The organism is Luteolibacter sp. SL250, assembly GCF_026625605.1.
Lineage (GTDB): Bacteria > Verrucomicrobiota > Verrucomicrobiia > Verrucomicrobiales > Akkermansiaceae > Luteolibacter.
In genome coordinates this window covers 2,862,680-2,978,022 of the sequence record NZ_CP113054.1, presented here as the reverse complement: position 1 = coordinate 2,978,022, position 115,343 = coordinate 2,862,680, and the positions used below count along the sequence as shown (strand labels likewise).

At 61.5% G+C, this 115,343-nt stretch carries 99 protein-coding genes and 3 tRNA genes (2 of these 102 running past the window's edge); 31 read left to right on the top strand and 71 right to left on the bottom strand.

What is annotated here, in order from left to right; translation table 11 throughout:
• From smc to OVA24_RS13145, 3 genes are all read right to left on the bottom strand, one after another.
• Positions 1-1,395, bottom strand: partial view of a chromosome segregation protein SMC gene (gene smc / locus OVA24_RS13155; protein ID WP_267670298.1) — the 5' end (the start) only. Its footprint begins 2,388 nt before the window's first position; only the first 1,395 of its 3,783 coding nucleotides appear in the window; the start codon lies at positions 1,393-1,395; its stop codon lies off the left edge, out of view.
• 249 nt (positions 1,396-1,644) lie between these two features.
• Positions 1,645-2,343 carry a GDSL-type esterase/lipase family protein gene (locus OVA24_RS13150; RefSeq protein WP_267670297.1) on the bottom strand — a complete coding sequence of 233 codons (699 nt, stop codon included), beginning with the start codon at positions 2,341-2,343 and terminating at the stop codon, positions 1,645-1,647.
• Between the two features lie 11 nt (positions 2,344-2,354).
• On the bottom strand, positions 2,355-3,374 hold the full coding sequence (locus OVA24_RS13145; protein WP_267670295.1) for an ROK family protein: 1,020 nt from the start codon (positions 3,372-3,374) through the stop codon (positions 2,355-2,357).
• A 355-nt stretch (positions 3,375-3,729) separates the two neighbouring features.
• Here OVA24_RS13145 and OVA24_RS13140 point away from each other — a divergent pair, with 355 nt between their 5' ends.
• The 3 genes from OVA24_RS13140 to dinB are packed head-to-tail and all read left to right on the top strand — an operon-like array spanning position 3,730 to position 5,721.
• A complete protein-coding gene (locus OVA24_RS13140; protein ID WP_267670294.1) occupies positions 3,730-4,269 on the top strand; it encodes a peptidoglycan recognition protein family protein in 540 nt (179 codons plus the stop codon).
• A 2-nt stretch (positions 4,270-4,271) separates the two neighbouring features.
• The gene (locus tag OVA24_RS13135) at positions 4,272-4,658 is read left to right on the top strand and encodes a YkgJ family cysteine cluster protein (protein ID WP_267670293.1); all 387 of its coding nucleotides are present in this window, start codon (positions 4,272-4,274) and stop codon (positions 4,656-4,658) included.
• Between the two features lie 16 nt (positions 4,659-4,674).
• A complete protein-coding gene (gene dinB, locus OVA24_RS13130; protein WP_267670292.1) occupies positions 4,675-5,721 on the top strand; it encodes a DNA polymerase IV in 1,047 nt (348 codons plus the stop codon).
• A 41-nt stretch (positions 5,722-5,762) separates the two neighbouring features.
• Here the strand turns inward: dinB and OVA24_RS13125 are convergent, their stop codons facing one another.
• The 10 genes from OVA24_RS13125 to OVA24_RS13080 form a co-directional block, all read right to left on the bottom strand.
• On the bottom strand, positions 5,763-8,219 hold the full coding sequence (locus OVA24_RS13125) for a tetratricopeptide repeat protein (RefSeq protein WP_267670291.1): 2,457 nt from the start codon (positions 8,217-8,219) through the stop codon (positions 5,763-5,765).
• Position 8,220: 1 nt separating this feature from the next.
• Complete coding sequence (locus OVA24_RS13120) at positions 8,221-10,152, bottom strand: vWA domain-containing protein (RefSeq protein ID WP_267670289.1); 1,932 nt, start codon at positions 10,150-10,152, stop codon at positions 8,221-8,223.
• A 1-nt stretch (position 10,153) separates the two neighbouring features.
• The gene (locus OVA24_RS13115; protein WP_267670288.1) at positions 10,154-11,170 is read right to left on the bottom strand and encodes a VWA domain-containing protein; all 1,017 of its coding nucleotides are present in this window, start codon (positions 11,168-11,170) and stop codon (positions 10,154-10,156) included.
• Positions 11,167-11,676, bottom strand: a complete 510-nt coding sequence (locus OVA24_RS13110; protein WP_267670287.1) for a hypothetical protein — start codon at positions 11,674-11,676, stop codon at positions 11,167-11,169. Before OVA24_RS13110 ends, OVA24_RS13115 begins: the two co-directional genes overlap by 4 nt.
• Before the next feature lie 6 nt (positions 11,677-11,682).
• Positions 11,683-12,576 (bottom strand): DUF58 domain-containing protein, encoded by an 894-nt coding sequence (locus tag OVA24_RS13105; RefSeq protein ID WP_267670286.1) that lies wholly within the window; start codon positions 12,574-12,576, stop codon positions 11,683-11,685.
• A 100-nt stretch (positions 12,577-12,676) separates the two neighbouring features.
• Entirely contained in the window at positions 12,677-13,660 is a 984-nt protein-coding gene (locus tag OVA24_RS13100; protein WP_267670285.1) for an AAA family ATPase, read from the bottom strand.
• 137 nt (positions 13,661-13,797) lie between these two features.
• Positions 13,798-14,172 (bottom strand): hypothetical protein, encoded by a 375-nt coding sequence (locus OVA24_RS13095; protein ID WP_267670284.1) that lies wholly within the window; start codon positions 14,170-14,172, stop codon positions 13,798-13,800.
• A gap of 450 nt (positions 14,173-14,622) precedes the next feature.
• Entirely contained in the window at positions 14,623-15,042 is a 420-nt protein-coding gene (locus OVA24_RS13090) for a hypothetical protein (RefSeq protein ID WP_267670283.1), read from the bottom strand.
• A gap of 95 nt (positions 15,043-15,137) precedes the next feature.
• On the bottom strand, positions 15,138-15,617 hold the full coding sequence (locus OVA24_RS13085; RefSeq protein ID WP_267670282.1) for a hypothetical protein: 480 nt from the start codon (positions 15,615-15,617) through the stop codon (positions 15,138-15,140).
• 149 nt (positions 15,618-15,766) lie between these two features.
• Complete coding sequence (locus tag OVA24_RS13080) at positions 15,767-16,636, bottom strand: helix-turn-helix transcriptional regulator (protein WP_267670280.1); 870 nt, start codon at positions 16,634-16,636, stop codon at positions 15,767-15,769.
• Positions 16,637-16,747: 111 nt separating this feature from the next.
• Between OVA24_RS13080 and OVA24_RS13075 the strand changes: the two genes are divergently transcribed.
• The 5 genes from OVA24_RS13075 to OVA24_RS13055 are packed head-to-tail and all read left to right on the top strand — an operon-like array spanning position 16,748 to position 25,317.
• On the top strand, positions 16,748-17,617 hold the full coding sequence (locus OVA24_RS13075) for a phosphoenolpyruvate hydrolase family protein (RefSeq protein WP_267670278.1): 870 nt from the start codon (positions 16,748-16,750) through the stop codon (positions 17,615-17,617).
• A gap of 12 nt (positions 17,618-17,629) precedes the next feature.
• Positions 17,630-18,859 (top strand): Tm-1-like ATP-binding domain-containing protein, encoded by a 1,230-nt coding sequence (locus OVA24_RS13070; RefSeq protein WP_267670277.1) that lies wholly within the window; start codon positions 17,630-17,632, stop codon positions 18,857-18,859.
• A gap of 54 nt (positions 18,860-18,913) precedes the next feature.
• Positions 18,914-23,776, top strand: coding sequence for a PVC-type heme-binding CxxCH protein (locus tag OVA24_RS13065; protein WP_267670276.1), 4,863 nt, complete (start codon positions 18,914-18,916; stop codon positions 23,774-23,776).
• A gap of 14 nt (positions 23,777-23,790) precedes the next feature.
• Positions 23,791-24,174, top strand: coding sequence for a cupin domain-containing protein (locus OVA24_RS13060; protein ID WP_267670274.1), 384 nt, complete (start codon positions 23,791-23,793; stop codon positions 24,172-24,174).
• 21 nt (positions 24,175-24,195) lie between these two features.
• Positions 24,196-25,317 (top strand): right-handed parallel beta-helix repeat-containing protein, encoded by a 1,122-nt coding sequence (locus OVA24_RS13055; protein ID WP_267670272.1) that lies wholly within the window; start codon positions 24,196-24,198, stop codon positions 25,315-25,317.
• Positions 25,318-25,351: 34 nt separating this feature from the next.
• On the opposite strand, the gene OVA24_RS13050 is transcribed toward OVA24_RS13055, so the two are convergent.
• Positions 25,352-25,427, bottom strand: a tRNA-Ala gene (locus OVA24_RS13050).
• Positions 25,428-25,571: 144 nt separating this feature from the next.
• Here OVA24_RS13050 and OVA24_RS13045 point away from each other — a divergent pair.
• Entirely contained in the window at positions 25,572-26,816 is a 1,245-nt protein-coding gene (locus OVA24_RS13045; protein WP_267670271.1) for a C39 family peptidase, read from the top strand.
• Here OVA24_RS13045 and OVA24_RS13040 read toward each other — a convergent pair.
• The gene (locus OVA24_RS13040; RefSeq protein WP_267670270.1) at positions 26,813-28,342 is read right to left on the bottom strand and encodes an aldehyde dehydrogenase (NADP(+)); all 1,530 of its coding nucleotides are present in this window, start codon (positions 28,340-28,342) and stop codon (positions 26,813-26,815) included. The two genes, OVA24_RS13045 and OVA24_RS13040, sit on opposite strands and share 4 nt — an antisense overlap.
• Before the next feature lie 61 nt (positions 28,343-28,403).
• Positions 28,404-29,207, bottom strand: coding sequence for a choice-of-anchor K domain-containing protein (locus tag OVA24_RS13035; RefSeq protein ID WP_267670269.1), 804 nt, complete (start codon positions 29,205-29,207; stop codon positions 28,404-28,406).
• Between the two features lie 135 nt (positions 29,208-29,342).
• Between OVA24_RS13035 and OVA24_RS13030 the strand changes: the two genes are divergently transcribed.
• Both OVA24_RS13030 and OVA24_RS13025 read left to right on the top strand, forming a co-directional pair.
• A complete protein-coding gene (locus tag OVA24_RS13030) occupies positions 29,343-30,005 on the top strand; it encodes a hypothetical protein (protein WP_267670268.1) in 663 nt (220 codons plus the stop codon).
• A gap of 108 nt (positions 30,006-30,113) precedes the next feature.
• Positions 30,114-31,691: a glycogen synthase gene (locus OVA24_RS13025; RefSeq protein ID WP_267670267.1), complete on the top strand. Its 1,578-nt coding sequence runs from the start codon at positions 30,114-30,116 to the stop codon at positions 31,689-31,691.
• Between the two features lie 274 nt (positions 31,692-31,965).
• Here OVA24_RS13025 and OVA24_RS13020 read toward each other — a convergent pair whose 3' ends face one another.
• From OVA24_RS13020 to OVA24_RS13010, 3 genes are read right to left on the bottom strand one after another with little or no spacing between them, the layout of a single operon-like run.
• Positions 31,966-32,916 carry an N-acetylmuramoyl-L-alanine amidase-like domain-containing protein gene (locus OVA24_RS13020; protein WP_267670266.1) on the bottom strand — a complete coding sequence of 317 codons (951 nt, stop codon included), beginning with the start codon at positions 32,914-32,916 and terminating at the stop codon, positions 31,966-31,968.
• Between the two features lie 44 nt (positions 32,917-32,960).
• On the bottom strand, positions 32,961-33,311 hold the full coding sequence (locus OVA24_RS13015; RefSeq protein ID WP_267670264.1) for a DUF488 domain-containing protein: 351 nt from the start codon (positions 33,309-33,311) through the stop codon (positions 32,961-32,963).
• A 13-nt stretch (positions 33,312-33,324) separates the two neighbouring features.
• Positions 33,325-34,548 carry a hypothetical protein gene (locus OVA24_RS13010; protein ID WP_267670263.1) on the bottom strand — a complete coding sequence of 408 codons (1,224 nt, stop codon included), beginning with the start codon at positions 34,546-34,548 and terminating at the stop codon, positions 33,325-33,327.
• Between the two features lie 128 nt (positions 34,549-34,676).
• Between OVA24_RS13010 and OVA24_RS13005 the strand changes: the two genes are divergently transcribed.
• Entirely contained in the window at positions 34,677-35,099 is a 423-nt protein-coding gene (locus tag OVA24_RS13005) for a group III truncated hemoglobin (RefSeq protein ID WP_267670262.1), read from the top strand.
• On the opposite strand, the gene OVA24_RS13000 is transcribed toward OVA24_RS13005, so the two are convergent.
• Positions 35,087-36,031: an LpxL/LpxP family acyltransferase gene (locus OVA24_RS13000; protein ID WP_267670261.1), complete on the bottom strand. Its 945-nt coding sequence runs from the start codon at positions 36,029-36,031 to the stop codon at positions 35,087-35,089. The two genes, OVA24_RS13005 and OVA24_RS13000, sit on opposite strands and share 13 nt — an antisense overlap.
• Positions 36,032-36,096: 65 nt before the next feature.
• The gene (gene rnhA / locus OVA24_RS12995) at positions 36,097-36,591 is read right to left on the bottom strand and encodes a ribonuclease HI (protein WP_267670260.1); all 495 of its coding nucleotides are present in this window, start codon (positions 36,589-36,591) and stop codon (positions 36,097-36,099) included.
• Between the two features lie 73 nt (positions 36,592-36,664).
• Between rnhA and OVA24_RS12990 the strand changes: the two genes are divergently transcribed.
• Positions 36,665-37,123 (top strand): tetratricopeptide repeat protein, encoded by a 459-nt coding sequence (locus OVA24_RS12990; protein ID WP_267670259.1) that lies wholly within the window; start codon positions 36,665-36,667, stop codon positions 37,121-37,123.
• A 43-nt stretch (positions 37,124-37,166) separates the two neighbouring features.
• Here OVA24_RS12990 and OVA24_RS12985 read toward each other — a convergent pair whose 3' ends face one another.
• From OVA24_RS12985 to OVA24_RS12935, 11 genes are all read right to left on the bottom strand, one after another.
• Entirely contained in the window at positions 37,167-40,175 is a 3,009-nt protein-coding gene (locus OVA24_RS12985; protein ID WP_267670258.1) for a PVC-type heme-binding CxxCH protein, read from the bottom strand.
• A gap of 72 nt (positions 40,176-40,247) precedes the next feature.
• The gene (locus OVA24_RS12980; protein WP_267670257.1) at positions 40,248-41,720 is read right to left on the bottom strand and encodes a sulfatase family protein; all 1,473 of its coding nucleotides are present in this window, start codon (positions 41,718-41,720) and stop codon (positions 40,248-40,250) included.
• A complete protein-coding gene (locus OVA24_RS12975) occupies positions 41,717-42,595 on the bottom strand; it encodes an alpha/beta hydrolase (protein WP_267670256.1) in 879 nt (292 codons plus the stop codon). The genes OVA24_RS12980 and OVA24_RS12975 overlap by 4 nt, the downstream gene beginning before the upstream one ends.
• A 41-nt stretch (positions 42,596-42,636) precedes the next feature.
• On the bottom strand, positions 42,637-44,025 hold the full coding sequence (locus tag OVA24_RS12970) for a VWA domain-containing protein (RefSeq protein ID WP_267670255.1): 1,389 nt from the start codon (positions 44,023-44,025) through the stop codon (positions 42,637-42,639).
• A 14-nt stretch (positions 44,026-44,039) separates the two neighbouring features.
• Complete coding sequence (locus OVA24_RS12965) at positions 44,040-44,552, bottom strand: RNA polymerase sigma factor (RefSeq protein WP_267670254.1); 513 nt, start codon at positions 44,550-44,552, stop codon at positions 44,040-44,042.
• 94 nt (positions 44,553-44,646) lie between these two features.
• Positions 44,647-45,285: a redox-sensing transcriptional repressor Rex gene (locus OVA24_RS12960; RefSeq protein WP_267670253.1), complete on the bottom strand. Its 639-nt coding sequence runs from the start codon at positions 45,283-45,285 to the stop codon at positions 44,647-44,649.
• A gap of 13 nt (positions 45,286-45,298) precedes the next feature.
• Positions 45,299-46,528 (bottom strand): dihydrolipoamide acetyltransferase family protein, encoded by a 1,230-nt coding sequence (locus OVA24_RS12955; RefSeq protein WP_267670252.1) that lies wholly within the window; start codon positions 46,526-46,528, stop codon positions 45,299-45,301.
• A gap of 52 nt (positions 46,529-46,580) precedes the next feature.
• Positions 46,581-47,546, bottom strand: a complete 966-nt coding sequence (locus OVA24_RS12950) for an alpha-ketoacid dehydrogenase subunit beta (RefSeq protein WP_267670251.1) — start codon at positions 47,544-47,546, stop codon at positions 46,581-46,583.
• The gene (locus OVA24_RS12945; protein WP_267670250.1) at positions 47,543-48,571 is read right to left on the bottom strand and encodes a thiamine pyrophosphate-dependent dehydrogenase E1 component subunit alpha; all 1,029 of its coding nucleotides are present in this window, start codon (positions 48,569-48,571) and stop codon (positions 47,543-47,545) included. Before OVA24_RS12945 ends, OVA24_RS12950 begins: the two co-directional genes overlap by 4 nt.
• A 47-nt stretch (positions 48,572-48,618) precedes the next feature.
• Positions 48,619-49,389: a phosphoribosylformimino-5-aminoimidazole carboxamide ribotide isomerase gene (gene hisA / locus OVA24_RS12940; RefSeq protein ID WP_267670249.1), complete on the bottom strand. Its 771-nt coding sequence runs from the start codon at positions 49,387-49,389 to the stop codon at positions 48,619-48,621.
• A 4-nt stretch (positions 49,390-49,393) separates the two neighbouring features.
• A complete protein-coding gene (locus tag OVA24_RS12935) occupies positions 49,394-50,260 on the bottom strand; it encodes a helix-turn-helix transcriptional regulator (protein ID WP_267670247.1) in 867 nt (288 codons plus the stop codon).
• A gap of 186 nt (positions 50,261-50,446) precedes the next feature.
• Between OVA24_RS12935 and OVA24_RS12930 the strand changes: the two genes are divergently transcribed.
• The 4 genes from OVA24_RS12930 to OVA24_RS12915 all read left to right on the top strand — a co-directional run bounded on the left by OVA24_RS12930 (position 50,447) and on the right by OVA24_RS12915 (position 57,927).
• Positions 50,447-51,211, top strand: coding sequence for a PEP-CTERM sorting domain-containing protein (locus tag OVA24_RS12930; protein ID WP_267670246.1), 765 nt, complete (start codon positions 50,447-50,449; stop codon positions 51,209-51,211).
• A 34-nt stretch (positions 51,212-51,245) separates the two neighbouring features.
• Positions 51,246-53,498 carry a TonB-dependent hemoglobin/transferrin/lactoferrin family receptor gene (locus tag OVA24_RS12925; RefSeq protein ID WP_267670245.1) on the top strand — a complete coding sequence of 751 codons (2,253 nt, stop codon included), beginning with the start codon at positions 51,246-51,248 and terminating at the stop codon, positions 53,496-53,498.
• Between the two features lie 2 nt (positions 53,499-53,500).
• The gene (locus OVA24_RS12920; RefSeq protein ID WP_267670244.1) at positions 53,501-54,313 is read left to right on the top strand and encodes a DNRLRE domain-containing protein; all 813 of its coding nucleotides are present in this window, start codon (positions 53,501-53,503) and stop codon (positions 54,311-54,313) included.
• A gap of 125 nt (positions 54,314-54,438) precedes the next feature.
• Positions 54,439-57,927 carry a choice-of-anchor Q domain-containing protein gene (locus OVA24_RS12915; protein WP_267670243.1) on the top strand — a complete coding sequence of 1,163 codons (3,489 nt, stop codon included), beginning with the start codon at positions 54,439-54,441 and terminating at the stop codon, positions 57,925-57,927.
• Positions 57,928-57,942: 15 nt separating this feature from the next.
• Here OVA24_RS12915 and OVA24_RS12910 read toward each other — a convergent pair whose 3' ends face one another.
• The 8 genes from OVA24_RS12910 to OVA24_RS12875 all read right to left on the bottom strand — a co-directional run bounded on the left by OVA24_RS12910 (position 57,943) and on the right by OVA24_RS12875 (position 63,119).
• Entirely contained in the window at positions 57,943-58,584 is a 642-nt protein-coding gene (locus OVA24_RS12910; protein WP_267670242.1) for an RNA polymerase sigma factor, read from the bottom strand.
• Positions 58,585-58,701: 117 nt separating this feature from the next.
• A complete protein-coding gene (gene tal, locus OVA24_RS12905) occupies positions 58,702-59,661 on the bottom strand; it encodes a transaldolase (RefSeq protein WP_267670241.1) in 960 nt (319 codons plus the stop codon).
• A gap of 100 nt (positions 59,662-59,761) precedes the next feature.
• Entirely contained in the window at positions 59,762-60,151 is a 390-nt protein-coding gene (locus OVA24_RS12900) for a VanZ family protein (RefSeq protein ID WP_267670240.1), read from the bottom strand.
• A 78-nt stretch (positions 60,152-60,229) separates the two neighbouring features.
• Positions 60,230-60,502 carry a CopG family antitoxin gene (locus OVA24_RS12895; RefSeq protein ID WP_267670238.1) on the bottom strand — a complete coding sequence of 91 codons (273 nt, stop codon included), beginning with the start codon at positions 60,500-60,502 and terminating at the stop codon, positions 60,230-60,232.
• A gap of 14 nt (positions 60,503-60,516) precedes the next feature.
• Positions 60,517-60,795, bottom strand: coding sequence for a BrnT family toxin (locus tag OVA24_RS12890; RefSeq protein WP_267670237.1), 279 nt, complete (start codon positions 60,793-60,795; stop codon positions 60,517-60,519).
• 59 nt (positions 60,796-60,854) lie between these two features.
• Positions 60,855-61,505 (bottom strand): class I SAM-dependent methyltransferase, encoded by a 651-nt coding sequence (locus tag OVA24_RS12885; RefSeq protein ID WP_267670236.1) that lies wholly within the window; start codon positions 61,503-61,505, stop codon positions 60,855-60,857.
• Positions 61,502-62,284 carry a glycosyltransferase family 2 protein gene (locus OVA24_RS12880; protein ID WP_267670235.1) on the bottom strand — a complete coding sequence of 261 codons (783 nt, stop codon included), beginning with the start codon at positions 62,282-62,284 and terminating at the stop codon, positions 61,502-61,504. The genes OVA24_RS12885 and OVA24_RS12880 overlap by 4 nt, the downstream gene beginning before the upstream one ends.
• A 64-nt stretch (positions 62,285-62,348) precedes the next feature.
• A complete protein-coding gene (locus OVA24_RS12875; protein WP_267670234.1) occupies positions 62,349-63,119 on the bottom strand; it encodes a lysophospholipid acyltransferase family protein in 771 nt (256 codons plus the stop codon).
• A 183-nt stretch (positions 63,120-63,302) separates the two neighbouring features.
• Between OVA24_RS12875 and OVA24_RS12870 the strand changes: the two genes are divergently transcribed.
• Positions 63,303-63,746 (top strand): 3-hydroxyacyl-ACP dehydratase FabZ family protein, encoded by a 444-nt coding sequence (locus tag OVA24_RS12870; protein WP_267670233.1) that lies wholly within the window; start codon positions 63,303-63,305, stop codon positions 63,744-63,746.
• Positions 63,747-63,762: 16 nt separating this feature from the next.
• On the opposite strand, the gene OVA24_RS12865 is transcribed toward OVA24_RS12870, so the two are convergent.
• The 12 genes from OVA24_RS12865 to OVA24_RS12810 all read right to left on the bottom strand — a co-directional run bounded on the left by OVA24_RS12865 (position 63,763) and on the right by OVA24_RS12810 (position 77,793).
• On the bottom strand, positions 63,763-64,899 hold the full coding sequence (locus OVA24_RS12865) for a MalY/PatB family protein (protein WP_267670232.1): 1,137 nt from the start codon (positions 64,897-64,899) through the stop codon (positions 63,763-63,765).
• A 70-nt stretch (positions 64,900-64,969) separates the two neighbouring features.
• A complete protein-coding gene (locus OVA24_RS12860; RefSeq protein WP_267670231.1) occupies positions 64,970-65,341 on the bottom strand; it encodes a VOC family protein in 372 nt (123 codons plus the stop codon).
• Between the two features lie 46 nt (positions 65,342-65,387).
• Positions 65,388-66,167 carry a transporter substrate-binding domain-containing protein gene (locus OVA24_RS12855; RefSeq protein ID WP_267670229.1) on the bottom strand — a complete coding sequence of 260 codons (780 nt, stop codon included), beginning with the start codon at positions 66,165-66,167 and terminating at the stop codon, positions 65,388-65,390.
• A gap of 138 nt (positions 66,168-66,305) precedes the next feature.
• Positions 66,306-66,638 (bottom strand): hypothetical protein, encoded by a 333-nt coding sequence (locus tag OVA24_RS12850; RefSeq protein WP_267670228.1) that lies wholly within the window; start codon positions 66,636-66,638, stop codon positions 66,306-66,308.
• 22 nt (positions 66,639-66,660) lie between these two features.
• Positions 66,661-69,351, bottom strand: coding sequence for a vWA domain-containing protein (locus tag OVA24_RS12845; protein ID WP_267670227.1), 2,691 nt, complete (start codon positions 69,349-69,351; stop codon positions 66,661-66,663).
• Positions 69,352-69,401: 50 nt separating this feature from the next.
• Positions 69,402-69,836 carry a hypothetical protein gene (locus OVA24_RS12840; protein WP_267670225.1) on the bottom strand — a complete coding sequence of 145 codons (435 nt, stop codon included), beginning with the start codon at positions 69,834-69,836 and terminating at the stop codon, positions 69,402-69,404.
• Positions 69,833-71,641 carry a vWA domain-containing protein gene (locus tag OVA24_RS12835; RefSeq protein WP_267670224.1) on the bottom strand — a complete coding sequence of 603 codons (1,809 nt, stop codon included), beginning with the start codon at positions 71,639-71,641 and terminating at the stop codon, positions 69,833-69,835. The genes OVA24_RS12840 and OVA24_RS12835 overlap by 4 nt, the downstream gene beginning before the upstream one ends.
• A 25-nt stretch (positions 71,642-71,666) precedes the next feature.
• Positions 71,667-72,539 (bottom strand): DUF58 domain-containing protein, encoded by an 873-nt coding sequence (locus OVA24_RS12830; RefSeq protein ID WP_267670223.1) that lies wholly within the window; start codon positions 72,537-72,539, stop codon positions 71,667-71,669.
• Positions 72,536-73,966: a hypothetical protein gene (locus tag OVA24_RS12825; RefSeq protein WP_267670222.1), complete on the bottom strand. Its 1,431-nt coding sequence runs from the start codon at positions 73,964-73,966 to the stop codon at positions 72,536-72,538. Before OVA24_RS12825 ends, OVA24_RS12830 begins: the two co-directional genes overlap by 4 nt.
• A gap of 9 nt (positions 73,967-73,975) precedes the next feature.
• The gene (locus OVA24_RS12820) at positions 73,976-74,980 is read right to left on the bottom strand and encodes an ABC transporter ATP-binding protein (RefSeq protein ID WP_267670221.1); all 1,005 of its coding nucleotides are present in this window, start codon (positions 74,978-74,980) and stop codon (positions 73,976-73,978) included.
• Positions 74,981-75,003: 23 nt separating this feature from the next.
• The gene (locus OVA24_RS12815) at positions 75,004-76,725 is read right to left on the bottom strand and encodes a hypothetical protein (protein WP_267670220.1); all 1,722 of its coding nucleotides are present in this window, start codon (positions 76,723-76,725) and stop codon (positions 75,004-75,006) included.
• Positions 76,726-76,785: 60 nt separating this feature from the next.
• Positions 76,786-77,793, bottom strand: a complete 1,008-nt coding sequence (locus tag OVA24_RS12810; RefSeq protein WP_267670219.1) for an AAA family ATPase — start codon at positions 77,791-77,793, stop codon at positions 76,786-76,788.
• 218 nt (positions 77,794-78,011) lie between these two features.
• On the opposite strand from OVA24_RS12810, the gene OVA24_RS12805 reads away from it, so the two are divergent.
• Both OVA24_RS12805 and OVA24_RS12800 read left to right on the top strand, forming a co-directional pair.
• Positions 78,012-80,450, top strand: coding sequence for a helicase HerA domain-containing protein (locus tag OVA24_RS12805; RefSeq protein ID WP_267670218.1), 2,439 nt, complete (start codon positions 78,012-78,014; stop codon positions 80,448-80,450).
• 230 nt (positions 80,451-80,680) lie between these two features.
• On the top strand, positions 80,681-83,527 hold the full coding sequence (locus OVA24_RS12800; protein ID WP_267670217.1) for a metallophosphoesterase family protein: 2,847 nt from the start codon (positions 80,681-80,683) through the stop codon (positions 83,525-83,527).
• 91 nt (positions 83,528-83,618) lie between these two features.
• Here the strand turns inward: OVA24_RS12800 and ggt are convergent, their stop codons facing one another.
• On the bottom strand, positions 83,619-85,289 hold the full coding sequence (ggt, locus tag OVA24_RS12795) for a gamma-glutamyltransferase (RefSeq protein ID WP_267670216.1): 1,671 nt from the start codon (positions 85,287-85,289) through the stop codon (positions 83,619-83,621).
• 331 nt (positions 85,290-85,620) lie between these two features.
• On the opposite strand from ggt, the gene OVA24_RS12790 reads away from it, so the two are divergent.
• Positions 85,621-85,697 (top strand) — tRNA-Asp (locus OVA24_RS12790).
• A 117-nt stretch (positions 85,698-85,814) separates the two neighbouring features.
• Here OVA24_RS12790 and bamE read toward each other — a convergent pair.
• The 4 genes from bamE to OVA24_RS12770 all read right to left on the bottom strand — a co-directional run bounded on the left by bamE (position 85,815) and on the right by OVA24_RS12770 (position 87,916).
• A complete protein-coding gene (gene bamE / locus OVA24_RS12785) occupies positions 85,815-86,177 on the bottom strand; it encodes an outer membrane protein assembly factor BamE domain-containing protein (RefSeq protein WP_267670215.1) in 363 nt (120 codons plus the stop codon).
• Between the two features lie 187 nt (positions 86,178-86,364).
• Positions 86,365-86,454 (bottom strand) — tRNA-Ser (locus OVA24_RS12780).
• A gap of 59 nt (positions 86,455-86,513) precedes the next feature.
• Complete coding sequence (gene purU / locus OVA24_RS12775; protein ID WP_267670213.1) at positions 86,514-87,374, bottom strand: formyltetrahydrofolate deformylase; 861 nt, start codon at positions 87,372-87,374, stop codon at positions 86,514-86,516.
• A 50-nt stretch (positions 87,375-87,424) separates the two neighbouring features.
• Positions 87,425-87,916, bottom strand: a complete 492-nt coding sequence (locus tag OVA24_RS12770; protein WP_267670212.1) for a hypothetical protein — start codon at positions 87,914-87,916, stop codon at positions 87,425-87,427.
• Positions 87,917-88,097: 181 nt separating this feature from the next.
• Between OVA24_RS12770 and OVA24_RS12765 the strand changes: the two genes are divergently transcribed.
• Positions 88,098-89,663, top strand: a complete 1,566-nt coding sequence (locus tag OVA24_RS12765; RefSeq protein WP_267670210.1) for a hypothetical protein — start codon at positions 88,098-88,100, stop codon at positions 89,661-89,663.
• Positions 89,664-89,677: 14 nt separating this feature from the next.
• Here OVA24_RS12765 and OVA24_RS12760 read toward each other — a convergent pair whose 3' ends face one another.
• The 3 genes from OVA24_RS12760 to ribH form a co-directional block, all read right to left on the bottom strand.
• The gene (locus OVA24_RS12760; RefSeq protein ID WP_267670209.1) at positions 89,678-90,994 is read right to left on the bottom strand and encodes an AI-2E family transporter; all 1,317 of its coding nucleotides are present in this window, start codon (positions 90,992-90,994) and stop codon (positions 89,678-89,680) included.
• A 71-nt stretch (positions 90,995-91,065) separates the two neighbouring features.
• On the bottom strand, positions 91,066-91,959 hold the full coding sequence (gene nusB / locus OVA24_RS12755; protein WP_267670208.1) for a transcription antitermination factor NusB: 894 nt from the start codon (positions 91,957-91,959) through the stop codon (positions 91,066-91,068).
• On the bottom strand, positions 91,952-92,443 hold the full coding sequence (gene ribH / locus OVA24_RS12750) for a 6,7-dimethyl-8-ribityllumazine synthase (RefSeq protein WP_267670207.1): 492 nt from the start codon (positions 92,441-92,443) through the stop codon (positions 91,952-91,954). The genes nusB and ribH overlap by 8 nt, the downstream gene beginning before the upstream one ends.
• A 144-nt stretch (positions 92,444-92,587) precedes the next feature.
• Between ribH and aat the strand changes: the two genes are divergently transcribed.
• Positions 92,588-93,157 carry a leucyl/phenylalanyl-tRNA--protein transferase gene (aat, locus tag OVA24_RS12745; protein WP_267670206.1) on the top strand — a complete coding sequence of 190 codons (570 nt, stop codon included), beginning with the start codon at positions 92,588-92,590 and terminating at the stop codon, positions 93,155-93,157.
• 39 nt (positions 93,158-93,196) lie between these two features.
• On the opposite strand, the gene OVA24_RS12740 is transcribed toward aat, so the two are convergent.
• The 9 genes from OVA24_RS12740 to OVA24_RS12700 all read right to left on the bottom strand — a co-directional run bounded on the left by OVA24_RS12740 (position 93,197) and on the right by OVA24_RS12700 (position 102,416).
• Positions 93,197-94,132, bottom strand: a complete 936-nt coding sequence (locus OVA24_RS12740; protein ID WP_267670205.1) for a peptidylprolyl isomerase — start codon at positions 94,130-94,132, stop codon at positions 93,197-93,199.
• 169 nt (positions 94,133-94,301) lie between these two features.
• A complete protein-coding gene (gene mfd, locus OVA24_RS12735; protein ID WP_267670204.1) occupies positions 94,302-97,478 on the bottom strand; it encodes a transcription-repair coupling factor in 3,177 nt (1,058 codons plus the stop codon).
• Positions 97,479-97,561: 83 nt separating this feature from the next.
• Positions 97,562-98,440 carry a hypothetical protein gene (locus OVA24_RS12730; protein ID WP_267670203.1) on the bottom strand — a complete coding sequence of 293 codons (879 nt, stop codon included), beginning with the start codon at positions 98,438-98,440 and terminating at the stop codon, positions 97,562-97,564.
• A 60-nt stretch (positions 98,441-98,500) separates the two neighbouring features.
• Positions 98,501-98,815 (bottom strand): hypothetical protein, encoded by a 315-nt coding sequence (locus tag OVA24_RS12725; protein WP_267670202.1) that lies wholly within the window; start codon positions 98,813-98,815, stop codon positions 98,501-98,503.
• Positions 98,812-100,038 carry a SorA family sulfite dehydrogenase catalytic subunit gene (locus OVA24_RS12720; RefSeq protein WP_267670201.1) on the bottom strand — a complete coding sequence of 409 codons (1,227 nt, stop codon included), beginning with the start codon at positions 100,036-100,038 and terminating at the stop codon, positions 98,812-98,814. The genes OVA24_RS12725 and OVA24_RS12720 overlap by 4 nt, the downstream gene beginning before the upstream one ends.
• 115 nt (positions 100,039-100,153) lie before the next feature.
• A complete protein-coding gene (locus OVA24_RS12715; RefSeq protein WP_267670200.1) occupies positions 100,154-100,492 on the bottom strand; it encodes a hypothetical protein in 339 nt (112 codons plus the stop codon).
• Positions 100,493-100,497: 5 nt separating this feature from the next.
• Positions 100,498-101,157: a hypothetical protein gene (locus OVA24_RS12710; protein WP_267670199.1), complete on the bottom strand. Its 660-nt coding sequence runs from the start codon at positions 101,155-101,157 to the stop codon at positions 100,498-100,500.
• A 63-nt stretch (positions 101,158-101,220) separates the two neighbouring features.
• The gene (locus OVA24_RS12705; protein ID WP_267670198.1) at positions 101,221-101,499 is read right to left on the bottom strand and encodes a DUF1841 family protein; all 279 of its coding nucleotides are present in this window, start codon (positions 101,497-101,499) and stop codon (positions 101,221-101,223) included.
• Entirely contained in the window at positions 101,496-102,416 is a 921-nt protein-coding gene (locus OVA24_RS12700) for an RluA family pseudouridine synthase (RefSeq protein ID WP_267670197.1), read from the bottom strand. The genes OVA24_RS12705 and OVA24_RS12700 overlap by 4 nt, the downstream gene beginning before the upstream one ends.
• Positions 102,417-102,493: 77 nt before the next feature.
• Here OVA24_RS12700 and OVA24_RS12695 point away from each other — a divergent pair, with 77 nt between their 5' ends.
• From OVA24_RS12695 to OVA24_RS12660, 8 genes are all read left to right on the top strand, one after another.
• On the top strand, positions 102,494-104,863 hold the full coding sequence (locus tag OVA24_RS12695) for a serine/threonine-protein kinase (RefSeq protein WP_267670196.1): 2,370 nt from the start codon (positions 102,494-102,496) through the stop codon (positions 104,861-104,863).
• A gap of 18 nt (positions 104,864-104,881) precedes the next feature.
• On the top strand, positions 104,882-105,481 hold the full coding sequence (locus OVA24_RS12690) for a GNAT family N-acetyltransferase (protein ID WP_267670195.1): 600 nt from the start codon (positions 104,882-104,884) through the stop codon (positions 105,479-105,481).
• A gap of 200 nt (positions 105,482-105,681) precedes the next feature.
• Positions 105,682-107,094 carry an RNA-binding domain-containing protein gene (locus tag OVA24_RS12685; RefSeq protein ID WP_267670194.1) on the top strand — a complete coding sequence of 471 codons (1,413 nt, stop codon included), beginning with the start codon at positions 105,682-105,684 and terminating at the stop codon, positions 107,092-107,094.
• Positions 107,095-107,237: 143 nt separating this feature from the next.
• Positions 107,238-109,112, top strand: coding sequence for a site-specific DNA-methyltransferase (locus tag OVA24_RS12680; RefSeq protein ID WP_267670193.1), 1,875 nt, complete (start codon positions 107,238-107,240; stop codon positions 109,110-109,112).
• Between the two features lie 193 nt (positions 109,113-109,305).
• A complete protein-coding gene (locus OVA24_RS12675; protein ID WP_267670192.1) occupies positions 109,306-109,719 on the top strand; it encodes a hypothetical protein in 414 nt (137 codons plus the stop codon).
• A gap of 79 nt (positions 109,720-109,798) precedes the next feature.
• A complete protein-coding gene (locus OVA24_RS12670) occupies positions 109,799-111,853 on the top strand; it encodes a TonB-dependent receptor (RefSeq protein WP_267670191.1) in 2,055 nt (684 codons plus the stop codon).
• Positions 111,854-111,922: 69 nt separating this feature from the next.
• A complete protein-coding gene (locus OVA24_RS12665) occupies positions 111,923-112,522 on the top strand; it encodes a HupE/UreJ family protein (protein WP_267670190.1) in 600 nt (199 codons plus the stop codon).
• 219 nt (positions 112,523-112,741) lie between these two features.
• A complete protein-coding gene (locus OVA24_RS12660) occupies positions 112,742-114,130 on the top strand; it encodes a PLP-dependent transferase (RefSeq protein ID WP_267670189.1) in 1,389 nt (462 codons plus the stop codon).
• Between the two features lie 5 nt (positions 114,131-114,135).
• Here the strand turns inward: OVA24_RS12660 and OVA24_RS12655 are convergent, their stop codons facing one another.
• Positions 114,136-114,672 carry a hypothetical protein gene (locus tag OVA24_RS12655; RefSeq protein ID WP_267670188.1) on the bottom strand — a complete coding sequence of 179 codons (537 nt, stop codon included), beginning with the start codon at positions 114,670-114,672 and terminating at the stop codon, positions 114,136-114,138.
• A 15-nt stretch (positions 114,673-114,687) separates the two neighbouring features.
• Positions 114,688-115,343 carry the 3' portion of a class I adenylate-forming enzyme family protein gene (locus OVA24_RS12650; protein ID WP_267670187.1) on the bottom strand. It continues 592 nt past the right edge of the window, so only the last 656 of its 1,248 coding nucleotides appear in the window; the start codon falls outside the window, past its right edge; the stop codon is at positions 114,688-114,690.

Sequence of the window (115,343 nt, the reverse complement as noted above, 5' to 3'; positions counted from 1 at the left end):
GTAGCCGCGCTCGGCGGCCTGGAAGGTTTCCTCCAGTTCCGCGAGCATGGAGCCGGTCTGCTGGACCTCATCCGCGATGCGGGTCTGCTCGCTGCGGGATTCCTCGATCGCGATGTTCTGACGCTGCTCCTCATCCGCGAGCTGGCGGGCTCGTTCCCGCGTCCCTTCGAGCTGGGCGAGCGCGCTCTCGATCTTCGCCTGCATGGAGGCGATGATCGTCTGGGTGCGGTTCGCTTCGCCGCGGGTTTCGCGGAGGGTCGCCTCAATGCGGTTGCGCTCGTCGCGCGTGCCCTGCGTGCGCTGCTCCTGTTCGGAAAGCTGGATCTCCTGCTCCGCGATGCGGCGGCTCAGTTGGTCGAGTGCCTCATTGGCGGCGATGACATCGAACTCCTGCTGAGCGAGCTTTTCGCGGGTGGCGGCGATGTCCTCGTGGTTCTGGCGGATCCGGGATTCAAGCTCGGCTTTCCTTTCTTCGTTGAACGCCATCCGGCCGGAAGCGGACGTCAGCGCGTTGCGGTGCTCGTTGAGGCGTTGGCGGAGTTCCGCAAGTTCGCCCTCGAAGGTGCGGGCCTCGGAGCGGGCTTCGGAAACGGCCTGCTCCTTTGCCGGAAGCTGCATCTGCAGTTCCGTGTCGCGGACCTCCAGTCCGTGGATCGACGTTTCCAGTTCGGCACGCTCCGCGGAAAGTTCCACGAACTTCCGGTGACCCAGATGGGTGTCCAGCACGCGGGTGTCCGCGGCGAGCGCCTGGTAGCGGCGGGCCTTCGCCACCTGGCGGCGGAGGGAGTTCATCCGGCGCTCCTGCTCCGCCAGCACGTCGGAGACACGCAGCAGGTTGGCTTCGGTGTATTCCAGCTTCCGCAGCGCTTCCTTTTTCTCGCGCTTGAACTTGGTGATGCCGGCGGCTTCCTCGAAGACCGCGCGGCGTTCCTCCGGCTTGGAGGAAAGGATCTGGTCGATCTGGCCCTGAGCCATGATCGAGTAGGCGGTGCGGCCGATGCCGGTGTCCATGAGCATGTCATGGATGTCCTTCAGGCGGCAGAGCGTGTTGTTGATCCGGTATTCGGAGCGGCCATCCCGGAACACCCGGCGGGTGATGGACACCTCGTTGAAGTCCACCTTCAGCGATTCCTCGCAATCCGCCATGGTGAGGGTGACTTCCGCCATACCCAACGGCTTCCGCTTTTCGGTGCCGTTGAAGATGACGTCGGCCATCTCACCGCCGCGCAGGGCTTTGGCGGACGTTTCGCCGAGCACCCAGCGGATGGCATCGACGACGTTGGATTTACCGCATCCGTTCGGACCGACAATGCCGGTCACGCCTTGGGCGAATTCGAACACGGTCTTGTCCGCGAACGACTTGAAGCCGTGGATCTCCAGTGTTTTTAAATACATTCCGACAGGAAAGGTTAGAGGTTGCGCCCGAGAGGGAAGTGGGCAACGGGGAGCTTACCTGCGGATCCGATGACGGCAATCAGGGAGGAGGATTTGCGCTATATGTGGTGTCTATTTCTGGATTAGAATACTACATATTGTGCTTTGCGATATTTAAGCATAATTTAGTATTCCGCACCCGCACACGGGAAACCACTGGAACAGAGCACGATCAGGCTGTGCGTTTCCGCACCGGGGGCAGCACTGGCGTCACTTCACTCCCGCAGCGGTCATCGCGGAGAACCACTTGGCTGCCATCTTTTCCTGGCCCTGTGGGTTCGGATGCGCCCAGTCAAAAGTATCCGTGCCCGGGAGGGCGGGATTCTCGATCCAACCCTTGAAATGATCGATGGCCACGACCGGGGAATCCGCCGTGGACAGACGCTCCGCCATGCCGGTGAAGAGGGGGCGGAATTTCACTGATGTCCCACCATTGAAAGCGAGCTGGCCGATGAACACCTTCACCTTCGGATTCGCCGCCCGCAGCACCCGTATCAGATCCTCAAGTGGCGCGATGATCTCCGCCGCGGCATCGGTCGTCTTTTGGTCGTTCGTTCCAAGGTGGATCAGCACGACATCCGGTGCGCCGATCTTTGGCAGCACGGCCTTCACCTTCGTCACCACGAAGGCGGTCTTCGCGCCATAGTAGCCCTCATGGTCCGCATCGAATGGACGGCCCGCCGCCGTGTCCGGCCATGTCGATGCTGCATTCAGACCCTTGGTGCGCGATCCGATGAAATCGTAGGAGATGCCCGCTTCGGCCAGCTTCCGCTGCAGAGGCAGCCGGTAGGTGTATTCCTCCGGTTTGTTGCCTCCCTGGGTGATGGAGTCGCCGATGCAGAGCACCTTCAGCGGCTCCGCGGAGAGCATTCCAGTGGCGAGGAAGCCGAGGGCAAATGCCAGTTTCAAGGAAGAGAGGATCACTGGAAGAGTTCGCGGGCGGTGTAGGCCATGCCGATGGCGGCGGCACCATCGCCACCGATGGCCCACTCGAAGCGGGTCGTTTCCTTCTCCGGATCCAGCGGGCTGTGGCAATAGACCGGCCAGGCGCGGTCCTTGAAACCTTCCTTGATCCAGCCCATGTAGTCGTCGCGGAAAGAGGACTCCGCCAGACCACCACCGATCACAACGAGGCCGGGGTCGAAGGTCCGGACCAGATCCGCGATGGCATAGCCGAGGATGAAGCCCTGTTGCTTGAAAATGGAAATGGCGAGTGCGTCTCCCTGGGCGGCGAAGTCACGCAGACGGAACGCTTTCTCCTCGATCGGCGGATTGCCCTCGTTCAGCGGGTGGCCGGCGTTCTCCGGTTTCGCGAGTTCAATGCCGACACGGCGGCGCAGCGCAACGAGCGAGACCCATGCCTCCGCGCAGCCCTTCAGTCCGCAGGAACATTTTGGCAGTTCGCCGTCATCCTCGCGGAAGGGAACGCTGATGTGGCCGACCTCCAGTGCGAGGCCGTTCATCCCTTCGAAACCGCGTCCGCCCGGAAGGACGAAACCACCACCCAAGCCGGTGCCGGGTGCCACCAGCAGCAAACTGCCGAGGTGTTTGTTGCGCAGGGCATATTCGCCCAGCGCGGCGGCGTTGCCGTCGTTGGTCATGAAAACGGGGATACCCGTGCGCTCGGAGAGCTTGCCCCGGATGTCCGTGCCGACCCAGTCCTCACCGAGGTTCGCGCGGCCCCAGATCACGCCGTCGCTGCTCGGGGCGGGGACGTCCAAGCCGATGCCGCGGATCTTGTCGCGGGAGATGCCGGCATTCGCCGCCAGTTCGTCGAGGGCTTTGTCCAGTTGGCCGAAGGTGGATTCGTAGCCTTCTTTCACCAGACTGCGCACCTCCACGTAGGGTCCGACCTGCTCCCCTTGGGAATCGACGATGACGGATTTCACGGTGGTGCCGCCGATATCGAGGCCGACAAAGTGGGAGGTGGGATCGGACATAAAGGATGATGGAAATTAAGCGCTGCCAGCATGTTTCGAACGCCTGTGGGTGTCAAGATCCGGACCGCCGGGAGAATGGTGTGGAGAACGGCCGGAACCCTCACAGGCAGTTAACTTCATCCCTTTTTACATTCCCATTTCCATGATTATGTGATACCTCTTCCGGGTGCGACGGTTGAAATGGTTTCTGCCTTTGGGTGCCCTCTTGTTTTTCTGTTTCCAGTGCCGGCAAATCGGTCCTCCTTCCGGTGGCCGGGACTCATGGAGCAGTCCTCGTCCGGTCTCGACCTCGACATCTTCCTCGGGATCGTCGGCGGCCGTGTCCGGAAACACTTCGATTTTCGGGATGATGCGGATGGCGAATGTCCGCCAGGACATGGTCCGGAAAGGAAGCTATGGCCGCCGCATCACGGTGCCGATGAGCGCCCGCTACATCACCATCCACAGCACCCAGAACTTCACGGCGGACGCGGAACGCCACTCGGTGGCGTTGAAGCGGGGTGCGCTGCGGACGAACCAGCGCCCCGGCTACCTGATCTGGCACTACACCGTGGATGACCGGGTTGCGATCCAGCACATGCCCACCAGCGAGCAGGGCGTCCACGCGGATTTCGCCGGACCGGGGAACAAATACTCCATCGGTATCGAGATGTGCGAACACCGCGGCTGCAGCCGCTCCGCCACCATCGAGCGGACGGCGAAACTCACCGCCGCCTTGATGAAGCAAAAAGGCATTCCCCTGAAAAATGTGGTACCCCACTACCACTGGCCTCGGAAGGGCAAGAACCCGCCGAACAAGAACTGCCCCCACTTCCTCCTGGATAATGGCAGGCCGGGCGCGAAGTGGCGCGCTTTCCTCGGGCGGGTGAACTACTACTACCAGCAGCTCCAGTGAACATGCGCGAATCGTACGGCAGCCCCGGCAACAGGGACGTGGTGCTGGATCCGGATGTCACGTATGTCTGCCAGCGCTGCACCGCGTGCTGCAAGTGGCCGGGGGATGTGAGGCTGGAGGATGACGAGATCGGGCCCATCGCCGTGCATCTGGGGCTTTCTGAGAATGAATTCATCGACCGCTACACCCGGTTGCGGACCAACCGCCAGGGCCTCTCCCTGATTGAAAAGGAGAACCATGAGTGCATCATGCTGGAGGACAACCGTTGCGTGATCCATGAGGTGAAGCCAGAGCAATGCCGGGGGTTCCCGAACAAGTGGAACTTCCCCGGGTGGCAGCAGGTCTGTGAGGCGAAAGCGGTGCCGAGGAAGTTGACCTCGGACGATTGAGCGGCGAAAGACGGGCATGAGCCGCGACCGGAAGATCATCCATATTGACATGGATTGCTTCTATGCCGCCATCGAGGAGCGGGAGAATCCTTCGTTGAAAGGCAAGCCCCTTGCCGTCGGCGGCAGCATCCGCAGGGGAGTTCTCACCACCGCGAACTATGAGGCACGGAAGTATGGCTGCCGCTCCGCGATGCCGGTGTTCAAGGCGCTGGAGCTGTGCCCTCACCTGACGCTGGTGCCCGTCCGGTTCGATTTCTACCGGGCGGAGAGCAGCCGCATCCGCGCGATCTTCGGGAGATTCACCGACGTGATCGAACCGCTGTCCCTGGATGAAGCCTACCTGGATGTATCACATCTGGAGACGAAGGGTGCGGCCATCGCCCGGGAGATCCGTGCCCAGATCCGGGAGGAAAGGGGACTCACCGCCTCCGCTGGCATCGCCCGAAACAAGCTGGTCGCAAAGATCGCGTCGGAATGGAACAAGCCCGATGGCCAGCATGAAGTCACTCCGGAGGAGTTCGACGCGTTCATCGCCGCCCTTCCGGTGGGGAAGCTGTGGGGCGTGGGGAAGAAGATGGCCGGAAAGCTGGCATCGCTGGGTGTGGCAACCTGCGCGGATCTCCAGAAGATCGACAAGATCGAGCTGGCGAAGCGATTCGGAAAATGGGGGCTTGAACTGTGGGATCTGGCCCGTGGGATCGATGACCGTCCGGTGGAGACGGAGCGGATCCGCAAGTCCGTCAGCAGTGAGAACACCTTTTCCGAGAACATCGAGACGCTGCCTGCGCTCATCCCCCATCTCCGTGGATTGGTGGAAGGACTTGCCGAGGAATTGGCGGAAAGGTACCCGGATCGGACGATCCGTTCGTTGGTGGTGAAACTGAAGTTCGCCGATTTCGAGCAAACCACCGCCGAGCGGGCGTGGCACGTGCTGGAGCCTGCCATTTACGAGGAGCTTGCCGCGGAGGCCTGGCGGCGGGGCAACAACCGCCCGGTCAGACTGCTGGGGGCGGGTGTCCGGTTCGAGGATCCGAAGGATCAGGAGCAGATGGAACTGCTTTGACCGTATCCCGTGTCACGGCGAATACACGCCCAGACGTTTCATCACGCGTTGCTGTCGTCGGAACCACCACGGTTGATTTTCGGCACACCCGGAGCCTTATCCGGGATGATCTTCTCGATGGAGGAGACCGGCACCCATCCGCGGGTCTTCGTCGCGAAGGAAACGTAGGCCCATTTTCCTGAGATGCGGATGACCTCGCAGAGCGAGCCTTCCGGTGCATCGATGATCTCCGGTGCGGTGCGTGCGGCATCCGCGTAGAGCACCGCCTTCGGCACGACGAACACGGCCTGGCGCTCCACCGGCGCGAAGATGGAATCATTCGGATAGTAGCGCCAACCCAGCGCGCCAACCGATGCGACGAGCGGACCGATCACCAGGAAAATCGCGGCGGCCACCCGCATCCGGGCATCCGGGCGGGTCGCGGGAAAGACCAGAAAGGAGATGATCGTCAACCAGGCACCACCCCACAGGATGTTCTTCCAGCCGTTGATGGGGAGTTTCGCCAGTGCATACTGGTAGTTCGAGTACTGCACGGAGATGGAGCCATGCTTCCTCTCAATGAAACGGAGGTTCTGGCGGGCCTCCGCATGGGAGGGATCCTTCACAAGCGCACGGCGGTAGTAGAGCGCGGCGTGACCCGGGGAACCCATGCGGTAGCTGGCATTCCCGATGTTGTAGAGGGTGTCCGGGGAAAGCTGCCGGTGGTCCCCGGCACTCTGCCACAGCTTGATGGCGTCCTCATACTTCGATTCTTCGAAGGCCTTGGCCGCATCCGCGGCGATGTCCGCGGCCCGGATCTGGCCGGTGAAGCAGACCGCCATCAGAACGACGGCGAGGGCTGTGGATGCCTTGCGCAGCGTCCGCAGGATTTCATCCCGGCGTCCCTTGCGGGTGACATCACCCGCCGGTTTGTCCGCACGGAAGCAAACACGGTCGCGTTCCGCCAGGATCTCCAGCAGCGCCGGATCCGTGTCCTTGCCGTGCCAATGCTCGATGTAGGCACCGGCAGCCTTCAGCAGCGCGATGTCATCTTTCGCGGGGATCTTCGAGAGGTCCGAAAGTTCCCGGTTCCGGCGCTCCTGGACAGGGTTCTTGTGGAGCTTCGGTGCGATTCTCATCCACGCCGCTTTAAGAATGAGCAGCAGCGCTGCCAGTCCGCCGATGGCATGCGCGGTCCAGGATGGCAGGGCAGGGGTTGCGGGGATGGTGAGCTGTCCGGGTGTCACAAGGGCGAGGATGTCGTTCATCCGCTCGATGGGCATCGCCAACGCGGGAGGCGGACCAGCGGCGGCACCCGGGGCCTTGGTGGATGGCAGCATGATGATGGGGATCGGTTCGGTGGAAGTCGTCTTATAGACGGCATCCTCCGGATCGAAATAGACGAGCTGGAACGGAGGGATCATCGACTTCATCTCCATTGGCAGCAGACCCTGGTGGAAGGTGGCGACACCGGAGATCATGCGGCGTTCATCCCCGCGGGGGATGGAGATCGGTTCATAGATCTTCCACCCGTTGGTGTCCGTCAGCTTCGGTGCCTTGAGCGCGTCGAGGTTCCCCCGTCCGCGGACCTGCAGGTTGATGGCGAGGGATTCCCCTTCGGTCAGTTCGGTCTTCGCTGTGCCGGATTCAATGGTGAACTGGCCGATGGCATTCTCGAATCCCGCCGGGGCGCCGGGAGGCAGGGGAATGGAGTCGAACTCGAGTTTGGGGATCTGGAGGAAAGTCTCCTGCTGGCCCTGCCGGAGAAAGCCTTCGTTGATGATGACCCTGGAGGTAAGGCGCAGCGTGGCGGGCCCGATCCCAACCTTGCCCGATCGGGATGGGGCGAGATTGCTGGGGTAGGCGAGCGCGGCGTAAGGCTGGCCTCCGATGTAAGCCTGCAGGATGTCACGGCGGTCGTTCGGCTCGAAACGCCAGGACGTCACCCCGTCCCGCTCGAACTCCGGTACTCCCCAGTCCAGCACCTCACGTGCGAACATCACCGGAACGTAGATCTTGATTTCCGCCGGCATGGTTTCCCCTTCGTAGGCGGAGGGCTTCGCCGTATGGAAGCCCGCGTAGTAACGGATCATCCGGCCCTCGCCGGCATCCACTTCGGAAAGTTGCAGCTTGTCCGGATCGAACACCCAGAACTCCACCGGTGGGGACTGCACCCGGTTGCCGGCGACGACCAGGGTCACCGGCGGGATCACATGGCGTCCGACGACGTCACTGGATACCACGAACTCGTAGGAAAACTCGAGGTCCTGGTTGTTGGAGGTGCGGCTCACCATGCCCATGCGTCCGCTCTCGACCCTCACGTTCGGGGCGGCGGGAGGGGTGGGGGAAAAGTCGGGCTCACGGCCGACGGAGGTGATCTCCAGCCGGGCATACTCCCCGCGTGCCAGGAAGCGGCTCGAAAGGTTGGCGGACGTCTGCGCGGAGGCCACGGACGCGCAGAGCAGTCCGAACCATGCCAGCATCCGGAGCAGTCCGGAAAATTGTAGTGTCTTTCTCATATCACCAATCCTTCTTCGGCGGACGCTGGTCAACGCGCCCTTGCGACAACGGGCCTTTCTCGAGATCCGAGTTTTCAGAGAGCAGGCGGCGGGCTTTCTCTTCCGCGGACTCGTTCGGATCTCCGGCCCCCTTGCTCTTGGATTCTTCCTTCTCCTTGTCACCACCATCGCCATTGCGGTCCTCCTTTTCATCCCCCTCGCCGCCGGGTTGATCCTGTTCACCCTTTCCGCCCTGGCCTTCCTGGCCCTCGCCGCCTTCCCCTTGGCCGGGCTGCTGCTGCCCCTGGCCCTGTCCTTGCTGGGGCATGGACTGGTCGGCATCCTTCTTCCCTTCATCGAGCAGTTCCTTCAGCTTGCGCAGATAGATCATGGTGGTGTCACGGTTCTGCACCGCACCCTTGTTCGTCGCATCCAGCCTGGAGGCGGAGTCATAGTGCCTCACCGCGTCCGCCCAGTTCATCATCAGGGAATCCATCCGGATGAAATCCTCGGAGCGTCCCGCGCTCTCCTCGTCGGAATCCTTCATCTGCGCCAGACGTTCCTTGACCAGCGTTTCAAAGCGATCGAGATCCGGGACATCCTCCGGTTCCGCCGGGTAGGATTCATCCGCCAGACCTTGCCAGCCGAGCTGGAAAAGCGTGTTGCCCATCCCAAAGTGGGCGCTGGACGCCACCTTGGGATCATCCGTCATCATCGCGCCGCTGAAGGCGCTGCGGGCTTCCCGGTAGTCGCCGTTGCGGTAGGCGGCCACGCCTTCACCGATCCGGTAGCGTGCCTTCGTCTCCTCCAGCTTCGAGTCGTCCGCCAGACGGTGGTAGCCGTCCTTCGCCTTCTGGTATTTCCGGTCCTCAAGCGCCTTCTTCGCTTCCGTCGCATCATTCGCCCTGGCTTCCGGCTGGATGATGAAAAACGCACCCATCAGCAGCAGGGCCATCCGCAGCCCACGCCAGCGTGTGCCGGAGATGATGGAGATCATCAGGAACAGGATGGCGGGCAGGAGCAGCCATTGGAAAAACTCCACCACGATCCTGCGCTCCCGGCCTTTCATCTCAAAGGAGTCCAGATCCCGGGTGGCGGCTTCCACCATGGCGGGGATGTTCGTCCCGCCATTGGCGACCACGAATTTTCCGCCGGTCTCCTCCGCCAGCTTCCTCATCACATCCGGTTGGAGCTTGCTGACCACCGGGCGGCCGTTTTCCTCCACCTGCCCCATCCGCGAATCCGGGTTCGGCACATAGCCGCCCTGCGGCGTTCCCACGCCGATGGTGTGGATATAGACTCCTGAGCTTTCCGCCTCCTGGATCATGGCATTGAGTTGGGCCTCATTCTCATTCTCCTCGCCATCACTCAGAATCACCAGCGCGTTGTTCTTCTGGCCGGTTTTTTTGAGAATCTGGATGGAAAGCTTGAGGGCGGCGGTCAGGTCGGACCCGCCGACGGGCGCCCAAGTTTCGTCGATCTGGCCGACGGTTTCCGCGACCGCCTTGTGATCGACGGTGAGCGGTGCATATTCATGGGCCGTTCCGGCGAATCCGATGAGACCGATCCGGTCGTTCGGCAGCTTCTCCAGCAGCTCGTAGATGACGATCTTCGCCTGTCCCAGCCGGTCCGGGCTCACGTCATCCACCCGCATGCTACGGGAAAGGTCGAGCGCGATGAGGATGTTGCGGCCTTTCGTTTTCTCGACCTTTGTCCCGACATCCCCCTGGGGCCGGGCGAGTGTGGCGATCAAAGCGGCGCAACCCGCCAGCAGGAAGAACAGTGACAGCCAGCGGGGCAGCATGCCACTCCTGCGGATGAGCGCCCCGCGCAGCCTGGGCGCGGCGAACCGATCCCAGCGGCCTCTGCCGCGGAGCGCGATGATCACCGCCACCACCGCCATCAGCGGGAGCAACAGCAGCAGGAAGAACCAACCTGGATGGGCGAGCGTCATGTCAGGATGTCGGTGAGGGGTTCAGCACCGCCACTCCGGCGGCGGCCAGCGCGGCCAGCAGTGATAGGCCGGCGAACCAGGCGAAAAGCTCCTCGTCCTCGATCACAGTGACCGTCTTGGTTTCGGTTTTCTCGAGGCTGTCGATGGTCTGGAAGGTATTGCGGAGGGCGGCGGTGTTTTCAGCCCAGTAGTGCTCGCCACCCGTCAGGTCCGCGATCCTCTTGAGGGTGGGGAGGTCGAACTCCTGGCGCGGGAACCGCTGGATGTTGCCGGAGACCCGGCCTTCCTTCGTGCCGATGGCAACGGTATAAATTTTGATGCCCAGGGTTTTCGAATGCTCCGCCGCCTCGATGGGGGAGATCTTCCCGGAGTTGCTCGCGCCGTCCGTGATGAGGACGATGATCTTGCTCTTGGCTTCCCGGTTGTCCAGACGGGTGGCGGAGGCGGCGAGCGCGGAGCCGATGGCGGTGCCCTGGTCCTTCACCGTCCCGTTGACCCGGTCGGTGTTCAGTTCCAGCCGGTTCAGTCCCTGCCGCAGCCACTGGTGGTCGAGGGTGATGGGACTCACCGAAACCGGCCGTCCGGCGAAGGCGACCAGGCCCACCCGGTCATCCGTCCGGCGGCTGATGAAGTTGTCCACCACCTCTTTCGCCACATCGATCCGCTTCACCCGGCTGCCGCGGTCCACGAAGTCGTCGATGTCCATCGAGAGGGACACGTCGAAGGCGATCATGATGTCGATGCCGCTGGCGGTCCGGTTCTGGTACTCGTTCCGCCAAACCGGGCGGGCCATGGCGAAGATGGCCAGGAAAAGCGACACCAGCGCGAGCGGGAAGCCGACGTTCCATGCCAGGTGGCGGGTCTGCCTTCCCAGGCTGACCAGCACTCCCAGGTTCGGGAAGGTCACCACCGCTTCCGCACCGCGGCCACGACGCAGGATGATGAGCAGCACCGCAGGTATGAGCAGGAGGAGCCATCCCGGCTGGGCGAAACGGAAATGGGTGAGGAATGAACTCATGGCAGGAACCCTCCGTTGAGGGTGTCGAGAAGCAGACGTCCTTCCGCGAGGATCACGGCGGGATCATCGGAAGGAATCTCGGGCGCGTATTTGACCCGCGCAAGTTTGGCGAAGGCACCGGTGGCGGCCTCCCGGGCGGGCGGCGTGAGTTTCTCGAGCGAATCCCGCCGGGTGATGAATTCCTCGTGAGTCTCGAAAAGCGCGGGATCACCGACCGCATCGGACAGGAACCGCCGGAGGATCAGGGAGGACTTCACCGCCGCGTCACGGGCGTCGTCCGCGGTAGTGCTTTCGAACGATTTAACCGCCGTCCGGTAGGCTGCACGGCGCAGGGCGAGGGGATCGATCCGGTTTTTCTTCTTCCGCTTGCCGATGAGGATGATGACCGCTGTCAGCACGACGAAAGCGGCGATGGTGATCCAAACCCAGGTGAGATCCATCGCTGGGACGAGCGACTCGGGCAACACCGGTTCCTGGAGCTGGAGGTTGGGAGCTTTCTCTTCCATCTGGCGTCAGCGGGCGCGCTTGCGGCTCCGGCGTTTGAAAAGTTGGTGGAGGGTCTTCAGGGCATCCTGGTCGGTGCCGAGTTCCGCAGAGTCGATGCCGTGTTTCTTCAACACGGAGGACACCCCCTCATGCTGGCGGAGCATCAGCCTCTCGTAGCTCTTGCGGAGGTTCGGATTGGACGTGTTGACCAGCGTCTCAAAGCCCGTTTCCGGATCCCTCATGATAACCTTGCCCACCTTCGGCAGCTTTGCCTCCAGAGGGTCGGAAAGGCGCAGCGCGATGGCTTCATGCTTGTGGGCCAGCTTGCCCAGCGGCTTGTCGAGCGGGTCCGAGTAGAAGTCGGAGATCATGAACACCACCGAGCGTCGGCGCAGGGTGCGGACGAGGAAGTCACAGGCGGCGGAGATGGACGTTCCCTGCACGGGCGGCTTCATCGTGAGGATCTCCCGGATCATGCGCAGCAGGTGGCGGGAACCCTTGGCCGGCGGGATGAATAGCAGCGGCTCACCGGCGAAGACCAGCAGTCCCACCTTGTCGCCGTTGCCCAACGCGCTGAACCCCAGCACGGCTGCGGCCTCCGCAGCCACCTCGCGCTTGCTCAGGTTCTGGCTGCCGTAGTCAGACGAGCCGGAGACATCCACCGCGATGACCACGGAAAGCTCCCGCTCCTCCCGGAACTTCCGGACGAACGGCTGGTTCATCCGCGCTGTCACGTTCCAGTCGATGAAACGCACCTCATCGCCATGCTGGTATTCCCGGAAATCGTCGAAATCCAGGCCTTGGCCCTTGAAGGAGGACAGATACTCGCCGGAAAACGACTCGCGCACCAGACGCCGGGCCTTCAGCTCCAGCTTGCGCACGCGCGCCATCATTTCCTCGATCTGTTCGTCGGTCAGCATGGGGTGAAAATTCTAAATCCTGAGCACCAAATTCAAAACCAAGATTGGTGTGGTGAAGGTCTGCCGATTCGGATTTCGTGCTTGGGATTTCGTGCTTTCCTCAAGGCACCGCCACCTTCGCCAGCAGGCGGTTGATGATGGTGTCCGTGGTCATTTCCTCGGCCTCCGCCTCATAGGTGAGGAGGATCCGGTGGCGGAGGACGTCCAGTGCCATGTCCTTCACGTCCTGCGGGGTGACGAACGCACGGCCCTGCATGAACGCGCGGGCGCGGGCGGTCAGCGCCAGGTTGATGGTTCCCCGCGGGGAGGCACCGGCGCGGATGAGGTTCTTCAAAGGAGCATCCACCGTGGCCGGGAAGCGGGTCGCGTGGATGATTTCCACGATGTAAGTCTGGACCGCCGGGTCGATGTAGATCTCGTTCACCAGTGCGCGGGAGGCGGCGACCTGCTCCGGGGTGGCGACGGTCTGGGTCTTGTAGGACGGCGCGGAAGTTGCCATCCGGTTGAGGATCGTCAGCTCCTCGTCCTTGGTCGGGTAGCCGACGGTCACCTTCAGCAGGAAACGGTCAAGCTGCGCCTCAGGAAGCTGGTAGGTGCCCTCCTGGTCGATGGGGTTCTGGGTGGCCAGCACCAGGAACGGCTCCGGCAGCAGGTAGGAACGTTCCCCCAGGGTCACCTGCCGCTCCTGCATGGCTTCCAGCAGGGCGGACTGGACCTTCGCCGGGGCGCGGTTGATTTCGTCCGCGAGGATCAGGTTGTTGAAGATCGGCCCCAGCTTCGGCTCGAATTTCGCATCGTGCGGGTGATAGACCATCGTGCCGACAAGGTCGGCGGGAAGGAGGTCGGGGGTGAACTGGAACCGGGCGAAACTGGCGTGGAGCGAGCCGGAAAGCGCCTTCACCGCCAGCGTTTTCGCCAGGCCGGGAACCCCTTCGAGCAGGATGTGGCCGTTGCAGAGCAGGCCGATGAGGAGCCGGTCCACCAGCCGTTCCTGGCCCACCAGGATCTGCGCCATTTCGTTCTTCACGGCCTGGATCCATCCGCTGGATTCCGCGATTTTCTCCTGCAAGAGTTCTGTAGTCATCGATTTACGGTCGTGAGTCTGGCACGCCATTGCTTCAGTGCAACAGACAAAGCGCGAGTCCCTGACATTCGGACAGCGATGCCCAACGGGCATTTTGTGGAGGAAATTTCAGCCATCCGCGATGTCCCGGACCGGTCTCAGAAGTGCATCACGTGCGAGATCCCCCGGGAGTAGCCGATCAGCGGGTTCGTGTGGCGGGGGATGTCGTTGAAAACGAGGAAAACCACCAGTTTTCCGCCCATGGCCAGCGTCCCCATCTCCACCCGGCTGTCGGTCAGCTCCGCGCACAGAACCCCGAACCGCTCATAGATCTCCCCGAGATCCGACGGATCGACACCGAGAACGTCACCGTCCTGGGACACCCCTAACAGAACCAACCCGCCATTCGGCCAACGCATCCGGGAAAACATCTTCGCCACCTTGAAGGCCGTGGGGACGGCTTCCTGGAAAATCACCGCTTCCCGGTAGGCCTTGATCAGGGCGGAAAGCGTCGAGCTGTCGGAGAGCGTCATGGGAAAGGGGGTAACTTCCAGATTGTCAGATCTCTGTCGGTTTGGCGATATCGATCTTTCCGGGGGCGGGGACGAACGAAGCTTCTGAGCCAAGGCGGATTGCCCTCGATGTATCTTGGCTCACCAGTCATCCGGGCTTGCGGCCGGTCGTGTCGGGCGGTCCTCCTTGTGGGATACCCTGGTGAGCAGAAACGCTGCGGCAAAAAGTACGCCACAAACGAGCGCCATGGGCCAAAAATCTCCGGCAAAGCGTCGTAGTGCTTCCAATCCATGGCTCTCGACGGAGTCCGGACCCATTCCGTCACGCAGGGTCCATGACAATACGCCAAACAGTATGCCGAGAATCGATGAAAGGATTGCGAGGCAAATCCCAATACTCCGGAAGGGATTTATCTGAGACCCCATACGGTCAAGCTAGGTGGCTCCCCATAGGGCGCTGTGATAGGACCTTCATTCGCATGTTCCTGCTTGCTTCGTCAATTTCTCTCCAGTGAAAGCACGAAGGCCACGATCTCCGGAAAGCATCAATCCCGGGATCGCCAGAACCACCAGATCGATGACCGCGAGTGGAAGGAACGCCGGATGGGTATGATCAATTCCCCATGGCGCGAGCCTCAGATTCAATCCGGGAAAGATGAGTGCGATGGCAAACATGGTTCCGACAATGATGGGGATGGCGATGGCCCATTTGCGGGCCGCGGGAACTCCTCGTTTCAGGCATGATCCCAACCAAAAGCAAAGAGTGAAAAAGAAGGTGATGGCAAGGTGCCCCGTCCAATAGCAGATCCCGAGAGCGATGGCGGAGCATGCCAGGTCAATCCAGCCAAGGATCCTGTAGTAGCTGCCGGTGAGGCTGCGAAGATGGTTCACGGGCATCGCGTCAGTTTGCGAGCAATTTTGACCAATCATCATTGGGTGACAAAAATGATGTGATTAGCGTCAATCGGCTGTGGTCCATCCTACCTTCAAGCATCCCAATCCGAAACAATCTTCCCATCGATCTCATAGGAAACCGCTTGGATTCCAGGGAAGTTTTTCATGATTGTCGCTTCCAATGCGCCCTTCACGGACTGCTGGATACCGGCGGTATTGTTCAGGTAGCGCATGGATTCACCAGTGAACGAAATAACGAAGGTTTTTCCCTCGATTCGCGCGCCGCGGAAATAGGACCCCAAGGGCTGAGCACCCTCGAAATGCGATGATCCGCTCAGGGTGTCCGGAAAAAATGGGGCCGATAGCCTTTTATCCCGAACCTGATTGCCGAGGAACAGCGTCGCAGCAACCACTCCCTCCGGAGTCTTGAAGTCACCAGGGATGGTGGAAGCCACAAGAAAATCACTCCCGTCGGATTCCGCGAATTTCCTGTTGTCCGGAAAGACCACCGTCATATCCGCGAATGCACATGATGAAAAAACGATTCCCGATGCCAATGTCAGTATATTCATGACTGGAGGATCTCTGGCTTATGGCAGCGCGGGACATACCTGTCCAGAATCAAGGACTCCTCATTACCGTGTTTCGCGTGCCAGCGCCATTCTCCTGATGGCAGCGATCCTGATCTGGCGGGGCGGAGTGTCCTGCTTCAGATAATCGGTCAATTCGTCCTCCGGAAATCCGACGGGCGCACGCCGATCCAGCTCTTGAACGTATTCGAGAAGCTGAAGGTGCTCTTGAAACCCACCTCGGTGGCGACGGATTCCACCTTTTCCTGGGTGGTGGCCAGCAGGTGGCGGGCTTTCTGGAGGCGCAGGAAGGTGACGTGCTGCATGGGGGAGCGGCCCAGTTCCTTGCGGCAGAGCCTCCGCAGGTGTTCCTCGCTGACGTGGGCAATGCCCGCGAGGTCGGTGAGGGTCCATGCCCGTGAAAGATCCGCCTCCACCTGTTGCCACAGCCGCCACAACCGGTCGTCCGGATGGGTGGGCTGGGCGAAGCGCAGGACGTAGTGGTGGATCAGCTCCGTCCAATGGTGGAGGGCGGCGGAGCTGCCAGCACCGGATGCTTCCGCGTGCAGGCCCTCGATGGCGAACTTCAGGGGCAGCGGATCGAAATTTCCCGCGACGGGGGAAAGGGCGGAGACGATGGGGGTGGATTCACGGGACTCGTCATACCGCACCCACGCGAATTTCCAGCCCTTTCCCGGCACGCATTTGAGCGCGTTCATCACAAAGGGCGGCAGCAGGCAGGCCTGGCCCTTTCTGATCCGCTTCCAAGCGCCATCCACCAGCACCACGCCTTCCCCCTCGAAGCAGGCCAGCATGAACGTGCCGGACTGCTCGGTGCGGACCACTTCATACGGCGGAGCCGCCCGCATGATGCCGGTATGGCCGATGTGGTGCTGCTTCAGCAGGGCACATACCGGACCGTCGCGGAGCCACTTCCGGGGGTCATCCGCGTTCGCCAGCACGATGGTCTGACGCGTTTCCGCTCCGGAAATGTGGCGGTCGGTCAGGGGTTCGGTGGACATTCGCGGAAGAATACGTGGAAACGGCGGAAAATTTCAATGTGGATATCGAATATCCTCAGGTGCGCGAATCGTGCTAGGCGTCCCCGGATCCAGTGCGTAAGGATAGACCTCATGCCTAATCCTTGGACCGGAACCGGAAATCCCTACACCCGCTCGGAAGTCATCGAGCGCCTCAATGACACGCTCTCGAAAGGCCAGGCGATCATCGCCGCCGGCGCTGGAACGGGCATCAGCGCCAAATTCATCGAAAAAGGCGGCGCCGACCTCATCATCATCTACAACTCCGGCCGCTTCCGCATGATGGGCCACGGCTCCACGGCGGGCATGATGGCCTACGGCGACGCGAACGCCATCGCCATGGAGATCGGTGAATACGAGGTGCTCCCGGTAGTCAACGAGGTGCCCGTCATCTGCGGCGTCCACGCCACCGACCCGCGCCGCCGCATGTGGCACTGGCTGGGCAAGGTGAAGGAAATGGGCTTCTCCGGCGTGAACAATTTCCCCACCCACACCATCGTCGATGGCCACTTCCGCGGCGTGCTGGAAGAGACCGGCATGAGCGTGCGGAAGGAGTATGAAATGGTCGCCCTGGGCCGGAAGATGGACCTCTTTTCCATCGTCTATGTCGGTTCCCCGGAGGAAGCCGCGGAAATGGCGAAAGCCGGAGCGGACGCCATCATCGCCCACGTCGGCACCACCGTCGGTGGCTCCATCGGTGTGACGAACGCCGTGGTGGGCTGGGATGACACCATCCGCCGGACCCAGGCCATCATCGACGCCGCGAAGTCCGTCCGCGACGACATTTTCTACCTCTGCCACGGTGGCCCGATCAACACGCCGGAAGACGCGGACCGCGTGATCCAGGCGACGGATTGCGTCGGCTTTGTCGGCGCATCCAGCCTCGAGCGGATGGGCGTGGAGGAGTCGCTCACCAACCTGACCCGGGAGTTCAAGAAGATCCCGCTGGAGCGCAAGAAGTAATCTGTCGTCACCATGGCCATCATCGCGGTTCTCGGAACGCTGGATTCAAAGGGGGAGGAACACGCCTACGTGGCGGATCTGATCCGTGCGCATGGGCACTCACCGCTCCTGATCGATGTCGGTACGGGGGCGGATCCCTCCGTCCGTCCGGATGTGACGAGAACCGAGGTGGCCGCCGCCGCCGGACTGGATTTGGACGGGCTGATGGCCCGCAAGGACCGCGGCGAGTGTGTCTCGGCGATGGCCGGGGCCGCAGGAATTTTGCTGGCAAAGCTCGCCGTGGAGAAACGCATTGATGGTGTCATTTCGCTGGGGGGCGGAGGAGGCACCGCGATCTCCACGGCGGCGATGCGGGCACTGCCCATCGGCTTTCCGAAGCTGATGGTCTCCACCCTGGCGGCGGGAAATGTCGCGCCCTACCTGGGGACGAAGGACATCGTCATGATGCCCAGCATCGCGGACGTGGCGGGCCTGAACCGCCTTTCCCGGGTGATCTTTTCCCGCGCGGCGGGAGCCATCTGCGGCATGGTGGAAGCCGCCGTGGACGAGGGCGACGCGAAGCCGCTGGTGGTCGCCAGCATGTTCGGCAACACCACCGCCTGCGTGACGGAGGCGAAGCGCATCATCGAGGAAGCCGGCTATGAGGTGCTGGTGTTCGCCGCCACCGGCGCCGGCGGGCGATCCATGGAGGCTCTCATCGAGAGCGGCATGGTCGCGGGCGTGCTGGACCTCACCACCACGGAGTGGGCGGACGAACTCGTCGGCGGTGTACTGAACGCCGGACCGGAGCGCATGGATGCCACCGCGAAGGCCGGCGTGCCCTGCGTGGTCGCTCCGGGCTGCCTCGACATGGTGAACTTCGGTGAAAAGGCATCCGTCCCGGAGAAATACGCGGGCCGGACTTTTTACATCCATAATCCGCAGGTGACCCTCATGCGCACCACGCCGGAGGAGTGTGCGGAGCTGGGGCGGATCATCGCCGGAAAGGTGAATGCCTTCACCGCGCCATCCGCCGTGCTGATCCCGCGCAAGGCCATCAGCGTCATCAGCGCGGAGGGCCAGCCGTTCCATGATCCCGCCGCGGATGCCGCCCTGTTCGATGCCATCAAATCCACCGTAAAGGGCGAGATCATCGAAAAGGATCTGGAGATCAACGATCCCGCTTTCGCCAGAGCCTGCGCGGAGAAATTGCTCGAATTGATGACACTGAGGAAGAGCGACACTACTGTCCCGCTTTCTTAACCCGACGAGGGGGACAGGAATGTTCCCCTACTTACTTTCCCAACCCATACATTCATGAAAAAATTCATCATCGGAACCCTCGTCGCCGGACTTCTGGCGGCGGCGGGCCACGCTGCCGAACCTCTCCGCGTCTTCATCCGGTCCGGAGAGAAAACCCACGGTCCCGGGGCGCATGACCATCCCGCCTTTCTCAAGGACTGGACGAAGCTGCTCAACGAACGCGGCGCGAAAGCCACCGGCGGCGACACCTTTCCGACCAAGGCCCAGCTTGCTGAAACCGACGTGGTCGTGATCCACGCGGAAGAGGGCGGCAACATCACCGGTGAGGACCGCAAGAACTTCGAGGAGTTCCTGAAACGCGGCGGCGGCGTGGTCGCCGTGCATGGTGGCACGGTCTCCCGTGACCCGGATTGGTACAAGACCGTCATCGGCGGATCATGGCGTTTCGGAAAGACGAAGTGGCTGGAAGGCCACCTGTCCCTCTACTTCACCGACCGGGAGAATCCCATCACCACCGGCATGTCCAACTTCGATCTCGATGACGAGATCTACTACGATATGGAAGTACTCCCGGAGGTGAAGGTGCTGGCCGGTGCCTACACCCCGAAGCCAAAGGACGCGAGTCACCCGGGCGATGACAAGCGGGTGAACATCTACGACATCCAGCCGCAGATGTGGACCTATGAGACGGGCAACCGCCGCGCGCTGGCATTCGTTCCCGGCCATCTTTACGAAAACTTCGCCCACACCTCCATCCGCACGCTCCTGCTCCGCAGCATCGCGTGGGCGGGCAAGCGGGACAACACCGACGAACTCTGCCGTCCGGAGGAACTGGGCGATGCCCTCCGCTACCCGGAAGGCGGCCCCACCCGTCCGGAAAAGGCCGCGGCGAAGATCGAGCTGCATCCGGAGTTCGAGATCTCCCTGGTGGCCGCCGAGCCGCTCATCAACAAGGTGATGAACGTCGATTGGGACGAGAAGGGCCGCATGTGGGTGGTGGAGACGCCGGAGTATCCCAACGGTCTGCGCAAGGCGAACACGGACGCATGGAAGGAAAGCGGCTCGGTCGCACCCGGAAAGTATGAGCGGGAACCGCAGGACCGCATCAGCATCCTGACCGACACGGACGGCGACGGCGTGATGGACAGGAAGCACGTCTTCGCGGACAAGCTGGAACTCGCCACGAGCTTCGTTCTCCACAAGAACGGCGTGATCGTTTCCTCCGCTCCGGACATCTGGTTCCTCGAGGACACCAATGGCGATGAAATCGCCGACAAGCGCACGAAACTCTACACCGGCCTCGGCATCTTCGACACCCACGCCGTGCTCAACAACCTCCGCTGGGGGCTGGACGGCTGGATCTATGGCACCCACGGCTACAGCGCCGGGGATGTCACCGCATTGGGTGAGGGCGGGAAGGGGAAGGCCCCGGTGAAGATCGGATCCGGCGTGGTGCGGTTCAAGCCGGACGGCTCCGAGATCGAGATGTATTCCAGCAAGGGCGGCAACTCATGGGGCCTCTGCATGACCACCGACGGACAGTGCTTCTGGACCCAGCCGACCAGCGGCATCGTCTTCCTCCACACCGTCCTGCCCGAGGCCGTGCTGGCGAAGGGCAAGATCCCCGGCACCGACAGTTGGCACGGGATGGTCGTCCGCCAGAAGCTTTTCCCGCTGATGAAGTGGGAACAGCTCGCCTACGTCCAGATCGACCTGGTGGGTTCCTACACCGCCGCCGCCGGTTGCGCAGTCTATGAAGGCGGTGCCTGGCCGGACAAGTGGAACTACAGCTACTTCACGGGCGAGCCCACGGTGAATCTGGTCAGCCACTATTTCGTGAAGCCTGACGGAGTGACCTACACCGCGGAGCGGGAGAAGGGCAGGGAGGAAACGGAATTCATCCGCAGCAGCGACCTCTGGTTCCGCCCGATCGAGAACCGCGTCGGACCGGATGGTGCGCTCTATCTGGTGGATTTCTACAACCAGGCGGTCATCCACAATGACACGCGCGGCCCGCTCCACGGACCGGCCAATGCCGCCGTCCGCCCGGACCGCGACCACTACTTCGGCCGGATCTGGAAGGTCCAGCACAAGAAGGCGAAGAAGCTGGAAGTCCCGGTGATCGACCGCAGCAAGGCGGCAGACATCATCAAGGCGTCCGCCAGTCCGAATTCCCAGACCCGGCTCACGGCCATGCGCCTGCTGCGCGAGGGGAATCTGATCAAGGCTGCCGAGCCTGTCGGTTCCGGTCCCAACAGGACCTACGAAAAGTTCGCTTCCTCCACCACACCCGCACAACGCCGCCAGGTGCTGAAAGCCTACGGCGAGGCGAAGGATGACTGGACCCGGTCCGCACTCATCGCCGCGGCATCCTCCCATGCGGTGGACTATCTCAACGAAGTTCTCGCATCGGGAGCAGCGACGGGTTCGCTGGAATCCTTCGTGGCGAACCTGCTGCCGGAAGCCCTCCGGGAGAACCCGGCGGCTGGTGCGCGTGATCTGGTGCTGGGCGTCGCAGGAGCTCCGAAAGCCCCGGCTGGTCTGAAGGCCGCGATTCTCGGAGCCCTCGCCGGACGCCAGGATATCCGGCCCGAGGTTTCCAAGGATCTCGCAACCGCGCTCGGCAAGCTGATGGATGACAAGTCCACCCTGCCTCTGGTTCTGCCACTGGTGGCGAACTGGGACCAAAAAGGCGCACTCGTGGAGCGGACGAAGGCTGCGGTGACAGCGCTGGACTCGAAGCTGAAGGACACGAAATCACCGGAAGCGGTCCGCATTTCCTCAGCCCGCGCACTGGTCGGAGTTGGTACCAAGGAATCGCTCGGTGCGGTCGTCAATGTTCTGAAAAACACCGGAGATGCGGAGGGCGTGCAGAAGGCCGCCCTGACCGCCCTCGCGGAAACCAACCACATCGAGGAAGTGGTGCCGATCCTGGACCATCTCCGTCCGTCGCTGATCAATGAGGCGTTCGATGGCATCCTCAAACGTTCCGAAGCATCACTCGCCCTGCTGGATGCGGTAGGCGGAGGTTCCATCAAGCCGGAGACATTCGGCCCCGGAAACATCGCCCGGCTGCGGACCCACCCCGACAAGAAGGTGGCGGACCGTGCGAAGGAGCTGGAAAACAAGCTGAATCCGGGAGGGAAGGCAAAGGCCGAGATCATCGCCAAGCTGCTGCCGGAAGTGTCGAAGCCTGGAAACGTGGAGAACGGCAAGATGCTTTATGCCGCCGCCTGTGCCATCTGCCACCGTTTCGGTGACGTGGGGGACAAGGATGTCGGCCCGCCACTGACGGGCATGGGTTCCCACGGTGCTGCGGAGCTTCTCGTCCACATCGTGGACCCGAACCGCGAGGTGGACCCCAGTTTCTGGCAGTGGAACGTCACCACGAAGAAAGGCGAAGCCCTGGCCGGTGTCATCACCAGCGAGAACTCCGCCGCCATCACCCTGCGCAACCAGGGCGGGGACACGGAGATCAGGAAGGATGACATCGCCACGCGGGAGAACACGCACCGCAGCCTCATGCCGGAGGGCTTGGACGGTCTCGGCGGTGAAGGGCTCCGTGACATCCTCTCCTACATGACCGCCTCGGAAGGCCGCTACCGCGTCCTCGATCTGAGGGAGGCCTACACCGCGGACTCCCGCCGGGGCTTGTTCGCCAACGAGAATGCTCCCGGGGAAAGCGTCTTCTTCTCCGCCTATGGCAACATCGCCGCGGAAAAGGTCCCGTTCTTCCTCATGGATCCAGAGAAGAGCGTGAATGGCCGAAACCTTCTCATCCTCCGGGGTGGGGTGCGCGAAAATATCGCTTCGAAGTATCCGATCAAAGTCGAGGTCCCGGTGGACCTGGAGGCCACCCGCTTCTACCTGCTTAGCGGCATCGCCGGATGGGGTTTCCCCGCCATCAAGGATTTCCGTCCCGCCATGAAGGTCGGCGTCCACTTCGAGGACGGCCGCGTGGAGGAGACCGTCCTGCTCAACGGCATGGCCTTCGGCGACTACAACAAGGAGACGGACATTTCCGGATCGAAACTGGTGAAGAAGGTGGTCGAAAAGGGCCAGATCCGCCTGATCCGTATCGACGTGAAGAAGCCGGGCAGGATCAAGAAGCTGACGCTTGAGAGCAACAACAACGGGGTGACCCCCGTGGTCGCCGCGATCACCGCCGACCTTTCTTCCGAAGCCGCGGAGGTGGAGACGAAGACGGAACCGAAGGAGCTGGAGAAATATGACCCGAAGACGACCGCACCGACGGGGGCGAAATTCCAGGAGCCGAAGGTGGAGGGAACTCTGCGCGTGCTGCTGGCGGGCGCCGGCAGCTCGCATGATTTCCCGCGTTACTTCCTCAAGGAGGATTCTGAGATCCTGAAAACGGCCGGCGGCATCGATGTCGCGGCCACGCCGAACCTTGGCGAAGCCCTCGCGCTCATCCCGCAGGCGGATGTGCTGGTGTTCAGTGGCAATGACCCTCAATACGCCCGTCCCGACTTCCAGAAGGCCATCAATGCTTTCGCGGATGCCGGCAAAGGCTTGGTCATGCTGCACGCGGCCACCTGGTACAACTATCCGCCGGAAACCGGCTACAACGCGCGCTTCATTGGTGGCGGCACCCGCAGCCACGGCAAGGGCGACTTCGACGTGCTGGTGGTCAACAAGGACCACCCGGTGACCAAGGGCGTCTCCGCGAAGTTCGTCATCAATGACGAGAGCTACCGCATGGAGGTGCCGGATGCCGCGAAGGTGGAGATCCTCACGGAGAACCATGCGGAGGGAGCCGTCCACCCCAGCGTCTGGGTGACGAAGGATCCCAGGACGAAGATCGTCGGCATCACGCTCGGCCACGCCGCGGAGGCCCATGGAAATCCGGATTTCCAGAAGCTCCTCGTGAACGCCGTCCGCTGGGTCGCATCGAAATGAAGAATCAGTAAAATATGTCAGCATATCGTTTCACACAGCCGGGAGAGGAAGAGGTTGAAGTCATCGGCGGCAAGACGCACCTGTGGCACTCGAAGCCCGGTTTCACGGCCACGGAGGACCTCCTGTTCGTCCGCGTGCTCATCCAGCCCGGCGAGGGCCATTCTTTCCACTACCACCCTAACAAGGAGGAGATCATCTACTTCATTTCCGGCACGGCCGAGCAGTGGCTGGAGAATGAGATGCGGGTGATGGGGCCCGGTTCGTCCCTCTACATCCCGAAGGGCGTGGTCCACGCCACCTTCAACCGCAGCGACAGCCCCATCGAGTTCATCGCCGTCATCACTCCCGCCAGCGCCGAAGGTCCGGTGACGGTGGAGGTGGGTGAAAGACCCGTCTGACCGCCGCGGTATGGGCCGTCAATGAGGCGTGTCCTGTTGTTGGCATTGGCCGCGATGTTCGCGGGGAATCTGGAAGCGGAGATCCTCGATCTGCGGAAGGCCCCGTATTCTGCAGCAGGGGATGGCACGGCGGATGACCGTGCTGCCCTCGCCGCCGCCTTCTCCGCCGCGAAGAAAGGCGACACCATCCTCGTGCCCGCGGGTGACTACCGCATGGTGCTGGGCAAAGGCCGCCTTACGATGCCCGATGGCGTGACCCTGCTGGGTGAAGGCGGGCGCTCGAAGTTCCTTCTCGTCTCGGAAGGTGGCAAGCCGGAGCACCGGGAGTTCCTCCAGCCCGGCTCCTCTTCCGTAGTGCAGGGGCTGACGTTTTCCCGTGAGGAGAACTTCGCCGCGGTGCTGTTCCCGTTGTTCGGGGAGAGGGACGGGATCACCTTCCGGGACTGCGTTTTCGAGGGCGGCGTCGAGCGGTTTCCTGGAACCTATTGCCATGCCTTCCAGGTGGGCAATGGCTCACTGAAGAACCTGACGCTGGAAAAGATCGAGTTGCGGGGCTTCACCTTCGGCCTGTTCCAAGCCAACCAGGCGACCGGCTCCGTGGAGGGCGTGATCGTGAGACAATCGTTGTTCGAAAAAAACAAATCCTCGGATCTGGAATTCAACTCTCCCAAGGGGAAAATGACCGACATCCGGGTGGAGGACTGCACCTTCCGGGATAACCTGAGCAAGACCCCCACGGGCGGCTTCGCCGTCGGTTTCGCCAATGTCCAGCGCGGCTCGGTCGAGCGCTGCCGGATCGATGGCTACGGGGCGGAAGCCCTCCATGTGGAGGATCGTTCCGAAGACATCCGCCTCTCCGGCAACACCATCGTCGGCGGTTCGAAGATCCAGACGAACGGGGTCATCCTCGTGGTCAACGATTCCCGGAAAGTCGTGATCGAGGGCAACTACATCGACGGTCGCCCGAATGAAAACAAGGTCCACCTCGTACTGGTGACCGCAGGCGGTCCGAAGTTCCCGAATCCCTCGGACGTGTCCGTGAAAGACAACGTCCTCCTCAACGGCGCGAAGACGGTGAAATGGTATCTCCAGAATGGAAGCGGTCCGGAACCGTCCGGCAACGTGGTGATGGGATTTCAGTGATCCTCATCCATTCATCCCCATCAAAGTGTGGGAATGGTGGAGCGTAGCGGATTCGAACCGCTGACCCCTTGCATGCCATGCAAGTGCTCTACCAACTGAGCTAACGCCCCTTGCGGGTTGGTCTCCCTTGCGGGAGGCGCGGCGGAGGTTTAGATACGGGGATGGGTGCGTGCAAGACGTTTTTTGAAAATGTTGCGGGTTTCTCTTCCTGAGTGGCCTTGCCATGGCTTCCGGGGGCGGAGTAGGGTGGGTGGATGAAGCGGATGATGGTGGTGGCCGTTGTGGCGGTGTCGGGCTGGATGGGTGTCCTGCGCGCGGCGGAGAGCAGCATGGAGTGCAAGCTGGATGGCCTGATGGCGTTTCCCCAAGTGTGGGAGATGACGCCGGAACAACTGGAAAAGGACTTCGGCGGAGCGAACGGCAAGCTGATGAAGTGGCTGACGAAGGACAAGACACGGGCGAAGTTCAGCCGGAAGCTCTATTCCAACGTGGAGATCGACCTGAAGACCCTTGGTGGCGAGGTGCCGCTGGAGGAGGCGGTGGTGGATTTCGCCGGTGGAAAGGTGAACGTGATCACCTTTTCCGTCTTCAACCGCGGGGATGGCGGGGACATCCCGAAAGAGGAGTTCGAGAAGCGCTTCAAGGCATGTGGCGCGGGGATGAGCAAGGTCCTTGCGGCGAAGCCGTCGGTGATGAAGGCGGACCGTCAGCAGGGTTTGCTTTCGGAAGGCTACCGCTGGGCGTCCGCTGCGGGCATCGCCGTTCTGGAATACAATGAGGGTGCGTTGGCGGACCAGCCCCGTGAGTTCCTGCGGCTGCGGGTTTCCCGGAAAGGTGCGACCGGCGGGCTGGCCGCCGCCATGCTGGCCAGCCGGGGCGGCGCGGCGGTGAAGCTGTCGGATCTGCCGGCGAATGTGGTGAAGGAGGAGGACGGCAGTATCCACGTCGCCGGGCTGCCGATGGTGGATCAAGGGAACAAGGGTTACTGCGTGGTGGCCTCCGTCCAGCGGCTTTTCGAATACTTCGGGATCGGCGCGGACATGCACCAGATCGCGGCCGTTTCCGGTGCGGATCCGGAGAAAGGAACCAGCACCATGGCCATGGCCCAGGAGCTGGACAAGATCGACTACCGCTTCAAGACGCGCCTGAAGATCCTCGGAATGACCGCGCAGAAGGGGGGACTTGTGCAGGTGGAGCGCGACTTCGTGGTCGGCAGGCCGATCGACGAGGCCGCCTTCATGAAAATGGTGAGGACCTACGTGAACAACGGTCTGCCGTTGCTTTGGTCGCTCGAACTCGGATTGTTCAAGGAAGAACCGGACCTCAATCCACAGACGGCGGGCGGGCACATGCGCATCATCACCGGTTACAACGACAAGGACCAGTCGATCATTTTCTCCGACTCTTGGGGAGCTGGGCATGAAATGAAGCGCATGAAGATGTCCGAAGGATATCAGGCGACCCGGGGCCTGTTCGCCCTGCAACCGACCGTTCGCTAGCCGTTGAAATCCGGAAGCAATCCGGCGGGGAAATTCTGATAGGCGACCGGTCGGACGAAGCGCAACAGCGCGGATGGCCCCACCGCAGAAAAGCGGGAGTCACTGCACGCCGGCCACGGTCCGCCATGCTGGATGGCGGAGTTCACCTCCACGCCGGTAGGTACTCCGTTGAGGATCACCCGCCCTGCGGTTTCCTCCAGCAGGGGGATGAGTTCCACCGCCTCCGGATCATTGTCTGCGGTGAACAATGTGGCGGTGAGTTGCCCTCCAAGCACATGAAGAATGTGTTGGATCTGTCCCAAGCCGGACCAGGTGACGAAGATCGAAAGAGGTCCGAAATATTCCTGCCTCAGGAGGCTCTCGGCCAAGAACGACTCCGCATCCGTCCGGAGAATCTGGATGCTACCTTCCAGTGAGTCTGGTGTGGCCTCCTTGCAGGCGATGACGGAGACGGATGACAAAGCCCGGAGTTTCCCTGATCCTTCCACGAAGGCGGAATGGATGCCCCGGTGGAGCATGGGCACCGGACGGATGGAGGCCACTTCCGCGGAGATGAGATCCAGGAAATGTCGGCTCTTGCTCCCGTCCGGCACTAGGATGATGCCGGGCTTGGTGCAGAACTGTCCGGCATCGGTCGTGATGGAGGAGGCCAGCAGACGGGCGATATGCTCCGGGTCCCCATCCAAGGCGGAGGGCAGGATCACCACGGGATTGAGGCTGCCCATCTCGGCGAAGACAGGGATGGGATCCGGCCGCTTCGCTGCGGCGTCGATGAAGATGCGGCCGACATGGGTTGACCCGGTGAAACCGACCGCCCGGGTGGCAGGGTGCGTCACGAGCGGAATGCCAAGCTCCTTGCCGCTGCCTTGGAGCATGGAGAATACACCAGCGGGCAGACCAGCCTCGGTGACGGCCGCATTGATGGCGCCAGCGACCAGTTCGGAAGTGCCGGGGTGCGCTTCATGGGCCTTCACCACCACTGGATTTCCCGTAGCCAGTGCGGACGCGGTGTCTCCACCGGCCACGGAATAGGCGAGTGGGAAGTTGCTGGAGCCGAACACCACCACTGGACCAATGGGGCGGAACACCCGCTTCAGATCGGGGCGCGGCGACGGCTTGCGGTCGGGCAGGGGCGGTTCATGCCGGAGATCGAGCCATGATCCGTCCCGTGCGATGGCAGCGAACATCCGCAGGTGGCCTGTGGTACGGTCCAGTTCCGATTGCAGCCGGGGAATCGGCAAGCCGGTTTCCAGACGGGCGCGCTCCAGCAGGATATCCCGCATCGTGGTGAGGTTTTCGGCGATGGCTTCCAGGAATCCGGCCCGGATCTCTCCGGAGGAGGTCCGGAAGGTGCGGAAGGCATCCCGCGCCGCGGTCATTGCGTTCTCCACATCCTCCGCGGAGGCCGGGAAAAACTCGCCCGGCAGATCCTCCAGCGTGATGGGAGAAAATACGGTGAATCCCCCGGCGGTGGGTGGGAGATGCTTCCCTGCAATCAGGGACCCGCCATGAAACGATGAAGCCATTGGTCTGCTGTGAAACCAATGGCCTTGATTGCCCGCGGATCAAGCGCGGATGTGGCGGGTATCAGCGTTTGCGCCGGCTGATGAGAGGCAGGGCACCGAGAAGGCCGATGAGCAGGGTGGAGGGCTCCGGCACCATCGCCACGTTGGGCGTGGTGGTGAAGCGGCCGATGATCTCCGCGCGGCTGGTGCCCCCCTCATAGGCCCGGAATTCCGTGCCCGTCGAAAGCGTGTTCAGCGTGTCCGCATCCATCTTGAAGGACAGTTCGAGGTAGTAGGCGTTGCCGGAACTGTCCTTGTAGCCGGTGGGCGAGAAATGATTGGAGAGGGAGACCACGTCGGCGTTCTGTTCCGCGGTGCCGTTGTTCGGGGTGTTGACCAGGTTGCTGGTGAAGCTGGTGTTCATGGTGCCACCGTCCGACGGGAAGGTGAACGTGAAGGCCATGTCCACCGAAGAGGCTCCGGTGGAGCTCTGGATGGTGCCGTTACGGTAGTAGAGGTAACCGATCTGGAAATCCTTGCCCGGTGCCGCGTTGGTGACATCCACCGGGATGAACCAGAGCGCGCTCGGGTGTGCATAGGTGTCGGAGGTGGAGGCACGCCCCCACTGGAAGAATGCGGCTCCGGCAGGTCCTGTCGTGGCAATGCCGGATGGCGCGTCCGTGGTGTCCGCGCCGCTGTTGTAGCCGTTGGAGAGGTTGTTGTCCCGGACAAGCAGGCTGTTGGACCCCTCCTCTACGGGATTGGTGAAGCGCCCGCTGACCAGGAAGGAGGGATTGCCGGAGATGGTTTGGCCTTTCGCTTCGCGCACGGATGTGACCAGTGCGATGACGCCGACACAAATGAACAGGAAACGGGTGGGGGACATAAAGGGGGGGAGGGGGTAAGGGGAAACCGCCCACGGGGGGTGGACGACGGGAAGATCATGCCGCGGATCTCCCGGGAATGATATTACGGGATGCCGTAGGATCAGCGGCAGCCGGACAAATGGCGCATCCTCCGCTTGTTCGCTTGGCTCCCGCCCGAGGATCTCCCTATGTTCCACGGCATGTCGAAGTATGCCGGTGAGCAGGTGTTGGTGGTTCCGCGTTCGTTGCTGGAAGAAATCGGAATGTTCCATGGGATCAAGGGAGAAGGCATTGAGCAGGCGCTTGAAAAGTTGCTGGATCCCGCGAACCACTTCTTCATGGACCGGGCGGAGGCGGAGGAAGATCCGACCCACAAACAACTGATCCCGTACTGCATCTTCAAACACGGAGACCGGTTGCTGCACTACACCCGGGGCAAATCCGGCGGCGAGAACCGCCTCCACGCCAAGTTGTCCGTGGGGGTCGGTGGACACATCAACCCCGTGGACACCGGAGATGGCAGAACCGGCAGAGCCGCATACTTCGCCGCGGTGGAGCGCGAGATCGAGGAAGAGTTGGACATCCCCGGTGGTTACCAGCAACGGATCATCGCGCTGCTCAATGACGACACCAATCCCGTCGGCCAAGTCCACCTCGGTGTGGTGCATCTCGTCGAACTCCCCGATGGTGCCGTCACATCAAAGGAGGATGCGTTGGCGGAGCTTTCCTTCAGCACCATCGAGGATTTGAACGGCTCGCTTCACGAACGGCTCGAAACATGGTCCCAGCACTGCGTCCGGATCTTCAATCAAGGGTGAGATTGCGCGAAATAAAGGCATCTCCGGTGAGATTGATGTGGAATAGCCCGCGGATTTGACCTAATGCTCGGAGGTCCCGCCCCTCTCTCACTTTCCGCAAAAACCCCGATGTCTTCGCTCCCCAAGCCCGAGAAGCCCCGTATTCTCATCGTCACCCCCGAAATCACCTATCTCCCCCCCGGCATGGGCAACATGGCCCAACGGATGTCGGCGAAAGCCGGTGGTCTGGCGGACGTTTCGGCATCGTTGGTCTCCGCGCTGTTCGAGCTGGGGGCGGATGTCCACGTGGCGATGCCGAACTACCGGCGGATGTTCCAGGGGGATGTCTTCAACCTCCATGAGAGGGAGCTGAGAAAATACCACGAAGTCCTGCCGGAGGCCCACATCCACCTGGCGGAGGACCGCATCTTCTACTACCGGGAACACGTCTACAGCAACCATGCGGAGGAAGCGATGAAGATCGCCCTCGTCTTCCAGCGGGAAGTCATCAACAACGTGGTTCCCCGGGTGCGCCCCGACCTCATCCACTGCAATGACTGGATGACGGCGCTCATTCCGGCCATGGCGCGCCGCCGTGGAATCAAGAGCCTCTTCACGGTCCATAACATCCACACCCGCCAGGTTTCCCTCGCTCAGGTGGAGGAAACGGGGATCGACGCCGCTGAGTTCTGGATGAACCTGTATTTCTCCGGTGCCCCTTCGAGCTATGATCACGCCCGTTCCCATGTGCCGGTGGATCTTCTGACGTCCGGCATTTTCGCCGCCCACTTCATCAATACTGTCAGCCCGCGATTCCTGTGGGAGATCGTGGAAGGCTGGCATCCCATGGTTCCCCACACCGTACGCCAGGAACTCCGCCACAAGTATCTGGCCGGTTGCTCCGACGGCATCCTGAATGCTCCGGATGTTTCCTACAACCCGCTCACGGATGATTCCCTTGCGTTGAATTTCGATGACAGTGATTTTGTCACCGGAAAGGCGGCGAACAAGAAGGCCCTGCAACTGGAACTCGGGCTGGAGGAGGATGAAACCGCGCCGATCTTCTTCTGGCCGTCACGCCTTGATCCGGTCCAAAAAGGTCCGGAACTGCTGACGAACACGCTTCATCGTCTGGTTTCGGAATACTGGAACCGCAACTTCCAGGTGGTCGTCGTGGCGGACGGTCCCCACCAACGCTGGATCCATGAGATTGTAGAACGCTTCAACCTGCATGAGCGGGTGGCCGTGCGGAACTTTGAGGAACGCCTGTCCCGGCTCGCCTACGCGGGTTCGGACTTCATGTTGATGCCATCCTTGTTCGAACCGTGTGGACTGCCGCAGATGACCGCGCCGATCTATGGCTCCCTGCCCATCGTCCATGCCACCGGCGGACTCTATGACACCGTGCGCAATCTGGATGCGAACACTTCGACCGGAAACGGCTTCCGGTTCGACACCTACGATGCGCGCGGCTTCCGCTGGGCGATCGACGAGGCGATGAAGTTCTTCGCCCTTCCGGCGGAGACGCGCGCCCGCGAGATCGGTCGTGTGATGAGAGAGAGCCTGAAGGAGTTCAGCCACAAGGAAGTCGCCCGCCGCTACATCGCCATCTACGAACAGATGCTCGCGCGTCCGCTGGTGGAGAAGGAAGCGGGAGAGGAAATCAAGGAAATCGCCGAGCGCGAGGCCCAGATGGTGCAGATGTGATTGACCTGTCAGTACCCCGCGAGGTGGTCCCGGAAACAGAACACACATCCGGTCACATTCACCGCGAAGAGCAGCAATGCTGCCGCACGGATCGTCCGTGATCTGGCTGCATGGTATGCCCGGATGCCAAAACCCATGCCCGGAATAAGGAAGATGAAAGTTTGCATCGCGTCGCCGACCATGAATCCTCCCAAAAGAAAACATACAAGACTGCCAGCGAGCGACGGCCAACCGCTCCAACGGGGCACACTTGGCACCTGATCCAGCACATTTTTCACTGCTTCGCCATGTTCTGCTTCCAGAGTGGCGATGGCACCAGCTCGTTCGGCCGGCAGATGATGATGCCGGCGTGTTTGGCGGTGCCGTTCACGTAGTCCGCGATCGGGCGGTCGATGATCGTCATCCGCCCCTTGTCACGGTCGGAGGTGGCGTGGCAGAAATAAGCACGGTCCTTCACCCGCAGGATGAGGCCCACGTGGGAGGTATAGCCGAAGGTGCTGTGGGTGGTGATGGCGCAGATATCCCCGTCCTGGAGGTATTTCTCGATCCCGCGGACGTTCTGTTTCGGAACGTGGTGGACGGGCAGGCGGGACACTTGGGCCTCGATCTTGCCCATGGGGCTGACGAGCGACGGATTGTTCTTCAGGTAACGGTAGGCTTTCCACTGGACCGTCATCTCGCGGATCTCCCGTTCGATCTTTACGGCTCCGGGGATGCGGCGGGTGATGTTCTCCGCCAGGCCGCGGCGCTGGTTGTCATGGAAGACTTCCTCCAGATGGTGCATGCGGCTGAGATAGCCACCCGTGCAAGTGCCGTTGCGGTAGCGTTCCACTTCGATCATGTGGAGCATGTCCTGCGGCTTGTAAGGGCCGGGCTTGTAGCGGAGCATCCGTGCGAACGCCAGGGAGTTCTCATAGTACGTCCAGCAGTCCATGCCCGCGAAATTCACCGAGGGTGACTCGATCCTGTCGTCGATCTCCAGCGTGTAGTTCACGTAGGGAACACCCACCAGCTCCCGGGCCACCCGCATCGTCCGTTGTGGCAGCGGGAGGTTCCGCCAGTTCTCACGCTCCGCCTTGGCCACCATGGCGTGGAACTTCGCCTCACCCTTGAACACAGTGTCGAGCGGCAGCCGGAGAGGGCAGGGGGAACCCACCTTCTGGGCCACTACGGCGGTCGTGCAGGCGGAGAGAGAGAGGAAAACCGCGGCGATCTTATGGATCATGACCGCCAGAATACGCCGGAATTCCCGGAAGGAAAGACGAAGGTTCAGCCGCTTTTCAGAAGAAAATCCCGCAGCACCAGCGCGTGGTTGTGTTCCTCGTCCCGGGCGGCGTGGAGGAGGGTGATGGGGCCCTCCTTCAACGCAGCTCTCAGGATCCCGGCCGGAGCGTCCAAGGAACGCAGTTCAGCGAGGTAGCGTTTCCTGAACTCCTGCCAGCGTTCCGGATCATGGTTGAACCATTTGCGGAGTTCCGTGGAGGGGGCGATTTCCTTCAGCCAGACGGCGGAGCCGAGATCCTTTTTGGAAACCCCGCGTGGCCAGATGCGGTCTACCAGGAACCGGCTGCCATCTTCCCTGGAAGAAGGTTCATAAACCCGTTTGAGGTGGATCTTCATGGAGGTGGAGGATTCATGGATCATCAGCGAAGCCGGGCACGGTTTCATGGAGGATCTCCAGGATCCGCTTCCGCTCACCCTCCGGGATCCAGCCGCATTCATTTCCGGAGGTCAGCCGCTTTTCCAGCTCCAGGAACACCGCATCCTTCACCGCAGGGGGGAGGGAAATGAAAGCCTTCGAGTGGATCATGTAGGAACAGCGGTTTTTGAACAGGCGGTTTCCAAGATGGAAATCCGCGAGGGAATCGCCCGCCTTGGTTTTCGGAAAGCGTGCGGTGAAGGAAGTCTGGTATCCGGCTGCGCCATCCACGCCACCGTCGCCCATCGGAGCCTCATCCTTGAACAACATCACGTCCACGATGGCGCGGGCTTTCGCTTCCGCCAACAGGACAGCTTGCCTTCCTCCGCTGGCCTTTTCCATCCAAGAAGCCCTGCGGAGTTCCATGGAGGCGTTGATCAGCAGGTTGTGTATCAGGCACTGGTGTTCCAGCACCATCAGGGCGACGATGTCGCTGGTGTCCGTCAAATAGCGCGAGGAATCAATCTTTCCGGAAACCGTCTTCAGCCTCTCGGGCGGCTGGTCGGGCAACAGCCCCCCTCCGGGCGTGAAAATCCGGTTGCCCAGGTGGGGCAGGGCGCTGCCGCCGGTGACGTAGTAGCCCGCCCAGCGCTTCGGCAGCGGCGTGCGGTGGTCCGTGCGGGTCGAGCCCAGCGGCAGCAGCAGATTGCCATCGGCATCCGTGGGGACGGAACGCACGGTCAGTCCGGGGACCAGCTCCGTGCGGCGGGTCGCGTGACAGTTCAGGCAGGAGGTGGTGTTTCTCTGAATCTCCAGCTTCCGCCCGCCCGGTTCTGGTTCGATGAAATAGAACACCACCCCCAGATGGTCATCGTGGATGATGAGTTCGAACCCTCCGCCCAGAACGTGACCGACGTAGGCATTCTCATTGAAATGGATGGCCCGCGGTTTGCGAGGGTTGATGAAGTAGTTTTGTGCGCTGGTTTTAGAATATACGAGGATCTGCGAGGACTCCGGGATCTCCAGCAGACGGAGGAGGAACCGCAGGGTTTCCTGTTCGCTGTCTTGTGGCAGGCTGGTTCCTTCCTCGACCAGCTTGGCAAGTGGGTCGGTCGCAGCAGTCTTTGAGTAAAGGATCGGCGGCAGATCCCACATCTCCTGGGCGGTGACCAAGCCGGATATGGCGGTCAACACGATGATCGGAAGGTGGAATCTCATGGGTGGTTGCCGGACGATACGCGCCCCGTATGGATTTCCTCCCCATCTAAATGCAGGCGATTTGATCCGGATCAAGAAAGGATCCCATCCATATTGGAAGGCGGGGGAAACCGATGGAGAATATCCCCATGAATGCCACCCAGGACGGCAAGGCGGACATCCTCGGACGGGAGGACATCGAACGGTTGGTGGATCGATTTTACGCATCTGTCAGGCAGGACCCCGTCCTCGGGCCTGTATTTGATGAGATCGCGGAAGTGAACTGGGATCATCACCTGCCGAGACTCTGCGACTTCTGGGAGACCGTCCTCTTCCGCACGGGCAGTTACCGGGGGAATCCGCTCGCCGTCCACAGACATCTCCTCGGCCGCACACCGATGGACCGTGCGATGTTCGACCGGTGGCTGGATCTGTTCAGCAGTACCGTGGATCGGCATTTCGCGGGGGACAACGCCGGCCACATCAAACGCGTGGCGGGGGACATGGCGAATGTGATCCACAGCCGGCTCCATGAGCTGCCACAGGGAGTGCCCGGGCGCTATGCCCGTTGATCCGGATTCTCCGTGGTCCGCTGTAGCACGGGCTCGAAGACAAACCATTGGTTCCAGCGGCTGCGGACCACATCGAGGATGGTCTTCGCCCACAGGACGGAGGCTTCCGTGTCCGGTCCACGGGTGCGGGCGGGCAGATCCAGCGCCGGCAGCACCTTCACCCGGTAGCGGCGCCAACCATCCCGCATGATGAACAGGGGGTAGCAGGAACAACCGGTGGCGCGGACGAGGAACAGCGGGCCGCGGGGCAATCTCATCCGGAGGCCCGGCTCCACCTCCACCTCCATCGGAGACACGTCGAACACCACACGATCTCCCTGCACGGCCACCAGATTTCCTTCCTGGAGGAGCTTCGCCAGCTCCACCCCCAACAGGTTGTTGTCGTGGTTGTAGAGGGTGCGGAAATGCGGATTCTCCATTTCCTTCCTGCGCATTTCCTCTTCGCGGATTTTCTGCACCTCCGGCTCCTTTTCAGGGGCACGGACCGCGTACAGCGAACGCTGGATGCGGCTGGAAAACATCGGCGCGGCGATGTCGTAGTTCCCCATGTGGGCGGTGAGGATCACGGCCCCGCCGACGTGGCCGGACAGCGCCTCCAGATTCCCGATGCCCTCGATGGCCCAGTCGATGTCTCCCGTTCCACTCTCACACCGCAGGCCGTCAACATAGGTCACGGAGAAGTTCCAGACCACCCGCCATGCGCCCAACCGCGCCCTCCATGACCCCCAGTGCGGGAACATCGCCCGCAGGTTGGCGGCGACGGCCCGGCGTTGTTTCCCGGCCATCAGGAAAAACAGCGGTGCCCAGCCGGCGATGAGAGGCGCCTCCAGGAACCATGGCACGCCAGACAGAGCCTTCCGGAGCAGCCGCGCCCAGAAATCTCCGGTCACGCCGAGTTTCCGTTTCAGTCTGCTTTCCTTGGGGGATTCCACGCGGGCAGGAGGAAACCCGCCCGATGGGGATGACGCAAGCCACGGTTTCAACGGATCACCGCGACTCAGTCCCCGGATTCCGTGAACCCGGTGTCATCGAGGAACTCCTTCTTCGCCACGGCCAGGTTCGCCAGCTCGTCACAGCGCTCGTTCTCCGCGTGGCCCGCATGACCTTTCACCCAGCGCCAGTCGATCTTGTGTGGCTTGCTGGCGGCCACCAGACGAATCCACAGATCCTTGTTTTTCACGGGAGTCTTGCCTGCGGTCATCCAGTCCCGGCGCTTCCATCCGTCCACCCATTTCTTGGTCATCGCGTCGATGACGTATTTTGAATCCGAGTGGAGTTCGATTTCACACGGTTGTTTGAGCAACTCCAACGCGGCGATGGCGGCGCGGAGTTCCATGCGGTTGTTGGTGGTGAGGCGGTAACCGGCTGAAAGCTCCTTCCGGTGGCGTCCCGCGACGAGGACGACACCGTAGCCCCCCGGCCCCGGATTGCCTTTGCAGCCTCCGTCGGTATGGATGATGACCTTGTGCAAGGCGGCGGATTCTTCCGGCATCCGTGACTTTCGCAAGCATTTCCAGTGAATACGAAATTGCTAGGGCATCCCGGATTCCCTACGATGAAGGGGCATGGGGATGACGGAATCGTTGCGGGCAGCCAGTGGCTGGCTTGATCTGGGACTTCCGGATGAAGCACTCCTGGAGTTGCAGTCGCTCGCGGAGGAGGAACAGGTTTCACCGGTGGTTCTCGAAATGAAGGTGGTCATCCAGATGGAGTGCAGATCTTGGAACGCCGCCTCAGAGACCGCACGTGTGCTGTGCGGCATGGAACCCCTCAACGCGGAGTATTTCCTCCAGGCCGCCTTCTGCCTCCACGAGACCGGGGATACCCTTGCAGCACGGAATTGGTTGCTGCGGGGACCCAAATCGCTGCTGGAGATGCCCACGTTCCACTATAACATCGGCTGTTACCTGTGGGTGCTGGGCGAACACGCTTCCGCCCGCACCCATCTGAGGCGGGCCTTCCGGATGGACCGTTCGCTGGAAGCGTTCGCGAGGACCGACCGCGACCTTGCGGGCTTCCATTGAGCATCCACTGCCTTGCGGGTCGACGGCTCCCGTTCGCGGAGGGTCACTGGTTGCCCTTGTCCATCAGCCACGCGATGAGGTCCCGGACCTGTTCCCGGGGGATGGCATCGATCAGTCCCTCGGGCATCAGGGAGTTGGGCAGGGTCTCGGTCTTTGCGATGTCCGCCGTGGGCAGGGAGATTTTCTCCGTGAGCGTCTGCAGGGAAGTCGTGCGTTCATCGCTGGCACGGATCATTCCACTGAACGTCCTGCCGTCTTTCAGGGTGATGATGGAAAGCTGGTTCTCCTTCGCGACGACCTCGCTTGGATCGAGGATGTTGGAAAGCAGGTAATCCAGATTGTCCCGCCCCCCACCGGTCAGTTCGGGACCGACGGATCCTCCTTCACCATACATCTTGTGGCAGGTGCCGCAGTATTGGGCGTAGATCTCCTTGCCCTTCTTCTTGTCCGCCTGCGACAGCGTTTTCGGGGTGAGGTAGAGTTTCCAGACGTTTGCCGCGTGGATCTTCTCCTTGCTGGCATCCCGCATCCCGCCCCACAGCCGGGTGATCTCCCCGGCCAATTCAGGAGCTTTCAACGAGCGGATCTGTCGGACCTGGAACGGCGAAAGCGAATCCGCGGCGAGCTTTCCTGAGGCGATGTCCGCAACCAGCAGCGCGGCCCATCGCGGACGGGAGATCAATGCGTCGATGATCACCGGTCGGTCCGAAGCCGGAATGACGGGCAACTGACGGAGAAGCAAAGCGGCAACCTCTGGATCGCTCTCCATGGCGAGGCGCTCCACGGCTGCAGGGCGGAGTCCGGGCTTTCCGATGAGGCTCTTTGCCACCTCCAATGAACCGGCGTCTCGGATCTTGCTGAGAGTGCGCAGCGCGGCGACTCTGGCTTCCAAAGGCGCGTTGTCGTCCACAGTCAGGGCGCGGTTGGACTCAATCGCGGCGGGATCCCTGAACAAAGCCCCCAGGGAGCGATGGAAACCGACCAAATCCGGGTTTCCCGACTCTCCGATCACGGAGGAAAGCATGGACCACGCTGGGGTGGGCTTGGGTGAGGGGACACCTTCCAGCGCTTTCGACAGACCGGCGAGGATGTCCAGCGTCCACTCGTCCGGTGCCGTCGCAGCATGCCGGATGAGGCTGTCGAATGCTTGTCCGGGATCCTCCGGATCAAGGGCGAGCCGTCTGGCAATATGGTTGCGCACGAGGGGAATGGCACAATCGACTGCCAGACCGGCCAATGCACGACGGTCGGTTGCTGCGAGAGGCTCAATGCCATACCACAGCATCAACGGAAGATTATGGTCCGCGACATCCCCGGCGTGCTTCAGCAGTGGAGCCGCGATGGCAACACGGGGTGCTACCGGGATCCTCTGCAGCGCGCTGGCGAGTGCGAGACGCACGGCGGGTGATGATTCCGTCCCGGCGATCCGGACCAGTGCGCGGATGGTTCCCTCATCGCCTGAGGCAGGTGTGGCACTGTCGAGCAGCAGGCGGATCGACCAGATCCGGACGGCTGGCTCCGGGTGGGAAAGCAGATCGATCAGCATCTTGCGGTCCGCCCCGCCGATGGCGTGGAGCGACCACAGCGCCCGGAGTTTCAGTGCGGCGGTGGCACCGTCCCGGAGATGGCTGCGGAGGGGGGAAAGCAACGGCTCCATGCTTTCTCCGGCGCCCGCACGGTGCTGGAGTGAGAGACGTGCCCGGCGCGCGAACCATTCGTTCCGGTGGGAGAGCAGGGGAAGCAGCGCCTCCGCCGGCGTGGTTCCAACGTCTGCCACGGATGGAACGGCAGGAATCCCATGGGTGATCTTGTAGATCCTGCCGGACTGGCGATGGATGCCGTCATCATCGTGACATTCCCCGGTGTCCGACCAGTCGGCGATGAAAACTCCACCGTCCGGACCATACAGCAGATCGATCCCGCGGAACCACGGATCCGCTGAGAAGGCGAGATCGGCGCGGTGGCGGCCGGTGAAGCCGCTGCCGGTAGGTTCCAGATGTTCCCTGTTCAGGCGGCGGCCATGAAAGTTGATCGTGAACAGCTCATTCCGGTATTCCTCCGGCCAGTTGTCCCCCAGATAGATCATCAGGCCCGTGTGCGCGTGGCCACCTCCGGCGGAGGAGGATTCCGCACTCATCCCCACTCGGATCTCACTCCACTTCTCCGCCGTGTCCCAATGGACATGGTCGGCATGCTGGTCGATCTGGCCGTAGATATGGGGATTGTAGTCATCGCCGAACATCCTCTTGTAATGGGCACCGGGGATGACATGCCAGAGGTGGCCGATGACCGTGTTGATGAAGAACAGTTCCCCGTGCTCATCCCAGTCCATTCCCCACGGATTGGTGGTTCCTTCCGCAACCACTTCGACCGTCTGGCGGGACGGGTGGTAGCGCCAGATGCCCACATTCATCTTCAACCTGGCTTCCGTTGGTGAGCCCGGCCTTCCCAGCAATGAATGGCCGAGAATGCCCTGCCGCCCATAGAGCCAGCCGTCAGGTCCCCAGCGCAGGCCGTTGGCCATGGTATGCCCTGACTTCTTGACATCGAATCCGTCGATGAGAGCGACGGCGGGACCGTCCGGAACATCATCCCGGTTCTTGTCCGGGATGAAGACAAGATCGGGCAGGGTCAATGCCCATACACCGCCCAGACCGACCTCGATGCTGGTGAGGCGTTCGAGTCCTTCCGCGAACACGGTCCGTTTGTCGTGCACACCGTCGTGGTCCGTATCCTCCAGGATCACGATGCGGTCGCGCAGCTTCTTCTCGTAGTATCCGCCGATGCTACCCGCATACATGAAACTCTCCGCCACCCACAAGCGCCCCCGGTCATCCAGACACATGGCGATCGGCTGACGGATGTCAGGCTCCGCCGCAAAAACGGTCGCACGGAATCCCGGGGGCAGCTTCCACTCCGACGCAGCCTGGGCGGGCGGGAGAGGCCGTGTGGTGGATTTCTCCGTATCGAAGGGTTCGGTTCCTTCTTGGGCGGGCAGTCCCACCGTCAGGGCGGAAAAACAGAGGAGGATGAAGGTTCGGACTCGGGGCATCTGGGATTCATACGAAGCCAACTCCCTGAAACTCTCTCCATTCCACTCCATGACGGCGGAGCGGGTGTATCATCACTCGCGGTCCCACTTCAACAACCATGGATCATCGGTGGACTTCTGGAAGTCCTTGATCTTCGCCTTCAGGGATTCGAGTTGCTCCGCGTGTTCCGCAAGTCCGGCGAGATTCTTGAATTCCCATGGATCGTTTTCGATGTCGTACAATTCGAACCGCGGCCGATTCAGGTAGGAGGCCACGGTGCGTCCGCCATAGGATGCATCCAGCCCTTTCTTCATCGCTTCCTGCCAGCACGGAGTCGTCCAGAGATCCGAGGCGAAGGGAAAGGGTGATCCGTGGGCGAGGTTGAAGATCAGTTTGTAGCGGCCCTCCCGCCACGAACGCATGGGGTAGTACATCGTCACTTCATGCCAGGAATGGGAGGCCGCGCTGTGATTCCATCCGGCGGGATTTTCCTCCGCCAGCACCGGCAGCCAGGAACGGCCATGGTAGTTCTTGAAGGCAGGTCCCGCATTTTCATGCTTCGGCGTTTGCGCCACCGCTGACGCCTTCCTGGGACCATGGGACGCCGTGTCATACCCACCTGCGAAATCCAGCAGCGAAGGAGTGATGTCCGCGTGGGTGATCATCGCCTTGCTGACGGAGCCCCGCTTCTCCTGATAGGGATTTCTCACGATGAAGGGGACCCGCAGGCCCGCATCATAGACGGTGGTCTTCGCACCGGGGAAGGGCATCCCGTGGTCCGAAGTGTAGACAATCAGGGTGTCCTCCCATCGACCGGCTTCCTTGAGAATGGCGATCAGGCGCGCCACTCCTTGGTCGATGCGTGAGATGGACTGGTAATACTGGGCGATTTCCGCGCGCGCGGAGGGCACATCAGGCAGGAAGGGAGGGACGATGACTTCCGCCGGATCATAGAACACCTCGTTGACGCCCGGATATCCGCCACGGTTCTTCTTGTTCCCGAACAGATTCGGCCGCCACTCGGATGCTTCATCGAAGTCTCCGCTGCGGTGGGGATCCACCGGGCAGAAGTAGAGGAAGAAGGGCTGCGCCTCGTCCTTCGTGATGAACGCGGCGGAGTCTTCCGCCATCTTCACCGTGTTGCGTCCGCCGGGGATGAATTCCTGGAAATCGAACGCCGAACGCGGGGCGACATGGTATTTCCCGGCGACGGCCGTGCGGTAGCCCAGTTGGTTGAGCTGGTTCGGCAATGACACCGCGCCGACGCTGGGGTGCGACTCCGCCTTGTGCGGGCCGTGCGCCAATCCGTATTGGCCGTTGGCATGGTTGTGCAGGCCGGAAAGGATGACGGACCGGCTGGCGGAGCAACTGGCCGTGGTGGCGAAGGCATTGGTGAACCGGGTGGAATCCACCGCCAGCGCATCGAGCGCCGGTGTTTTCAGCACGGGATTCGCATAACAGCCGAGGTCCGGACTCTGGTCGTCGGTGACGATGAGTACGATGTTGCGCGGAGCGGCGGCGGCAGGAAGGAGCGAAAGCAGCAGAAACGAAAGCAGGGCTCTCATGGTGACGGAGAGATGGGTTTGAGATGGGTTTGCAGGAACTTTTCGGTGCGCTTCATGAATTCCTGGATCTGGGTGGCATTGGCAAAGTTGTGACCGCTGTCCATCGTGACGAGTTCGACCTCCACTCCGGCGGCTTTGAGCGCTGTTTCGAGACGTTCGGATTGATCGATCGGCACGATGTCATCCTTTGAACCATGGAAAATGAGAAAAGGTGCGGATTTTCCGTCCACGAGGTATAAGGGCGAGGCTTCGCGGGCACCTTCACGCTGCGTGTTTCCCAACAGGGCGTCAATGATCCCGTTGCACCACTCGCCCTTGGGAACCTTCTTCCGCATGTCCTCGGTGAGATCCGTCGGACCGCAGAGGTCCACCACACATGCCACGCGGCTGGAGTGGGCCGCCAGTGCGGCCTCCGAGTTGTCCCGTGTATCGAGCATTCCGAGGCATGCCACCAGATGCCCGCCGGCGGAGGCGCCCAGCGCGCCGATCCTGGCGGGGTCGATCTGGTAGTCCGCTGCATGGGCGCGGATCCAACGGACCGACCGCTGCACGTCATCCAACTGCGCCGGCCAGTGGTTCCCGTCCTTCGTCACGAGCCGGTAGCTGGTTGAAAAGGCGACGTATCCCCGGGTGGCCAGCCATTGGCCGATCCATGAGAAATCCCGGCGATGACCGGCCGACCAGCCCCCGCCATGGACGAGCAGCACGGCGGGCCGGAGTCCGGCGGCGGGAGCGGATGGCAGATACACATCCATCTCCAGATTCCTTCCCTCGCGTTCATCATACGCGACGGTCGCCTGGGGTTTGGGGGCTGCTTCCTTGCAACCCGCCAGGGGCAGCAGCAACGCGGAAAGGATGATGAAGAATCGTGACATACCCACAAGCAGGCGGACTACCACCGGTGGAGACGGGTCTCTCAGAGATTCAGCGTCTGGTCGATGAGATTCAGCAGATCATAGCGATCCGGAGGTAGATTGTCCGAAGCCATTTCACGGGCCAGCGCGGCGACGACCTCGCTGTCAATCATCCCCGCCTGGTCGTCACCCGCCAGCCACTGCGCGTAGGTGCACAGCAGGGAAGCGAAGCGGGCGTCGTCGGACGGCTCCGCATCCGGCTTCCGGGAAAGGGCGATGGGCGGGGCCGGTTTCTCGTTCACGCTCCATTCCACCGTCCCGAAGTCCGTTGACGAACCTGTGGGCTCGATTTCGATGGCGACCAAGGTGAGGGCCTTCGCGGGAAGCAGGGTCGGCAGGGAGCCGTCCGGGATGCCGGCCACGGGCGAATAGCCCAGCAGCCTGTAGCGTGCGACCGTGGACGGATCCGCCTTGAAGTTCGCCTGGATCTGGCGGTCACCGTCATTGGCACCCCGGAAAGCGATGATAAGAAGGCTGGCCGAAGGTTTCCATGGGCAGGGCAGGGCTTCGGTGGAAAGCGTGACCCCTTGGGCGACAGAAGCGGCACCCGCCGGACGGAGTGGGTAGTGATTGAGGATTTCCTCAACCCGGATTGCATTCACCGGTGGCTTCTTGTGTTCCTTGCGGATCGATTCCGTGACCCAGATCATGCTCGCGCTGCCCGCCCGGATTGGCAGTCGCATCTGCGGACTGGCGGCCGCCGCGACGGATCCCCGGCGGGAAAGCGGGGGCAGTTCATCATCGGCCGGCACGGGCTTGTCCTTCAGGCTGTCAGCCGCCTCATCGTAGAACTTCGAACCGGCCCGGGCGATGGCTTCATCGCGTGCGGCGGCCAGCCTGGAAATGGTGGAGGCTGGCGCGGCGGCACCAGCAAAGGTACGCCCGACCTGGCTGGCATCCACTGGTCCGGGAGCCGGCAGCATCGCGATGTTGATCGGGATGGTTCTCCATTCCTCCTCCCCTTCGGCGGCGGTCGGTGAAGGAACGGTCGTCGGGCGCGGCGGACGGGTCACATCTCGATCCGCCAGTTTCGGCGAAAACACCGGTGCCCGTGAGAAAAGGACGAACGCGAACAACAGCAAGGCCGCTGCGGCGAGGCTCACAATCCATGACCTGCGGTTGGGGCGGGCGTCCGGAATCTTCACCAAATTGGTGATTTTCTCCGGTTCCCGGGCGGCGAGCAGGATGGCCTGCCGCTGTGCGGGGCGCAGCTTCGGCTTTTCGGAGACAAGGGCATCCGAAAGAATCCCGCCAAATGAGCCGGCTTCTTCGATGGCGGCTTTCACCGCCGGATCATTCTCCGCGGCGGCTTCCACGGCCGCAGCATCTTCCGGCGTCAGCTCGCCCAGAACATAGGCGGTGATGCGGGGATCGTCAGGGTGGAGTTTCATGGGAGGACGTGGCGTTAGCCGCGGAAGTCCGCGGGGAGGGATTCACGGAGGCGTTTCAGGCCGGTATGGATGAGAAAGCCGATGTTGCCGGAAGTGAGGCCGGTGACTTCGACGATCTCCTGATAGCTGAGACCTTGTTGGAACTTGAGGAGGATGACTTCGCGTTGGTTGGCGGAAAGCCGGTCGAGGGATTTCATGACCTGGGAGATGCGCTCGTCGTGGGCAGCCTGTTCATCGGGCGCGAGTTCGGGGCCCGCGACACGCTTCCACTGGACTTCGTCAAGCGGCTGGACCCGCTTTTCTTTCCGGAGGATGTCGAAGGCACGGTTGCGGCATACGGTGAACAGCCAGGTCTTGAGGCTTTCACGGATCTTGTTGGGTTCTTGCTGGCACAGGCGGATGAAGGTGTCCTGGACCACGTCCCGGGCCCGGTCGAGGTCGTGCAGGATGGTCACCGCATAGCCGATCAACGGGGATTCGAATTCGGCGAGTGCCTTCTCGACAAACTGTTCCCGCGTTTCGGTCATCGGTGGATCCGGAGCGGCGGTTTGCGCCCCGTCTACTGGATCAACGTCCGGGAGGGCGGAAAGTTTAGGGGCATTTTCAGAAAAACCGCTCATTTTACCGGATGAAGTAGCCGAGGTGCTCCAGTTCCAAGGCCAGATCGACGTTATTGACGGTCACATCCGGTGCCACTTCAAGGACGATGGGCGAGAAATTGAGGATTCCCTGGATTCCGGCGGCCACCAGACGGTTGGCCACGGATTGGGCGGACTCCACGGGAACGCAGAGGATGGAGAGCTTCACACCGTGCTTCTGGATGAAATCCTCCAGCTCCGTGGGAGGATGCACCGGAATTCCGACGCCACGGGCCACGGCACTGTCAGGGTGGGTGTCGAACGCGGCGATGACTTCGAATCCTTCCCTTCCGAATCCTTGGTAACGCAGCAATGCGGAACCCAGATTACCCGCGCCGACAAGGATCACGGGCTGAAGATGCTCCCGGCCCAGGGTTTCACGGATGATGGTGGAGAGGATCTCCACCGGATAGCCCAGTCCACGGGTGCCGAACTGGCCGAAATAGGCCAGATCCTTCCTCAACTGGGCGGGCTTGACCCCGGCGGCACGGGCAAGGGTGGTCGATGATACCGTTTCCACACCATTGGCCCGCAGCTTCTGGAGACAACGGTTGTAGATCGAAAGGCGGTAGATGGCCTTTTTGGGGATGTCGATCTTTCCGATTTTGTCCGGCTGGTCCACGGCTTCTGGAGGGTCAGAGGGCTTCCGGATGCTGGAGGAGTTCCGCCACGCGGTTGAGCAGGAATCCCGCACCCCCACCGTCGACCACCCGGTGGTCGAAGGTCAGGAAAAGATCCGCCTGCGTGGCCGGGAGGAATGCCTCCACCTGGTTGCTCCATACGGGCTTCTTCACCCCGGCACCGATGCCGAGGATGAGCGTTTCATTCGGCAGCGGAATGGGGGTCCCGGACGTGAGGCCGAAGGTGCCGAAATTCGTCACCGTTGCGATGCCACCACGGGTATCCGCCTCCGTGAGACGGCGGCGGCGGGCGCGGTCCACCAGATCATCATAGGTGGCGATGAGGTCGGATAGGCGGAGTTGGTCCACTTTGCGGACGGTCGGAACCACCACCCCGTCATCAACCTGGACGGCCACACCGATGTCGAAGGAACGCGGATGAACGATCTTTTCTCCGATCAGGTAGCCTGCGGTCGCCGGCTGCTCGGTCAATGCGAGGGCAAAGGCACGGAGGAGGTAAAGGGTGAGGCCGGGCTTCGGGTTCTGTGCCCGGCGGTGGTCCAGCACGCGGTCCAGCAGGACGGGCAGGCCGACCGTGGCAAGAGGGCGGGTCCAGCTACGCCGCATGGCATCCGCCACGGCAAGACGCATGGGGGAGGCGGTGCTGCTCGGCCAGTCTTCCAGATAGTCCAGGAACCGCTCAAGGTCCTCCACGGTCACCCGGCCGCCATTTCCGGTACCGGCAACGGCGGAGATGTCCGCCTCACGCAGGCCCATGTCATCCATGCGGGCGCGCATGCGGGGAGAGATGTAGTGCGCTCCCATGACGCCGGTGGGGACTGGCAGGCCCTTTACACTTGGAACCACGGGCGGTGCCTCTTCATAGGCGTCATCATCGAGTGCGAAGTGGAGGTTAGCCTCGCCCTTCTGGGTCGGGACATTCACGTTCCGCTTCGATTCCAAGGACTCCAGTGTATCCACGCCGGTGCGGGCGATTTCCTCCTCCGTCACTTCCAGCAGGCCCAGTACGGTGCCGACGGAATAGGATTCACCTTCCAGTGCGCGGATCTCGGATACGATGCCGTCGCAGAGGGTGGTGACTCCCATGACCGCCTTGTTTGTCTCCACCTCGATGATCTCCTGGTCGGTCCGGACGGCATCGCCGACGGCGACTCCGAGGCGAATGATGGTCGCCTCGGCGATCGATTCGCCGAGCTGCGGCATGAGGATGGGAACGGTGGGCATGTCAGGAAAGTTGACTGGTTTTTCGGAAATTCAGTGTCCAGGAGAGTTGGAACTAGAAAGAGAGAAGCTTCCGCAGGGCATCGCAGATGGACTCCGGGGTGGGGCGGTGGGCCGCCCAGAGCTTGGGATGGTAGGGGACCGGAGTGTCGCGGGCATTCAGCCGCTGTGGCGGCGCGTCCAGCAAGTGGAAGCCCTCCTCGGTGACACGGGACACCACTTCCGCGGTGACACCGCCCCACGGGAACGCCTCACCGACGGCCAACAAACGGCCTGTGCGGGCGACGGAGGCGAGGACGGTGTCGATGTCGAGCGGCTTGATCGAACGGAGGTCCACCACTTCGATCTCCCAGCCGTCCTGTGCCAGCCGGTCGGCGGCGCGGACCGCTTCGTGGACCATCGCGCTGTAGGCAACCACCGTCGCGTGCTTGCCTGGACGGGTGATGCGGGCCTGGCCGATGGGCAGGTGGTCGCCGTTGATGGACTTCGCCTTCAGCCAGCGGTAGAGGAACTTGTGCTCGCAATAGATGACCGGATCATCCAGTGCGACGCCGTCCAGCAGCATGTGGTAGGCGTCGGAGACGGTCGCCGGGGTCAGCACCACCAAACCCGGATACTGGGCATAGATGCCCTCCATGCTCTGGCTGTGGAAAGGACCAGAGCCGGGGGTGCCGCCGGAGGGCAGCCGCACCGTGAGGGGGATGGGCATGCCGGTCCGGTAGAAATGGGTGGCCGCCTGGTTGACGATCTGGTTGAACGCGATCGAGGAGAAATCCGCGAACTGCATCTCCACGATGGGGCGCATGCCTTCGATGGCGGCGCCCACGGCCATGCCGATCATGGCGTCTTCCGAGATAGGGGCGTCGAACACCCGGTTCGGAAAGGCTTCTGCGAGTCCCTTGGTCGCCTTGAACGCTCCACCGAAAGTGGCGATGTCCTGGCCGTAGAGGAAAACACGGTCATCTTCGCGCAGGAGCTTTTCCTGGGCTTCGCGGATGGCGTCGATATAGGTCACACTCACTGGGCGGAAAGGGGAAAGCGGGTGGAAAGGGCGGTCCAGTTCTCCTTGTAGGGATCCGGGGTGTCTTCCTGCTGGGCCTGGGCGACGGCGCGCTGCACCTCTTCCGCCACATCGTCCTGCCAGGCGAGGATTTCATCCACGGTGGCGAACTGGTGCTCCACGAGCTGGCGCATGGCCACCTCGATGCAGTCACGGCCATAGTGGCCGCCCTTGATGTCGGACGGGACGTAGGAACCGTCATCATGCTCACCGTGGCCGGACAGGCGCAGCAGGTGGGCGACCACCATCTGCGGGCCGCCCCCCTGGCGGGCCTTGCGAACGGCTTCTGAAATCACGGAGGCACAGGCCAGGAGGTCCGTGCCATCGACGGAATAACCGCCGATGCCGTAACCGCGGGCGCGTTCCACCAGATCCCGGCAGGCGAACTGGCGGGTGTTGGGGGTGGAGTAGGCGAACTGGTTGTTGGCCACCACCACCACCATCGGCAGTCCTTCGATGGCGGCGAGATTCACCCCTTCGTGGAAGGCACCGGTGGAGGTCGCTCCGTCGCCGATGCAGGTCGCGCCGACCACGCCGTTGAGCTGGCCTTTCAGCCGCTTGGCGAAAAGCATGCCCGCCACCAGCGGGACCTGGGCACCCAGATGTGAAATCATCGCCGGCATGCCCTTGTCCGGCCGTCCGCGGTGGATGTTGCCGTCCCGTCCGCGCATGGGACCCTCGACGGAGCCGAGGTAGGTGCGGGTGCAGTCGATCAGCGGTTCGCCGAAGGCAGTCCGTCCCGCTTGGTCCCGGATGAGCGGTGCGAAAACGTCCCGTCCCTGGATCAGGGCGGTGCCGAGGCTGGCACTCACAGCTTCCTGGCCGCGGCCGAGGTAGACTCCACCGACGATTTTCCCCGCTTTGTAGAGGGAGGAGAGCTTGTTTTCGAGGATTCTTCCCCGGAGCATCGAACGGAATACGGACCTCAGAAAGTCACGGTCGATCATCGGTCCGTCGTCAAAGGGCTTCATTTCCAATTCGGGCACGGGCCAAGGGTATGACGAGCCGGGCGGACCCTGCAACCGCTTTCCCATCATGCGGTCCGGCGGTTCCATTCCACAAGCTCCCCATAGGTCACGCCGCTCCCCCCGAAAATGTCCAGCGCGCTGCCCACCGTGATGTCAACCACGCCCTGGCCGGCCCACTCCATCAGCTCCACATCGGCCATGGAGGCGGCTCCGCCCGCATAGGTCATCGGGAGTTTCCCCCAGCCACCCAACAGGGAGACCAGATCCACGTCGATGCCCCGGCAGAGCCCTTCGACATCCGCCGCATGGATCAAAAATTCAGCGCAATGGGGAGCCAGACGGTCCAAAGTGGCGTGGTCCACCACCATTTCGGTGGGAGTCTGCCAGCGGTTCATCGCCACTGTCCAACCATCGGCGGATCTCCGGCAGGATAGATCGATGACCAACCGCTCCTCGCCGACCTCTTTCACGAACATTTCCAGGACATCGGGGAGGAATTTCCCAGCCCCATCAAACAACGCCGAAGTCACGATCACATGGCTGGCACCCGCTTCCAGCCACTCGCGGGCGTTTCCGGGAGTGATCCCACCGCCGATCTGGAGGCCGCCCGGCCACGCGGACAAGGCCTCCCTGGCGGCGGCATCGTTACCCGGTCCCAGTTTGATCACGTGCCCGCCCTTCAGATCGTCGTCGCGGAAGCGGGCCGCGAACCAGCCGGATGGCTTCTCCGACACGAAATTCTCGCTCGGCCCCTCACCATCGTCCCGCAACGTCCCTCCGACGATTTGTTTCACTTGGCCATGGTGAAGGTCGATGCACGGGCGGAATTTGGTCATGGGATCAGTTATGCCGGTAGAGGGAGGGAAGGATGCCTTTTTCGAGGAGGAAGGCCTTGGTGAAGTGGCTGATGCTGCTGTAGCCGACTTCCAGCGCGGCTTCCGTCACGTTGTGGGTGCCATTCTGGAGGAGGTCCGCCGCGTGGTCGATACGGATCTGACGGAGTTTTTGGGTCAGTGTTTTTCCCGTGTGGCTCCTGAAAAGCCGGCTCAGATAGTGGGGGGCGCAACCCACATGGACGGAGAGTTCCTTGAGATCCAGTTCCTCATCGAAATGTTCCCGCAGCCATAGCACCGCCTTGTCCACGCGCAGGCTGATGCTGTCCTGCTTTCTGGTGGTGGAAGGGTGTTCCACCCCTCCGAAAAGGCTGAAGCATTCAACAAGCTTCGCACGGAACCACATCGGCCTCAGCGGACGGGTGACGGGAGGAGCCAGCATCGCCTCACAGAGATCCTTTTCAGCGAGGGACATGGAGCGGGTGAGGCCGATCTGCTCAGGAACGGCATCCGCATCCCCGAACAGGGGATGAAGGGACGCCAGCAGTCCGCCGAACTTGTCCGCCAGCCAGCGGTCGGAAACCGTCAGCACCACGCAGCGATGGCGGCCGCTGCCCGGCAGGCGGCTGGCATAGATGCCGCCAGCAGTCGGAATGCGGCAGATGGCTGTCATGCCGGGAAAAATACTGAGGCGGATATTGTCACCCAAGACCACGCCGTAACCATCCAGATTCAGGATGAGGTGGGCGTAGCCTGGCAGGAGCATGCCCCCCCAGTCCAAAGGCTGGCCCGAGTCGGTGTCGATGCCGATCACCGTCGCCCCATCACGCGCCAGCAGGCCGTGGAGGATCTGAGCATGGGCGGGTAACTTCATCAAGGAGTGCGGTTTCAGGCAACCAACCTAGGCGGGGATGCCGGAAGCGCTCGCGGTGGGTTGTCAGAGGATGACGATGAATTGTCATTAACATCCGCGCAGTGCACCCGGGCGCGATGAATTGACAACGCGGCGGGAGCGGAGACGCCGGGGAAAGGGAAGAGTCGGGCCGTGAAGCAAATGACCATGACCTCCATACGATTGTCAGTGATCGGCGCCATCGCCGCCGCATCCTCCGCCCACGCAGCGCTGCTCATCCAGGCTCCGTCCCTGGGAAGCGGCCAGGAAAGCGTTTATTGGGAATACTTCGAGGGCACCGGACCGAACCGGGGCCTCAGCAGCGGCAATGCGGCGGGCACCCCCGCGGCCGGTGTGGGAACCATCGCCCCCGTTTCGCCGGGCTACCGTGCCAGTGCGGGCTACTATTCCTTCATGGGTAGCTTCGGCCTCACGGCGACCACCCAGGCGACGACCCTGAGCGACATCCAGAACGTCGTGTTCCAACGGGTGTCCATGGCGAACCCGGATTTCTCAATGGACGTGAACCTGAACTGGGATGGAAACGCGATCGTCGGTGCGACGCCGGATGATCCTTCGCTCGGAGCCGCACCATCCATCACCCTGGGTGGCCCCTGGTTGTCCTACTATGATGCGGCGGACAACTTGCTCGGCAAGATCCAGGCGACCTACACGGGTATCCTCGCTTCCGCCACGGACATCACGGTTGGAGGTTTCAGCGGGGATCTCAACAGCTTCACCTACCAATGGGACCTTTCCGGGGTCACGGAGGATGTGAAATCCGTCCGCATCGACGCTCCCATCATCGTCCACTCATCCACGGTGGAGGCACGCATCGACATCGGCGGGAGCTTCGTGCAGGTCGTTCCGGAACCATCCACAGGCCTGCTGAGTCTGGGTATGGCGGCGCTCCTCATCCGCCGCCGCCGCTGAATTTCCTGGGTTGCAAAAGCGTGTTCCGGACGTGATGAATGCAAAAACGATAGGCGCGTTCATCGCGTCCGGTCTTCTCGGGGCTACCTTTTCGCGTGGCGAGGAGGAGCTCGGGGAAATCATCGTCGTGGGCAACCGCATCGGCAGGACGTGGATCGACTCCGCAGGGACTGTCCTGCGGAGGGACTACAACCAGATGCTGGAGGAGGGGACCTACGATCTGGCAGGGTTCGCCAAGTATGATCCCACCGTTTCCCTGCCTTTCGACTTCGCCAGCGGGGATGGCGCGTATGCCTATGGCCAGAGCGGCTACGGCTCCATCAACATCCGCGGGATGGAGGGCAACCGCATCACCATGGAGCTGGATGGCGTGCGCCAGCCGCCTCAGTATGTCTCCACCTCCTTTGACATGGGGAGTGATGATGGTGCGGGCGGCGTCGGCCGCGATTACTTCGACCCCGCCATGTTCGACGCGGTGGAGGTGTTGAAAGGCGGTGCCAGTGCCCTCTACGGCAGTGACGCGCTGGGGGGCGTGGTCTCCTTCACCACGCCGGATCCGGAGCATTTCCTGAAGGAACGCGACTACGGCGCCCTGCTCCGGTCGCAATACTATTCCGTGAATGAAAGCTACTCCCTGCTGGCGGGAGGAGCTGTCCGCAAGGGGGACACCGCTTTCATGCTGATGGGCTCGTGGCGGGAGGGCCATGAGAATGGGAACAACGGCAACATCGCGCCGAACCCCGCGGACTTCGACTCCCTTTCCCTGCTCTTCAAGGCGGAGCACCGCATGGACCGCCACCTTTTCCGCCTGGCAGTGGAGACGTTCGAGCGGGACAGCTTCATCGACGCGCGCAGCGCGGCGGAGTCGTCCTTCGTCCTCTTCAACGACTTCGTCCACAACAACCAGTATCTGGAGCGCCAGCGCGTGAGCGCGTGGTGGGACTACGAGCCGCGGCGGTGGCTGGACGAGGTGAAGGTTCACGGCTACTGGCAGCAGTCCTCCAGCACCAGTGACAGCAGGTCGGCCTCGAAACCCATCGTCATCGGCGGCGTGCCCATCCCGGGCACATCCATCACCCGCCAGCAGTCCATCGAGTTCGACACGGATGTCCTGGGTCTCACCACCACCGCAATGAAGGAGCTTGGGCAGGGCGGCCGCGTCGTCCAGCAGCTCCTGATGGGCATCGACCTCTCGTTCGAGGAAAACGAGAACCGCTTTTTCCGCATCAACAACAATCTGCCATCGGACCGCGTTTCGTTCTCCCCCACGGAGACGCTCCGGGCAGGCGTTTTTGTCCAGGATGAGTTCCGCATCGGCGACCAATGGAGCTTCACGCCCGGTGTCCGGTTCGACTGGCAGAGCATCAAGCCACGACCGAGCCAAGGGTATCTGGACCGCCTGAACTCCCTGGGCAACTATGGCTACGCGCCGCCGGAGGACTATGACAACCTGGCCATCTCCCCACGCCTGACCGTTTCCTGGAAACCGCGCGAGACGGTCCAGTGGTATGCAACCTATGCACACGGCGTGAGAAACCCCACTGCGGAGGAGCTTTCGATGGTCTTCGACCACCCGCCGGACGGGAGCAATCCCGCGGGGTCGATGACTCTGCCGAATTCCAAGTTGAAGGAGGAGAAGAGCGATGCCTTCGAGATCGGCGTGAAGACGGACAGCGATGTAGGGAGGTTCCAGGCATCCGCCTTCCACACCCGTTACGATGACTTCATCGAGAACGGCCACCGTACCGGGGACCTGACGGATGACGGGCGCGACATCCTCACCACCGTGAACCGTGGGCGCGCGGATATCTATGGCTTCGAGCTGGGCGGGCTGTGGAACCTCGGCCAATGGTGGAGCCAGGCGGAGGGTTGGCAGGTCGGTCTGAGCACGGGAAAGAGCGTGGGTATCAATCGCTCCGACAGCACCTGGCTCAATACGGTGGAACCGTGGAAATCCGTGGCATCCATCGGTTATGACGACCCGGCCGGGAGGTTCGGTGCGAGACTCACGGGTGTCTACACCGACGAGGTGACACGGGTGGATGACAACACGAACCAGGGCGATTTTTATCGTCCGCCAGCCTGGTTCACGCTGGATCTTTCCGCCTACTGGCGACCTGCGGACACCGTCATCATCCATGCGGGGCTGAACAACATCTTCGACGAGAAATACTGGTCCTGGGGTTCTGTGCGGCGTGGTGGCGGGCACCTTGGCGGGAACTCCGTCAGCGAGCGGTCCACCGCACCCGGGCGCAACTTCAGCATCTCCCTAACCAAGACCTTCTGACCATGAAACGGATCATCGCCCTGCTTCTCGCCGCAGCCACCACCGCCATTGCCGAAACCATTACGCTCACCCCCGTCCAGGATTCGGACGTCTATTCATACCCCGGGGACGGTAACCCGACCAGCACCACGTTTTCGCTGGGTGTGAGTTCGACCCCGCCACATCATTCGACGCTGCATTCCCAGAAATCGCTCATTCAGTTCGACCTTTCCTCGCTGCCATTTCCTGCATCGGAGATCGGTTCCGCCGTATTGAGCTTATTTGTCCTTCCCCCGGACCCCAGATATGGATCGCTCTACCCGGGGGATGTGCATGTGCACCGGCAGGCGGTCGCATGGGCCGTCACCGCCACCACCCCGAAGTGGCCGACGTTCCAATCCGCCGACCACCTCGGCAGCTTTCCAGTTCTGGAGTCCTCCACGAACCAGTGGATGCAATATGATATCACCCCGACCACGGTGGGATGGGCGTCCGGCAGCTATCCGAACCATGGCATTTTCCTCGCCCCGCTGACGGACCGGATGACGCCCTCACTGAACGTGACCTTCGCCTCCATGTGGGTTGAAGGTTACCGACCGCAGCTTGTCATCACCCGGCGGACCGCCAATCCGCAGTTGTCGATCCGGACCAACGGAGGGGCATTGGCATTGACATGGCCCGTCGCCGGCAGCGAAGGCTGGACCCTTGAGCGGGCCGACAATCCGGGCGGGCCATGGACGTCCCATACGGCGACGGCCGGAGAAAATGGCGGCTTCTGGGAAATTCACGGCACAACGGGCGCCGGTCCCGAATTTTTCCGCCTCGCCAAATACTGAGGGGCGTCCGCCGGAGGCCCGGACATGCAACAGAATCCGCTCGCCGGACGCGGATGGAACTGCCATTTTGTCCACTACGGACACAGGTTGACGGTGTCCTTCAGCCCCCCACGCCCCGGCACGCCATGCGCTTTCCATGTCTTTCTCCGGCCATCGCATTGATCCTCACCGCCGCAGGGCCGGGCCATGCCATCGTCATCGGTGTGGACCAGTTCGACTACCCTGACGGCACCATCGCCGGGCAAGATGGAGGCACATTCTGGAACTGGCGGAACCGCGCTCCGGCGGTGCGCACGGCGGGCACCTCCGACTGGGATAACACAGAGGCGTCGCCCACTGTTGCCGGAGGGCGGCTCGTCACGCGGAACAGTGCCGTGAAGCGCGAATACAACGGTCCCGGTGAGGGCAATACGGTGGACATCGACCGCGCTGACGGGCTGGGCGCCATCAGCGCGTTCGACAATGGCACGGTTTCCTTCGGCCAGCATACGGTCTATTTCCGCGTCACCTTCACCACCGGTCCCAGCATCCCGCAGGAGTCGTTCATCGGCCTTGCTTCCCTCGACTTCGGAACGGAACGGGTCATCTTCGGCAAGCTCCCGGACAGCATGACTTTCGGCATCGGGGAACCGGGCACGGGAACCACGAATGGCGCCACGGTCATCCAACTGGACACCACCTATACCCTGGTGGCGAAGCTCGACTTCGGCAACGGCACCACCGGCACGGCCAGTCTGTTCCTCAACCCTGACATCAATGCCGCAGAGCCTGCGCCGCTGGCGACCCGTTCCTTCAACGCGGGCTTCTGGAGCACCGCCGTGCGTCTCTCCAGTGGCGGTGGAACCCCCGTCCTGTGGGATGATCTGGTCGTCGCCACCACCTGGAACAATCTCAGAAGAACCGTCGTCACCACTGCGGCGGACGAGGACAACGGCTCGCTGGTTCCCGCGGCTGGCGGCGGAACGGGCGTGTCGCTGCGTGAGGCGGTGGCGCACTCCCCGGCAGACAGCCTGGTCGTCTTCGCGCCCAGCCTCTCCGGGCAGACCATCACCCTCACCCATCCCGGCGGCGACATGGCCGTCCAGTCCGCCGTCACCGTCGATGCCAGCAGCCTGCCCGGTGGCCTGACGGTTGATGGCAACAACACCTCGCGGCATTTCCATGTGGGGACGGGCGGTTCCCTCACCTTGGGGGGGCTCACCCTCACCGGAGGGAATGGCAATGGGGCCAACGGTGGCTCCATTTTCGTTGAAGGCACACTCCGCCTCCACCACTGTACCTTCACGGGAAATGCCAGCACCATGGCGGGTGGGGCGATTGATCTCTTTTCCGGAGTCTTGTCGGCCACCGGCTGCACCTTTGCGGAAAATACGGCCCGCGACAGCGCCATCTGGTATGATAGCGATTTTCCCGGAAGTCTGTCCCACTGCACCGTGACGGGAAACAGCTCCACGGGACCAGGATCAACCGGCGGCATTTCGGTTGTGAAAGGAACGTTGGCCCTGGAACGCTGCACCATCGCGCGGAACATCGGCAACGGTGGTGGCGGTGGTCTCTACATGGTGGGTCCCGCCACGGTGGTGAACGTCCATTCCTCCATCATCGCCGGAAATTCCGATCCTGGTGGAATCCGGCACGATGTCTGGAGACACGAAGGCACCCTCAATCGTTCCGGTTTCAACCTCATCGGCAACCCTACCGGAGTGGAGGCGCAGTTCCCCGTCGGCAGCCCGAATGCCAACGGCGACCATGTCGGGACGGCCACCGCTCCGCTGGACCCCCGGCTCAGCCCACCGGGCTGGTTCGGCGGTCCTGTGCGGACCATGCACCCGCTCATCGGCTCCCCGGCCATCGATTCGGCGGAGGCCACCGATCCCGGCGGCACGGATGCCCGGGGCTTCCCGCGGTTTGTGGACGGTGACGCCAACGAATCTTCCCGTGCCGACATCGGTGCGGTGGAGGCCGGACCGCTGGTGACGGTGGCCTCCGCCATCGATTCCGGCGATGCAGCCTCCCTCCGCGGCAGGATTTCCGCTGCGGCCGGTATTCCCGGCGCCCGCATCGGGTTCCTGCCCGGCGCGTTCCCCGGCGGAACCGTCATCACCCTGGGTGGCACGGAACTCGCCGTCCCTGCCACGCCGGGACTTTTCATCGATGCCTCCAACCTTTCCGGACCCGTCACGCTCTCCGGCGACAGCCGGAGCCGTGTGTTCGACATCCCCGCCATGGCCACCGTGGCCATGCACTCGCTGCGCATCGTGGCTGGAAAGGCGGCGGACGGAGCGACAGGGACGCCAACAACGGCAGGCCAGCCCGGTGCGGATGGTGGCGGCATCCGCAGCGCCGGTTCGCTGAGCCTATTCTCCTGCGATGTGTCTGGAAACAGGGCGGGGAACGGTGGCTCGCACGGACTCAATGGCCAAGGTCTGGACAACAATGTGGATGGAGGGAATGGAGGCAAGGGGGGCGGCATTTCCAGCGCCGGTCCGCTTGTTCTCTCCGTTTGCTCGGTTTCCGGAAATACCTCGGGTCGGGGAGGCAACTCCAGGACGCTCAACTCCAGTTCAGGTGGCTCAGGCGGTGGCATTTTCTGTGATGGTCCCACCCGCCTCAGCGCCTGCACGTTGTCCGGCAACACGGGCGGACAAGGTGGAACCCGGATCGGAGCCGGAGGCGGCAGGGGAGGCGATGGAGGAGCGATCTCCAGCAGTGGAGCTTTGGTCATCATGGATAGCACCCTGTCAGGAAACAATGCCGGAGATGGTGCGAATCCATCGGCTGACGGGGGAGGACGTGGCGGCGGAATCTTCAAACAGGATGCCATGAGATTCCACCTCGCCAACTGCACCGTCGCGGACAACCGGTCAGGCACCGGAGGCAATCCCGGCCAGGGTGCCGGCATCTTTGGCGCCACCCTCACACTGCGGAATTGTGTCATCGCCGGAAACATCCGTCCTGGTCTCGGCGGTGACAACCTCTCCTCCAATTCCAACCAGCCTCTTCTTTACATCGGGGCAAATCTGCTCGGAACCGCACCCACTATCTTCTCCGCCACAGGCCCGGCCCCCATCATCGCTGATCCTCTCCTGGCCCCGCTGGATGACTACGGCGGCCCCACACGGACCATGGCCCTGCGCCCCGGCAGTCCAGCGCTCAATGCCGGGACCGTCACTGTCCGCGCCACCGACCAGCGGGGTTTTCCCGTCGTCGGCCTGCCGGACATCGGCGCCTATGAGGCGGGCACACACGCGGGTTACAACGCCCACATCTGGGAAACCCTGCCCGCCAACGCCACTGCGGACCAGCACGCCGCCACCGCCGACTACGATGGCGACGGGGCGGCGAATGGAGATGAGTTCATCGCCGGCACCCTTGTCATGGACCCGGGGAGCGCCTTCCGCATCAAGCAAAGTGCGCACAGCGACCCGAGCTTCTCAGTGACGTTTCCCACCCGCGCGGGCCGCACCTACCGGCTTCTCGCCTCTCCGGATCTCAAAGACCCGTGGATCGACATTTCCGGCCCCAGGGAAGGCACCGGGGCGGATATGAACTTGACCGTGACCGTCACCGGTTTCCCGCGTTATTTTTTCCGCATCGGCGTGGGCACTGAGTGAGGCGGGCCATCGCGGTCAAGGTTCCAGATACCTCGAAAGCGAGTCCCTCAAGGTGGTCCGCGCGCGGAAAAGGAGGCTCTTCACGGCGGATACGGAGAGATCCAGCACCGTTGCGATTTCCTCATACGGCATCTGCTCGTAGCGGCGCAGCACCACCGCCATCCTCTGCTGCTCGGGCAGCGCGGAGATCGCTCGGTCCACCGCCGCACGCAGTTCCGCCTGCAGCAGTTCCGCATCCGGCTGGCGGCTGGGATCATCCGGCGTTCCCGCATGCGAGTTTTCCTCCCGTTCGTCGGAGGAGATTTCCTTCCGCCGCTTCTTCCGTCTGGATTCGTTGAAGACGAGGTTGCGGGTGATGGTGAAAAGGTAGGTGGTGAACTTCGCATCCGGCCGGTAGCGCTTCGCGTGGCGCCAGACCCGGAGGAATACCTGTTGGGAAATATCCTCCGCTTCGGACGGATTCCCCAGCATCTTCGCCACGGTGCCCACCACCGCGTGCTGGTGCCGCTCCACCAGTTCCCGGAAAGCGCGGTGGTCGCCCGCACCGATCCGCTCCATCAGCAGGATGTCGCGTGAATTCTCGTCGGTGGGCGCTTGCGGGCGTTCGGCCTCCATGATGTCAAGGAAAGGACTAGCGGCGAATCCGGCGCTGAGCATGGATTTTCAACCACCGGATGAGAGGGAAGTTGCGCCGATTTTATTCACATGGGAACAAAAAGAAAGGCACGCGCGGACGCGTGCCTTTCCGTTCCGGATTTTGAATGAGCCGCTGGTTCAGAGGGAAGCGGCGATGAGCTTCTCAAGCTTCACGATGTCGGCGGCAAACTTGCGGATGCCGTCGGCGGTCTTTTCGACGGCCATGGCGTCCTCGTTGAACATCAGGCGGAAGGATTTCTCGTCCAGGGTGATCTGTGCCACGTCGGAGGCGGCCGCTTCCTCGGCGGAAAGTTTCTTTCCGACCGGTTCCGTGGATGCCTGGAGTTCCGCGAGCAGGCTCGGCCCGATGGTGAGCAGGTCGCAACCGGCGAGCGCGAGGATCTCCCCCTTGTTGCGGAAGGAAGCGCCCATCACTTCCGTGGTGTAACCGAACTTCTTGTAATAGGTGTAGATCTCACGGACGGAAACGACACCGGGATCCTCCTCCGCCGTGTAGTCCTTGCCGGTGCTGGCCTTGTACCAATCGAGGATCCGTCCGACGAAAGGGGAGATGAGCTGCACGCCGGCCTCCGCGCAGGCGACTGCCTGGGCAAAGGAAAAGAGCAGCGTGAGATTGCAGTGGATGCCTTCCTTCTCCAGGACCTCGGCGGCCTTGATACCTTCCCAGGTGGAGGCGATCTTGATGAGGATGCGGTTGCGGCCGTGTCCTTCCGCCTCATAGGCGGCGATGAGCTGGCGGGCCTTGGCGATGGTGCCGTCCGTGTCGAAGGAAAGGCGTGCATCCACCTCGGTGGAAACACGACCGGGGACGATTTTCAGGATCTCCAGCCCGAAAAGGATGAGGATGCGGTCAAGGATGGTCTCCATGAGTTCCTGGCCTTCCTTCCCGGATTTTTTCCCATCAGTGATCGCCTGGTCGATCAGGTGGCGGTATTCCGCTTTTCCCGCAGCCTGCAGGATCAGGGAGGGGTTGGTCGTCGCGTCACGGGGTTGATACGCTTTCATCGACTCGAAATCGCCGGTATCGGCGACGACGGTGGTGAACTGTTTGAGCTGGTCGAGTTGGTTGGCACTCATTGCCACCACATTATGCCGGGCCTGCGGCGAGGAAAGTTGAAAAGCGGGGGAACGGAGGTCCGGCGGATGAGAACGCTTCAAGCCGCGGATGAACCGGGTTTCAGCGGAGAATGTGGTGCAGGCGGCGGAACACCAAAGCCCCGCACAACGCGCCGCTGAGATCCGCCAGCCAGTCGCCGGGATCGTTGCCGGTCCTCCCCGGGACATGGCTCTGGTGATGTTCATCCAGCCAGCCGACGAGGGAAAATACAAGAATCACGCACAACAGGATCCACAACCAGCGTGGACGGTCAGGGGACAGGCGGAAAAGGAAGGCGGTGAACAGACCTCCACCACCGAAGAAATAGCCGAAATGAACGACCTTATCCAGGCCTGGGACCGGCGGCAGACCGCCCGCGTCCCCGGAGCGGGAGGAAAGCAGCCAGAGGATGCCGAACCAGCCTGCGAAGCACGCGAACCAGAACCAGGGGTTGCGCGGCGGGGAGATCAAAACTCGGCTGGGCAGGATTTACCCTTTCCAAGGGCAAACGAAACGGAGAGGCCATGTGACCTCCCCGTGGAATCCGGATCACTGCTTGCGCATCTCATCCTCCAACCGTTCCGCGAGCCACTGTTTCATCATCGACTGATAGTTGAGGAAGCGGGAGCGGGCAATGCGCTTGATCCGCGACAACATCCGGGGGTCGAACCGGAGGGTGATGGTGGTGGATTCGCGCGAATCCGCCTCATGGACGGAGGTGGACATGAGACGCGGGTCCAGTTCGTGGGTCGCCCAGAACTGGGCTTCGGCGGCCTCATCGGGGAATTCCGGGATGTCAGACCAGCGGGAGATAGGGGTCATTTCGGGATGGGGTTTTAGCGGAATTCCGCGTATTTGCGGTCGTAGAATTTCTGCTCTCCTTCGGTCATGTCGCGCGCGGCGACCACCCGGACGGTCTTGCCGTCCGTTCCGAAGCAGAAAAAGAGATAGCGGTCGGCCACCGTGCGGCCGAGGGAGTAATAGCGTGAGGAGCCGTCGCCGCGTTCGCTGTCAGGGAGAAAGCGGACGGAAAACGGATCTTCCAGCGCTTCCTCAAGCTCGCGTGGCTTGATCGAGCGGAGGTCGAATTGGACGTCGATAAGGTCGAGTTCCATGGGGTGATGGTGGAGAGTCTGTTAGGGAAGTGCAATCACTCGCTCCAAAAAAGAGCGGTTTATTGCCGGTTTAGCACGATGAGATGGTTGTTGAAAGGTGTTCGTCCCCAGAGTGGGGCTATGTCGACCTTTCCGAACGGTGAGAGAATCCGGGAGAAATCCTCCGCAGTGGGGTAGTGGGTGGGGGCGGCCTTCATCCAGAAAGTCACCTTTGCGAGCAGATCTCCCAGAATGGTGACACGGAAACGCCACGAATCATCCCGCACGCAGGAGCGGATAAGGAGTTTGCCGCCCGGAAGGACGTTGGAGGCGGCCTGCTGGAGCAGCGTCTCCTGCTGCTGCGGGGTGAAGAACTGCAGGATATCGAGGATGGTCACGTTGCCGGCGTGTTCCGGCAGTCCGTTGCGGGCGTCATGGAAGGCGAAAGTGAGATCGGAGAAGCCGGAACCGGGAATCGCTTGGTTCGCATATCTGATCTTCGGTTCGTCGTAGTCCAAGCTGTGGATGGGAAAGGTGAGGCCCTTTTCCCGGAGGTAGAATGCCAGCACGCCCAGTCCGCACCCGAGATCCTGCAGAGGAAGGGCTGATCCCTCCAATTCCTGGTGGATGGCGGTGTAGAGGGGATCGGTGCTCAGCTTGGAACGCACGTAATAGTGGTGCTGCTTCCTTGGAAACAGATCGGCGATGCGTCGTTCGAGGGTAGCGGTCACGCGCTGGGTGGATTGAGATGATCGAGGGGGTTGGAACCCCGGACAGCAAGCAGGGGCAGGCGGAGGAGGAAGCCGGCCATCAGCCGCATGTGCATCCAGGTGAGCAGGGTATTGTCCCGCAGGTAGCGGAACTGGGAGATCCCGCCTTCCTCCTTGCTGGGGTAGCGCACCGGCGTGGCGAGGTTGAGGATCGGCACCCCGCTCCATGCAAGACGGACGGCGACCTCCGGGTCGAAGTCGAAACGGCGGGCGAAGGCGGTGGATTCCATGACCTCCATCAGTTTCTCCGCTGGATAGAGCCTCATTCCGAACAGGGAATCATCGATTCCCCAACCCAGTGTCTCGAGGTTCGCCCAGAAGTTGGACACCTTCCGCCCGTTGACGCGGATGGCCGGAGCGGAAGAGTCGAAAACCGGCCTGCCGAAAACGGCAGCCTCCGGATGTGCGGCGGACAACCGGAAGAACTCCGGGAGATGGGGGGCTGGGTGCTGGCCGTCCGCATCCATGGTGAGGACATGGGTGTAACCAGCTTCGATGGCCGCCTTCAGTCCATGGAAAACGGCGGCGCCTTTTCCAGAATTCCGCTCCAACCGGAGGATGCGGAAGTCCTGTGAGGATGCAGGGGAGAGTCCTTCCAGCAGGGCGGGGGAACCGTCGGTGGAACCATCAACGACGACCCACAGCGGGAGTCCGGAAGCCAGCGCGTTGGAGACGGTATCGCGGAGAATGGGGCCGGTATTGAAAGTCGGGATCAGGATGAGCGGTCTCGAATCGGCCATGTGCGGATGTGCTTTACCCACGGTGAGCGGGCAGGGCAAGCGTGCTGGCATAGGCATCGGCGAATCAAACACCGGTTTGACGCCTCAACGGGTGGAATTTTGCAAGTTCCTGCTCATAGACCTGTTGCAGGCGGTTGGTGAACGCGGAGGCGGACTCATTCTCATCCGGGAGAAGTGGCTCCCCGACGCTGACGGCGATCTCGATGGGGAAGATGGGTGGCTTCCACAGCGGCCAGCCCTTCTGGAGGAACCGGCTGTTGCTCCGGATGAAAACGGGATACACCGGCACTTTGGCGCGGATGGCGATCAGGGCGCAGCCACCCTTCAGAGAATTGATCCAACGCTCCGTGGGGAGGGTGCGTGTTCCTTCCGGAAAAAGGAGGAGTTGGCCACCACGCCGGAGGGCCGCCGCCGCGTCGCGGACCATGCGGGAAGTGGCTCCATTCGGAATGTAACCGGAGAGGCGGGATCCGCCACCGAGGAAGGGATTCCGGAGGATCGAGTTTTTCATCACACAGATGGCCTGTGGCAGACGGGCGATGATGAAAACGGCATCCCACAGGGAGGCATGGTTGGGCGCGACGATGACGGGGGTGGATACGTGTCCGAGTTTCCCCAGCTCGGATAGATCCACTCTCAGAAGGCCGGTTGCCTTCAGATACATCACGAAAAAGTGGAAAATGTAGTGGTGGATCTGGCGACCCAACCTCTCACCCGCACCACGTGGCAATATGAACGAAAGTGTGCCGCAGACGATGGTCACCAAGAGTCCGAGAATGCCCCAGTAAAGGATGGCACCGGCCATTGCCAGCAGGTCCAACGGAACGCGGGCCAACGGACGTGTCCGGGCTCGTTCGGCCCGAAAAGAAGGGATGGCACTGGGATCCGCAGGGTGCAACAGTAAGAAAGGGGGTGACGGCTTGGACAGAGGCACGTAACCAAAAATTACCGCACTGGTCGATCTTTTTTACGAGCTGCCTTGCCAAGAAGTCGATGCCCCGCAAACCATCCCGCAAGCATGTCCGAGCATCCTTCCGCACTTGACGCCCTCCCACACGGACCATCGTTCCGTTTTGTCGATGAGCTGGTTTCCCTCGATGGCGGAAAGCGGGGTGAAGGAATCTACCGCGTGAAGGGGGACGAGGCATTCCTGGAGGGCCATTTTCCGGGAAATCCGATGATGCCGGGGGTGATCCTCATTGAGGCCATCGCCCAACTGGGGGGAGTGGTGGCACAGAGCGACCCGGTGGAGAAGCCTCTTTCCGACATGCGCCTGACGGCGGTGAGGGCGGCGAAGATCCTTGGCGCGGCGGTGCCCGGAGAAATCCTGGAGATCCGTGTGGCGGTGGAGGGACGGATGGGCGGGCTGGTCCAGGTGGATGGTGAGATCCACACCGGTGGCAACTTGCTCGCCAAGGCGAAGATCACCCTGAGCGGGGAAATCTCCGGCTCAGCCACCTGATCCCCGGTCGGTCGGGTCAGAGGACCGCCTTGATCTTCTCCAGACCTTCCATCATCCGGGAGCGTGGGCAGCCGAAGTTGAAGCGGAAATAACCGGGCCAGCCGAAGAATGTGCCATCGGAAAGGAACAGGCCCGCCTTCTTCTCGAAGTGGTTGGCCGGGTTGTCATAGCCGGCATGCTTCGCGTCGATCCATGCGAGGTACGTCGCCTGCGGAGCGAGGATGGAAAGGCCGTCACACTCGTTGTTGATGAAGTCCACGAGGATGTCGCGGTTGCCCTTCAGGTAGGCCATGAGTTCCTGCCTCCATGGCTCGCCGTGGCGGTAGGCGGCCTCCGCGGCGTAGTAGGAAAGAGCGTTGATCTCCGCGAGCGTATGGCCCCGGGCAGCGGCGAATTTCCGGCGCAGCGAGTCGTCCTGGATCACAGCGAAGGCATATCCCAGGCCAGCGATGTTCCATGTCTTGCTCGGCGCCAGCAGGGTGATGACGCGGTCGCGGTATTTCTCCGGCAGGTTGAGCGCGGAGAAGTGGGGAGTCACCGTTTCATCGAAGATCAGGTCGCAGTGGATCTCATCCGAAATGAGGACGAGGTCGTGGAGTTCGCAGAATGCGGCAAGCTTCACGATCTCCTCTTTCGAAAAGGCACGGCCAAGCGGATTCTGTGGATTGCAGAGGATGAAGATCTTCGTGTCCGGACGGACGGCGGCATCCATGGCAGCCCAGTCGAACGTCCACACGCCGTCCTGGAGAACGTGGTCGGTGGTGATCAGCTTCGTGTCCGCATCATGATGGACGCCGAGGAAAGGAGGATAGACGGGCGTGCAAGTCATCACCGATTCCCCGGGCTTGCAGAAGGCCCTCGCGGCGAGGGAAAGCGCCGGCACCAGCCCTCCGAGATGGACGATTTCTCCGACGATCACATCCGCCCCGCGGCGGTTCTTCAAGTAGCTGAGGACGGCCTCGTTCAGGGATTCATGCGCCTGGGCGTAGCCGAAGATACCGTGGTCCACGCGGCGGTGCAGCGCTTCCAGGATCTCCGGCGGTGAGGCGAAATCCATGTCCGCGACCCAGAACGGGTCGAGTTCCGGGCGGCGGTCATACTTGATGTTGCCGGTGCCGCGGCGGGGGATGACGGTGTCGAAATCGAAAGGCATGCGGCGGGATCTTTCGCCCCTGATGGGGGGAAGATCAAGGCCGATGACGCGCGGACATCTCCACCCGCCCTCAAACAACCGAGTGCAGGCCGATCATGTTGCCCTCCGTGTCCGTCACCAGGGCAATGTGGCCATACGGACCGATGGAGAATTTCTTCTTGTGGATGGTGCCGCCCGCTTCCTCGACCCGTGCGGCTTCCACGGAACACTCCTCGCAGCCAAAGTAGGGGATGACGCTGTTCCGTCCGGCGGAGAAGCCCTCCATCTTCACCAGCGCACCAGCCGCGCCGACGATCTCCCGGGACATGGGGAAGCTCCACATCTCAGGCTCCGGGTTTTCCAGCCGCTCCAGTTTGATCTGGAACACCTGTTCGTAGAACTTCTTCGCGCGCTCCATGTCATCGACATAGATCTCCACCCAGCGGAAGGGATTCGGGGTCATGGTGGAGGAAGGTAGGATGGGTTCCAGCTCCCGTCCAATCCGGAGATCACCTCAGCGGGGATGCGATGCCCTGCTCGGCCAAGGCGGCTTTCTCTTCCTTCAGATATTGGTCGGTGAGTTTCTCCAGGCCACCTTCCGACCGGAAACGGGAGAGGAAGGCGTTTGTCTGTTGGAGCAGGTCCGGGTCTTTCTTCGAGATGCCGACCGCCCAGGACTCCTCGGTGAATGGCTTGAGGAGGGCCCGGGTGGTGTCCGGATTTTTCCGCTGGTAGCGGAGGATGCTGAGTTGGTCGTAGATGAACGCGTCCGCACGGCGTTGCGCCACCTCCAGCACACAGGCGGCGTCATCGCTGAAGGCGGTGAGTTTGGCATCCGGGAGGTTCTTGCGGACCCACGCCTCGCTGGTGGTGGAGGACTTCACCGCGAGCCGTTTGCCGGGTGCTTTGAGATCGTGGATGGACTCCGCGTCTGAGTTCTTTCCGACCAGCAGTGCCAGACCGGTGAAGGCGTAGGGCTCGGAGAAATTGATCGACTCCCGCCGTTCATCGGTGGCGGTCATGGAGGAGATCACCAGGTCGATGGAGCCGGACTTGAGTGCGGGGATGAGACCGGAGAACTCCATCGGCACGATCTTCAGCGGGCGCTTCAGATCCGCTGCCAGCGCTTCCGCGAGTTTCACGGAGATGCCATCCGGTTCACCGGAAGGAGTCTGCGTCTCGAACGGAGGATAGGTCAGCTCCATGCCCACGCGGAGGGTGTTGGAGTCCGTCCGCTTGCAGGCGGTGAGGAGAAGGAGAGGAAGAAGGATGAAGGAAAGGAGGCGCATGGTGGAAAGTAAGGAGGGTGGACACTCTTGTCCACCGGCTGCATTGGCGATGCGATGGAAGATGAATTCTGTTAGAGGTGTTTTGCCTTGTGTAGATGGGTTCCCGTTGCAGACGGAGGACAAGAGTGTCCTCCCTCCTTACTTCACGGAAATGCCATGCGTTTCACGAAGCGCACGACCGGGATAGTGCAGAGCGATAACCGCCGAGGAGACGGCGGCAAACCCACATCCCAGCGTAAGAAACCAAACCGCAGCTCCGGCATATCGCCTGCCGTAGAAAATTCCCTCGACGAGCAGTGAATTCACCATCTGCTCCCGTCCCAATTTATCCTGCCCGTAGAGGTTAGGCTGATTTTTGAGACGCTGTCGTTCCTCACCGATCCAGAGATCCTCCGCTTTTGAAAATTTCCCGAGTCCCACCACGATAAGGAAAATCAGGAGGATCGATTGAGCGACACAGAACCATTTCATTGTGCGGGTGAAGAGGAGGGGTTCATTTCCGATCCTTGGCTTTCTGGAAGCGCGAGCGCCTCGCGGATTCGTCCACTTCCTCCAGGACTGGGGAAGGTGATGGTGCATCCTCCTTCACCTGTGGCATCACCGGTGCGACTTTGGCGGGTTTGTATTTCGGGGCCTTCGGGATCTTCGGTTGCGGGGCGCGCTGGGGAAGGGCGAACTGCGGCAACCTCCAGCCGGTGCGGGTCATGAGGGCCTCCGTGATGATCAGCAGGATCAGTGCGATGCCCAGCGGCAGCCGCAGGTTGGTTTCCGCGATGAACGGCGGCCGCAGCCATGCGGTGGAGAGGTCCAGCAGTTCCCGGCCGCCGGTCTGGGCGGAGACGGAGCGAAGTTCCGCGACGCGGGCGGAATCGAACGACCACTCCACGGACGAGCCGACATTCACGGGGCCGAATGCCAGCGCGTGCTCACCTACCCGGACGGCTCCACGGACGACGCTGCCTTCCTCAAGGTCCCGGGTGAGGGAGAAATGACCCGGTGCGATGCGCCGCCACGGCAGGTCATAGGCAGCGGTTCCGCTGTCATCCTGAAGCCTCACCTTCGGCGGCAGGGCGGCGAGTTTCTGGCCCCATTCCTCCGCGTCATAGAGCAGGTCCACGGTGAGGCGGGTGCCTTCGATGCGGTGGCGGATGGCGATGCCGGGCGGCGTGACATCGCCCATCAGGAACCGTCCGAGCGTCTGGAGGAAGTCTCCGTATCCCGGCCAGCTGCGCACCTTCTCCGAATAATCCCCACCGAGCGGGAAGGACACGGCGGCCGTCCTGCCAAGGCCCCGCCGGGCGTGGGCGACCAGCGGGCCGAGGTATTCATCCGCCGCGATCAGGGAAACGGTCGCGTCCGGCCTGGCGTAGGAAAGGTTGTAGCCGTCCACCTCCGGCAGCCAGTTGAGCGCCTTCGGCGAGATCTCCGACCAGCGGCCGGTCGCCTTCGTGCCGACCGGATCCTTGAGGAAGGCGGAGCGGGCGATGGTCACGGTTTCCTGGGCGAAGATCTTCGGGATGTCCATCGGACGGTCGGAGAAGAAGATCCGGCCGTTGCCCAGCTTCGCGACATCCTCGATGAAGGCCGCGTCGGGGTCCGCCTTGGTGCCCAGGCCGATGACGGAGATGGTGCAGCCGCCGTCCGTCATGTCCTTGATGAGCTTCTTGTAGTCGCCCGGTTCCTCGGAGTCCGCGGCGTCGGTGAAGAGGATGACGTGGCGGGTCCCGGCTTGGGACTTCTGGAGTTCCTCCCATGCGGCCTTCAGTGCGGTATAGACGTAGATGCCGCCACCGCCGGACTCGATCTTCCGCGCCCGCGCCCCAAGTTCCTGCTTCCGGTTTCCAACAGTGGTGAGCGGGATGGTCTTCGTCGGCTCGCTGTCCACGGCGAAGACCGCCACCTGATCCATGGGTCCGAGCAGATCGATCGCATTCGCGGCGCCGCTGTTGGCGAGGTCCATCTTCGTGTTCTTCGCATCGACGTTGACCGCCATGGAACCGGAGCGGTCCATGACGATCGCGAGCGCGACGGAGAGCTTGCGGTGCTCGTTCTTCAGCTCCATCGAGATGGGGAGCAGCGGATCGATGGCCGATTCGAAATAGCCGCCGGCACCGAAGGAGCGCTCGCCGCCGGCCATGAGGAATCCCCCCCCTTGCTCGCGTACGAAGAAGTCGAGCGCTTTCATGAAATCGTTCGGGATCTCATGGGCGGGCACGTTGTTGAGAACCACCGCCTTCGCACCGGTGAGCAGTCCCGCCTTGAGCTGGGTGGAATCGCTGATGATCTGGACGTTGAAGTCGAGGGAGGAAAGTACCTTCGCCAGCGGGTCATTCTCGTAGCGGGAAACGAGGACCAGGCGCGGTCCGCCGGTAACTTCGATCCAGCGGCTGGCCTTGTTGTTGCCCATGTGGGCGTCGCCTTCCGCGCGCACCTCCGCCTCGTATTCGTAGGCACCGGAGCGGGGGATGCGGTCGGTGAATTCCACCGTGGCATTCCCTTCGGTGAGGGTCACCTTCGTCTCGGTGAGGGTTGCTCCGTTGCGGCGCAGGATGAGCGGCACCTCCAGGCCGTTGGGGCCGCGTGCGGTGATGGTGATGACAAATGGCTCGCCGATCTGCACGCGCTCCGGGAAATGCAGCCGTGCCAGACGCACGTCGTTCGCATCCTCTTCCCGGACGATGCGGTAGTCGATGGGGATGCCCCTGGCCTCCAGTTGGGCGGCGGCTTCCTGGACCGGCTCGGTGGAGTAACCGTCGGTGAAGATCAATACGCGGGAAGGACGCTTCTCATCCGACTCCGCGGCGATGGTGGAAAGGGCGAGGCCGGTGCGCGTGAGCTTGCGGGAGCCGGTGAAGGAGGAACCGTCCGCCCCCATTTCCGCGATCTCCGCGGCGTAGTTGTGGAAGTAGAGATTGTCCCTGCGGGTGGGCTTTGCCTTTTCCAGCAGCCGCTGCCACTCCGGCAGGCCCTTGTCGATGAGATCCTCGGTCGAGTCCGAACGATCCAGCAGCACATGGAGGTCCAGCGAGTTCTGCTGGCGGTGCAGGACCGGCTCCGCAAGCGCCACCACCGCCAGCAGCAGGATGACCATGCGCAGAGGCGAATGCAGCCGCAGACTCCGCCAGAACCAACCGACGAGGGCCAGTGCGGGGATCAGGAGGAAAAATTCGGGGTGAAGGAACATTTTAGAGGAACATCGAACATTGAACGTCCAACATCGAACATTGAACGGGGTCAGGGATAGATGGAGATGGGCTTGAAACTGGCAGCGGTGTCAGCCTCTGCCCTGCGAACCGTGCCATTGCGATAGTATAGACGAACGATATGAAAGCCGGCAGCGTCCCCGCCGGAAAGGGATATGGTGAAATTGGAAGGAGTGTTGCCGGAGACGGAGAAGTCCAATTCGCTGGGATGAGCGATGTTCCGGATAATCATTGCCGGAACATCGAATCGTTGGGATCCGTCCGTGAAATGGAGATGGGTTGCCTGCCAATCGGGTTCGCTGTCGGTGAACAGCCATCCGCCATACCTGCCGGTTTTGGGGATTCGTTCTTTCTCGGTCCCGTGCATTTCCCAAGAGCCACCATTGGTGGTTACGAACGCGTTTCGCTTGCCGCATGCCGAAACGGAGAGGCTGATGGGAACGCAGACCAAGGGAAGAATTTTCATGAGGCTACCGGGACTTCGGACGGCCCTTCGTTTCGCTTCGATTTCGTGAACTTCCACGATGCGAGCAGCGCGGCCAGCAGGAGCATCAGCCAGATCTGCCAGTAGGGATCCGGCTTGGTGTGGCGTTCGGTGGTGGTGGAGCCGAGCTTTGCGAAATCGGAGATCGGAGCGCAGGCGGAAAAGTCCGCCTCCCGGGTGTCCGCGAAGTGGAGTGCGGCGGTGAGCAGGGGCTTGTCCCCCTGGGTGGCCGTCAGGAAGCCGGGGTCGCCGGGGGTGTGCGAGCCGCTGCCGGGACGCAGCGCGCTCTTTCCAGTGGGATCGGTTGCCTTGACGAGAAGGGGGACGCCGGGAGCGGTGGTGAGCGTGAGTGGTTGGTTCGTCTCCAGATTCGCGGAAACGTGGGCCACCTTCGCCTCACGGATGGTTTCGGCGAAGCGGTGCAGCAGGACGATGAACGCGGGCTGCTGGAGGGCATTGGAAAGCCGGAGGTCGAAGTTGAAGCGGAGCTGGCGGAAGGCGGGCTTCTCCGGTGTGGCGGGCACGTCGCGGACCAAGATGAGGGGCCGTTTTTCCTGCCACAGCAGCACGCGGTCGGTCGGCGCGCGGTCGAGCTGGATGGTTTCCCGGACGAGCAGGGATTGCCAGTTCAGTCCATCCAGCAATCGGTCCGGCTCAGCAACGATGCCCCCACGGAGGTAGGCTCCGGCGCTGGTGGAGTCCTCAACGAAAATGATGGAGTTCCCTTCCGGCAGGACGGGATCCAATGGATCATAGGAAGCGATGGCCAGATCCGCGGTGGCGGCGTCATTGACGGGCACCGCGGATTCCAGCGACTTCAGCAGCTTTTCCGTGAGGGATGCGAAGGCAGGGGAAGTGTTGGTAAAGAGGTTCAGCGGCTTCGCGGCGGGAGCGACCAGCGGCAGCACGTCATCCAATGCGAAGGCATCCGCCGAGAGGACGATGCGGACATTCTCCGCGTCCTTCGGAAACGCGGCCTGGAGGGTGACCAGCGCACCGGGGGCGATGCTGAAACCGCGTGGCTCCGTCGCTCCTTGGGATGACTGCAGGGACCATGTGCGCTCGGCGGGCGCGGTGCCATAGTTCCGGACCATGGCCTTCCATACGAGTGCGCCTTCCTCCTGCGAGAATGTCACTCCGGTGAAGCCGGCATTCTCCACCGGCTTTCCGGCGGAGAGCATGCGGGCGTTGAAGGGCAGGGGAACCGGCTCCCCATCACTGTCCAGGGAGGGCGTGTCCGTGACGTAGATCACGCTGCCTTCGGATGAGACGAGCGACCGCGCCAGGCGGAGGGAGGCCGTGGGATCATTCATGCCATCCCGTGGATTCCATCCTTCCATGGCCGTTTTGAAGTCATCAATGGAGGTTCCCGAGTACAGCCGCGGCCGGGTGGGGATGGATTCCAGGACGGTCAGCTCGAGTGTTTCCGCGGAGCCTTTGAGCGATGGCAATGCCTCGGTGAGCTGCTTGATCGCTTCCTGCCTGGAAACACTCATGGAGGCGGAGGAGTCCAGCACCACCGCCACGCGCTGGACGGTGCCGGATTTCGGGAAGCGGGGTTCGACAAGGAACCAGGTGAGCAGCAGCACGGCCAGCAACTGCATCCACAGCGGGATGGATGGGATGAGGCGGTCGAATTTCCTCCCGCTGGCGGCATCCCTCTGGGTGCGCTCCAGCAGGAAGAGGGTGGAGACGGGCAGCTCGATGGCCTTGCGCTGGAGGAAATGGATCGCCAGCACGGCGGGGATGCCGAGCAGGGCGAGCAGGCCTAGTGGGTTGGTGAGCATGGAAAGAGGAAGCGCGTGCCGGAGATCACGTGGACTCCAGAGTGTGGCGGGCGTGCTGGAAGAGGGTGGGGATCAGGTCCGGCTCGCAGGGGATGCGGGAGAAGGCCGTCTGGTGACGGATCGCGGTCTGCTTCCAGAGTGAGAAGTGGTTGGTATAGGCCTCCAGATAGCGGCGCAGGGTGGCAGGCTCGATGCGGTGAGCGTGGCGGGTGTTTTCCTCCGGATCGATGAACTCGTAGTTGCCGGACCACTCGGGGTCGGCCTCGGTGCGGAGGAAAGGGGAGAAGAGGAGGACGGTGCCGTGGCGCTGGCCCAGGTGGCGGAGGATGGGATCCGGATCCGCGGCGAACAGCAGGTCCGAGATCAGGACGCGGATGGAGTTCGCCCGCAGGGGGATGCGCGAAAGATCCGGTGCCTGGGCAGGGGTGGCGGCTTTCATGGCCCGTGCCTTCTCCATCCAGGTGTGGGACCGGATGGTGGAGGGATCGAGCGTGAGGGTGGAATCCCCGCGGACCAGATGGACCGCGATGGCGGCGCCAGCGGCGTGGCTGCTTTCGACGATGAGGTAGAACAGCTCCGCGGTGCGTGTGGCCTTCGCGCCATCGAAGAACATGGACTCGGATACATCCAGGATGAGGTCGATCACCGGGCGGACTTCTTCGCGGAACAGCTTCATGGTGTAGCTCCCCGTCCGGGCATACGCCTGCCAGTTGATGTGCCGCGGATCATCCCCGGGCACGTAGGAGCGGTGGTCCTGGAAATCCAGCGAGGAACCGGTCCCGCCACCCGCGAACTCGCCAGCCTGCCCGCGCCATACCTTCGAGCGCAGGGGCAGCCGGAAACGCGCCGCTGCGGCCAGCGCGCGGGAGTGGCATTGGGCGAGGTCGGCGGCGGTCATGCTTCGGAGGCGGTTTCCTTCCCTTCGGTCTTCCTCATGCGTTTCATGGCGATGATGGCCATGGTGATCAGCAGGAGGAAATAGAGGCCGGTCACGATGGGGGCGGCGGTCGGGGCGTACTCATATCCATCCGGCTGGCTGCCGACGATGGAAAGGAAGCTCAGAGGGTTCCAGGCCAGGAACCAAAGGAGTTCCTCGTTGCGGAGGGATTCGATGATGCCCCACATGACCAGCGTGAAGATTCCGCTCGCAGCCAGGATGAGGATGTAGGCGGAGACGCGGATGGCTTCATCCACCCGGAACAGCACGAGGATCACCGCAGGAAACAGAAGCCCGCCGATGACCGATGCCAGCACCACCTGATAGTCATCCGTCCAACCGGGTATCAGGCCGGAGTAGGTGACACCCAGAAAGATCCCGGAAAGCAGCAGCGAGAAGAACACACCCGCCGGCCAACCGGGAGCGAGAAAAAGCCCGGCCAGTTCCCCCAGCGGGCCGTTCCTTGCGAATGGGGTTCTCACCCCGGGAGGAAGGGTCGTTCGCTCGGTGAGAGCGGTGGCCATCGCCGGCAGGGCGATCAGCACGAACAGAAATGGCACCACCAATTCATTCACCGTGGTGCTTCCGATGATGGCAGCGGAGGCCGCAGCAACCGCCAGCACGATCAGTCTCCTCCTGGTGGTATGGTTCTCCGCGGCGGGGGCGATGAAGCTCACACCGAGCGACAGCAACGACCACCCCAGATAAAGGATCGCCAGTGCGTAGCTGCCCACGTAGACACGCGACTGGAAGTCACCGAGGGCGCAGTATTCGATGACGCTCGGGCCGCCGATGAAGCCGCGGGAAAAAATGAAGACGAGCGCGCTGTAGGTGAGGATAGGGATGCCGATGATGGGCATGAGCGCACGCAGGATCACCGAAGAAGATCCTGAAAGTCCCACGGTGATCGCGGTGAGGGCCACTGAGGTGAGGAAGATCATCAGCAACAGGACCACTTCCCCCAGCAGGTTCATCTTCCCGAAGAAATAGCGGAAGATGAGATAGGGGATGATGGTGGCGAAGATGAGCGCGGACTGGCTCACGATGGCGAACCACTTCCCATAGACGATGCGCCGTGCCGTCAGGCGGGTGAGCACGATCATGTCGAGCGTGTTGCCCTTCACCTCCGATGACAGGGCACCAATGCCCCGCAGTGGCTGCACAATCAGTACGGCGATGGCGAAGAACGTGAAGATGAAACCGGAAATCAACTTTCCGGCGGACGCTGACGAAGTGCTGGCCGTCGCGGTCAGGAGGATGATCAACAGGATGATCTGGAGGCTAAGGAAAACCGCGACGAAGGTCTTCGCGCGGAGCCCCTGGCGCAGCTCCTTCACCAGCATCGGTGAAAGCCGGTCAGGGAAGTCGGTGGAAGCGAAAATGGACATGGCGGGTGGTCAGTTGGCCGCAGGCGTGAAAGGCGGGAGGGTGGGCATGGGCGGTGGCTCGACCGCGGGTTTGCCCTCATCCAGACGGCCGAGGATGTCGATGAAGGCATCCTCCAGGTTCCGTTGCTCGCGGTGGAACTCGGTCACGCGCAGGCCATCCTTCACCATCCGGGCAAGGACATCCGCCGCCTTCGCGGGATCGTCCGTCTCGATGCGGATGCGGCCGCCATGTTTGCGGGACTCCAGGAACTCCACTTGCGGTTGCAGTACGCACCAGTCGGAGACGGCCTGTGGATTTCCGTCGATCTGCACGTCATAAAGGACGCCGCCAAGCGAGTCGGAACCACGCTTCAGGCTTTCCGCATCCCCGTGGTGGACGATGCGGCCGTTGTTGATGAAAAGCAGGGAGTCGCACATCTCGCCCAGCTCGGAGAGGATGTGGGAGGAAATGAAGATGGTCTTGCCCTCCTTCGCCAGCACGCGGATGAGGTGCTTCAGCTCCACGCGTGCCTTCGGGTCCAGACCGGCGGCGGGCTCGTCCATGATGAGCACCTGCGGATCATGCAGAAGGGCGCGGCCCAGGCCGAGGCGCTGGGTATTGCCCTTGGAAAGTTTGTTGGAAAACCGCTCCGCGAGGGGAACCAGGTCGGTGAACTCCATGACCTCCTGCACCCGCTGGCGGCGCTCCTTGCCCTTGTAGCCGAGCGCGCGGGCATAGAAGTCCAGATACTCCAGCACCGTCATGTGCTCATAGTTGCCGAAATGATCCGGCATCCAGCCGATGAGCCGCCGCACCTCGGCCGGGTGGTTCAGCACGTTGATGCCGCAGACCTCCGCGCTGCCCAACGTGGGATAGTCCAGCGTGGCCAGGATTCGCATGGTGGTGGTCTTTCCGGCGCCATTCGCGCCCACGAATCCGCACACGGAACCATGGGGAACGGAGAAGGTGACACCATTCACCGCCTGGAGCTGGCCGAAGTAGCGGTAGAGGTTGTTGACGACGAGTGCGGACATGGAAGTCGGGTGGAAAAAGGGTGTTACGGAGTGGCGATGCCGCCGGTGATGATGGTGCGCGTTTCCTGCCAGCGGATGCCCGGGTGGGTCTCGATCGCCGGGGCGGCGGCGGTCACGGCGATGAAGTGGTCCTTCCTCTCCCGCGCCCGCTCGAACAGCATGGAATTGCGCCGTGAGAACTCACTCTGCAGCGAGTCGATCTCCGGGCGGATGAGGGATTCATCCACGCTGGTCAGGGCGAACGGCTTCCCGGTTTCGACCGATTCCGCGCGGAACCATTGGCCCTGGGCGTCGCGGTAGAAGAGCTTCTCAATGGGGAAGCCGAAGGTGGAAAGCAGCTCGCTGGAGCCTGCCGCCCGTTCGATCCGCCCACGGGTGGGAACCACCGAGGTGATCATCTGGCCCTGCATCGAGCGGCTCTGGAACCAATCGCCCGATGCCCCCAGCGCGGCGCCATCAGGCTGCAGGCTGTAGTTGCCGTCCGTCTCGTTGTCGTTGAAGCGCGTCCAGCGATTCTCCTCCATCGGCACCGGGGAAAACAGAGAGGGCACCTCGATCCCGAAATTCGCGCGCGTAAGCACCCCCGTCCGGGAAACCTGTTCCTGGAGGATGAAGGCAGCGTTCTCCCCGTTGCCCGCGGGCACCTCCATCAGCGCGAGGCGCTGCCCATCTCCGCCGAAGCCGTCCTGGAACAGGATCAGCGCGATGAGGATGACGCTGGCGCAAAGGGAAATGATGGGCGTGGTGATGAACAGCAGATGCCTGCGCCCGGACTTCGCGAAGACGAAGAGGTTGATGGGCCCCACCAGCACGCCGAAGATGAGCAGCACGATGACGAACAGGAAGTAGCGGAACTCCTTCTGCGGAAAGCTGTGGAAAAGCGACCAGCCGCTGCCGAAATCCTCCGCCATGGAGTAGCGGTGGGTCTTCAGGGAGTTCCCCGTCGTCAGGTGGGCCAGCAGGTCGGTTGCATTGAGATTGAGGCTTCCTGGGATGCTCTGGATGGAAACGGTGCCAAAGCTGGTGTCCCCGGGGATCCCCAGCGAGGTCATGCTGGGGGAGTTGCTGCTGTAGATCACCAGGTGCCCGCCCAGCCGCAGCCAGGAAAGCAGCGCGTTGCGGGAACCGGCTGGCATAGAAGTCCAGTCGGAATCCAACATGATGACATTATCGAATCCGGAGAAGGCGAGCCAGTTGTCAGGCAGTTGGTTGGCATCGAATCTGGAGGTGAAGCTGCCACCGCCGAAGCTGCTCATGACGGAGGCCGCCTCACTGTCCAGACGGGATGCGTTCACGCTGTAGAGCGGCTCGCTCAACAGTACGGACGGCTGCTCGTTGCCATAGTCCGCGGAGACGGAGTGAGTCTGGGTGCCCATGGTGCCGGACATCTCCACCTTCAGATAGACACTGGACTGGTAGGTGTCCGCCACGGGATTCAGTGGCACCAGGATGTCACGGGTGGTCACCTTTCCCGCTGGGCCGCCGATGGTGAACTCCGACACAGCCCGCGTTCCGCCGTCATAGCTACCGGTGGCGATGAACTTCAGCCGGATGAGGTGGCCCTGCTTCTGGTTGTTCGCCACCTTCACCCTCACTGGGAAGTAGCCTTCCGCGGAGGGCTTGCTGAAAAGCGACGTCACCTCCACGTGGGTGTCCGTCTTGGTTTCATACACCTTCCGCATCATCTGCTCCTGGGCGGAGGAAATTGCGGTGAGGAGGATCAGGAGAGGGGCGAGGAAACGCATGGGTATGGGAGATGGGGTGGCATGCCACCGCAGGTGGAAACGCCGGACCGGGGGATTCCGTTAGGCGGACTTGAGGGTTTTCGGCGTCGCGGTGTCCTGCACCGGCACCTCTTCGATCAGCGCGCGGACCAGGTCATTCGTCGTTTTGCCATCCACCCGGGCGTTGTAGTCCAGGACGATCCGGTGGCGAAGCACCGCCGGGGCGATGAGTTTCACGTCCTCAAAGCTGGCGTTCGTCCGCTCGTTGATGAGCGCGCGTGCCTTCGCCGCGGACGCCAGGGCCAGCGCCGCACGGGGGCTGGCGCCGTAGCGGATGCCCTTCGCCGCCTCCGACTGGCCGGGGTGCGTGCCATCCACCAGGCGGGCGATGTAGTTGGCCACCACTGGCGGCAGGTAGATGCGGCGGACCAGCTCCAGCAGCCCGCCGAGCGTCTCCGCGCTCATGACCGGCTCCACCACCGGCTCCGTGCCCAGTTCGCGGTGGGAAACGATCCGCTCCAGCGTGGCCACGTTGTTCCGGGTGACCTCCAGCTTGAAAAGGAAGCGGTCGAGCTGTGCCTCCGGCAGCGGGTAGGTGCCCTCCAGCTCGATGGGGTTCTGCGTTGCCAGCACGAAGAACGGCTTCGGCAGCTCATGCGTCTTGCCCAGCACCGTCACCCGGCGCTCCTGCATCGCCTCCAGCAGCGCGGACTGCGTCTTCGGCGAGGCACGGTTGATTTCATCCGCCAGCACGATGTTCGTGAAAAGCGGCCCCGGCTGGAAGACGAACTCCCTGCGCCCGTCCACCTCCTGCAGCACCGGGTTTCCGGTGATGTCACCGGGCAGCAGGTCCGGCGTGAACTGCACGCGCTTCGTGTCCAGTTTCAGCAATTTCGACAGGCCCTTCACCAGCTCCGTCTTGCCGAGGCCCGGCAGGCCCTCCAGCAGGATGTGGCCCCGCGCCAGCACGCCCGTCAGCACCAGGTCGATCAGTTCCTCCTGCCCGAACAGCACTTGGTTCAGCCCCGCCGTCAGCGAGCGGAGGTGCTTTGCGGCTTCGGCGACTTCGGTTTCGGTGGCGTTTTCCATGATCTTCAACGCGGAACCTAACAAAAGATCCGCCGGAGGAAACGAAGAAGGCATGAAAATTTCATGAAATTCCATTGTCTCACCACCCCGTCAGGAACGCCCCCTGCCGAGTCCTCCTGTTCCTATCAACCATCAACTATCCACCATCAACCGGACCACTTTCTCCCTTCCCTCCGCCCCTGAAAACTGAACACTGCAAACTAACAAACTTTCTTCCCATGAGCATCACCCCCGCCGACTACGAGAAACTTGGCCAGTTCTACCTCGGAAAAGAATACGACCCCACCACCAAGGCCGTCACCGATGACCTCGTCCTCTACGATTCCAAGGACCTCGTGACCCACGGCGTCGTCCTCGGCATGACCGGTTCCGGAAAGACCGGCCTCTGCCTGGCCCTGCTGGAGGAGGCCGCCATGGACAACATCCCCGCCATCATCATCGACCCGAAGGGGGACATCTCCAATCTCCTGCTCACCTTTCCGGAGCTGGACGCCGCCAGCTTCCGCCCGTGGATCAATGAGGACGATGCGGCGAAGAAAGGCCTCTCGCCGGATGACTTCGCCGCGAAGACCGCGGAGGGCTGGAAAAAGGGCCTCGCCGACTGGGGGCAGGAGCCGGACCGCATCCGCCAGTTCCAGGAAAAGGTGGACATCAACATCTTCACCCCCGGCAGCAAGGCGGGCATCCCCGTGTCCATCCTCAGCTCGCTGGATGTCCCGCCGGACGAGATCCTGGAGGACGGGGAGCTGTTCAGCGAGCGCGTGGAAAGCACCGTCTCCTCGCTCCTTTCGCTTGTCGGCGTGAATGCGGACACCGCCCAGAGTCCGGAGGCCGTGCTGCTGGCCGCCATCTTCCAGAATGCCTGGCATAAAGGTCAGGGGATCACCCTGGAAAAGCTCATCGGTTCCATCCAGAAGCCCGCCTTTGACAAGATCGGCGTCATCGACCTCGCCTCCTTCTTCCCGGAGAAAAAGCGCCAGGACCTCGCGCTGAAGTTCAATACGCTCCTCGCCTCGCCGGGCTTCGCCACATGGCTGGAGGGCGTCCCGCTGGACATCTCCGACATGCTGAAGACCCGCGCCGGGAAACCGCGCATCTCCATCTTTTCCATCGCCCATCTCGGTGATGTGGAGCGCATGTTCTTCGTCTCCCTGCTGCTGAACCAGACGCTCGGCTGGATGCGCACCCAGACCGGCACCACCTCCCTGCGGGCACTGCTCTACATGGATGAGATCTTCGGCTACCTGCCGCCCTCCGCCAATCCACCGTCGAAGCGCCCGATGATGACCCTGCTGAAGCAGGCCCGCGCCTTCGGCCTCGGCTGCCTCCTTGCCACCCAGAACCCCGTCGATCTCGACTACAAGGCGCTTTCGAACATCGGCACCTGGTTCCTCGGCCGCCTCCAGACGGAGCGGGACAAGCTCCGCGTGCTGGATGGCCTGGAAGGCGCCGCCGGCTCCCAGAACGCCAAGTTCGACCGCAAGCAGATGGAGACCCTCATCTCCGGCCTCGGCAACCGCGTCTTCCTCATGAACAACGTCCATGACGATGCGCCGACGCTGTTCCACGTCCGCTGGGTCATGTCCTACCTCACCGGCCCGCTCGCCCGCGCCCAGATCAAGTCCCTCATGGACCCGAAGCGCGGGGAGTTCGCCGGCATCGGCGGCCCCTCCGGGAAATCCTCCGCCGCTCCGGACGATGGCGGGATGCCAGGCATGCCCGGCCTCACTCCCTCCGCTCCGGAGAAGACCGGCGGAGCCCGGCCCATCGTCGGTGCCGGGGTGAAGGAGATCTTCGCCCCGCTCACCGGCCCTGCGGAGGAGACCACCTATGCGCCCCACCTCCTGCGCACCGCCACCGTCCATTTCTCCTCCACCAGGATGGGCGTCGAGGGCAGCCGCACCGTCCGTTTCGTCAATCCCATCCTCCCGGACAAGATCGACCTCGCCGCCAATCTTCCTCCCCCTTTGAAACTGAACACTGAAAACTCGCAACCTGCCGATGGCGCGGGCTTCAGCGAACTCCCCGGCTACGCGATGAATGCGGCCAACTACAAGCAGGTGGAGAAAACCTTCGCCGAGGAACTCTACCGCACCCAGCGCGCCGAGATCTTCTCCTGCCCCGCGCTCAAGGCGTTTTCTAACATCGCCGAGACCGAGGGCGACTTCCGCGCCCGCCTCCAGCTCCAAGCCCGCGAGGCGCGGGACGCCGCTGTCAAAAAACTGCGGGACGCCGCCACGAAAAAGATCGCCACCCTCGAGGGTCAGCTCCGCACCGCCCAAGGCCAGTTGGAGAAACAAAAAAACGAATCCAGCGCCGCCAAGATGCAGGCCGGCGTCTCCGTCCTCGGCGGCGTGTTAGGTGCCCTCCTCGGCAAGAAATCCGGCCTCGGCTCCATCACCCGCGGCTCCTCCGCCATCAGCAAGGGAACCTCCGCCTGGAAACAAATGCAGGACGTCAACGCCGCCGAAGCCAAGGTCGAAGGCGTCGAATCCCAGATCGCCGACCTCCAGAAAGACCTCGAAGCCCAAGCCAACGAAATCGCTTCCCAATACGATCCCGCCAACCTCAACCTCGAAACCGAAACCCTCAAACCCGCCAAAACCGACGTGAAGGTGGAGCTGGTGGCGTTGCTGTGGGTGGCGGCGTACGGCTGAAGAACCGCATAGGCATTAAGCCGGATTCTGAGCCTTGGTGCCGTCATCGATAAGGAATAGAGGTGCCCATGTCCGAACTCATACGCCACCCAATCACATCAACATAATCTTCGAAGGCTAAGAGCTTGACGGAATTTGAGAAAGATCCACAAGACCATCGATGCATCCCGCGATACCCAGACTCTTTCCATGGGTCTCCAGTCAAAAACTAAATTCGTATTAGCAAGAAAATGAAAAGTTTGTCCATATGTAGTGATATAACTTGGTTGCACATTTCTGATTTCCATACCGGTAAAGACAAAGTAGATCAAATACGAATTTATAATAAAATAATTGAGGATGCGGACCGGCAGTGCAAATCATCAGGATATCCCAACTTCGTATTTGTTAGTGGTGATATCGCAAATAAGGGGCTGACCGCCGAGTATGAATTGTATGAAAAATGCTTTTTGGATCCACTAATTGGCGTGCTGGGAGGAGATATTATCGGTAAGATATTTTTGGTTCCCGGTAATCACGACATAGATCGTTCGAAAGCAAAAGCAGTTCAGCGTAAAGGTGTTTTAGCTGTATATCCTGAATTTCTGGACAATAATGAACAAGGGCTTGATCTGAGGAGTCCCCTGCTCGCCAGGTTTTCTAATTACGAATCCTATCCATGGGCTCTACTTGAAAAGGAGGTGTGGGTCTCCTCGATGGAGGGTATATATACGAAAGAAGTTGATGTAAATGGGATATTGATAGGGATACTTGGGATCAATACTTCTTGGCTATGTGATGAAAGTGACGACTATATGCAGCTAACGCCCGGATTGCTGATGGTTGAGGCTGGGCTGGATAAGTTGCGAAAATGTAAAAAGGTCATCGTAATGGGGCATCACCCAATATCGTGGCTCACGCCAAGTGTAGGAGAGCGACTCTCTGCGTTATTCAGCCAAAAAGGGGTAATATATCTTCATGGTCATCTCCATAAAACGAAACAGGGTATACAGATCCTGGGGAATCAATCGTTTGTATCAATTCAGGCAGGCTGCGCTTATGACACGCGAGATTCCGAAAAATGGTTAACTAGAATTGTGTGGGGAGGGTATAATTTTCAAGATGACAACATCTATCTTCAGCCTAGAAAATGGAGTAACAACTTAAACAGTTGGAGTGTGGATACGGACCATATACCGGAAGACTATCAGACGGAAACTCCGGGGATATTCGCAATACCCACTGTCTATGAAGCAAAGAAGAGCAAATCATTTGGTCCTGCGCGCCCCGAGTGGGTGCCTGACGGATGGGAATTGATTGATGAAGAATTTTTGAAGCGAAGAAAACGAGATCTTTCCGAGAATGAATTATTAGAATACTTTGAGGGTCGGCTCCCTAACTGGAGCGATGCCTTATCTCAAGCAATTCCCAAGCGCGAAATTGTTAAGGAACTTACGGGTATGCTATGGAATGGTATAAACTCGCAAAGTAGTCAGTTGCTTTTAATGATCGGGGCTGGTGGCGAGGGTAAATCGACGGCATTTCTGCAGACTCTTGTCGAAACACAGAGTTATTCTAATGTGAAAATATTATGGAGGCACGATCCTGAAAAGGATATTCCCTTCGAAATTCTGGAAAGACTGGTGAACGGCGACCAGGTGTGGGTGGTGGCGAGTGATGAAGGGGACTCGCTTATCAATACTATTAAAGCTTTTCTTTCCAGATATGGAAAAACCGCTAATGTGCAATTCTTTATCACGGCTAGAGATACTGACTGGATTAATAGAAATGGAAATGACGTTCAATGGTCGAAAATTGCAAATTTTTCGCTGCGTAGGCTTACGGGTTTAAGTGAAAATGACGCGAAATCCATAGTAGAGGCATGGACCAATCTAGGTGAGAGAGGACTCGGTAAGCTTGCCACATTGAAGCAAGAAGAGGCGGTAGAGAGTCTTTTAAAGGCTGCCCAGGAAGAGTCAGAGTCGGCCGACGAAAGAGGTGCATTTCTCGGTGCTATGCTTAGGGTTAGGGTTGGTGATGCTCTCAAGGATCATGTGGCAAACCTAATGACGCGTCTAAGGGGAGTGCCTATTCGTAGTAGTAAGTCGAACTCAAATCTTCTCGATGCTCTGATTTACATTTCAGCCCCTCATGCTTTCAATCTTCAGTACTTATCTAGGTCCGTATTGGCCGCTGCTCTAGAGTTGGATGAGTCGCATCTTAGGAGGGAGGTGCTTAAGCCGCTTGGAGAAGAAGCTGCCGCAGAGGCGACAGGGGACTTTATTCTAGTTCGGCATAGGGCAATAGCGGAAGCTGCGATTGCTGTTGGAGAAGAAAGATTCGATTATGATGTAGAAAATGCCCTGTGTGACTTGGTGAGTTCCGCAATCATGGCGAATGAAAATGGTTCCTCTGTTCCGCATTTAACGGATTGGAGATACTTATCAGGTAAATTTGCATCAGAGGGAAATTCGTCATTTGGTATAAGGCTTGCGAAAGCGGCTCTTAAAAATGATCCTAATAATTCTTACCTTTTGGTTAAGCTTTCGCAGTTATATCGTGATGGTAATCAAGCTGAGCAAAGTCTAAAGGTGTTTCGGGCGGCGCGTATCTTCAAAAATGCGAACAGAGCGTATTTCACGGAATGGGCATTTACTGAGGTCTATATGGGTAATCAGGCTATGTCTGCACTGCTAAATATGATATCTGTGAGTGATAATATTGGGGCTAGGTTTCCAACTATTCGTGATATTGGTTTCGCTCTTGTTGGATTGCAGTTTAATCTTATTGAGCTGTATCAGTCGTATAATAGGGCGGTTTTTGCGAGTGGTGCAATTGCGGCGACTATGGCTGCTAGATCTATATCGTTAGATCACACATCTTTTGTGAAGCTTGATTCTAAATCAAAGGAGATCGCGGAGATGCGGAGAAATTTTGATGTTGCTCCTGCCAACGTTCTTAAAACCATCTATATCGCTCTGGGAAAGTGCTACGAACAGCGAGAAATTAGCCAAGATTTAGATTTTCCCTCTCCGAGTGAACTGGAATTCAAGGCTTTAGAAACTGTTCTAAAATCGAATAAATTCAAAAAAATCTGATTGGGAATTCTCCTAGGGGACGCGCACGGAAAACACCTCCAAAAACTAGGCGAACTGGAAAATGGTTTGATCGGTAGTTTTTCACCCTCTCTTACCACTTCGCCGCCTTCCCCTTCACCCGCGGATCGCTCGCGCCACCGAACTTCCCACCATCTTTCCCGACGATCTGGGAAACGCCGATGCTGTCCACGGCTTGGATCTTGTGGCCCTTTTCGCGGAGTTTTCCGAGGACGGCTTCCGGCAGGCTGCGTTCCACGCGGAGGGTATCGGGTGCCCATTGGTGGTGGAAGCGGGGGCGGGCGAGGGTTTCCGTGAGCGGCAGCTTGAGATCGATGACGCTGATGAGATTGAGCACGGTCTGGCTGATGATGGTGGGGCCGCCGGCGGCGCCGAGGGAGAGGAGGGGATTTCCCGCCGGATCGAGGACGATGGTGGGGCTCATGGCGGAGAGCGGGCGCTTGCCGGGCTCCACTTTGTTCGCGTCCCCGCCGATGAGGCCGAAGGCGTTTGGCACGCCGGGCTGGATGGAGAAGTCATCCATTTCATTGTTCAGGATCACGCCGGTGCCCGGGACGATGACCTTGCTGCCGTAGGTGGTATTGATGGTGGCGGTGATGGCCACCCAGTTTCCCTCCGCATCCGCGGCGGAGAAGTGGGTGGTGTGGCGGCCGAAGACATTCGTCTCCCACTCCGGCGGCAGCCCGTGCTTCTCCACCGGGATCGCCCGTGAGGGATCGATCCGCTGGGCGAGCGATTTCGCGTAGCCGGGATCGGCGAGGCCTTTCGGCACCTTGGTGAAATCCGGATCGCCGAGCCAGTGCGCGCGGTCGGCGAAGGCGAGTTTCATCGCTTCGGCGATGGTGTGGATGCGGTCCGACTCCTCCATGCCCGCGAGGTTGAAGTTTTCCACGATATTGAGGATCTGCGCGACATGGACGCCGCCGGAGCTGGCGGGCGGGAAACCGTAGAGGCGGTGGCTGCGGTAGGTGGAGACGATGGGTTCGCGGAGCTTGATCGAGTAGTTGGCGAAATCCGCGGCGGTGAGGATGCCGCCGTTTTCCTTCATCCACGCGCCGATCGTTTCCGCGACGGGGCCTTTGTAGAAATAGTCCGGTCCCTGGTCCGCGATGCCCTGGTAGGTGGCGGCGAGATCACCCTGGACCAGCAAGGTCCCGGCGGGGTGGGGCTTTCCATCGGCATCCAGGAACACCTTCCGCGAGCCGTCGAATTTCCGCAGGTTCTCCGCGTTGCGAGTGAGCTTCCGGACCTCCGAATCGCCGATTCGGTAGCCATCCCGCGCGGCGCGGATACCCGGCGCGAGGTGCTCCGCGAGCGGCCTTTTCCCGAACTTCGCCACGGCATGCGCATACGCCGCCAACGCCCCCGGCACGCCGGACGCCAGCGCACCGGTCTGGCTCAGCTCCGTGTCCGCCTTTCCATCGACCAGATACATGTCCGGCATCGAGGCGGCAGGGGCCGTTTCACGGCCATCGATGGCATGCACCGTCCCATCCGCCAGCCGGATGAGGATGAAGCAGCCTCCGCCGATCCCGGAGTTTGACGGATCCACCACGCCAAGCGTCAGCCCCGCCGTGACGGCGGCATCGATGGCATTCCCACCGGATTTCATGATCTCCACCGCCGCGTCCGTGGCGATGGGGTGGACGGTCGCTACCACTCCCTTTGTGAAAACGGCCGCTTCCTTTCCATGGATCGGCAGAAGCGTGGCGGCGAAGACGGCGAGGTGGGAAAGACGGAACATTGGAGCAGGTCGGGCTTTCCACCATTAGACCGCCGGGAGACGGAATGTGCAAGGGAAGGGGCGCCCCCGATGTGTAGCGTCGTGGCTGCGCCACGACGTATGGGAGAGCGTCCTCTGATGCGACCGATCCGCCATCGGATTGGATGGCATCAAGGAGGCATCTGGCAGGAAAGAGCCCCCGGAGAGATTTGGAATCGGAACGTGGTGGTGTGATTTCCCCGCCGTCGTGGCGCAGCCACGACGCTACCCTGTCCACCATCTGTTAGATTCTCCACAAAAAGGATTGCGCGAAGCGGTCCGACCACTTAACCCTGCGCCTCCGAACGGGGATGGAGCGGTAGCTCAGTTGGTTAGAGCGCCAGCCTGTCACGTTGGAGGTCGCGGGTTCGAGCCCCGTCCGCTCCGCCATCCCTGTTCTCCGGACCCATAGCGTCATGGCTGTGCCATGACGGGTGCGTGGATCGGCAGATCCGAATCACCCATCGCCCGGTCAAAGCCGAGCGACAAAGTGATAAATCAGACGGATCAATATTGACCCCACCGGGTTGAGTGGCCGGCGTTGTCGACAGACTCAACCCGCCCGGAAGGACTGAATCTCACGGTGACGGTGTGCGTCTCCCTACCCGCAAGACCTCCGGGGGCCAACATTTTCAGAGAGTTCCTCTTCTGATATATCCAACTTTCATGGCCATTGCGGGTGCTGGTTCCATGTGGCCATCCCAGGATCTCGGTCACCTGGTCCTTGGTCATACCTTTCTTGACCTCTTGCTGCGCCATCCGTCCATAGGCAGCCGGATCGGTGGAAACCATACATGAAACAATGGACATGGCCATTCCTCCAAGTGCCAGTGAGCGGCCAATCATCACAATCAGGGGGATCGATTTCATGAATTCAGGGGGTATTAAAATTCATCTAACAGAGCCACTGATGATACATCAAGGGATTTTTGAAGAAGACGTATCATCTGCTCAAGTCTGACAGATGATGGACGAGGGCGGAAACGGTAACGCCACGAATCGTGAGTCGCAGCCGTTTGGATCGCCGGGGAGAAATTGTCGGCATCCAGGTAGAAAGTGGCGGAGAGGGTGGGATTTGAACCCACGGTGAGTATTACCCCACGTCCGATTTCGAATCGGGTGCCTTAGACCACTCAGCCACCTCTCCTTTCGCCGGGACGCGGAAGTTACCAATCGCGCCCGGGTTGTAAAGTGTTCTCTCGGTTTTCAGTCCGGGAATACGATTGCCCGGTGACCGTCGATGATCGTGCGATCATGCACGTGGAGGCGGATGCCTTTCGCGAGAGCAATGCGCTCGCAGTGGCGGCCAAGCCGGGCGAGATCCGACGGCCCGTGGAAGTGCTGCACGCGGTCCACCTCCTGCTCGATGATGGGACCGGCATCCAGATCCGCGGTGACGTAGTGGCAGGTGGCGCCGATGAGTTTCACGCCGCGCTCGTAGGCCTGGCGGTAGGGATTCGCACCGATGAAAGCGGGCAGGAAGCTGTGGTGGATGTTGATGATGCGGCCGGCGAAGGCCTTGCAGAAATCGTCCGGCACGATCTGCATGAACCGCGCGAGGACGATGAGTTCCACGTCCTGTTCCTCGATCATGCGGCGGATCTGCTGGAAGCCTTCCTCCCGCTTCGCGCCATCCATTTCCACCAGGTGGAAGGGGATCTTCGCGTTCTCCGCGATGCCGCGGCAGTTGTCCCGGTTGCCGATGATGGAGGTGATTTCCACCGGCAGCTCGCCCAGCTCCGTGCGCCAGAGGATCTCGTTCAGGCAGTGGTCCGTCTTGGTGACCAGAACGGCGGTCCGCATCTTGTAGGGCAGGCGGCGGAAATGCCACTCCGCCTGCAGGGAGCGTCCCAGGGTGCCGAAGCCGACGATGAAATCCTGGACGTCCACATCCAGGTCCGTGGTCTCGATCTCCAGCCGGGCGAAGAACTTGTCTCCGAGCTTGTCGGAGAACTGGGCGAACTCGATGAGGTTTCCGCGGTGGCCGGCGACGTAGCCCGCGACTTTGGCGACAATGCCGGGTTGATCAGGACAGGAGAGCTTGAGGATGAGACCGGCGCGCGACATGGGAAAGGGCCGGAACCTTGCTCCCGGAACGCCCTGCGGTCAATGCTCCGTCAGGGAGCCAGCGAACCCATCCAGGACTGCACGCTCTCGACCGGCCCTGCGAGTCTGGTGATGAGGGATCTCTCATCCCCGCGTGAAGCGAGGCTGGAGAACAACAGCGAAAGGATGAGCGCGGAGGAGATGCCAGTGGCGGTGGCGATCCACCAGCGGTGTCCGCCACGATGCGGGCGGCCGAGACCGGGTTCGGTCAGTTCGCTTTCCTCCACGGTTGCCACGGAGGCTCGCTCCTGTTGCTCCGCGATGATCCTGAATGGTGAATGGCGTTTGATCGCCCAACCCGCGAAGTCGTCTTCGCACGATGACAGGGCCAAGTCGGAATGTACGGCGGAAACCCGCTGGACGCTGGGCGTGCTGAGCAGATTGGCGATGACCTCATCGTCCACAAAGCCATCCGGAATGGGCACATGGTGTTCCCCCGCATGGTCCACGCGGCTCACCGGGATCGGCGCCAGTGGAAGCGAAAATGGGCTGGGAGCATTCATTTCGCGGAGTAAGGGGCCAGAAATTTCAATATGTGTCAATTACTAAGAAACCTTAATGATTTCCCTCCCTTTCCGCCATCCACCGATGGTCCTGACAACACTGGAGATCGGCCCCGTGCGTCTCTTGGGTTGCAATGAAACACCTCAGCATCAATCCTATCCCTGAATGACAGCTTCCGACATGAATCCCCTCACGATCAGGTGCCCTTCGTGCAGCCAGAAATTCAAGGTGGGGGGTGAACTGATGGGGCGGGTTGTCGAATGCGGTGCCTGTGAGAAGCGGTTCACGGTGAACGATGAAGTGATCCAGAAAGCCGCCAAATTCTACCCCGGGGAGCGGAACCATCACGCACTGGAAGGCTTTGCCAGGGTCGAAGGACCGAAGATCGGCATCGATGCGGCCACCCCCATCCCGCGGGGCATGGAGCACGGCTACTTCTCCCCGATCAGCCGGGTTGGCCCGCTCAGACTCACGCTGGGTTGGGTCGGGGCCCTGCTGATCCTGGGAGCAACCATTGTCCTGCAGTTCCAGTTTCTCATGGCGGATATCCCCGTCGCAACCCAGATGCTGATCGCCTTCGGGGTTGGAGTCATCGGTTTGATCCTGATTGTTTCCGCGAACCCCCGCAAGCGCACCCGGAGCCTGCTGATCGGCGGAATTGCAGCGGCCATCCTCCTCAGTGTTCCGTTTGTTTTCCGTTCCAAGAGAACGATCACGCCACTTGATCCCACCAGGGCGGAGGTCGAGGAAACCTCCACGCCCAAGAAGGAATCGTCTCCCGAAGAAGAGGGGATCGACCAACTGAAAAAGCGCATCGGCATCCAGCCTCTGGAAACGGAGATCCACCGTCTGGCGCAGTCCGGTTCGGATCTCCGTGCCTATGGCATATGGCTGCGCGACATGAGTGAGAGCAACCGCCTTTTCGTGAGGGACTACATGCTCCGGACGGCGGCCGCCAGCCCGTCCTCCGTGATCTATCCGCGGGACAACCGCGACTACCTGATGGTGCTGACCGGACTGGACAAATCCATCGAGGAGATTGCCGCCATCACCGCCCGGATCGGCCAGCAGCCGAAGATCCATCCGGATCTCCAGTTGATGGAGGTGCGGGTTGACCCATCCGTCTTCCTGGAAGGTCCGCTGGACAAGCTGACGGACAAGGGGAGTCCGGCCTTTTATGACCTGAACAAGCGGGAACTGGAGAGCATCCAGTTGACGAGAGTGAAGCGTGCCGTCGAACGGTTGGCGGATGCGGAGCCAAAGATCTACCGGGAGGACATCACCCGCCAGTTGGTGGTTCTGGCGGCCCTGCCGCAGGTCGATTTCATCGACGAGGTCTGCAAAGCCCTGATGATCTGGGCGGAGGATCCTTCCGTGGCGAATCCCCAGCTTTCCAGAAGGCTGAACCAGATGCACTCGGAGAAGAAGAAGATCCCGAAGTCCCTGCCATCCATGCTTGCGAAAGGAAAAGCCATCGAAGCGCTCCCGATCATGGAGGAACTTTGGTTGGCCGATGCCACGACCTGGGAGCCACAAATGATCGAGTTCGGTCCGGCTGCGGAGAAAGGCGTACTGGCCCGTTTTCCGGAACTTGACCCGACGCTGCGCCACTCAGCAGCCCGCATACTTGCACGGATAGGAGGACAGGCGAGCATTCCGGTTCTCGAAGCGGCGAAGCCCAAAGCGGACCCGGAGCTGGTTGTTCTGATCGAAACCGCGGTCCGTTCAATCAGGGAAAGAAACTGAGCGGTCAATCCCGCTCAGTAGCCGGTTTCCGGATAATCCCGCAACTGGCGCTCCCAGATGTAGCGCCTGAACAGCACCTTCACCGCGGCGGTGAGTGGAACGGCCAGCAGCGCGCCGACGAAGCCACCGAGGACCAGCGACCAGAACAGCATGGAGAAAATCACCGTCAATGGATGGAGTCCGACGGAATCCCCGACGATCTTCGGCGCGGTGACCAGCGAGTTGATCTGCTGGACCACCACGAAGATGACGACCACACCTCCCACGTAGGCCCAGCGGGACATGTCAAAGGGAAGGTCCGCATTCTGGCCATGCAGGTAGGCGATGATACAGGCGGGGATGAGGCAGATGATATTGCCGATGTAGGGGATGACGCCGAGGATGGCCATGAACACACCGATCATGAAACCATATGGCAGTCCGTAGATCTGCAGTGCGATGCCGACCAGGATGCCGTCGATGGCGGCGACCAGCACCTGCCCGCGGAAGAACGAGATGAGGTAGCGGTTGATCTCCTGGAGGGTGGATACCAGCTCTGTTTTGAAGCGGGATGCCTTCAGCGGGACGTAGTCGTGCCAATGGCTGCGGATGGAAGCGGAGTCCTTCAGGAAGAAGAAAAGATAGACTGGAACCATGATCATGCCCAGGACCAGACCGATGAACCCCAACACCTTCGTGGAACCGGTGGAGAGCCAGTTTTTCCCGGTGTCGATGATTTCCCCCTGGTACTTGAACAGCACCCGGCCTGCGCGGGTGCGCCAGAAGAACTCCAGATCGTCCGGAGTTGGGGTTCCCTTCAGATAGGTGATCGGCTCGCCTTCATCGGTGGTTTCGGTCAACGCCCATCCGATGGGGCCTGAGCGGTGTTTGGTACGCAGCTCATGGAGGGATGAAGCGAGCGCGGAGCCCAACTGGCGTTCGGTGGTGGCGGCCTCCGTGTCCTCCTCCGCGTTGGTCGGCACGACCGGCACGACTTGCTCCGAAGTTTTCCCCCCGGGTTTGATGAATTCCCTCAACGCTCCGGTTCCCCGCTGGATGCCGGGAAGGATGGCCAGCAACAGGAGGGTGGCCGCGACGAGGATGCCCAGGAAAACCAGAACAACGGACCAAAGGCGGCTGAGGCCCCGTTTTTCAAGCCATCTGACCACCGGATCCAACAGGTACGCGATGATGCCCGCCACGATGAGCGGAATCAGCACGGGCTGGAGGAAGCCAAAGATTTCGCCGAGCAGCCAGACGAGACCGACAAGCAGGGCCCCCAGCACGAGGATCGAGATCCCCGTCAGGGCATTCCAGATGGTCTGTTGTTGGAAGCGGGTGGGGTGGCGCATGCGGGGTGTGTTCTACCCCCCGTGTCTAACATCCCTCCCTGAAGCTCCCAATGAGAAAATCCCCGGGATTTTCAACGCTCCGCATTCAGCTTCGCCACCTGGTCGAGGATGCCGTTCACGAAGCGGCGGGAATCCGTGGTGCCGAATTTCTTCGCCAGCTCGATGCCCTCGTTGATCGCAACCTTCGGCGGGATGCCGGCATGGATGATCTCGTAGGTGGCCAACCGGAGGACGGCACGGTCCACTGGATCGATCCGCTCCGGGGAGAAATTCTCCACCACGGCAGCGAGCGTTCCATCGATGGATTCCTTCTTCGCCAGGATGGCGTCCACGATCTCGTCCGCACGGAGACGGAGTTCGGAAATCTCCGCCTTCGATTCACGGAGCTTGGTGAGGTCCGCCTGCTCGGGAAATTTCTCCGGAGTTTCGACCATCCGCAGACGGTCCGAGATCCTCTGGAGCCTGCGCACGGTCGCGGAGATCGCTTCCAGTTGCCCACGGAGGGACGGAAAATCATCGATGGCGGTGAGGTAGCGCGCGCGGGTGACGGCGAGGTCGCGATCGATGCTGAAAAGGAGAGCCAGAGCCTTGGCGAAGTTATCGGCCACGGCTGAGTCGTTGTCATCCTTCGGCAGGCGCTCCAGACGGGCGAACTGGGTACTCCAGGAGGATTCCAGTTCGGCGATGCGGTTCAGGTCGATCTTCAGCGCCTCCGCTTGCGGCCATGCGGAGAGAAAAGCATTCGCGGGTCCGACGCGTTCCACGAATTCCCCCAGACGGCCTTCACGGCCGTGCGCGAGGTGGTGCACGGTGCGGAAGATCGAGAGCTGGAGGGCTTTCCGGTCGGACTCGGTGACGAATTCCCAGAACGGCTCACGCAGGGAAGCAGGCGAGGCTCCGCCTTCGAGATCAGCGCAGTAGAGGAACTGCACCACCGCCTCACGGATTTGGCGGCGGCTAGGCATTGCGGGCGCGGGGATTTGTACGGGGTGTCTGGTGGGGCATCGAGCGGTCGAGTTCCTGGAAAATATCGATCATGGAGGCAGCGGCCCGGGCGGCTTCCTTGCCGCGGTTGAGCTGCGCTCCGATGCAGCGGGCATAAGCCTGTTTTTCGTCATCGACCAGCAGAACTTCATGGATGATCGGCCTTTTCGATTCCATGGCCAGTTGCTGGAGGCCGTTGGTGACGGAGGTGGCCACCAGATCCGCATGCTGGGTGGAGCCGCGGATGATGACACCAAGGGCGATGATGCAGGCAGGTCCCTCCCGCTCGATGACGGAAGCCACGGTCACAGGGATTTCGAAAGCGCCCGGCACCCGGATGAGATCAACGCGGGCGTTTGGAACCAGCTCGCCGAGTTCCTCGATCACGTTCTGGACGAGGGCATCCGTGTAGGTCTCATTGTATTTCGCTGCGACGATGCAGACCCTCACTCTGGGACCGATCACTCGTGGTTTTGGCGGCAACGCGGACGACATCCCGGGGGTATGCCGGGCAGGACGGAAAAAGTCAACCGGCGGCACGAGGGATTCATGGGGGCGGATGATTTGAAAATTGGCAAACCAGCCATATTCACTGAAAATCCTCCCCGAATGCCCCGCGTGATACCAACGAACGTGCTTCTGGAGGCCTACTCCCGTGGCGTGTTCCCCATGGCCGAGGAAGGGGAGATCCTTTGGTTTTCCCCCGAAAGGCGTGGGTTGATCCCTCTCGATGAGCGCTTCCATGTGCCGCATGGACTGAAGAAGGCCATGCGGAAGGAACCCTTCGAAGTCCGTTGGAACACCGCCTTCAGGGAAGTGATGCTGGGCTGCGCGGACAGGAACGAGACATGGATCGACGACGTGATCCTGGAGAGCTACTGCGCCCTCCATGCCGCAGGACATGCGCATTCCGTGGAGTGTTGGGATGAAGACGGCCTGCAGGGAGGACTCTACGGCGTGGAACTCCCGGGCGTATTCTTCGGGGAGAGCATGTTTTCGAGGAAAACGGATGCCTCAAAAATTGCCCTGGTCGCGCTGGTGGAGCGACTGCGGGAGGACCGGTTTGAATTGCTGGACACGCAGTGGATGACCAGCCATCTCCGTCAGTTCGGTGGTTACGAACTGGCGCGGAAGGATTACCACGCCGAGTTGGAAAGGGTGCTGGACCGGAGAATCTGAAAGGTCATCCGACCGCCATCATCCACCTCCGCGGAGGAATCACTTCCTGATGTCGATGATGGCTTTCTTCCGGAGCCCTGCGATCCAGCGGTCATACTGGACGGAGGTTTTCTTGCGGCGGACGCGTTCCTCCACCTGTTGGCGGACTTCGCCCTGCAGGGCGGGGGATGGGCCAAGCTTTTTGTTGGTGACCTTCACCAGGGTGAAACCCTGCGGATCCTCCAATGGTCCGACAACCTTGCCTTCCGGCGCGTCGAAGATGATGGCGGCGAATTCAGGGGCGAGGTCAGTGCGGGGCACGTCATTCTGAACGCCCCCTTGTTCCGCGAAGGCATCCTTAGAGTAGGTTTTGGCCAGTTCGGCGAAATCCTTCCCCTCGGCGAGCTGGGTGCCGATGCTCTCCGCGAGGGTGAGCTGGGTCTCCGGGGAAGATGCAGGGTTCTGCTGGTCCAGACGGGGAATGAAGATCTTCTGGAAGGAGATCACATCCTTGCTGGTGTCGCGCAAGTTGGTTTTGATCTCGGCATACTCACGGCTGATCTCGTTGGGGAGGGGAGGCGGGGCGTCCGCGAATTTCTGCTGGCGCATCGCCTGGACGATCAGCTTTTCACGGGTCATCTCACGGTAGCCATCCATGGTCATGCGGCTGCGTTTCAGTTCCTCCCGGAATTTCGCCTCATCGCCATTGTAGTTCCTCCGGAGCTGATCCTTGATATCCTCGTCGATGAAATGGGGTTTGATGGTCGCCCCCATCCGCTTGAACTCATCCAGGATCAATTGGCGGTCCACCAGTTCCTGGATGATCTTGTCCTGCGCCTCGATGAACTGGCGCTCGAATTCCGGACCACGGCGTGGAAACTGCGCCGCGAGTTGGGCGTAGATGGGAGCGAGCATGAAGCCCACCTGGTTCTTCGTGATGATACGGCCGTTCACCCTGCCGACGATGCCGTTCACCTCGATCGGACCGGATGGCATTTGCGGCACTGGCGCCGGAGCAGGGGCAGGCGCCGGTTCAGGAGCCACAGGGAGGTCCGGTGGCGTCGGTGGCTCTGGCTGGGCTTGGACGAAATGAGCTGCACTGAGGGCTGCGGCCAAGGCGAATACACCGAAGGGACTGATTGTCATTGATTTGAGAATGAACGATTTAAAATTTGAGCAGAAGGGTGATCGCTTCGGTGAGCTTTCCTTGTGGTGAGGCGGATTGCAAGCGGGGAAAGCGGCGGCCTTCCATGAGGATATAGTCCCCGTTCCGGTGGAGCATGAGGCGCTGGCCCTGGATTTCGACGGAGGCTATCCCCTCAGCGGCGGCGAGCGCCTTGATTTGTGCAATTTTGATCAGGTTGTCCGCCTGAGCAGGAATCCTGCCGAATTTGTCCCGCCACGACTTCTCCAGATTTTTTACGGCATTCGGCGTCAATGCCTCGGAGATTTCACGGAAGGCCGCGATGCGGATTTTGGTTTCATGGAGCCAGTTCGACGGCAGATAAGCTGGCAGGAAAGTCTTGGGATCTTCCTTGGCGAAAGCGGCTTCGGAAAAGGCGACGAAATCCGCCTTGAAGGTGGTTTCCAACTTCGGCGCGTCCTGCCGCCCCTTGAGGCGTTCGACCGACTGCTTCAGCAACTGGCAGTAAAGATCGAAGCCGATCTGGGAAATGTGGCCGGACTGCTTGGTCCCCAGCAGGTTGCCCGCCCCGCGGATCTCCAGGTCCTTCATGGCGATCTTGAATCCGGATCCCAGAGCGGTATATTGTTTGATTGCGTGGATCCGCTTGCGGGCATCGCCGACGGTCATCATGTCCCGTGGCAGCAGCAGGATGGCGTAAGCCTTTTCCCCGGCACGGCCCACCCGGCCACGGAGCTGGTAAAGATCCGCCAGTCCGAAACGGTCGGCACGGTCGATGAGGATGGTGTTGGCGTTCGGGATGTCGATGCCGGTCTCGATGATGGTGGTCGCCAGCAGGACGTCCGCCTCTCCTTTGACGAAGGTGTGCATCACCACCTCCAGGTCATCCTTGTCCATCTGGCCGTGGCCGATGACGATCCGTGCCTCCGGAACGAGCTGGCGGATCTTTGATGCCATCAGCTCGATGGTCTTCACCCGGTTATGAAGGAAGAACACCTGCCCGCCACGCTTCATCTCTCGCTTGATGGCGTCCCGGATCACCCGCTCATCGTAGGCGCAGACGGTGGTGGAGACGGGGATGCGGTTGGGTGGGGGAGTCTCGATGGTGGACATGTCCCGTGCCCCCATGAGCGCCATGTAGAGCGTGCGCGGGATGGGTGTGGCGGAAAGGGTCAGCACATCCACTTGGCGGAAGAGTTGCTTGAACTTCTCCTTGTGGGCCACTCCGAAGCGCTGCTCCTCATCGACCACCACCAACCCCAGATCCTTGAAGCGCACATCCCCGGAGACCAAGCGGTGGGTGCCGATGACCATGTCCACCGAACCATCCTCCAGCCCCTTCAGTGTCTCGCGGATTTCGGACGGAGTGCGGAAGCGGTTGAGCAGATCCACCCGCATGGGGTAGTCGGACATCCGCTCGCGGAAGGTCCGCCAATGCTGTTCCGCGAGGACGGTGGTGGGGACCAGGAGAGCCACCTGTTTGCCTCCCGTGATTGCCTTGAAAGCCGCCCGGATCGCCACCTCCGTTTTTCCGAAACCGACGTCACCGCAGATCAGCCGGTCCATCGGACGCGGGGACTCCAGATCGAGCTTCGTCTCGTCGATCGCGCGGCGTTGGTCCGCGGTTTCGGTGTAGTGGAAGGACTGCTCGAATTCATACATCCACTTCGAATCGGGTGGATGGGCGAATCCCGACTCATGCTGGCGCTCCGCCTGGACACGGAGGAGCTGGGCCGCGTAGTCGAGGATGGATTTCTCCGCCGCCTTCCGTGCCGTTTTCCAGGCAGTGCCACCGAGTTTGTTCAACTCCGGCGTCTTGCCGCCGAGGCCGACGTATTTGCCGACGAGATGGGCTTGCTCCAGCGGCACGGAAAGGAGCGAGCCGTCCTTGTACTCGATGATGAGTTCTTCTCCCTCGTCGCCTTGATGGATGCCCTTGAACCGACCCACGCCGTACTCGTAGTGGACGACCAGATCGCCCTCCTCCATTTCGTCCAGCGTCGCTCTGGCACGGGCGGCGCGGGCACGATCCAGGGTGGAGCGGCGCGGCCCGCCGGGCGTGCGGTAGCGGCCGAACAGTTCCGACGAGGAAAGCACCGCCAGCTTCGCCACCGGCATGGTGAATCCGGCGAGCAGTTCGCCGCGCACGGGGATCAGTCCGAGGTCACGCTCGAGATCCTTTCCGGCCAGCTCGGCGAAGCGTTCTTCCTCGCCCTTGTTGCCGAAGACCATCCCGACGTCCCAGCCCTCGCGCTTCCACTCGTTGAGCTGGCGGAAAAAGGCATCCCGCCGCGCCTCCTCCAGCACGAAATCCCCGGCCTCGAACACCCCCAGCGGACTGCCATAGCAGGCCAGGGTGAAGTCTTCCTCGCCCTCCAGATCCGCCGCATCCTCGGTGATCCGGACATCCGGCCGTGGGATCTCCGCTTGGAAGGAAACGGTGACGTCATCCTTGCGCCGGTAGTCGGCCACCGTCGCCTCGGACGCCGGTTCAGCGAGCAATAGATCCGCCTCGGTGAGCTTGTTGGTGGATGCCTGGGAATCGAGGTCGAACTCCCGCACGGACTCCAGCTCGGTGTCGAAAAACTCCAGCCGCAGGGGCCTCGCCGCCTGCCATGCGAACAGGTCGATGATGCCGCCGCGCACCGCGAACTGGCCCCGCGCCGTGACCGTCGGGGTGCGCTCATAGCCATGGTCCGCGAGCTGCCCCGCAAGTGAAGCCGGGTCGAGGGTGGTGCCGGGCTTCAGCGGTGTGCGGCTGGCCCTCAACGCGCCGGGGGAGGGTGCCTTTCCGGAAAAAGCATCGCTGCCACAGATGACCACCGTCTTGTCCGACCGCGCGAGCGTCTCCAGCACCGCGAACCACTCCGCGGCGGACTCCGGATCCGCGATGGTGCCGTCTCCCGTTTCCGTGGGAGGCTCCGGCAGGACCATCGCGCGGATGCCCCATAACTCCAGTTCCGCCGCAAGGCGTTCCCGGTGCCGGGGAAGATCGCACACCAGCCAGTGGCGGTTCTTTTTCAGATCGCGGCAGGCGAGGATCACCACCGCGGCAAGGAAGGCATGGGACGCCTCAGCGGCGTGATCGAGCACAAGTTCGCCATCGCCGGAAGCCAACGGGGCCAGGCGTGGAGTGAATTCCGGCAGTGTGACCACGCGGCGCAGCCATGCCCGCGCGCGCTCGTCCGTCTTGGACACGTGGAAGGGATAGGGCCGGAACGGGCAGCTAGCAAGGATTCCTGCGAGGGATGCCGCACATCACATAATGAATGGATCTGCAATCATCTCGTGGAGCCGATGTTCTCGCTCTCCCATTTTTTGAGGGCCGCCACGCATTTGCCGCAGACGAACTCCCTGCTTGTTTTCACGTCATCAATTACACAGCAGCCGCCTAGGACATACTCCCTCCAATGCGGAAACTGATCTCTCTCCAACGATGGAGACGGGAATGAACGCAGGTCCGGATAACCGTAGCTGATCGGCAGATCCCGGCGTTCCATTTTCTCATGATGGACTTCACAGACCGTGCGGTCGAAGATCACCACTCCCTCGCGCTGGATGGTGAGGATTTCCTGCATCCACATGATATCCGGCGGCTCTGGCGGGTGTCTCTGCCCCATAACGGTGATCATGCCGTTCTCCGATCGCGTCCACGGGCTGTCGTAGTGGTGTGGTGTCTCCTCAAACGTGAATCGGTAGGATTGGTCCGCAACCAACAGGTCGGCCGGAAACCGATGTTCATTAAAGGATACCTCAACTACGGAATCCACGAGCACAATCCTCATGGAATCATCCCGATGCTTCATCTCTGGTCGGGAGTCGACCACCGATACCTTCGGCGGAGGGATCGAATACACCGCCGTTCTCGGCAGCCATGGTTCAACGTCGATCCACTTCGTGGCGATTTTCCAGTTCGTGAGCAGGAACAGCACAGCCAGAATCCGGATCACCCAGTCACCCCGGAATAGAGAGAAACCGAGGAGGGTGCTGCCGATCAGGGCAGTGCTGATCGACAGGGCAAACAGCCCGTGGTAGTCCTCGCCCATCGGCAGTACGTAGTTGGCTGCCAGCCATCCCATGGCGAGAAAGGGAATGCCGATGAAGAGGGGGAGCCATGGATTCCTCATCAATGCGCTGAAGCATCTTTTGATCGGTTTCATACCTTTCCAACCGGTATCTTCCGCATTTCGTCGCGGATGGGTCAATCACCGACGCACCCTTCAAGGTTTGCCGAAGTGGGTCGTGAGATACTCTGTAAGATCCGGCACCGAAGTCTCCGGAATGGGAGCGCCGAATTTGTCCCGCATCTTGACGACCGTGGCTTCCCAGAACTTCCGGGGCATCTTGGGTTGGGTGGAAATGTATTCGGTGGAGTGGCAGGTCAGGCAGTAGGAGGCGAAGAGGTCCGCGCCCTTGCCGGCCGGGAATGACGGGTTCTCCTTAGGCAGTTCGATCCGCCGCTCTTTGGCACCGAGCAGGCAGATGCCCGTGGAGATGAACAGGGAGAATGCGATGAATGTCAGCGACCGGCTCATGCCACCTCCAGGTTGAGGGTTTCCACGACGTTGCGCATGTAGCCCGGCGGGTTCCACAGCGGGTCCAGAGGCTGGCTCTGGCCCACCCGGTTGAAGGCGCGGACTTTCCAAACTGCGGGACCTTTCACCACCGGAGGGATGGTGATCCGCCATTCGCGGAATGAGTATTTCCCCAGATCCTCACCCAGCTTCGCGGGACGCCAATTCATCCCGCCGTCGGCGGAGACCTGCACGTCGGTGATCCCCTCGCCACCATCGAAGGCGATGCCGCGGACATCCGCGGGCCGGCCAGCCGGAACCACACCGCCATCCACGTGGCTGGTGATGAACGAGCGGACATTCATCCGGTTGATGGGAATGGTGGATGCAGGCGTGGTGCCAGGCGGCACACACGCATTCGGCGTGTCCGGGATGCGGTAGGCGGTCTTCATCCAGAAGCCCTCGAAAGGCGCGTCCAGCACGGTGATGGAGTTCAGGTGCTTCACCCAGTAGGTGGCGTAGTAACCGGGCACCAAGAGACGGAGCGGAAATCCATTCAGCATCGGCAGGTCTTCACCATTCATCCGGTGAGCGACGAGGACCTCACCCGCCATGACCTGTTCGACATCGAGCGCCTTCACGAAGTCCGGCGTCCCGGGCATGATGGCGGTGTCCATGCCATCGAAGGAAACCTGCTTAGACGCAGGATCGAGCCCTGCTTTCTCCATCAGATCCTTCAGCCGCACGCCGGTCCAGCGGGCATTGCCCATGGCTCCATGGCCCAACTGGCCGCCGCCCACCCGCGGATTCGAGAAGCCGCGGCTGTTGCCGGAACATTGCGCGACGGCCACGGTCTCCACCTGCTCGAATTTCGTGCGCAGATCATCCAGCGACAACTGGAGCGGATGCTTCACCGTGCCTCCAACGGAAAGGCGGAATGCATCCAGATCGATGGACAAGGGGATGTTCGAAAGATGGTAGCGGACGAAGAACGCATCGTTCGGTGTGAGGACGCTTTCGTTGAAGACGGTGAACGGGGTTTCAAGTTGGGGCGGACGCGAGGTCAGCAGGATGAGCGGGCGTTTCCCCGGGTAGGATACCAAGGGGCGCGCTCCATTGTCGAAAGGAAGGAGGATGCCTGCCGTCTCCGCAGCCTGGAGCCAGCGGGCCCCGGCGAGAGTGGCGGCTGCCACTCCCAGATGGCGGATGAAATCACGGCGCGTGGTCGCGTACGGTTCGATCATCGTAGTGTGTGGATTTCAGGCACATGCATGGCATGCGACCTTCGCCCAATTTCCGAAACAACGGCGGATGAGGCAATGCCCCGGTTTGTAATCGCAGGCGCCGATGTTTGAAGCATCACCGGTGCTTCGCCAGCCATTCCACATGAGCGGCATCGCATCCCTTGCACACCTTCAGGGTGGCGGATTTCTCCGGACCGATCATGTAGCCTCCTTCGACACTGCGGGTGCGGTGTGGAAAAAGGCGGGCGGTTTGCTCCGTGGTGGGGTCGCCCTTTCCAGGGGCCGGAGGAAGGCCGTAGGAGATGGCGACCTTCCTGGTTTCCAGCGGCAGATGGTGGACTCCGCACACCTTCGCATCACGCGGTTCCCGGAAAACCGATCCGCTGCTAGGGGAACAGGCTCCAGCGCACAGCATGGCGATCAGGGAGGCGATGAAAGTCATGCTGCGTCTCATGGCGGTCAGTCGGTGGGTTCCGGATTTGCCTTCCGCCAGGCTTCGTAGGCGGTCCTGCATTCCGGACAGATATACATGGTCTCCGTTTTCTTGCCAGGCATAACGATGCAACCGCCCAGCACATAGTCACGGCGATGGGGGAACAGCTCCTTTTCCTGTTCCAGCGTCGGCAGGCCTCTCTGGACGCGGATAAGGCCATAGGTGATGGGGACCTCCCGCCGCTCCATGCGGCATTTGTGGAGCTCGCACACCTCCATGTCGAACAGCGCCACATCCCCGTCCACCACGCGGATGAGGACCGGCGTCCAGAAATAGTCCGGAGCATTGTTCTCCTCCTTCGCCCCTTCCTCCCGGATCCTCACCAGGCTCGGCAAGGGCCGTTCCTCGACGGTGAACATGTAGGTCTTTCCCGCCTCCAGCACAAAGGGGAAGGGGGACAGGCGGCGGCCCGTATCATGGGATGCGTAGAAGAACTGAAAGCTCTGCTTCCCATCCGAAATGTACAGACGCTCGCCGCCATCCCGCGCCGAGGTCTCGATGCGGGCGGGCACGGTGAACGTGTGGCTGCGGATGGCGGGCAGGCCCGATGCGTCCTCCGCGGCGATGGCGGATCCGCTAGCCAACAGCGAGGCGATGGAAAGTCCGAGGAAATGCCGGCGTTTCATAGTGGGTGGAAACGCGGCACGGGCGGATTTCTTGGGGGCATGATGCGAGCCCCGCAGGCCGGACTACTCCTCCTCGCCCTCTTCTTCGTCGTCCTCTTCCTCGTCCGCGAATGGCAGTTCCTCCAGCGCGGCGCGGTAGGCCTTTTCATCGAAGGGCTTCTTCGTCCGCATCACCTCGTCCATCTGCTCGCCCAGGCAAATGGCGATCTGCGTCTTCGCATCGGCTTCCCCGATCTCCAGCTTCACCAGCCGGTCGAGGGCCTTGCGGACATAAGGGGTCTGCGGGGAGACGAGCTGCTGCTCGACGGCGATGAGTAGATCGGGAAGGAGGTCGTTGTTCATGGGAGCGGAGCTTTGGAGGTCCAGGGTTCGAACTCCGCCGGGATGGGGGACTCGAACTTCAGCGGCTGGCCGGTGATGGGGTGGTTGAAAGCGAGGCGCCAGGCGTGCAGCATCAGCCGCCCGGCATGGACCGTGTTCTTGTTGGACTTTCCGTAAATGGGATCGCCGACGAGCGGTGCGCCCTTGTGGTGCATGTGGACGCGGATCTGGTGGGTGCGGCCGGTGTGCAGGTGGCACAGCACCAGCGCGGTGACCGTGGCGGCATCCGTGGCCAGCACCTCGTAGTCGGTGATGGCCGTCTTTCCTCCGGGCGGGTTCACCACCGCCATCTTCTGGCGGTTCACCGGATGCCGGCCGATGTGGGTGAAGACGGTGTCCTTCCCGGGTTTCGGCACGCCATCGGTCACCGCCAGATAGATCTTCTCCATGGTGCTGCGCTCGGAAAACTGGGTCACCAGCGATTGGTGGGCGGGGTCGGACTTCGCCACCACCAGGCAGCCGGAGGTGTCCTTGTCCAGCCGGTGGACGATGCCCGGCCGCTCGACGCCGCCGATGCCGGAGAGCTTTCCCTTGCAGTGGTGGAGCAAGGCGTTCACCAGCGTGCCGTCCGGATTTCCCGGGGCAGGGTGGACCACCATCCCGGACGCCTTGTTCAGCACCAGCAGGTCGTCGTCCTCATACATCACATCCAGCGGGATGTCCTGCGGCTGCGCCTTGTCCGGCACGGCTTCCGGCAGGGCCACGGAGATACGGTCCCCGGCCTTCACCCCATCCCGCGGTTTCGCCGGGTTCCCGTTCACGAGGATGAACTGGTCGCGGATGAGCGTCTGGATGCGCGAGCGCGAGAGGTCCGCGAGCTGCGCCGCCAAAAAGGCATCGAGCCGCTCCCCGGAGTTCGTTTCGACCTGGATTTCCACTGGCGGGAGTCTTTCCGGGAAAAAACTTCGGACAAGTTTCAAGTTTCCAGCCGCAGGGCACGTAGATAGAAACGCTCATGCCGGAACCGGAGCAGACCATCACCAACTGCGGGACATGCGGAAACGCGATGAACGTCACCGCGGTCGCTCCCTTTTCCAATGTGGAATGCCCCACCTGCGGGGCGAAGGAACGGGTGAAGACGGAGTTTGGCCACTACACGCTCACCCGCAGGCTGGCGGAAGGGGGGATGAGCCTCGTTTTCGTGGCCATGGACAACACCCTGGGCCGCGAGGTGGCGCTGAAGATCCTCAACGAAGCCTACTCCGCGGATGAAAAGCGGATCGCCGCGTTCGAGGAAGAGGCCCGCATCACCGCCTCCTTCAGCCATCCGCATGTTGTCCGTGTGTTCACCACCGGCAGGGCATTCGACCGGTTTTACATCGCGATGGAGCTCGTGCCGGGAGGCCATTTCGAGCACCAGATCCGGGAGAGGGGGAAGATCCCGGAGGCGGAGATCCTGCCCTTCGCCGTGCAGGTCGCGGAGGGTCTGGAGGCTGCGCGCGCCGCAGGGCTGATCCACCGTGACATCAAGCCCGGCAACATCCTGCTGGATGCCCAGGGCAACGCGAAGATCGTGGACTTCGGCCTCGCCCTGCTGACCAAGGACGGCAGCGCAACGGCCCAGGAAATCTGGGCGACGCCCTACTATGTGCCGCCGGAGACCATCGAGGGCCATCCGGAGGATTTCCGCTCCGACCTTTATGCCTTCGGCGCGACGCTCTACCATGCCCTTGCAGGAAAGCCGCCGTGCGATGAGGAAACCATGGCCACGGACAAGCTCCGCGAAGCGAAAAAGCACATCAGATCCCTGAGGACCGCCGCCGCGGATGTCACGGATGACACCTGCGCCATCGTGGACAAGGCCATGGCCTATGCCCGTGAGGCGCGGTTTTCCTCCTATGAGGAGATGATCTCCCAACTGAAGGTCGCCCAGTCCCGGCTGAAGAAAGGCAGATCACGCACCGGGGCAACGCGCGCCGCGGCCCGGAAAAAGGAATGGATCGCCATTGGTGCGGCCGCCACCGTGGTGCTGGCAGCCGTGGTAGCCGGCGTGGTCTGGGTTCTCCGTGAGGAACCGGTCATCAAGCAGGAGGAATCGGTCATCGCAGCCCAGGAAATCACCGAGGGCAATGCGGGCAACACCGCCATCGGCCAACTCTACCGCGAGGCACGGCAGGCGATGGAAAATAGGAAATATCCGGAAGCCGCCCAGATCTTTGTCGCACTCAGGGAAGACGATGAAGTGCAGGAGCCCACCCGTAGTTGGGCGGGGGTTGAGGCTGCCGTCGCCACCTTTCTGGATGGAAGGAACGAAGCCGCGCGGAAAGAAGCACGCCTGGCGGCCGCACACATCGGCAAGACCGAGCTTGCCGAGCAGCGCTCCGGGGACCGGTTGGTGCGGACCCTTGCAAAATTGGACGTCATCGAACCGATGGAGCCGTTCGCACCTGCCGAACCCGACGCGGCCTGGGCGCTGACGATGATCCTCGGCGGATTGAAAAACTGGGAGCAGGGGCTCACCGATTCCGCTGCGAAAGACTTTTTCGATCCGTTGGCCCAGGCACGATTCAAGCCAAAGGACCAGTGGGTCCAGATCTACCAGAAGATTTCGAAAGACTATCTGGAGGACCACCGGCTGCTTTCCGACAAGGTTTTCGCCTCCATTCCGACTGAGAAATCTGCCTGCCTGGCCGCCATCAGTACCTGTGAAAAACTCCTGCCGGCGGTCAAAACCCAAGGGCGCACCCGGTTCAACATCCGCGCCTTCCAGCTCGACCTGCGTCGGCAGATCGCCCTGCTGGAAGCGGTTCCGGATAAGGCACCCGAGGTGGCCGAAACCGCCCCTGCGGTGTCCGATTCTTCGGCTGATCCGATGCTGAAGTTCCAGGAACTCACCAAAGCATGCCGCTTCCGGGAAACGGCGGATTTCCTCAAGGCGCTCACCGCCGATCCGCCGGGCGCGAAGCGTGATGCCTTATTGGAAATCAATGCACTTGCGATTGATTTTCTGGAGTTTTTGGAACAGGAAATCAGCGGCAGTTTCCAGCCGGTCCAGCTCCGCTTGCGAACTGGCGAAGCCATCGATCAGGTGAAAATCACCGCTCCCGGGCAGCTCTCCGGCATCGCCCCGGGCGGGCAATCCGGCCAATACGGGTGGGGGGATATCGACCCCGGATCCGCCGTCCAGTTCTACCGCACCACCTACTCACGCAGCCGGACCGCGGAGACGGAAAAGCTGCAGCCGCGGCATGAAACGGCCATCGCCTACGACTGGCTGGTGGGGGACCGGGCACGGGCCACCGCCGCCGCCGACCGGCTCTCGCTGGACAATGAGACTTTCAGGAAGCGCTGGGAGACCTTGGTGGCTGGCCTGCCGAAAGGGTGATCCGGATTGTCACAAGTAATGATTGAGGTCTTCAGTGCCGTGGGGGAATCGCTCCAGCCGCATCTGGTGGATGCGGCCCGGCTCAGAATCGCCGTTTTCCGCGAATATCCCTACCTCTACGATGGCACGGAAGAGTACGAGCGCGGCTATCTGGCCGCCTATGGAGAGTCCAAGAATGCCGTGATCGTTCTGGCGGTCCGTGACGGCCGTGCCGTCGGTATCTCAACGGGCCTGCCGCTGTCGGAAGCCGACGGAGCGTTCCAGCAGCCGTTCCTGGACGCAGGCTGGGACATTTCCACGGTGTTTTATTTCGGAGAATCCGTCCTGGCGCAGGAGGAACGTGGCCAAGGCATCGGGCACCGGTTCTTCGACGAACGGGAAAAGCACGCCGCCAGCCTCGGCTACGCGGTCACCGCATTCTGTGCCGTCGTGCGCCCGGACGATCATCCATTGAAGCCAGAAGGTTACCGGACCAACGAAGCCTTTTGGACAAAGCGGGACTACCGACAGGTGCCCGAACTACAAGCAGAGCTGGAATGGCAGCAAGTGGACTCAGAAGGGCTTGAAGTCCGGAATCGGTTGGTCTTCTGGGTTAAGGGCGGGAATCCGGCCACCTGAGGTCGCCAATAGTTACTTGTTACAATGTATGTAATGCGGAATCCATCATTGAACGCCGCGATTCTACCCTTAGAAGGGTTTGGATTGATTCCCCGTCTTCGGGTGCTATGCGTCATCCATCTGCCATCTGCCTAAGCATGATTGCTTTTACAGGTCCGCGGAGTTCCTATCATCTTTTGGCGCTTTCAAATTTATCCCCTATGCAGACAAAGCAGATACCTACCGAGGAAGCTCTCCGCTATTGCTCGATCGAGGAAGGGCATTTTTTTGATCGCAAGGCTGCCGAAATTAAGGGGGCGAAAGTTCAAAAGATTGCCGTCGCATTCGCCAACGCCGACGGCGGAGAGTTTTGTATTGGCGTCAAGGATGAGAAGCAAGAGGCGGATCCCCAAAAGAGATGGGCAGGCGCAGAACACATAGAGGACTTCAACTCCCATATTCAGGCTCTTTCTGAAGTGAAGCCGACTCTTCCAGTGACCTTCACATTTCTTCGTAGCCCCCTCTCTCCGAATTACGTTCTTAAGGTGGAGATCGAGAAGAGTACATCGGTACACGCGACAACAGACAAGACTGTTTATGAGAGGAGGGGTGCGGCCTCCCTTCCAGCAGATCCAGAACGAATTACTCAAATATCCTTTGAAAAAGGAGCTACATCCTATGAAGATTACACAGTCGAAAGCGGTCTCGCTGAGGATGTGGTAGACTCGAAGGAGATTGCTTCGTTTTTGAGTTACTATTCTCCCAGCACCGATCCGCTGGAGTTAGCCGCCAGCAAGAACTTGATTGATCGTAAGACTTTCAAACCAAGAGTAGTAGGACTACTTCTCTTTTCGGACGACCCCCCATCCCATGTCCCGAAGAAGTGTTCTGTCCGGATAGTTCGATATGAGACGAAGGAGGATGATCCAGAGCGTGATCAACTTGTCAGCAATATTTCCGTGGAAGGGAATATTTACAATCTGATTCATAAGACGGTAGATCAGGTGAAATCGATAATGTCTAGCGTCAAGGTTTGGACAGCCCAAGGACCGAAGGCGATGGAATATCCGCACGAAACTATCTGGGAGATCATTACAAACGCAATTATTCACCGCGATTACTCGATCTCAGATGACGTTCAAATTTTCATATTCAATAACCGGATTGAAGTGGTCAGCCCCGGGCGATTTCCGGGTTTCGTGACCAAGGACAACTTCCTTGATGTTCATTTAGCCCGTAATCACAGGATTGTAAATCTCCTTGGAAAATACAAGAATCCACCGAATCAAGATATCGGAGAAGGCCTTAATACGGCCTTCCGAAAGATGCGTGATTGGAAACTTCAAGCACCCCAAGTGCTGGAGGAAGGAAACTATATCCGTGTAATTATCCCTCACGCCAGTCTAGCGACACCGCAAGAGGCCGTCATGGAATTCCTCGATAAGCATCCTCAAATAACAAACGCACAAGGTCGGGAGATTACAGGAATTCGCAGTGAGAATGCCATGAAGTCTGAGTTCTATAAACTCAGAGACGCTGGGATAATTGAAATGGTCCCTGGTCTTAAAGGGAATAAGGCGGCGTGGCAAAAAACAGGGTCAGAAGCTCAATCTGATGGGACTCTATTCTCTTGATCAGAGCCCTCTCTGATGCTTCGAGACATCAAAGATCAATACGGCTCGGCATGCGAAACCCGTAGGTTGCCAAAACGGAACTTTGTCCCAGCCACCGCCGCGTGTAGAAAGCCGGTGCCTGGAACAAACCTGTTCCCGCCCGCATGGATCGCCTCGACCTCCAGACTCCTGACCTCACTGCCCGGAATGTGGACCAGATTGCCGCGTTGTTTCCGAACTGCGTGACGGAAACCACCGACGCCGACGGAAAGACCGTGCGGGCAATCGACTTCGATTTGCTGCGGCAGGAGCTTTCGCGGGATCTGGTGGAAGGTCCGCAGGAACGCTACCGGCTCGACTGGCCGGGCAAACGGGCGGCGCTGGCCTTGGCGAACTCCCCCATCGACCGGACGCTCCGCCCTGCCAGGCAGGAGTCGGTGGACTTCGACACCACCGGCAACCTTTACATTGAGGGCGACAACCTCGACGCGCTGAAGCTGCTCCAGGAGAGCTACCCCGGAAAGGTCAGGGTGATCTACACCGATCCTCCGTACAACACGGGCAACGATTTCATCTATGACGATGATTTCTCCATGAGCCGGGAGGAATATGCCCGCGGCTCCGGTGAGCCGGATGAAGAGGACGACGCCCTGTCCGCGACGAATGGCCGCACCCACTCCGGATGGCTGTCCATGATGTATCCCCGGCTGAAACTGGCGAGGAACCTGCTGGCGGATGACGGGGTCATTTTCATCAGCATCGGTGACGATGAGATCGCCAACCTGAAGAAGCTGTGCAACGAGGTCTTCGGCAGCGACAACTTCATCTCCCAGGTCACGAGGATCGCGAAACGGACTTCCGACAAGGGAACCCACTTCCGCCCGACGAAGGATTACATCCTGGCGTATGCGAAGAGCATCCGGGACCTGCCTGAGTTCGGCGTCAGGAAGGTCCGGGACATCGGCGATTACACCCGGTCCGAGAAGAACGGCCGGAGATACAAGAAGAGCGGGGCCTCCCTGTTCCAGCCGTCCCTGGATTCCCGGCCGAACCAGCGGTATTACATCGAGGCACCGGACGGCAGCCTGATCATTCCTCCCGGCAATGTATTCCCGGAGGAGCGCAAGGACGGGGCCAAAGTGAAACCCCTCTCCAATGCGGACAAGGTGTGGAGGTGGTCGGTGGACACCTATCTGCGGCAGAGGCACCTGCTCATCTTCACGCCGGCATCCACAAGAAACCCGCTGCTGGATGAGCATGGCAGGCAGTCGAAGTGGAACATCTACCCGAAGGTCTATTTCGACGAGGACGTCCAGGCGACGCTGCATCCAGAGGATGTCATCTACGACTACCCGAACTCCCAGGGGACGAAGGAACTCAAGGCGCTTGGCATCCCCTTCCCCTTTTGCAAACCCACGGAACTGGTGGCCTTCCTGTTGCGGCTGATCGACGGCCGGGATGCCATCGTGCTCGATTTCTTCTCAGGTTCCGCCACCACCGCCCACGCGGTCATGAAGCTCAATGCGGAGGATGGTGGCAACCGCCGTCACATCATGGTCCAGCTTGCGGAGCCATGCGATGACCGGAGCGATGCGCGGAAGGCCGGCTACACGACCATCGCGGAAATCGGCAAGGAGCGCCTCCGCCGTGCCGGAAAGAAGGTTCTGGAGGAATGGAAATCAAGCCGCCCTCCGGGAGAAACCCCGCCGGACACCGGCTTCCGCGTTTTGAAGGTCGAGAGCGACAGCCGCACGGATGAGGATCTGCTGTTCCAGGTGATGCTGGGTTGGGGTGTGGAGCTGGGTCTGCCCATCCGGGAGGAAACACTCGCCGGGAAGGAGGTCTTCTTCGTCGCGGAGAACGCACTGGCCGCCTGCTTCGCCACCGGGGTGGATGAGGCCCTCATCCGGGAACTGGCGGAACGTCAGCCCCTTCGCATGGTTTTCCGCGACACCGGGTTTTCCAGTGATGTGGCGAAGATGAACGCCGCCCGGCTTTTCAAGTCACTCAGTCCACGCACTGAGTTGAGAGCGCTTTGAGGGAGAGTCGTCGGAGCGCGGACTTCAGTCCGCCCCGGAGAATCCAGCCAGCAAAGCCAAGCGGACTGAAGTCCGCGCTCCATTCCCGCAGCCAGTCTCAGGCAGGATATGGGTGAATTCAGCGGAGTGGATTTCACCGCCGCCGACGTGATTGAAATTGCCCGTCGCCCTCAGGGCTGCCAGTATCCGCGCCGTGGTAAGGATCCCATGCCTCAGGAAGGCGAAATGGCTCTATGCGCTGGCATTGTTCCAGCTCATGGCGGGGCCGTTGATCATCCTGCAGGTGAGCCTCCTGTGCAAACTCACGGTCCGTGAGATCCCGCAGGAAGGAATCGGCCCGGCTTTCACGAAGGCATGGCGCAGCGGGGAATTCCAAGCCGCCCTCGCAACTGGAGAGCCAATGGCATCCAAGGGCGAGAAAGCCCCCTCCCCGTCCAAGGAACCCGTCAAGGATTCCGGGACGGTGAAGATGCCCGCAACCGACTGGCGCATGGGGCGCACCCTGCCGCCGCCGTCCATCGGACTGGCCGCCTGCTCGGACTGGTGCCGCAGGTGGACGCCGGTATGGCCGCAGGCTCCGCCGGGGCCGCCGCCGAGGATTGGATGAACAACGCCCCACCCCGCGCCGGGACGGACATGATCCGTTCCGCGTGGTCCCGTTTGTTTGTCTCCAATCCTCCTCCAATATGAAATTTTCCCGTTTTTCCCCATTCTACCTTTTCGTCCTTTCACTCGGCGCGAACGCCCAATCCACCAACACCTCCCAGGAGCTGCCCATCGTGGAGGTGGTCGGCAAGGCGGAGCACCTCATCGGCAAGGCACGGACCTCCTCCCAGGGTCAGACCAGCGCGCAGGAACTCGCCGAGCGCCCGTTCCTCCGGCGCGGTGAACTGCTGGAATCCGTCCCCGGCGTCATCATCACCCAACACTCCGGCGACGGTAAAGCGAACCAATACTTCGTCCGCGGCTTCAACCTCGACCACGGCACCGACTTCTCCATCTTCATGGACGGACAGCCGGTGAACTTCATCACCCACGCCCACGGCCAGGGCTACGCCGACCTGAACCCGATCATCCCGGAACTGGTTGAATCCATCGACTACTGGAAAGGTCCGTTCTTCGCGGAACTGGGCGACCTGAGCACCGCCGGAGCGGCCAAGTTCCGCTTCTTTGACATGCTGCCTTCCGGGATCGCCAGCTTCACCATCGGCGAGGACAATTTCTACCGCGGCTTGGTCGCAGACACCATCGACCTGTCCTCCGGAGATGGCGGGAAAGGCGGCCTCTCCGTCCGTTCCTGCCTCACCTACGCGCTGGAGTACAACTACTATGACGGACCATGGACAATGAAGTCCGACTCCGAGCGGGCGAACGGATTCCTCAAGTATTTCCGCGAAGCGGGGCAGGACAAGTTCAGCCTCACCGCCATGGCCTACACCGGCGACTGGAACTCCACCGACCAGATCCCCAAGCGGGCGATCGACGACGGAACCCTCAGCCGCTTCGGCAACATCGACCCCACCCTGGGCGGCAACTCGAACCGCTACAGCCTGATGGCCGCATGGGACCGTGAGCACACCAACGGCCGCACCCATGTGGATGCCTACGCCGGCTACTACGACCTCGATCTGTTCTCGAACTTCACCTACGTCCTCGGCGGCGGCGACCAGTTCGAGCAAAAGGACGAACGCTGGTTCGTTGGCGGCGAGGTCCGCCGGGAGTGGGACTTCGCGGAGAAGAACCGCCTCATCGTGGGCGTGCAGACCCGCAATGATTTCCTCAACGACATCGGCCTCTACAACACCACCGACCGCGCGCGGACCGGCACCATCAGGCAGGATGACGTGACCGTGAACACGGTGGGAATCTTCAGCTCGCTCGACTTCCATGTGAATCCATGGTTCCGCGTGCAGCCGGGCATTCGGGCGGACTTCTTCCACTTCGACGTGAACAGCGACAACCCGGTGAACTCCGGCAGCGACAATGACGCCATCATCTCGCCGAAACTGAACCTCGTCTTCGGGCCATGGAATGAAACCGAGTTCTATGTGAGCGGCGGCTACGGCTTCCACAGCAATGATGCCCGCGGCGTGAACCTCGGGGTGGACGGTGTGGATCCGCTGGTGCGCACCTACGGCGGGGAAATCGGCGTTCGGACAGAGGCACTGGAGAACGTGGTCAGCACGCTGTCCTTCTTCTACCTCCACAGTGACTCCGAGCTGCTGTATGTCGGGGATGCGGGCACCTCGGAGGCAGGCCCCGCCACCGAGCGCTACGGCGTGGAGTGGGCCACCTACTGGCGTCCGACGGAGTGGCTGATGGCCGACAACGAGGTGACGCTCTCCGAAGGGAAACTCAAGGGCGTGGGCGGCGATGACAAGATCCCCGGCGCGGTTCCGTTCGTCTGGAGCGCGGGCATCACCATCGGCAAGCAGGAAGGTTTCTTCGGCACGCTCCGTTCGCGCTACTTCAGCCCGCGGCCTCTGATCGAGGACGGCAGCGAGGAATCCCGCGCCAGCCTCCAGGTCAACACCCGCATCGGCTACCGGAAGAACGATTGGGAAGTCTCCCTGGACTGCCTGAACCTGCTCGACCGGAAGGACAACGACATCGAGTATTTCTACGAATCCCTGATGCCCGGGGAGGCGGCAGGCACCGGACCGAACGGCGGCCATGAGGACATCCACCTCCATCCTTCGGAGCCGAGGACCTTCCGCGTGACCTTCACCAAGAGGTTCTGACAATCGGCGTCCCCCGGAGGGAAATCCTTCTTTCCTCCGGGCCGCGATCCACCAGTATCCCGCACGTCAATGATGCGTGCCCTCATCGGATCGATCATCGCGCTGGCCGCCGCCGGCGCGGTGATTCCGACGTATTTTCTGAGCGGGTTCACCCACGTCCTGCCGGACGGACTGGACCACGTGCTGTTCATCCTGGGGCTGTTCTTTCTCAGCCGGAGCTTTCCGCTCCTACTACTCCAGATGACGTTGTTCACGGTGGCGCACTCGCTGACGCTGGGGCTGTCCCTCTACGGTGTGATCTCCCTGCCGGTGGAGTGGATCGAGGTGGCCATCGCGCTCAGCATCACTTTCGTGGCGGTGGAGAACCTTTATGCGGGGAACCGCCTGCGGGCGTGGCGGCCGTGGGTCGTGTTTGCTTCCGGCTTGGTCCATGGGATGGGCTTCGCCCACTCCTTCGCGGAAACACCTATCCCCCGGGAGGATTTCCTCCCTGCCTTGTTCAGTTTCAACCTCGGCGTGGAATTCGGGCAACTCGCGGTGCTGGGCCTCGCCTACGCGGCGGTCGCCCTGATCTGGAACCGTGCGTGGTACCGCAATGCGGTGGAAAGGCCCATCTGTGTGTTGATGGCCTTGGTGGGACTCGGGATGGCGGCTCTCCGTCTGGGGTGATCCGGGAGCGGAAAAGCGGAAAATCCGCCGCTTTCTGACAATCAGATTTCATTGCAATCCCATTTATCAGGAATCTTTCGCCCGTCGCCACAGATGCGGCTTGCCCTTCGTCCGAGGTCCGGGCATGCAGTTCCCGCGATGCGTGACCTGAGTGCAGACCCTGCGTGGCAAGAAGAGGATCTGGGGGTGCCGCTCCCTGATTCCCTGCATGCGTGCTCTGTGTGCCTCCCTACCTGGGATGCCGTCGTCGGCTATGAGGAGGGACGGGAGAAAGTCACGCGCCGCATGCGCACGGGGTACCCGCGCTTCTTCCGTCACCCGCTCGTCGAGCGGCTTTTCACCACCGCGAAGAACGAGATCGCCGGAGAAAATGAGGAAGTCATCGTCCTGCCAACCCGTGGTGCCGTCCAGCGCGCCCACCGGTGGGTTGAGCGACAGTCATCGACGGCCGTCCGGATTGCCAGTTTCCATGGACTACAGGTGCTGGTTGTGCCAGCGAAAGCAAAGGCGGATGCCCAATACTACTGGAGGTTCTCCGGGGAGGTCGTGAGCAGCCGTCAAGCGGAGGACTTCCTCGAAGGGAAGCTGCGCGAGGGATCGAAGTCCCATCTCGTGGCGCGTTCCGTGGCCAAGTATCTCAATATCCCCGCGGAGGATGTGTTCATCTTCACCAGCGGCATGTCCGCTGTCACCGCTGTCCAGCGTGCCCTCCCCGGCATGCTGGAGGGCAAAAAGACCCTGCAGATCGAGTTTCCCTATGTGGACTCGCTCAAGATCCAGGAACTCTTCGGACACGGCGTCGTCTATCTGAACGAAGCCGTCGGCGAATCCTTCGACGAGGCTCTCCAGCGCATCCGCCAGGGTGAGTTCGCGGGCGTCTTCACGGAGGTCCCCAGCAATCCCCTCCTCCGCACCATCGATCTCAAGCGTGTCGCGGAGGCGTGCGCGGAGGGCAATACCCCACTGGTGGTGGATGACTCCGCCGCCGGTCCACTGAACGTGGACGCGCTGAAATACGCGGACGTGGTGACCGGCAGCCTGACGAAATGGGTGTCCGGTGCGGGCGATGTCATGGCTGGCATGGCCGGCGTGCGCGACAGCTCCCCGTTCGCAAAGCAGTTCCGCCAGTCCCTCGTGGAAGACTCCACGGAAAACGCACCGCTCTACATCGGCGATGCGGAGGTTCTCCTTTCCAACATGAAGGGCTACACGGCCCGGATGAAGACCATCAACGACAATGGTCTGGCTCTCGCCAAATGGCTTGCGGCCCACCCCGCCGTCGCCGGGGTGTGGCACCCGTCGCTGGTCAATACGGAGCACTACCAGGCGGTCATGCGTCCCGGCGGAGGCTTCGGGGGATTGCTTTCCTTCGTCCTGAAGTCACAGAAGAAGACCCCGAAGGTCTATGACTCCCTGCGTTTCAGCAAGGGTCCCAGCTTCGGCACCTCCTTCACGCTCGTCTGCCCCTACACCATGCTCGCTCACTACACGGAGCTTGAATGGGCGGAAGGATGCGGTGTGTCGGCGAACCTGCTGCGGGTATCCGTCGGGCAGGAACCTCTGGAACACATCATCTCCGTGTTCGAGGAGGCGCTGTCCCACGCCTGACTCCGTCAGAACAGGCCGAAGCCTTCCATACCCTCATCGGTCGGTGGTCCGTCGAAGTGATCCGCGATGAAATGCCGCCAGACGGCCCGGCTTTCCGGGGACACCCCAGCCATCATCCTGGCGATACATCCATTGCAGATCAGCAAGGGCAGCGGTCCGGCGACCAAATTTCCGTCCGAATCGAAAAGGAATGAGATGGAGAAGCCCTCACAATCCTCCCGCCCTTTCCGGCAGGAAATGCAGGCTTCCAGTCTTTCCGCCTCATCCAGCATCAGCATGAACTCCCTCTGCCGCTCGTCCCAATCGACCTCCTTCTCCAGGAAGTTGCGGACGGTTTCCTTCGACCCCTCGGAGAACTTCTCCGACATCACATCGCGGCACGGTTGGCAGATAGCATATTCCAGCACGCATTCTTCCCGGTGATAGTCCTTGTTGACCAGCCACGGCGCGGCGATCTCCCGCAGGGGCAGACGGCAGCACACGCAATGGGTGAACGGCCCGCCGGATTCCTCACATCTCAACCACTGGCTTATGCTGCGCATGATGTCCGTTGTCCTTCAGAGTTCCTTCGCCACCCATTTCGCCTTCAGCGCGGCGGCGTCCAGTTGCCAGAGTTCCGGCGCATCATACCAATGGCGGGGCAGCTCCCACAACTCCAGACGGCTGGAGGTCGCGTGCTTCACCGCCTCGATGGTGGCTCCGGACTCCGCCTCGTAGAGTGCCAGGATTTCCTCGAACCGCTCTGGATCCGGACTGGGTACGCCAAATACCCGGACACGCCGCAGCAGCCCCGTAGCCATGAGAGCGGCCTCCACCTTTGACGGGCTGATCTTCCTGCCGGAGACATTGATCGCCCCTCCGGTGCTGCAGGAGAGATGAAGAACGGACTTCCCGTCCAGAAAGGCTATGTCCCGGGTCAGATACCGGCCGTCCATCAGCAGATCATCGTCGCGCCCCTCGTCATAGCCGGTGCCGACCGCATCACTTTCCACCAACAAGCGCCCCATGGCACCGATGCAGACGGACACACCGGGCAAGGGCGTTCCGACCATGTCCGGCTGGTCGCGGGGCGTGGTCGTCGCATCAAAGGAAATGCCGCCACACTCACTGGCACCATAGAAATTGTGGATCTTCAGACCGGAGGCATCGAAGACCTCCTTCTCCAGCAGATGCGACAGCGGGGCTCCCGCGGAGACCGCCAGCCTCACCGGCA

Bases quoted from the DNA above. Each gene is read 5' to 3' on its own strand.
- OVA24_RS13145 (WP_267670295.1), bottom strand. From the start codon at position 3,374: ATGTCCGATCCCACCTCCCACTTTGTCGGCCTCGATATCGGCGGCACC.
- OVA24_RS13140 (WP_267670294.1), top strand. From the start codon at position 3,730: ATGGCGAATGTCCGCCAGGACATGGTCCGGAAAGGAAGCTATGGCCGC.
- OVA24_RS13135 (WP_267670293.1), top strand. From the start codon at position 4,272: ATGCGCGAATCGTACGGCAGCCCCGGCAACAGGGACGTGGTGCTGGAT.
- dinB (WP_267670292.1), top strand. From the start codon at position 4,675: ATGAGCCGCGACCGGAAGATCATCCATATTGACATGGATTGCTTCTAT.
- OVA24_RS13125 (WP_267670291.1), bottom strand. From the start codon at position 8,219: ATGAGAAAGACACTACAATTTTCCGGACTGCTCCGGATGCTGGCATGG.
- OVA24_RS13120 (WP_267670289.1), bottom strand. From the start codon at position 10,152: ATGACGCTCGCCCATCCAGGTTGGTTCTTCCTGCTGCTGTTGCTCCCG.
- OVA24_RS13115 (WP_267670288.1), bottom strand. From the start codon at position 11,170: ATGAGTTCATTCCTCACCCATTTCCGTTTCGCCCAGCCGGGATGGCTC.
- OVA24_RS13110 (WP_267670287.1), bottom strand. From the start codon at position 11,676: ATGGAAGAGAAAGCTCCCAACCTCCAGCTCCAGGAACCGGTGTTGCCC.
- OVA24_RS13105 (WP_267670286.1), bottom strand. From the start codon at position 12,576: ATGCTGACCGACGAACAGATCGAGGAAATGATGGCGCGCGTGCGCAAG.
- OVA24_RS13100 (WP_267670285.1), bottom strand. From the start codon at position 13,660: ATGACTACAGAACTCTTGCAGGAGAAAATCGCGGAATCCAGCGGATGG.
- OVA24_RS13095 (WP_267670284.1), bottom strand. From the start codon at position 14,172: ATGACGCTCTCCGACAGCTCGACGCTTTCCGCCCTGATCAAGGCCTAC.
- OVA24_RS13085 (WP_267670282.1), bottom strand. From the start codon at position 15,617: ATGAATATACTGACATTGGCATCGGGAATCGTTTTTTCATCATGTGCA.
- OVA24_RS13080 (WP_267670280.1), bottom strand. From the start codon at position 16,636: ATGTCCACCGAACCCCTGACCGACCGCCACATTTCCGGAGCGGAAACG.
- OVA24_RS13075 (WP_267670278.1), top strand. From the start codon at position 16,748: ATGCCTAATCCTTGGACCGGAACCGGAAATCCCTACACCCGCTCGGAA.
- OVA24_RS13070 (WP_267670277.1), top strand. From the start codon at position 17,630: ATGGCCATCATCGCGGTTCTCGGAACGCTGGATTCAAAGGGGGAGGAA.
- OVA24_RS13065 (WP_267670276.1), top strand. From the start codon at position 18,914: ATGAAAAAATTCATCATCGGAACCCTCGTCGCCGGACTTCTGGCGGCG.
- OVA24_RS13060 (WP_267670274.1), top strand. From the start codon at position 23,791: ATGTCAGCATATCGTTTCACACAGCCGGGAGAGGAAGAGGTTGAAGTC.
- OVA24_RS13055 (WP_267670272.1), top strand. From the start codon at position 24,196: ATGAGGCGTGTCCTGTTGTTGGCATTGGCCGCGATGTTCGCGGGGAAT.
- OVA24_RS13045 (WP_267670271.1), top strand. From the start codon at position 25,572: ATGAAGCGGATGATGGTGGTGGCCGTTGTGGCGGTGTCGGGCTGGATG.
- OVA24_RS13040 (WP_267670270.1), bottom strand. From the start codon at position 28,342: ATGGCTTCATCGTTTCATGGCGGGTCCCTGATTGCAGGGAAGCATCTC.
- OVA24_RS13035 (WP_267670269.1), bottom strand. From the start codon at position 29,207: ATGTCCCCCACCCGTTTCCTGTTCATTTGTGTCGGCGTCATCGCACTG.
- OVA24_RS13025 (WP_267670267.1), top strand. From the start codon at position 30,114: ATGTCTTCGCTCCCCAAGCCCGAGAAGCCCCGTATTCTCATCGTCACC.
- OVA24_RS13020 (WP_267670266.1), bottom strand. From the start codon at position 32,916: ATGATCCATAAGATCGCCGCGGTTTTCCTCTCTCTCTCCGCCTGCACG.
- OVA24_RS13015 (WP_267670264.1), bottom strand. From the start codon at position 33,311: ATGAAGATCCACCTCAAACGGGTTTATGAACCTTCTTCCAGGGAAGAT.
- OVA24_RS13010 (WP_267670263.1), bottom strand. From the start codon at position 34,548: ATGAGATTCCACCTTCCGATCATCGTGTTGACCGCCATATCCGGCTTG.
- OVA24_RS13005 (WP_267670262.1), top strand. From the start codon at position 34,677: ATGAATGCCACCCAGGACGGCAAGGCGGACATCCTCGGACGGGAGGAC.
- rnhA (WP_267670260.1), bottom strand. From the start codon at position 36,591: ATGCCGGAAGAATCCGCCGCCTTGCACAAGGTCATCATCCATACCGAC.
- OVA24_RS12990 (WP_267670259.1), top strand. From the start codon at position 36,665: ATGGGGATGACGGAATCGTTGCGGGCAGCCAGTGGCTGGCTTGATCTG.
- OVA24_RS12985 (WP_267670258.1), bottom strand. From the start codon at position 40,175: ATGCCCCGAGTCCGAACCTTCATCCTCCTCTGTTTTTCCGCCCTGACG.
- OVA24_RS12980 (WP_267670257.1), bottom strand. From the start codon at position 41,720: ATGAGAGCCCTGCTTTCGTTTCTGCTGCTTTCGCTCCTTCCTGCCGCC.
- OVA24_RS12975 (WP_267670256.1), bottom strand. From the start codon at position 42,595: ATGTCACGATTCTTCATCATCCTTTCCGCGTTGCTGCTGCCCCTGGCG.
- OVA24_RS12970 (WP_267670255.1), bottom strand. From the start codon at position 44,025: ATGAAACTCCACCCTGACGATCCCCGCATCACCGCCTATGTTCTGGGC.
- OVA24_RS12965 (WP_267670254.1), bottom strand. From the start codon at position 44,552: ATGACCGAAACGCGGGAACAGTTTGTCGAGAAGGCACTCGCCGAATTC.
- OVA24_RS12955 (WP_267670252.1), bottom strand. From the start codon at position 46,528: ATGCCCACCGTTCCCATCCTCATGCCGCAGCTCGGCGAATCGATCGCC.
- hisA (WP_267670249.1), bottom strand. From the start codon at position 49,389: ATGACCAAATTCCGCCCGTGCATCGACCTTCACCATGGCCAAGTGAAA.
- OVA24_RS12935 (WP_267670247.1), bottom strand. From the start codon at position 50,260: ATGAAGTTACCCGCCCATGCTCAGATCCTCCACGGCCTGCTGGCGCGT.
- OVA24_RS12930 (WP_267670246.1), top strand. From the start codon at position 50,447: ATGACCTCCATACGATTGTCAGTGATCGGCGCCATCGCCGCCGCATCC.
- OVA24_RS12925 (WP_267670245.1), top strand. From the start codon at position 51,246: ATGAATGCAAAAACGATAGGCGCGTTCATCGCGTCCGGTCTTCTCGGG.
- OVA24_RS12920 (WP_267670244.1), top strand. From the start codon at position 53,501: ATGAAACGGATCATCGCCCTGCTTCTCGCCGCAGCCACCACCGCCATT.
- OVA24_RS12915 (WP_267670243.1), top strand. From the start codon at position 54,439: ATGCGCTTTCCATGTCTTTCTCCGGCCATCGCATTGATCCTCACCGCC.
- OVA24_RS12910 (WP_267670242.1), bottom strand. From the start codon at position 58,584: ATGCTCAGCGCCGGATTCGCCGCTAGTCCTTTCCTTGACATCATGGAG.
- tal (WP_267670241.1), bottom strand. From the start codon at position 59,661: ATGAGTGCCAACCAACTCGACCAGCTCAAACAGTTCACCACCGTCGTC.
- OVA24_RS12895 (WP_267670238.1), bottom strand. From the start codon at position 60,502: ATGACCCCTATCTCCCGCTGGTCTGACATCCCGGAATTCCCCGATGAG.
- OVA24_RS12890 (WP_267670237.1), bottom strand. From the start codon at position 60,795: ATGGAACTCGACCTTATCGACGTCCAATTCGACCTCCGCTCGATCAAG.
- OVA24_RS12880 (WP_267670235.1), bottom strand. From the start codon at position 62,284: ATGGCCGATTCGAGACCGCTCATCCTGATCCCGACTTTCAATACCGGC.
- OVA24_RS12870 (WP_267670233.1), top strand. From the start codon at position 63,303: ATGTCCGAGCATCCTTCCGCACTTGACGCCCTCCCACACGGACCATCG.
- OVA24_RS12865 (WP_267670232.1), bottom strand. From the start codon at position 64,899: ATGCCTTTCGATTTCGACACCGTCATCCCCCGCCGCGGCACCGGCAAC.
- OVA24_RS12860 (WP_267670231.1), bottom strand. From the start codon at position 65,341: ATGACCCCGAATCCCTTCCGCTGGGTGGAGATCTATGTCGATGACATG.
- OVA24_RS12855 (WP_267670229.1), bottom strand. From the start codon at position 66,167: ATGCGCCTCCTTTCCTTCATCCTTCTTCCTCTCCTTCTCCTCACCGCC.
- OVA24_RS12850 (WP_267670228.1), bottom strand. From the start codon at position 66,638: ATGAAATGGTTCTGTGTCGCTCAATCGATCCTCCTGATTTTCCTTATC.
- OVA24_RS12845 (WP_267670227.1), bottom strand. From the start codon at position 69,351: ATGTTCCTTCACCCCGAATTTTTCCTCCTGATCCCCGCACTGGCCCTC.
- OVA24_RS12840 (WP_267670225.1), bottom strand. From the start codon at position 69,836: ATGAAAATTCTTCCCTTGGTCTGCGTTCCCATCAGCCTCTCCGTTTCG.
- OVA24_RS12835 (WP_267670224.1), bottom strand. From the start codon at position 71,641: ATGCTCACCAACCCACTAGGCCTGCTCGCCCTGCTCGGCATCCCCGCC.
- OVA24_RS12830 (WP_267670223.1), bottom strand. From the start codon at position 72,539: ATGACCGCCGCCGACCTCGCCCAATGCCACTCCCGCGCGCTGGCCGCA.
- OVA24_RS12825 (WP_267670222.1), bottom strand. From the start codon at position 73,966: ATGTCCATTTTCGCTTCCACCGACTTCCCTGACCGGCTTTCACCGATG.
- OVA24_RS12820 (WP_267670221.1), bottom strand. From the start codon at position 74,980: ATGTCCGCACTCGTCGTCAACAACCTCTACCGCTACTTCGGCCAGCTC.
- OVA24_RS12815 (WP_267670220.1), bottom strand. From the start codon at position 76,725: ATGCGTTTCCTCGCCCCTCTCCTGATCCTCCTCACCGCAATTTCCTCC.
- OVA24_RS12810 (WP_267670219.1), bottom strand. From the start codon at position 77,793: ATGGAAAACGCCACCGAAACCGAAGTCGCCGAAGCCGCAAAGCACCTC.
- OVA24_RS12805 (WP_267670218.1), top strand. From the start codon at position 78,012: ATGAGCATCACCCCCGCCGACTACGAGAAACTTGGCCAGTTCTACCTC.
- OVA24_RS12800 (WP_267670217.1), top strand. From the start codon at position 80,681: ATGAAAAGTTTGTCCATATGTAGTGATATAACTTGGTTGCACATTTCT.
- ggt (WP_267670216.1), bottom strand. From the start codon at position 85,289: ATGTTCCGTCTTTCCCACCTCGCCGTCTTCGCCGCCACGCTTCTGCCG.
- bamE (WP_267670215.1), bottom strand. From the start codon at position 86,177: ATGAAATCGATCCCCCTGATTGTGATGATTGGCCGCTCACTGGCACTT.
- purU (WP_267670213.1), bottom strand. From the start codon at position 87,374: ATGTCGCGCGCCGGTCTCATCCTCAAGCTCTCCTGTCCTGATCAACCC.
- OVA24_RS12770 (WP_267670212.1), bottom strand. From the start codon at position 87,916: ATGAATGCTCCCAGCCCATTTTCGCTTCCACTGGCGCCGATCCCGGTG.
- OVA24_RS12765 (WP_267670210.1), top strand. From the start codon at position 88,098: ATGAATCCCCTCACGATCAGGTGCCCTTCGTGCAGCCAGAAATTCAAG.
- OVA24_RS12760 (WP_267670209.1), bottom strand. From the start codon at position 90,994: ATGCGCCACCCCACCCGCTTCCAACAACAGACCATCTGGAATGCCCTG.
- nusB (WP_267670208.1), bottom strand. From the start codon at position 91,959: ATGCCTAGCCGCCGCCAAATCCGTGAGGCGGTGGTGCAGTTCCTCTAC.
- aat (WP_267670206.1), top strand. From the start codon at position 92,588: ATGCCCCGCGTGATACCAACGAACGTGCTTCTGGAGGCCTACTCCCGT.
- OVA24_RS12740 (WP_267670205.1), bottom strand. From the start codon at position 94,132: ATGCCATCCGGTCCGATCGAGGTGAACGGCATCGTCGGCAGGGTGAAC.
- OVA24_RS12730 (WP_267670203.1), bottom strand. From the start codon at position 98,440: ATGAAACCGATCAAAAGATGCTTCAGCGCATTGATGAGGAATCCATGG.
- OVA24_RS12725 (WP_267670202.1), bottom strand. From the start codon at position 98,815: ATGAGCCGGTCGCTGACATTCATCGCATTCTCCCTGTTCATCTCCACG.
- OVA24_RS12720 (WP_267670201.1), bottom strand. From the start codon at position 100,038: ATGATCGAACCGTACGCGACCACGCGCCGTGATTTCATCCGCCATCTG.
- OVA24_RS12715 (WP_267670200.1), bottom strand. From the start codon at position 100,492: ATGAGACGCAGCATGACTTTCATCGCCTCCCTGATCGCCATGCTGTGC.
- OVA24_RS12710 (WP_267670199.1), bottom strand. From the start codon at position 101,157: ATGAAACGCCGGCATTTCCTCGGACTTTCCATCGCCTCGCTGTTGGCT.
- OVA24_RS12705 (WP_267670198.1), bottom strand. From the start codon at position 101,499: ATGAACAACGACCTCCTTCCCGATCTACTCATCGCCGTCGAGCAGCAG.
- OVA24_RS12695 (WP_267670196.1), top strand. From the start codon at position 102,494: ATGCCGGAACCGGAGCAGACCATCACCAACTGCGGGACATGCGGAAAC.
- OVA24_RS12690 (WP_267670195.1), top strand. From the start codon at position 104,882: ATGATTGAGGTCTTCAGTGCCGTGGGGGAATCGCTCCAGCCGCATCTG.
- OVA24_RS12685 (WP_267670194.1), top strand. From the start codon at position 105,682: ATGCAGACAAAGCAGATACCTACCGAGGAAGCTCTCCGCTATTGCTCG.
- OVA24_RS12680 (WP_267670193.1), top strand. From the start codon at position 107,238: ATGGATCGCCTCGACCTCCAGACTCCTGACCTCACTGCCCGGAATGTG.
- OVA24_RS12670 (WP_267670191.1), top strand. From the start codon at position 109,799: ATGAAATTTTCCCGTTTTTCCCCATTCTACCTTTTCGTCCTTTCACTC.
- OVA24_RS12665 (WP_267670190.1), top strand. From the start codon at position 111,923: ATGATGCGTGCCCTCATCGGATCGATCATCGCGCTGGCCGCCGCCGGC.
- OVA24_RS12655 (WP_267670188.1), bottom strand. From the start codon at position 114,672: ATGCGCAGCATAAGCCAGTGGTTGAGATGTGAGGAATCCGGCGGGCCG.